This window comes from Streptomyces mutabilis, assembly GCF_014649815.1.
In the GTDB taxonomy this organism is placed as follows: Bacteria; Actinomycetota; Actinomycetes; order Streptomycetales; family Streptomycetaceae; genus Streptomyces; species Streptomyces mutabilis.
This window is the reverse complement of the sequence record NZ_BMTT01000005.1, coordinates 225,187-340,529: the sequence shown is the minus strand read 5'-3', so window position 1 is coordinate 340,529 and position 115,343 is coordinate 225,187. Positions and strand designations below refer to the sequence as shown.

General features: G+C 70.9%; 90 protein-coding genes and 9 pseudogenes (2 of these 99 only partly in view). 42 read left to right on the top strand and 57 right to left on the bottom strand.

From position 1 onward, the window contains the following. Positions 1–1,157 carry the 3' portion of an MFS transporter gene (locus IE142_RS14450; protein ID WP_191886125.1) on the top strand. It extends 238 nt beyond the left edge of the window, so the window shows 1,157 of its 1,395 coding nt (coding positions 239–1,395); the start codon falls outside the window, past its left edge; its stop codon occupies positions 1,155–1,157. A gap of 47 nt (positions 1,158–1,204) precedes the next feature. After that, the gene (locus IE142_RS14445) at positions 1,205–2,239 is read left to right on the top strand and encodes an L-idonate 5-dehydrogenase (RefSeq protein WP_191886124.1); all 1,035 of its coding nucleotides are present in this window, start codon (positions 1,205–1,207) and stop codon (positions 2,237–2,239) included. Between the two features lie 329 nt (positions 2,240–2,568). On the opposite strand, the gene IE142_RS14440 is transcribed toward IE142_RS14445, so the two are convergent. From IE142_RS14440 to IE142_RS14425, 3 genes and pseudogenes are all read right to left on the bottom strand, one after another. Continuing rightward, positions 2,569–2,853: a hypothetical protein gene (locus tag IE142_RS14440; protein WP_191886123.1), complete on the bottom strand. Its 285-nt coding sequence runs from the start codon at positions 2,851–2,853 to the stop codon at positions 2,569–2,571. 311 nt (positions 2,854–3,164) lie between these two features. After that, positions 3,165–3,386, bottom strand: a pseudogene (locus IE142_RS14430) (glycosyl transferase); the annotation flags it as partial. Between the two features lie 56 nt (positions 3,387–3,442). Beyond that, positions 3,443–4,096, bottom strand: coding sequence for a CatB-related O-acetyltransferase (locus IE142_RS14425; RefSeq protein ID WP_191886122.1), 654 nt, complete (start codon positions 4,094–4,096; stop codon positions 3,443–3,445). Between the two features lie 101 nt (positions 4,097–4,197). Here IE142_RS14425 and IE142_RS14420 point away from each other — a divergent pair, with 101 nt between their 5' ends. Next, the gene (locus tag IE142_RS14420; RefSeq protein ID WP_191886121.1) at positions 4,198–4,824 is read left to right on the top strand and encodes a TetR/AcrR family transcriptional regulator; all 627 of its coding nucleotides are present in this window, start codon (positions 4,198–4,200) and stop codon (positions 4,822–4,824) included. A 72-nt stretch (positions 4,825–4,896) separates the two neighbouring features. Here the strand turns inward: IE142_RS14420 and IE142_RS14415 are convergent, their stop codons facing one another. Further along, positions 4,897–5,229 (bottom strand): hypothetical protein, encoded by a 333-nt coding sequence (locus IE142_RS14415; protein WP_191886120.1) that lies wholly within the window; start codon positions 5,227–5,229, stop codon positions 4,897–4,899. Positions 5,230–5,318: 89 nt separating this feature from the next. Then, a complete protein-coding gene (locus IE142_RS14410; RefSeq protein ID WP_229830469.1) occupies positions 5,319–5,666 on the bottom strand; it encodes a TetR/AcrR family transcriptional regulator in 348 nt (115 codons plus the stop codon). 749 nt (positions 5,667–6,415) lie between these two features. On the opposite strand from IE142_RS14410, the gene IE142_RS37650 reads away from it, so the two are divergent. After that, entirely contained in the window at positions 6,416–6,883 is a 468-nt protein-coding gene (locus IE142_RS37650; protein WP_368857228.1) for a terpene synthase family protein, read from the top strand. Positions 6,884–6,891: 8 nt separating this feature from the next. Then, entirely contained in the window at positions 6,892–7,914 is a 1,023-nt protein-coding gene (locus IE142_RS14405; protein WP_191886119.1) for a polyprenyl synthetase family protein, read from the top strand. Between the two features lie 796 nt (positions 7,915–8,710). Here the strand turns inward: IE142_RS14405 and IE142_RS14400 are convergent. The 4 genes and pseudogenes from IE142_RS14400 to IE142_RS37645 form a co-directional block, all read right to left on the bottom strand. Beyond that, positions 8,711–9,487 (bottom strand): triose-phosphate isomerase, encoded by a 777-nt coding sequence (locus IE142_RS14400; RefSeq protein ID WP_191886118.1) that lies wholly within the window; start codon positions 9,485–9,487, stop codon positions 8,711–8,713. Between the two features lie 63 nt (positions 9,488–9,550). Further along, positions 9,551–10,066: pseudogene (gene hxlB, locus IE142_RS36610) on the bottom strand (6-phospho-3-hexuloisomerase); the annotation flags it as partial. Positions 10,067–10,227: 161 nt separating this feature from the next. Next, positions 10,228–10,617 carry a hypothetical protein gene (locus IE142_RS36605; protein ID WP_229830466.1) on the bottom strand — a complete coding sequence of 130 codons (390 nt, stop codon included), beginning with the start codon at positions 10,615–10,617 and terminating at the stop codon, positions 10,228–10,230. 70 nt (positions 10,618–10,687) lie between these two features. Beyond that, positions 10,688–10,996, bottom strand: a pseudogene (locus IE142_RS37645) (nitroreductase family protein); the annotation flags it as partial. A 405-nt stretch (positions 10,997–11,401) separates the two neighbouring features. On the opposite strand from IE142_RS37645, the pseudogene IE142_RS14390 reads away from it, so the two are divergent. Then, positions 11,402–11,653 (top strand): annotated as a pseudogene (locus IE142_RS14390) (IS5/IS1182 family transposase); the annotation flags it as partial. Between the two features lie 45 nt (positions 11,654–11,698). Here IE142_RS14390 and IE142_RS14385 read toward each other — a convergent pair. From IE142_RS14385 to IE142_RS14360, 6 genes are all read right to left on the bottom strand, one after another. Then, entirely contained in the window at positions 11,699–11,905 is a 207-nt protein-coding gene (locus IE142_RS14385; protein WP_191886115.1) for a hypothetical protein, read from the bottom strand. Continuing rightward, complete coding sequence (locus tag IE142_RS14380) at positions 11,902–12,069, bottom strand: AarF/UbiB family protein (RefSeq protein WP_191886114.1); 168 nt, start codon at positions 12,067–12,069, stop codon at positions 11,902–11,904. The genes IE142_RS14385 and IE142_RS14380 overlap by 4 nt, the downstream gene beginning before the upstream one ends. A gap of 317 nt (positions 12,070–12,386) precedes the next feature. Further along, positions 12,387–13,826 (bottom strand): cytochrome P450, encoded by a 1,440-nt coding sequence (locus tag IE142_RS14375; RefSeq protein WP_191886113.1) that lies wholly within the window; start codon positions 13,824–13,826, stop codon positions 12,387–12,389. 496 nt (positions 13,827–14,322) lie between these two features. Next, the gene (locus IE142_RS14370) at positions 14,323–14,712 is read right to left on the bottom strand and encodes a hypothetical protein (RefSeq protein WP_191886112.1); all 390 of its coding nucleotides are present in this window, start codon (positions 14,710–14,712) and stop codon (positions 14,323–14,325) included. A gap of 781 nt (positions 14,713–15,493) precedes the next feature. Beyond that, positions 15,494–16,615 carry a hypothetical protein gene (locus tag IE142_RS14365; protein ID WP_306432552.1) on the bottom strand — a complete coding sequence of 374 codons (1,122 nt, stop codon included), beginning with the start codon at positions 16,613–16,615 and terminating at the stop codon, positions 15,494–15,496. A 402-nt stretch (positions 16,616–17,017) separates the two neighbouring features. Next, positions 17,018–17,563 (bottom strand): CGNR zinc finger domain-containing protein, encoded by a 546-nt coding sequence (locus IE142_RS14360; RefSeq protein ID WP_191886111.1) that lies wholly within the window; start codon positions 17,561–17,563, stop codon positions 17,018–17,020. Positions 17,564–17,699: 136 nt separating this feature from the next. Here IE142_RS14360 and IE142_RS14355 point away from each other — a divergent pair, with 136 nt between their 5' ends. The 4 genes from IE142_RS14355 (at position 17,700) to IE142_RS14340 (ending at position 21,730) form a co-directional block, all read left to right on the top strand. After that, on the top strand, positions 17,700–18,155 hold the full coding sequence (locus IE142_RS14355; protein WP_191886110.1) for a VOC family protein: 456 nt from the start codon (positions 17,700–17,702) through the stop codon (positions 18,153–18,155). A gap of 99 nt (positions 18,156–18,254) precedes the next feature. Beyond that, complete coding sequence (locus IE142_RS14350; protein WP_191886109.1) at positions 18,255–19,145, top strand: pyridoxamine 5'-phosphate oxidase family protein; 891 nt, start codon at positions 18,255–18,257, stop codon at positions 19,143–19,145. A gap of 426 nt (positions 19,146–19,571) precedes the next feature. Then, the gene (locus IE142_RS14345; RefSeq protein ID WP_191886108.1) at positions 19,572–21,131 is read left to right on the top strand and encodes an SDR family oxidoreductase; all 1,560 of its coding nucleotides are present in this window, start codon (positions 19,572–19,574) and stop codon (positions 21,129–21,131) included. Positions 21,132–21,301: 170 nt separating this feature from the next. Then, on the top strand, positions 21,302–21,730 hold the full coding sequence (locus IE142_RS14340) for a YunG family protein (RefSeq protein WP_191886107.1): 429 nt from the start codon (positions 21,302–21,304) through the stop codon (positions 21,728–21,730). Here IE142_RS14340 and istB read toward each other — a convergent pair. Both istB and istA read right to left on the bottom strand, forming a co-directional pair. Beyond that, the gene (istB, locus tag IE142_RS14335) at positions 21,718–22,512 is read right to left on the bottom strand and encodes an IS21-like element helper ATPase IstB (RefSeq protein ID WP_191886106.1); all 795 of its coding nucleotides are present in this window, start codon (positions 22,510–22,512) and stop codon (positions 21,718–21,720) included. The genes IE142_RS14340 and istB overlap by 13 nt on opposite strands. Beyond that, the gene (gene istA, locus IE142_RS14330; protein ID WP_191886193.1) at positions 22,509–24,146 is read right to left on the bottom strand and encodes an IS21 family transposase; all 1,638 of its coding nucleotides are present in this window, start codon (positions 24,144–24,146) and stop codon (positions 22,509–22,511) included. Before istA ends, istB begins: the two co-directional genes overlap by 4 nt. Positions 24,147–25,030: 884 nt before the next feature. On the opposite strand from istA, the gene uppS reads away from it, so the two are divergent. The 3 genes from uppS (at position 25,031) to IE142_RS14315 (ending at position 29,793) form a co-directional block, all read left to right on the top strand. Further along, positions 25,031–25,741 carry a polyprenyl diphosphate synthase gene (gene uppS, locus IE142_RS14325; protein ID WP_191886192.1) on the top strand — a complete coding sequence of 237 codons (711 nt, stop codon included), beginning with the start codon at positions 25,031–25,033 and terminating at the stop codon, positions 25,739–25,741. Continuing rightward, positions 25,738–27,213: an oxygenase MpaB family protein gene (locus IE142_RS14320; protein ID WP_191886105.1), complete on the top strand. Its 1,476-nt coding sequence runs from the start codon at positions 25,738–25,740 to the stop codon at positions 27,211–27,213. The genes uppS and IE142_RS14320 overlap by 4 nt, the downstream gene beginning before the upstream one ends. 99 nt (positions 27,214–27,312) lie before the next feature. Continuing rightward, complete coding sequence (locus IE142_RS14315; RefSeq protein ID WP_191886104.1) at positions 27,313–29,793, top strand: SCO7613 C-terminal domain-containing membrane protein; 2,481 nt, start codon at positions 27,313–27,315, stop codon at positions 29,791–29,793. A 114-nt stretch (positions 29,794–29,907) separates the two neighbouring features. On the opposite strand, the pseudogene IE142_RS14310 reads toward IE142_RS14315, so the two are convergent. From IE142_RS14310 to IE142_RS14290, 5 genes and pseudogenes are all read right to left on the bottom strand, one after another. Beyond that, positions 29,908–30,808, bottom strand: a pseudogene (locus IE142_RS14310) (GDP-mannose 4,6-dehydratase); the annotation flags it as partial. A gap of 232 nt (positions 30,809–31,040) precedes the next feature. Beyond that, positions 31,041–37,604: a type I polyketide synthase gene (locus IE142_RS14305; protein ID WP_191886103.1), complete on the bottom strand. Its 6,564-nt coding sequence runs from the start codon at positions 37,602–37,604 to the stop codon at positions 31,041–31,043. A 59-nt stretch (positions 37,605–37,663) separates the two neighbouring features. After that, positions 37,664–43,615, bottom strand: a complete 5,952-nt coding sequence (locus IE142_RS14300; protein ID WP_191886102.1) for a type I polyketide synthase — start codon at positions 43,613–43,615, stop codon at positions 37,664–37,666. A 45-nt stretch (positions 43,616–43,660) separates the two neighbouring features. After that, entirely contained in the window at positions 43,661–45,244 is a 1,584-nt protein-coding gene (locus tag IE142_RS14295) for a PfaD family polyunsaturated fatty acid/polyketide biosynthesis protein (RefSeq protein WP_191886101.1), read from the bottom strand. Positions 45,245–45,306: 62 nt separating this feature from the next. Continuing rightward, positions 45,307–46,440, bottom strand: coding sequence for an SDR family oxidoreductase (locus tag IE142_RS14290; RefSeq protein ID WP_191886100.1), 1,134 nt, complete (start codon positions 46,438–46,440; stop codon positions 45,307–45,309). Positions 46,441–46,868: 428 nt separating this feature from the next. Here IE142_RS14290 and IE142_RS14285 point away from each other — a divergent pair, with 428 nt between their 5' ends. Both IE142_RS14285 and IE142_RS39345 read left to right on the top strand, forming a co-directional pair. Continuing rightward, the gene (locus tag IE142_RS14285; RefSeq protein ID WP_229830464.1) at positions 46,869–48,110 is read left to right on the top strand and encodes a wax ester/triacylglycerol synthase domain-containing protein; all 1,242 of its coding nucleotides are present in this window, start codon (positions 46,869–46,871) and stop codon (positions 48,108–48,110) included. A gap of 245 nt (positions 48,111–48,355) precedes the next feature. Further along, on the top strand, positions 48,356–48,466 hold the full coding sequence (locus tag IE142_RS39345) for a DUF1737 domain-containing protein (protein WP_229830463.1): 111 nt from the start codon (positions 48,356–48,358) through the stop codon (positions 48,464–48,466). Here the strand turns inward: IE142_RS39345 and IE142_RS14275 are convergent. Beyond that, positions 48,429–49,379, bottom strand: a complete 951-nt coding sequence (locus IE142_RS14275; protein ID WP_229830462.1) for a LysR family transcriptional regulator — start codon at positions 49,377–49,379, stop codon at positions 48,429–48,431. The genes IE142_RS39345 and IE142_RS14275 overlap by 38 nt on opposite strands. 133 nt (positions 49,380–49,512) lie before the next feature. Between IE142_RS14275 and IE142_RS14270 the strand changes: the two genes are divergently transcribed. Continuing rightward, a complete protein-coding gene (locus IE142_RS14270) occupies positions 49,513–49,902 on the top strand; it encodes a VOC family protein (RefSeq protein ID WP_191886191.1) in 390 nt (129 codons plus the stop codon). Between the two features lie 342 nt (positions 49,903–50,244). Here IE142_RS14270 and IE142_RS14265 read toward each other — a convergent pair whose 3' ends face one another. The 3 genes from IE142_RS14265 to IE142_RS14255 all read right to left on the bottom strand — a co-directional run bounded on the left by IE142_RS14265 (position 50,245) and on the right by IE142_RS14255 (position 53,340). Beyond that, positions 50,245–50,595 (bottom strand): DUF1990 domain-containing protein, encoded by a 351-nt coding sequence (locus IE142_RS14265; protein WP_191886097.1) that lies wholly within the window; start codon positions 50,593–50,595, stop codon positions 50,245–50,247. A 453-nt stretch (positions 50,596–51,048) separates the two neighbouring features. Further along, positions 51,049–51,699 (bottom strand): NAD(P)-dependent oxidoreductase, encoded by a 651-nt coding sequence (locus IE142_RS14260; RefSeq protein WP_191886096.1) that lies wholly within the window; start codon positions 51,697–51,699, stop codon positions 51,049–51,051. A gap of 993 nt (positions 51,700–52,692) precedes the next feature. Continuing rightward, positions 52,693–53,340 carry a DsbA family protein gene (locus IE142_RS14255; protein ID WP_191886095.1) on the bottom strand — a complete coding sequence of 216 codons (648 nt, stop codon included), beginning with the start codon at positions 53,338–53,340 and terminating at the stop codon, positions 52,693–52,695. Positions 53,341–53,476: 136 nt separating this feature from the next. Between IE142_RS14255 and IE142_RS14250 the strand changes: the two genes are divergently transcribed. Then, positions 53,477–54,397: a helix-turn-helix domain-containing protein gene (locus tag IE142_RS14250; protein ID WP_191886094.1), complete on the top strand. Its 921-nt coding sequence runs from the start codon at positions 53,477–53,479 to the stop codon at positions 54,395–54,397. Positions 54,398–55,213: 816 nt separating this feature from the next. On the opposite strand, the gene IE142_RS14245 is transcribed toward IE142_RS14250, so the two are convergent. The 4 genes and pseudogenes from IE142_RS14245 to IE142_RS36595 form a co-directional block, all read right to left on the bottom strand. After that, positions 55,214–56,614, bottom strand: a complete 1,401-nt coding sequence (locus IE142_RS14245) for a lanthionine synthetase C family protein (protein WP_191886093.1) — start codon at positions 56,612–56,614, stop codon at positions 55,214–55,216. After that, positions 56,611–59,739 (bottom strand): lantibiotic dehydratase, encoded by a 3,129-nt coding sequence (locus tag IE142_RS14240; protein WP_191886092.1) that lies wholly within the window; start codon positions 59,737–59,739, stop codon positions 56,611–56,613. The genes IE142_RS14245 and IE142_RS14240 overlap by 4 nt, the downstream gene beginning before the upstream one ends. Positions 59,740–59,824: 85 nt before the next feature. After that, on the bottom strand, positions 59,825–59,986 hold the full coding sequence (gene lanA, locus IE142_RS14235; RefSeq protein WP_063484126.1) for an SCO0268 family class II lanthipeptide: 162 nt from the start codon (positions 59,984–59,986) through the stop codon (positions 59,825–59,827). A 365-nt stretch (positions 59,987–60,351) separates the two neighbouring features. Further along, a pseudogene (locus IE142_RS36595) lies at positions 60,352–60,664 on the bottom strand (ADP-ribosylglycohydrolase family protein); the annotation flags it as partial. Between the two features lie 158 nt (positions 60,665–60,822). Between IE142_RS36595 and IE142_RS14225 the strand changes: the two are divergent. Continuing rightward, positions 60,823–61,221, top strand: coding sequence for a hypothetical protein (locus IE142_RS14225; protein WP_191886091.1), 399 nt, complete (start codon positions 60,823–60,825; stop codon positions 61,219–61,221). Between the two features lie 155 nt (positions 61,222–61,376). On the opposite strand, the gene IE142_RS14220 is transcribed toward IE142_RS14225, so the two are convergent. After that, the gene (locus IE142_RS14220; protein ID WP_191886090.1) at positions 61,377–61,973 is read right to left on the bottom strand and encodes a dihydrofolate reductase family protein; all 597 of its coding nucleotides are present in this window, start codon (positions 61,971–61,973) and stop codon (positions 61,377–61,379) included. 735 nt (positions 61,974–62,708) lie between these two features. On the opposite strand from IE142_RS14220, the gene IE142_RS14215 reads away from it, so the two are divergent. The 4 genes from IE142_RS14215 to IE142_RS14200 all read left to right on the top strand — a co-directional run bounded on the left by IE142_RS14215 (position 62,709) and on the right by IE142_RS14200 (position 65,728). Beyond that, positions 62,709–63,215: a DUF2617 family protein gene (locus tag IE142_RS14215; RefSeq protein WP_191886089.1), complete on the top strand. Its 507-nt coding sequence runs from the start codon at positions 62,709–62,711 to the stop codon at positions 63,213–63,215. Continuing rightward, a complete protein-coding gene (locus IE142_RS14210) occupies positions 63,212–63,616 on the top strand; it encodes a DUF4247 domain-containing protein (protein WP_191886088.1) in 405 nt (134 codons plus the stop codon). The genes IE142_RS14215 and IE142_RS14210 overlap by 4 nt, the downstream gene beginning before the upstream one ends. A 65-nt stretch (positions 63,617–63,681) precedes the next feature. Beyond that, on the top strand, positions 63,682–64,119 hold the full coding sequence (locus IE142_RS14205; protein WP_043376645.1) for a DUF350 domain-containing protein: 438 nt from the start codon (positions 63,682–63,684) through the stop codon (positions 64,117–64,119). A gap of 10 nt (positions 64,120–64,129) precedes the next feature. Further along, positions 64,130–65,728 (top strand): polyamine aminopropyltransferase, encoded by a 1,599-nt coding sequence (locus IE142_RS14200; protein ID WP_191886087.1) that lies wholly within the window; start codon positions 64,130–64,132, stop codon positions 65,726–65,728. A gap of 147 nt (positions 65,729–65,875) precedes the next feature. On the opposite strand, the gene IE142_RS14195 is transcribed toward IE142_RS14200, so the two are convergent. The 3 genes from IE142_RS14195 to IE142_RS14185 form a co-directional block, all read right to left on the bottom strand. Then, the gene (locus IE142_RS14195) at positions 65,876–66,652 is read right to left on the bottom strand and encodes a helix-turn-helix transcriptional regulator (protein ID WP_229830460.1); all 777 of its coding nucleotides are present in this window, start codon (positions 66,650–66,652) and stop codon (positions 65,876–65,878) included. 28 nt (positions 66,653–66,680) lie between these two features. Then, positions 66,681–68,384, bottom strand: a complete 1,704-nt coding sequence (locus IE142_RS14190) for an amidohydrolase (protein WP_191886086.1) — start codon at positions 68,382–68,384, stop codon at positions 66,681–66,683. A 205-nt stretch (positions 68,385–68,589) separates the two neighbouring features. After that, positions 68,590–69,933 carry a PP2C family protein-serine/threonine phosphatase gene (locus tag IE142_RS14185; RefSeq protein ID WP_191886085.1) on the bottom strand — a complete coding sequence of 448 codons (1,344 nt, stop codon included), beginning with the start codon at positions 69,931–69,933 and terminating at the stop codon, positions 68,590–68,592. A 505-nt stretch (positions 69,934–70,438) separates the two neighbouring features. Between IE142_RS14185 and IE142_RS14180 the strand changes: the two are divergent. Beyond that, positions 70,439–70,636 (top strand): annotated as a pseudogene (locus tag IE142_RS14180) (IS110 family transposase); the annotation flags it as partial. A gap of 646 nt (positions 70,637–71,282) precedes the next feature. On the opposite strand, the gene IE142_RS14175 reads toward IE142_RS14180, so the two are convergent. Further along, positions 71,283–74,057 (bottom strand): ATP-binding protein, encoded by a 2,775-nt coding sequence (locus IE142_RS14175; RefSeq protein ID WP_229830459.1) that lies wholly within the window; start codon positions 74,055–74,057, stop codon positions 71,283–71,285. Between the two features lie 272 nt (positions 74,058–74,329). Between IE142_RS14175 and IE142_RS14170 the strand changes: the two genes are divergently transcribed. Continuing rightward, positions 74,330–75,277, top strand: a complete 948-nt coding sequence (locus IE142_RS14170) for an MBL fold metallo-hydrolase (RefSeq protein ID WP_191886083.1) — start codon at positions 74,330–74,332, stop codon at positions 75,275–75,277. Between the two features lie 64 nt (positions 75,278–75,341). Next, complete coding sequence (locus tag IE142_RS14165; RefSeq protein ID WP_191886082.1) at positions 75,342–75,803, top strand: carboxylesterase/lipase family protein; 462 nt, start codon at positions 75,342–75,344, stop codon at positions 75,801–75,803. 876 nt (positions 75,804–76,679) lie between these two features. Here IE142_RS14165 and IE142_RS14160 read toward each other — a convergent pair. Both IE142_RS14160 and IE142_RS14155 read right to left on the bottom strand, forming a co-directional pair. Further along, positions 76,680–76,943, bottom strand: a complete 264-nt coding sequence (locus IE142_RS14160; protein ID WP_191886081.1) for an amidohydrolase family protein — start codon at positions 76,941–76,943, stop codon at positions 76,680–76,682. A gap of 149 nt (positions 76,944–77,092) precedes the next feature. Continuing rightward, positions 77,093–77,653, bottom strand: a complete 561-nt coding sequence (locus tag IE142_RS14155) for a quercetin 2,3-dioxygenase (protein WP_191886080.1) — start codon at positions 77,651–77,653, stop codon at positions 77,093–77,095. 171 nt (positions 77,654–77,824) lie between these two features. On the opposite strand from IE142_RS14155, the gene IE142_RS14150 reads away from it, so the two are divergent. Further along, positions 77,825–78,706, top strand: coding sequence for a helix-turn-helix transcriptional regulator (locus IE142_RS14150; protein ID WP_191886079.1), 882 nt, complete (start codon positions 77,825–77,827; stop codon positions 78,704–78,706). Here the strand turns inward: IE142_RS14150 and IE142_RS14145 are convergent. The 3 genes from IE142_RS14145 to IE142_RS14135 all read right to left on the bottom strand — a co-directional run bounded on the left by IE142_RS14145 (position 78,691) and on the right by IE142_RS14135 (position 80,071). After that, the gene (locus IE142_RS14145) at positions 78,691–78,933 is read right to left on the bottom strand and encodes a hypothetical protein (RefSeq protein ID WP_191886078.1); all 243 of its coding nucleotides are present in this window, start codon (positions 78,931–78,933) and stop codon (positions 78,691–78,693) included. The two genes, IE142_RS14150 and IE142_RS14145, sit on opposite strands and share 16 nt — an antisense overlap. A gap of 108 nt (positions 78,934–79,041) precedes the next feature. Beyond that, positions 79,042–79,572 carry an SRPBCC family protein gene (locus IE142_RS14140; RefSeq protein ID WP_191886077.1) on the bottom strand — a complete coding sequence of 177 codons (531 nt, stop codon included), beginning with the start codon at positions 79,570–79,572 and terminating at the stop codon, positions 79,042–79,044. A gap of 124 nt (positions 79,573–79,696) precedes the next feature. Next, a complete protein-coding gene (locus IE142_RS14135; RefSeq protein WP_191886076.1) occupies positions 79,697–80,071 on the bottom strand; it encodes a winged helix-turn-helix transcriptional regulator in 375 nt (124 codons plus the stop codon). A gap of 97 nt (positions 80,072–80,168) precedes the next feature. Between IE142_RS14135 and IE142_RS14130 the strand changes: the two genes are divergently transcribed. The 6 genes from IE142_RS14130 to IE142_RS14105 all read left to right on the top strand — a co-directional run bounded on the left by IE142_RS14130 (position 80,169) and on the right by IE142_RS14105 (position 85,876). Then, positions 80,169–81,050 (top strand): NAD(P)-dependent oxidoreductase, encoded by an 882-nt coding sequence (locus IE142_RS14130; RefSeq protein WP_191886075.1) that lies wholly within the window; start codon positions 80,169–80,171, stop codon positions 81,048–81,050. Between the two features lie 226 nt (positions 81,051–81,276). After that, positions 81,277–82,011 carry a D-Ala-D-Ala carboxypeptidase family metallohydrolase gene (locus IE142_RS14125; RefSeq protein WP_191886074.1) on the top strand — a complete coding sequence of 245 codons (735 nt, stop codon included), beginning with the start codon at positions 81,277–81,279 and terminating at the stop codon, positions 82,009–82,011. Positions 82,012–82,372: 361 nt separating this feature from the next. Continuing rightward, positions 82,373–83,566 carry an NAD(P)/FAD-dependent oxidoreductase gene (locus tag IE142_RS14120; protein WP_191886073.1) on the top strand — a complete coding sequence of 398 codons (1,194 nt, stop codon included), beginning with the start codon at positions 82,373–82,375 and terminating at the stop codon, positions 83,564–83,566. 10 nt (positions 83,567–83,576) lie between these two features. Then, on the top strand, positions 83,577–84,515 hold the full coding sequence (locus IE142_RS14115) for a sigma-70 family RNA polymerase sigma factor (protein WP_191886072.1): 939 nt from the start codon (positions 83,577–83,579) through the stop codon (positions 84,513–84,515). 132 nt (positions 84,516–84,647) lie between these two features. Next, positions 84,648–85,388: a class I SAM-dependent DNA methyltransferase gene (locus tag IE142_RS14110; RefSeq protein ID WP_191886071.1), complete on the top strand. Its 741-nt coding sequence runs from the start codon at positions 84,648–84,650 to the stop codon at positions 85,386–85,388. A 53-nt stretch (positions 85,389–85,441) separates the two neighbouring features. Further along, positions 85,442–85,876 carry a VOC family protein gene (locus tag IE142_RS14105; protein WP_191886070.1) on the top strand — a complete coding sequence of 145 codons (435 nt, stop codon included), beginning with the start codon at positions 85,442–85,444 and terminating at the stop codon, positions 85,874–85,876. Between the two features lie 190 nt (positions 85,877–86,066). On the opposite strand, the gene IE142_RS14100 is transcribed toward IE142_RS14105, so the two are convergent. From IE142_RS14100 to IE142_RS14070, 7 genes are all read right to left on the bottom strand, one after another. Then, a complete protein-coding gene (locus IE142_RS14100; RefSeq protein ID WP_191886069.1) occupies positions 86,067–86,528 on the bottom strand; it encodes an SRPBCC family protein in 462 nt (153 codons plus the stop codon). A gap of 416 nt (positions 86,529–86,944) precedes the next feature. Further along, positions 86,945–87,550 carry a class I SAM-dependent methyltransferase gene (locus tag IE142_RS14095; protein ID WP_191886068.1) on the bottom strand — a complete coding sequence of 202 codons (606 nt, stop codon included), beginning with the start codon at positions 87,548–87,550 and terminating at the stop codon, positions 86,945–86,947. Between the two features lie 31 nt (positions 87,551–87,581). After that, positions 87,582–88,109, bottom strand: a complete 528-nt coding sequence (locus tag IE142_RS14090) for a hypothetical protein (protein ID WP_191886067.1) — start codon at positions 88,107–88,109, stop codon at positions 87,582–87,584. A gap of 94 nt (positions 88,110–88,203) precedes the next feature. Next, positions 88,204–89,217 (bottom strand): pyridoxal-phosphate dependent enzyme, encoded by a 1,014-nt coding sequence (locus IE142_RS14085; protein ID WP_191886066.1) that lies wholly within the window; start codon positions 89,215–89,217, stop codon positions 88,204–88,206. After that, entirely contained in the window at positions 89,138–90,190 is a 1,053-nt protein-coding gene (locus tag IE142_RS14080) for a GHMP family kinase ATP-binding protein (RefSeq protein WP_191886065.1), read from the bottom strand. Before IE142_RS14080 ends, IE142_RS14085 begins: the two co-directional genes overlap by 80 nt. After that, the gene (locus IE142_RS14075; protein WP_191886064.1) at positions 90,187–90,996 is read right to left on the bottom strand and encodes a Rossmann-like domain-containing protein; all 810 of its coding nucleotides are present in this window, start codon (positions 90,994–90,996) and stop codon (positions 90,187–90,189) included. The genes IE142_RS14080 and IE142_RS14075 overlap by 4 nt, the downstream gene beginning before the upstream one ends. Next, positions 90,993–91,745, bottom strand: a complete 753-nt coding sequence (locus IE142_RS14070) for a class I SAM-dependent methyltransferase (RefSeq protein WP_191886063.1) — start codon at positions 91,743–91,745, stop codon at positions 90,993–90,995. The genes IE142_RS14075 and IE142_RS14070 overlap by 4 nt, the downstream gene beginning before the upstream one ends. Positions 91,746–92,224: 479 nt before the next feature. On the opposite strand from IE142_RS14070, the gene IE142_RS14065 reads away from it, so the two are divergent. Together IE142_RS14065 and IE142_RS14060 are read left to right on the top strand one after the other, a co-directional pair. Next, positions 92,225–93,532: an MFS transporter gene (locus IE142_RS14065; protein ID WP_191886062.1), complete on the top strand. Its 1,308-nt coding sequence runs from the start codon at positions 92,225–92,227 to the stop codon at positions 93,530–93,532. Positions 93,533–93,552: 20 nt separating this feature from the next. Next, complete coding sequence (locus tag IE142_RS14060) at positions 93,553–94,344, top strand: TauD/TfdA family dioxygenase (protein ID WP_191886061.1); 792 nt, start codon at positions 93,553–93,555, stop codon at positions 94,342–94,344. 222 nt (positions 94,345–94,566) lie between these two features. Here the strand turns inward: IE142_RS14060 and IE142_RS14055 are convergent, their stop codons facing one another. Genes IE142_RS14055 through IE142_RS14045 form a run of 3 tightly spaced genes read right to left on the bottom strand, consistent with a single transcriptional unit; the run spans position 94,567 to position 97,387 of the window. Further along, positions 94,567–95,577, bottom strand: coding sequence for an ABC transporter substrate-binding protein (locus IE142_RS14055; RefSeq protein ID WP_191886060.1), 1,011 nt, complete (start codon positions 95,575–95,577; stop codon positions 94,567–94,569). A 15-nt stretch (positions 95,578–95,592) separates the two neighbouring features. Continuing rightward, complete coding sequence (locus tag IE142_RS14050) at positions 95,593–96,366, bottom strand: ABC transporter ATP-binding protein (RefSeq protein WP_043376613.1); 774 nt, start codon at positions 96,364–96,366, stop codon at positions 95,593–95,595. Position 96,367: 1 nt separating this feature from the next. Then, on the bottom strand, positions 96,368–97,387 hold the full coding sequence (locus IE142_RS14045) for a FecCD family ABC transporter permease (RefSeq protein WP_043377384.1): 1,020 nt from the start codon (positions 97,385–97,387) through the stop codon (positions 96,368–96,370). A gap of 312 nt (positions 97,388–97,699) precedes the next feature. Here IE142_RS14045 and IE142_RS14040 point away from each other — a divergent pair. The 4 genes and pseudogenes from IE142_RS14040 to betT form a co-directional block, all read left to right on the top strand. Beyond that, positions 97,700–97,987: pseudogene (locus IE142_RS14040) on the top strand (DUF2201 family putative metallopeptidase); the annotation flags it as partial. Positions 97,988–98,181: 194 nt separating this feature from the next. Continuing rightward, positions 98,182–99,648 (top strand): aldehyde dehydrogenase family protein, encoded by a 1,467-nt coding sequence (locus IE142_RS14035; RefSeq protein WP_191886059.1) that lies wholly within the window; start codon positions 98,182–98,184, stop codon positions 99,646–99,648. 78 nt (positions 99,649–99,726) lie between these two features. Continuing rightward, positions 99,727–101,292: a GMC family oxidoreductase gene (locus IE142_RS14030; RefSeq protein ID WP_191886058.1), complete on the top strand. Its 1,566-nt coding sequence runs from the start codon at positions 99,727–99,729 to the stop codon at positions 101,290–101,292. Further along, positions 101,289–103,406 carry a choline BCCT transporter BetT gene (gene betT / locus IE142_RS14025; RefSeq protein WP_191886057.1) on the top strand — a complete coding sequence of 706 codons (2,118 nt, stop codon included), beginning with the start codon at positions 101,289–101,291 and terminating at the stop codon, positions 103,404–103,406. The genes IE142_RS14030 and betT overlap by 4 nt, the downstream gene beginning before the upstream one ends. A 65-nt stretch (positions 103,407–103,471) precedes the next feature. Here the strand turns inward: betT and IE142_RS36580 are convergent, their stop codons facing one another. Next, positions 103,472–103,714, bottom strand: a complete 243-nt coding sequence (locus IE142_RS36580) for a hypothetical protein (protein WP_229830510.1) — start codon at positions 103,712–103,714, stop codon at positions 103,472–103,474. 221 nt (positions 103,715–103,935) lie between these two features. On the opposite strand from IE142_RS36580, the gene IE142_RS14015 reads away from it, so the two are divergent. Beyond that, positions 103,936–105,114 carry a serine hydrolase domain-containing protein gene (locus IE142_RS14015; RefSeq protein ID WP_229830454.1) on the top strand — a complete coding sequence of 393 codons (1,179 nt, stop codon included), beginning with the start codon at positions 103,936–103,938 and terminating at the stop codon, positions 105,112–105,114. 66 nt (positions 105,115–105,180) lie between these two features. Here IE142_RS14015 and IE142_RS14010 read toward each other — a convergent pair whose 3' ends face one another. Beyond that, on the bottom strand, positions 105,181–105,978 hold the full coding sequence (locus IE142_RS14010) for a VOC family protein (RefSeq protein WP_191886056.1): 798 nt from the start codon (positions 105,976–105,978) through the stop codon (positions 105,181–105,183). A gap of 356 nt (positions 105,979–106,334) precedes the next feature. Here IE142_RS14010 and IE142_RS14005 point away from each other — a divergent pair, with 356 nt between their 5' ends. Then, positions 106,335–107,840, top strand: coding sequence for a peptide MFS transporter (locus tag IE142_RS14005; protein ID WP_191886055.1), 1,506 nt, complete (start codon positions 106,335–106,337; stop codon positions 107,838–107,840). Between the two features lie 84 nt (positions 107,841–107,924). After that, positions 107,925–109,931: a CocE/NonD family hydrolase gene (locus tag IE142_RS14000; RefSeq protein ID WP_191886054.1), complete on the top strand. Its 2,007-nt coding sequence runs from the start codon at positions 107,925–107,927 to the stop codon at positions 109,929–109,931. Positions 109,932–110,019: 88 nt separating this feature from the next. On the opposite strand, the pseudogene IE142_RS13995 reads toward IE142_RS14000, so the two are convergent. Continuing rightward, a pseudogene (locus IE142_RS13995) lies at positions 110,020–110,559 on the bottom strand (iron chelate uptake ABC transporter family permease subunit); the annotation flags it as partial. Positions 110,560–110,695: 136 nt separating this feature from the next. After that, positions 110,696–111,241, bottom strand: coding sequence for a pyridoxamine 5'-phosphate oxidase family protein (locus IE142_RS13990; protein ID WP_191886053.1), 546 nt, complete (start codon positions 111,239–111,241; stop codon positions 110,696–110,698). A 235-nt stretch (positions 111,242–111,476) separates the two neighbouring features. Here IE142_RS13990 and IE142_RS13985 point away from each other — a divergent pair, with 235 nt between their 5' ends. Then, positions 111,477–113,219 carry an RICIN domain-containing protein gene (locus IE142_RS13985; protein ID WP_191886188.1) on the top strand — a complete coding sequence of 581 codons (1,743 nt, stop codon included), beginning with the start codon at positions 111,477–111,479 and terminating at the stop codon, positions 113,217–113,219. 283 nt (positions 113,220–113,502) lie between these two features. Here IE142_RS13985 and IE142_RS13980 read toward each other — a convergent pair whose 3' ends face one another. The 3 genes from IE142_RS13980 to IE142_RS13970 form a co-directional block, all read right to left on the bottom strand. Continuing rightward, positions 113,503–114,648, bottom strand: a complete 1,146-nt coding sequence (locus tag IE142_RS13980; RefSeq protein WP_191886187.1) for an RNA polymerase sigma factor — start codon at positions 114,646–114,648, stop codon at positions 113,503–113,505. Between the two features lie 8 nt (positions 114,649–114,656). Continuing rightward, positions 114,657–115,064, bottom strand: coding sequence for a YciI family protein (locus tag IE142_RS13975; RefSeq protein ID WP_043376585.1), 408 nt, complete (start codon positions 115,062–115,064; stop codon positions 114,657–114,659). Between the two features lie 135 nt (positions 115,065–115,199). Then, positions 115,200–115,343, bottom strand: partial view of a dienelactone hydrolase family protein gene (locus IE142_RS13970; RefSeq protein ID WP_191886052.1) — the 3' portion only. 603 nt of this gene lie beyond the right edge of the window; the window shows 144 of its 747 coding nt (coding positions 604–747); its start codon lies off the right edge, out of view; the stop codon is at positions 115,200–115,202.

Sequence of the window (115,343 nt, the reverse complement as noted above, 5' to 3'; positions counted from 1 at the left end):
CCGGTGCCGTCTACTTCGGGCGGATGGGCGACCGGATCGGCCGCAAGAAGGTCCTGTACCTCACGATCCTGCTGATGGGAGCCTCCACCACCCTCATCGGGACCCTTCCCACCTACGCCACCATCGGCATCCTCGCACCAGTGCTTCTCGTCGTACTGCGCCTCGTGCAGGGCTTCGGCGCAGGGGCCGAGATCGCCGGGGCCACCGTGATGCTCACCGAGTACGCGCCCGTGCACAAGCGCGGCCTCATCTCCTCACTCGTATCGCTCGGCACGAACTCCGGGACACTCGCCGCCTCCGGCCTGTGGGCCGTTCTGCTCGCCGTGCTCAGCGAGGACCAGTTGCTCTCCTGGGGCTGGCGACTGCCCTTCCTGCTCAGCTTCGCGTTGATGATCTTCGCGGTTTGGCTGCGCCGCAGTCTCAAGGAAAGCCCGGTCTTCGAGCAGCGCCCCGATGTCGTAGACGGCGTGGCACTTGCCCGCGACGAGGTCGAGTCCGCGATCGCCACGGCGGACAGCCACGAGGGCGGCGTCCTGGCAGCCGGCATCCGCCAGCGCAAGGGCAAGGCGTTCTTCCTCGCACTGGGGCTGCGCTTCGGCCAGGCGGGCAACTCCGGTCTGATCCAGACGTTCCTGGTCGGCTACATCGCCACCAACCTGGCGGTCGGCCGGTCCGTCCCGACGGACGCGATCGTGTACGGCTCGCTGGCAGGATTCGCCACCGTGCCGGTGATCGGCCTGCTCGGCGACCGCTTCGGACGCCGAGCCGTCTACCTCACACTCTCGTTCCTGACCACCGTCCTCGCCTTTCCGGTGATGCTCCTCATCACCTCCGGCTCGACCCCGGGCGTGATGATCGGTATGGCCCTCGGGCTCAACATCGGCGTCCTCGGCCTGTTCTCACTCGAAAGCGTCACGATGGCCGAACTCTTCGGCTCCCGCACCCGCTTCACCCAGCTCGCGCTCGCCAAGGAACTCGGCGGCATCCTCGCCACCGCGATCGGCCCGGTCCTCGCGGCCACCCTTACGGCTGTCACCGGCAGTTGGTGGCCCATCGCGGCAATGCTGATCGTCTACTCGCTCATCACCCTCGTCAGCGCGTACCTCGCACCCGAGACTCGCGGACGCGACCTGGTCCGGCTGGAGGACGCCGTATGAGGACGACCACCGAAAACCCATTGCCTGCGATCCCCGGAGAGAACCAGATGAGGGCAGTCGTGGTACACGGCCCCGGCGACGTACGCATCGAGGAACGTGCCCGGCCGGTGCCGGAGGCGGGCGAGGTACTGCTGGCCCTGGAATGGGGCGGCATCTGCGGCTCCGACATCTCCTACTGGAAGAAGGGCGCGTCCGGCACGGCTTCACTCACACACCCTCTCGTGCTCGGCCACGAATTCGCGGGCCGGGTCGCTGCGCTCGGCAGCGATGTCACCGGCCTCCGCGAAGGTCAACCGGTCACCGTGCACCCGGCCCGACTGGTCGGCGACGGTGTCCTTCCCGAACGGATCGCCGGACGCACCAACCTCTACCCGCACGTCCGCTACTTCGGCTCGGCGGCCTTCGTCCCGCACACCGACGGCGGGTTCAGCGAGTACCGGGCGGTCCCCGCGGCCCAGATCCGTCCGCTGCCGGACGGCGTCAGCACCGAACAGGGTGCTCTGGCCGAGCCGTTGGCCGTCGCGCTGCACGCCGTCGGCCGAGTAACCGACCTGCGCGGCCGTACAGTCCTGGTCAACGGCTGCGGCCCGATCGGCTCCCTGGTGGTCGCCGCCGCACGGTACCGCGGGGCAGGCCGGGTCGTCGCCGCCGATCTGGCCTCGTCCTCCCTCGCCGTCGCCCGCGCCATGGGCGCCGACGAAACATGCGACATCTCCGTCGGTGACGGATTGCCCGAAGACGTGGACATCGTCTTCGAGGCGTCCGGTGCCCCGGCCGCGCTCGGACCGGTCCTGCGCGCCACCGCCCGAGGAGGCACGCTCGTCCAGGTGGGCAACCTGCCCGGCACCGCCGCAGCTGCCACGCTCGGCGACCTGGTTACCCGGGAGATCACCTGGATCGGCTCCTACCGTTTCGTCGAGGAGATCGACGACGCGCTGCGCGCACTGGGGGACGGTCTGGACGTGTCCCCTCTGATCACCCATCGCTTTCCGCTGAACCGAGCAGAGGAGGCACTCGCCGTCGCCGCGGACCCGGAAAGCGGGAGCAGCAAGGTCATGCTGCGTCTCACCACCGCTTCGTGACACGGATCGACCGCGGCCACCGGGGCTCCCCCGACCTCTGGATCATGTAGTCCTGCACGGCCGGGGTGATGCTGCAGTCCTCGGACAGCCGGATACAGGTGTGCGGAACGCCAACCCAATCCACTGGCCTGGGCCAGGGCCCCTGGCTCCGGCACCGACCCCTTTCCAGCCTCGGAGCTGAGCCTGCGCGGTGCAGCGCCTGGACGAAACTCCCTTGCGCTCAGGGTCAGTGGCCGCCCTACGGTTGCTTACTGTGACCATCGAGATGCCCTACCAGCCACTTCCGATCGACCAGTCGGACGTGCGTTCCTCGTGGCCGGGAGGAACAGTCAGGTGGATGGCCGGCCGGTGATGGCCGGCAGTGTCGTGGTCCTGATCCGACGGTAGGTCACGAAACCGTTCACTGTCACCCCCGCCCAGATGGCGGTACTGAGCAGAGGCCACCACAGTTCCAGTACCTGCGCGCCCTCGACCAGCCTGACGACCGAGTTCAGCGCCCAGCCGACAGCGAGGAAGAGCGCCGCCCACCTGGCCCACCGCCAGATCGCCATGGTTCCCCGGGCTCGGGTCTCCTGTTTGTCACGTCCGTCGTACTTCAGCTGTGTGTCCCTCATGACTCTTCGACTGCCCGTTCCCCGGCGCCGTCTCCTCGCCTCCTCGACGAAGGCCGGAAATCGCGGGTATGCCACAGCGCGAACAAGGACCTCTTCTACGGTAAGGACGGCGACCTCGCCGGGCGGGACACGGAGTTTCGGGAGGTGCCCATGCTCGCCCTCCGCCTGCTCCAGTCCGCCCTGGTCCACGTCAACACGCCGCTGACGCAGCGGGTCCTCGCCGACCGAAGTGGGTCGACACGCTCACCGATGCGGACCGGCGGGCGCTGTCGCCGCTGTTCTGGACGCAGGTGAACCCGCACGGCAGGTTCGAGCTGATCGGCAGGCCAGCCGCTGTCCTCGACGGGCAACGTGGAGGTGCACGGCACCAGCTCCGCGCCGGCGGATTCGATCCGGTCGGCCACGAACGGGGCGTTGGCGTAGGTGACCCGGTGCCCGCGGTCCACCAGCTCACGGATGAGCGCGAGGCTGGGCAGGACATGGCTGACGATGGGGACGCCGACCATCGCGATATGGGCGCGGGGACGGAACATGGGCGATCACTCGTTTCTTGCGCGGGACGGGAGCGGCGGTGTGGCGAGGACGCGAGTCAGGGCTGGTCGATCTGCGCGGCGGCCTCCTCCAGATCGGCGACGGTCCCCGACATGATCGTCCGTACATGCCTGGTGATGTGCTGCATGGGCCAGTCCCACCACGCCACGGCGAGGAGCCGGGCGATGTCCGCAGCGTCGTAGCGGGTGCGGATGAGCCGGGCGGGGTTGCCGCCGACGATGCCGTAGTCGGGGACGTCGCCGATGACCACGGCGCCGGCGGCGATGATCGCGCCGTGGCCGATGCGTGCACCGGGCATGACGGTGGCGCCGTGGCCGAACCACACGTCGTTGCCGACAACTGTGTCGCCCCGGCCGGGCAGGTCGGTGATCAGGTCGAAGTGCTCCGCCCAGGAGCCCCCCATCGTGGGGAACGGGAAGGTGGAAGGACCGTCCATGCGGTGGTTGGCGCCGTTCATGATGAACCGGGTGCCCGTCCCCAGCGCGCAGTACTTGCCGATGACAAGCCGCTCGGGACCGTAGTGGTACAGGACGTTGCGCGCCTCGAACGCGGTCGGGTCGTCCGGATCGTCGTAGTAGGTGAAGTCACCGACCTTGATCAGCGGCGACTTCACCAGCGGCTTGAGCAGAACCACGCGCGGGTGGTCGGGCATCGGGTGGAGCACGGTGGGGTCAACGGGAACAGGCGGCATCGCGGAGGCGGTTCCTCTCTAGTGATGAACCTAGGGCGACAACCGTCGCGTTAAGATGCTGGCACAGCCCTCCGCCTTGATCAACCGGATACTGATTGCCGATGACAGACCCACTGGACACGACGTCGGACCGCCGTCCGGGCGGTCGCACCGCCCGCATCCGCGCCCAGGTTCTCGATGCGGTGCGCGCCGAACTCGCTGAAGGCGGTCACGAAGGACTCACGATGGAGGGTGTCGCGAAGCGGGCCGGAGTGCACCGCGCCACGGTCTACCGGCGTTGGCGCGATGTCGGCGGCCTGCTCGTCGACGTCATCGATGCCGCCGGCGAGATCGACTGGCAGCCGCCGGACACCGGCTCGCTGCGCGGCGATCTGACGGCCCTCAACCAGGAGATCCAGGAATCCCTGGTCGTACAGCCGTCGTTCGCCGTCGCTCTGATGGCCGCCTCGTTCCACTCCGAACAAGCCGCGCGGACCCAGACACAGTTGTGGACGGACCGGTACGCCCAGTGCGAGATCCTCGCCGAGCGCGCCATCGAGCGCGGTGAACTCCCTGCACAGCACACGGACGCGCGGAGCCTGCTGATCGCCGCCACGGCGCCGCTCTACCACCAGCTAGTGCTCCTGCGTGCCGATCCGGACCCGCAGCTCCCGAAACGGGCCGCGGAAGCGGCAGTCCTGGCGGCTGCCGCGGGTGCCTTCTCCGTCCGTCGGGAAGAGAGCGTGTGATCGAGGAGACAGGGAGCGAACGCAAACGTCGAAAGCGCGACAGGCGAGGGGGTTGGCCAGCAGCCGGGTCTTCTAGATCTCCTCAGTCCGAGGGGGGGAGGGCCGGGCCCGGCCGGTGAGGAACAGCGGGCCGTGGCCACGGCCGGCGATCAGCCGGGGCAGCGGTTGGGCGGCTACGGACTGCCAGTGGATCCACTCGGTCACCCCGCCCCTGGCCAGGGTCCGGCCGCGCTTGTCGCCCGGGTGCAGGTCTTCGACGTTCAGGCACAGGATCTCCTCCGCCCGGACCGCCGATCCGTGGAGCGTCGTCCAGAGCGTATTCTCCCGCAGCGCGACGTCCAGGCGTCCAAGGAGCGGCGATCTCCCCGGCTGCTGGCTCCCGTCGTGGCCGCCACGATGCGGCATGCCAACTGCACGGCGGTGCGCCGCCTGGACGCCGAACAGACCCGGCACGTGTCCGCCGCCGGCACCTGCCAGCGCCCGGTCGATCCTGTTCAGTGGTGCCTGTCGACGACGGCACGGACGACGGCGGCGACCTCCTCGCGCTCGGTGGGCCGCAGGTCGAAGGAGTTGTGGATGGAGAAACCCTCGACCAGCGCGTCCAGCGCCCGTGCGGTGAGCGAATCGAAGTGCCTGGCCAGGGAGTCCCGGCTGGCCTGCATCCCAGAGCGCATGACTGCGCGCACCTCGGGGTTGCGGGTGGCGAAGGCGTGAAGCTCGTAGCTGAGCAGGAGGTTGCGGTCGGTCCCCCGGACCTTGCCGCAGATGATCTCGATAACCGGTGGGTTCTCCTGGAGATCACGGTACCCGGAGCTGTCGACCGCGGAGAAGTGCACGACCACGTCGAGCCCTGCGTCGTCCTGCGCGCGGGCCGACGGAGGCTCCTCATGTTGTACGTGTATTGCGCCAGGTGACTGTTCATGTTGCGTCGTTCGAGGGATCGGGTGCCGGCGGACGTCTAAGCGCACAGCGTTCGTGATCCTCTTGTGGCGGTTCGACAAGTTTCCGCCTGCCTTGTTCCTGGAAGGCTTTGCATGATGCGTAACGCTGGTTCGCAGCTCGTCGTCGGCGCCTCCGACGCGCTGGTGACCGCGCTCCAAGGTGCTGCCCGGCTGCCGGTGCCCGGTGCCTGAACCTGGGCCGGCGGGTTCCGAGGACTCCGTCGCGGACGAGTACGGGCAACGGCCTTTTCTGAGCACCGTGGCAACCGACTGCACCCGATGGCTGGAGGCTCACCTGCTGGCGGACTCCCGTGCCTGCGGGGCGGTCGGCAGGCTGTCTGCCTCCTACGCGTACCGCTGCTGGACAGCCGCCGGGACCGACGAACTGCTCGTCCTGGCCGAGTGGCGTTCCCTGTCACTACTCGTCGACGACGCCCTGGACAGTCCCAGTGGGCAGACGGATCAGCATCTCGCGGCGTACGCGGATCATCTCGTTTCGCTCGTCCCGTCGGCCTGCCCGGCCCAGGCGGCACGACAAGCGTGCGGGCCGCCAGGGTTCGTCGCTGCGTTCGACGATCCGCTGGCACGGCTCGGCCGACGGATGGGGCCGGACTGGGACCGGCGATTTCTACGGCACTGCCTGCTGAGTCTTGGGACGTTCGACCGGGAGGCAGGCAACCGAGGCGTGCCGGCCCTCGCTCGCCTCCTGTCTGGCGAATCGGCCGCACAGCAGCGCAAGCCTGGTCAACCTCGAACTGGTGGAGTACGCCGCGCGCACACCACTGACACCGGATCAGGTGTCGCACGAGGATGTGGGGGCGCTGCGGCGCCTGGCCGCCGACTGCACCGCCCGGCACAACGATGTCGTTCCCTGGCGCGAAAGAGCGTGCCCAGGACGACCCCCACAACCTCGTGCTGCTGGCCCACCCCGAGCTCGTGCCGCCGCCCCGGGCCGAAGGGGAGGTGCGTCTGCGCATCTCCGCCCACCTGGCGGGACTCCACTGCGCAGCCGATCGCCTGGCCCGGTCCGTGCCCAGTGCCGAGGCCTACGGCGAGGCTGTGCGTGCCTGGTCACACGGCCCGATGACGTGGCACAACGTCGCGACGAATCGTTTTGAGAGTTCCCATGCCCCTGCCTGACCTCGCCACCGCCCCGTACCCGTCCGCAGTCGGCTCGCACAGCGACCTGGCCGCGGTCGACGCCGCGATTCTGGATGCAGTCGACCAGCTCCCGCCCCGTATCCGCACGGTGGCCAAATATCATCTGGGCTTCAGCTCGGGCCCCCGGCCCGCCGAGCACCGCGGCAAAGCACTACGGCCTCGCCTGGCTCTGGCTGCCGCGCGGTGCGGGCCCACGCCGGAGCGGGCGGTCGCAGCGGCCGTGTCCGTCGAACTGCTGCACGGGTTCTCCCTACTGCACGACGACATCATGGACGGCGACCGCACCCGGCGCGGCCGTGCGGCGGCCTGGGTCGTCCACGGCGTTCCGGCGGCGTTGTTGACCGGTGACGCGCTGTTGACGCTTGCGCTCGGTGTGCTGGCCGACAGCGGCAGCGCGGAGTGCATGAGGGTGTGCGTGCGGATGATGAGCGCGCTCGTCCGCGGCCAGGGCAACGACCTCGCCTTCGAAGAAGATCAGCAGGTCACGGTGGACGCGTACCTGGAGATGGCAGAAGGTAAGACCGGAGCCCTGACCGGCGCTGCCTGTGAGCTGGCAGCCACCCTCGCTGGTGCTCCGCCCGTCGTGGTCGAGGCACTGGAGCGGTTCGGCCGCCACGCGGGAACGGCCTTTCAGATCGCCGACGACATCCTCGGCATCTGGGGAGACAGCCGCCGCACGGGCAAGCCCGTCGGCAGTGACCTCGCCGCCAGGAAGAAGACTCTTCCGGTCGTGGCGGCGCTCCACGCCGCCGATCCCGAAGCCGGACAGCTGCGTGCGCTCCTCGACACCGGCGTCCCGCTGACCGAGGCGCAGACACAGCAGGCGACCGTGCTCGTCGGGCAGCTCGGAGGGCGCACCACCGCCGAGGCCATCGCACAACAGCATCTCGACCTCGCACTCGAAGCGCTGCAGTGCTGCGATCTTCCTGCGGGAGCGCGGGGGGAACTCCGTACCCTCGCACACCACATGGCCGCCCGGTCCCGGTAGCCGGGAGACCGGCTCCGGCGGGATGCACTGTGCCTCCGCCCGCCCCGCCGGGGGTCCGGCCCCCGCTCCCGCCTTGCGTGCCGGTGAAGACGCCCGCAATGCCCATCCACCGCATGGCAAAGGCTGGTTGCCTCACTGACCGGCTGCGTTCCCTCGCCGCCTTTGCGGTCTTCTGCTGCCACGCAGGACTCATGTGGCAGCGGCAGTTCTGGCGCCGCCGCACCGCCAAGATCCTGCCCGGCCCCACGATCGCGTGTTTCGTTGCCATGTCCGTCGTCTGGCTTGGAGTGGCCCGCCCGCTGGAGGACTGCGACAGGTCAACCGAAGTCGGACCGGCATCGGCGGCGAGCCGCACCGCGTACACCGATCGGTCGCCGGGGACGGGGCCGAGGTGTCCTGCCCGGTCATGCAGCACCAGGCCGACAGGCAAGGGGCGCGGCCGGGCCGGTGGCGACGACGTGGATCGCCGTCCCGGGCCCGGCGGTGGCGATGCGGGCGCGCGCAGACGGAGCAGGAGGGTCACGCAGGGCAGGCCAGTGCCGTCGACGGGTGATGTCCGGTGGACAGCGCCATGCACAGCAGCATGTGCGTGAACACGGCGTCCACGGACTCGTCCGGCAGTGGCAGCGCCTCACGGATGTCGTGGACGGCGGTGGTGACCCGCCCACGGCGTCCTGGGCACGGGCGGCTGGGGCTCGCCGGCGCCGACCACTGCCCGGGCGGCTTCGCGCAGCTCGGCCTCCCGGGCGACGGCGGCGGCGGCCGCGGTGAACCAGCCTCGGTCGAGTCGGTGGGGTCAGTGGTTGCGGTACTGGGCTCGGGTTTCGGCGTCATCGAGCAGTTCGGCGATTGTCTCCGCGAGGACGCCGGGGTCCTGTGCGACGCGGCCCAGGGCGACGCCGTCCCAGTCGGCGGCCTGGCGCAGCCGGGTGTAAGTGCCGGGGGTGACCGCGCCGCCGTAGAGGAAGCGCGTGTTGCGGCCGACGGTGGCGGCACGCAGGGCGCGCAGTACGTGGCCGGCATGGTCGGGGTCGGCCGCCTCGTCACCGCCGATGGCCCAGACCGGTTCGTACAGCACGATCGCGGACTGGTCCGCCCGGACACCCTCCAGGGCGGTATCGGCCTGTGCCACAACGTACTCGGCGGCGGTGATCGGACTCTGCGGATGCGTCTCGCCGACGCAGACCAGCGGTGTCAAGCCGGCCTGGGCGGTGGCGCCCGCCTTCCGCGCGACGAGGTCGTCGTCCTCCTGGAACACGCGGCGGCGTTCGGCGTGGCCGACCATCACGTGGGTGCAACCGATTTCGGCCAGCAGGGCGGGGCTGACGGCCCCCGTCACGGCGCCGCCCCGGGGCCAGACGTCCTGTGCCCCCACGGTCACGCCGCTTCCGTCCATCAGGTCGCGGGCCGGGATCAGCAGGGGGTGGGGCAGGCAGGCGAAGAAGGACAGGGCGGAGAGCTTGTCGGCGAGCGGAAGGATCACGGTGTCCAGCCAGCGGAGCGTGTCTGCCAGGCCGAGGTTCATTTTGGTGCTGGTGCAGCTGATGACGGTCGAGGTCGTGGTCTCCGGCACGTGCGGTCTCCTCCGGGCGGGCTGAGCAGGGGGCGGCATGAGCACCGAGGCGGACGGCAGGGGTCATTCCAGGTTGTTGTGGCGTCCGAACATCGCGTCCGGAGCGACGTCGCGGGTGCGCTGGATGGCCAGGACGAGGCAGTCGAAGAAGACCAGTGCGCCTTGCTCGAACAGGGTTCCGACGAACTGCGTCGAGGCGTCCTGTTCGTGGTCCTGGCTGTACTCGGCGAGATGGACGACCAGGTCCGCGAGGTCAGCCAGCGGTGAGTCGGCGGCGGCGACGACGGCTGCCACCCGCGCCCCCGCCTCCTTCGCGGCCGTGGACCGCTGGACGACGGTCGGTGTGCGTCCGGAGCCGCTGCACGCGACGACCAGGTCACCCGAGCCCACGGCGGGGCACGTGACGTCGGTGGCCACGTGGACGGGCAGTCCCAGGTGCATCAGGCGCATGGCGAACGCGTCCACCGCGAGTTTGGAGCGGCCCATCCCGAGCACGACGACGCGCCGGGCGTCGAACAGGGCGTGGACGAGGGCTTGGGCCTGGTCCTCGGCGACCCGCGTCAGCAGAGCGTCTATCTCGCGCACGACGGTGCGCCGGGCGGCGGCGAGGGGGCCGTCGACGCCCACGGCCAGAGGAGCCGGCGCGGCGGGAGGGTTGTTCGGATCCACCATGATCAGTCGTTGGCCTTTCTGCAAAGCGGCAGGAGACGGGCCGGGCGCTTGGTGATCGGGGCGTCCAGCTACCAGGTGTCGAGGGGGAGCACCTCGTCGAGCGGGTGCCGAGATGCCGGCCGGAACGTTTCTCCGGTGGGACGTGCGACCGCCAGCAGCGCGGCCTGAGTGTCCTCTTCGGGCAACCGCAGGATGCGGGCGGCCTCCTCGGCGTGTGTGAGGTGCAGAGCGGTGACGGTGCCCGCCGGTCCCTGTGCACGCAGTGCGAGAAGGGTGCTCCGGATCGCCCGCCAGATGGAGCCGTAGTACACCGAGTGAGCCGGGTGATCGACCGGCTGGGGACAGCCCAGCCGGTCGAACACGGCACGACGGGCTTCCGGCCCGGCGGCCGTGCACGGCACGACGAGGACCGGGACATCCGGCGAGATCGTCGCCAGGTGAGCGGAGGCCCAGTACACGCCGACCAGTACATCCCCCGCGCTCCACGCGCCGGCGCATCGATGCCAAGTACGGCTGTGAGGACGCCCGGTACACGTCGGCAAGGCTGCGCCGGGTGTCCGGGTCGGTGATGACGATCCAGTGCCACGGCTGGTCGTTCGAACCGTTGGGCGCCTGCAGCGCCGCCACCAGCGCGGTACGCACGGCGGCGAGGTCGACGGCCCGGGTGGTGTCCAGCCGGTGCCGTACCGACCGGTCGTGCTGAGCAACCGCAGACCCACGGCACAGTCGTGGGCCGACGGCACGCACGGCATGGTCTCCTCGGGCCGTCCCGAGTCCGGTGACGTGCGAAGGCCCATGAGGACGGACTCCATCCAATGATCGGTATTCGAGTGACATGAGAGGCCACGAGGTGAAGATCCCCCACACACCGGCGAATTGGTTCACCCGGTGGTCAAGTCGTTCCTGGCGACACGGAAAAGGGGAGGGATCAACACGAGAAATGTCTGATCACTTCGCCCATCGCGCAAACTTCCCTCGGCCCGTTTCGGACATGACTAGTGCGTACTCAACTTCTTTCACATGCTCCACAGGGCGTGGTGTGTGAGTGAACCGGTGACAATGTGACACCAACCGCCGACGCCTCATTGCCACACCCGAAAGCGTCCGTCCATAGTCACTCCGGGGGGCGCACACCCAGCCTGTCCACGCACGCCCCGAGTGGACAACCGACACCGCGAGTAGAAGAGGGCGGAAAGCACGGGCGGCGAGCGACCGAACTGCGTCCCGTGCGATCCGGACAGTCTGCGGCGGCGCGGAATCCAGGCGGTGATCCCACAGCCGGCCGACCAGGCCGTGAACCGCAAGCGGCTCGGCCAGCTCGGCGGCCGTCCGCCGGCCTTCGACCGCGACGCCCACAGACAGCGCAGCACCGTCGACCGCCGCTTCAACAAGCCCAAGCAGTGGCGTGGCCTGGCCACCCGCTACGACAAGGCCGCCAGCATCTACCCCGCCGGACTCCACCTCGCCCCCATATTCATCCGGTCAGCGAGATGATCCGGAAGGGGCGCCCAGCGGCGACGCGCGGTGGCAGTGGCCTGTTCAGTCATCGAACCACACGACGAGGCGCACGTTGCCCGTTGTAGCGGGCGTCGTCGAAGGCGAAACCCAGGAGACCCACAACGCGGCGAGCCACAGCCGGTCCGGGTCGGCGTTCGGCGCGAAGCGGGCGTGGAAGTCGGCGCTGCGGCTGCCGGCGTACCGGGCGAGGCCCGTATCGCCGCGGCACAGGCCGCTTCCGTCGTTCATCGCCAGGTGGAGGAGATCAGCAAGCTGCTGGTGCTCGTGGGTCGGTCGATGCGCCCGACCATGCTCCAGTCGATCATGGTGGCCGGGTGGCCGGGTGCCACGAAGATGTTCCCCGGGTGTGGGTCCGCGTGGAAGACGCGGTCGACGAAGTGGCCCCAATACATGAAGGCGAGCAGGTCCTGCCCGATCGCCTTGCGCTCCTCGGCGCCGAACCGGTCCTAGTCGTTCGTCGTTGTCGACCGCACCACCATGAGAAGGCCTCGCTGCGAAACTGATCGACTACGCACGCCTGCGGTCCTACGAACCGCAGCCCGCGTGGATCAGCGACCTGCAGGCGATGGTGGCCCAGCACCCACTCGTCGCTACGAGGCCAGAACTGTGCGGCTGGGGCGCCGCGGTCCTCGCGGAGCCAGTGTGCCCCTCCGGGCGCTCTGCTTCTGCGCGCCGGAGGGTACGGCCCATCCGTTTCACGGTTGGTGGATCACCGGGTGCTCGGTTGGGCGGGCGGGCGGTGGGCCTGGTCTTCGTCGTCTTCGTGCCCGGACGTGGTGGGGCGGCTGAAGGACATGGTGAGACGGTCGGGCTTGACGGTGACGAAAGCTTGCGGCCGCGGCGGTCGCGTCGTCAGCTGAATGCGCGAGCAGTTCTGGAGGATGGTGGCCAGGATGATCTGCAGCTCGGCCCAGGCGAAGTTCTCACCGATGCATTTGCGTCGTCCGTCGCCGAAGGCGAGAAAGGATCCACGGGTGGCCGTGGCATCTGCGTGCGACCAGCGGTCCGGGTCGAAGCGATCGGGGTGCGGAAAGACCTCAGGGTCGTGCTGGTGAAGGTACGGGCTCCAAACGACGTCTGCTCCTGCCGGAATGGAGTGTCCGCCCAGCTTGGTGTCCTGGGTCGCGGTTCGCGTCACCATCCAGGCCGGCCCGTACTTGCGCACGGCTTCCTGCAGCACTCTGCGGGCGTAGTGGAGCTGGTCGACGTCGGTGTAGCGGAGCGGCCGGTCCTGGCAGACAGAAGCGAGTTCGGCGCGCAGGCGTCGTTCTACATTCGGGTGCTGGCTGATCTCGTACAGGGACCAGGCGAGGGTGGTACCGGTGGTCTCGATGGCTCCGGTGAGCAGGGTGATGGCTTCGTCCTGCAGCTGCTGACGGCTCAGGGGATCCGGTGCGGTGAGGAGAGTCTCGAAGAGCCCAGTGGGGCGGTCGGAGTGGGGGCATCCGGTCTGCGTCGTCGTTGCCGTTGTGGTGGCCAGTTGGCTGGTGTGGTGGTCGATGGCCTGGTCAATGAGGGTGCGTAGGCGGGCGACCCGGGCAGCGTGGGCGCGGTTCGCCGGCAGCGGCAGCCGGTTGACCCAGGGCGGCAGGATGGTCTGGCGGATGGTTCCTTTCATGATGGCCGGCATGAGGGCGGTGAATTCTTCTTGCAGATGGGGCGGCAGGTCTGTGCCGAACAGCGCGACGAGGAAGGCTGCCAGTGTCAGGTTGTTCATGTCGGCGAAGACGTCGCGGTGTTCGCCGTCTTCCCACGCGGCGACCATGGACTGAACCTGGTCGATCATGGCGTCGCCGCGGGTGGCGATGTGCGCTTTGTTGAACATCGGCTGCATCAGGCGCCGGTTGCGCAGGTGGACGTCTCCGTCAGCCACGGTGGCGAGCCCGTCGCCGAAGAACACGCGGAGCGCGTCGATGATCTTGCCGCCCTTGGTGAAGTCTGCGGCGTCGGTGACCAGGACCTTGCGCGTGAGGGCAGGGTCGGTGACCACATAGGCGGGCGCGGTGCCGATACGTATGCGGACGACGCTGCCGTGCTCTCGCAGGGAGGCCATGAAGGGCAAGGGGGTGCGAGCGAGGCGGTGGGCGTGTCCGATCAGGGGAAGACTGCCCGGCGCCGTCGGTGTGGGTGTGACGAGTGGGGTGTTCACTGCTCGGCTCTCCTCATGGTGGGGCACTGAGGTGCGGCCGATGCATGCCCAAGATCAATCCCGTGGATGCTGCCTGCACGTGATCTTCACATGCCTGAGGCGGCCGTCGGCTGCCTGCGTCCCGGGCAGCCTGGCGTACGGCCCTGTACGCCAGGCTCTGGCAGGTCGGGAGTCCGGGTGGCGGTGTGTCTGGCCGGGAGGGCTGGTCGGCCAGCTGGTATCGCCCGGGTCAGTGTGGAGGACGCGGGAGCGGATCCTACGGACGCGCGTGACGTGCTGGCTGCCACGATCAAGCGACTCCAGCAGTTCCAGGCGGGCCGGCGGGCCGACGGGCCACGGCTACGGCGACCGAGATCGCCGAAGGCGAGCAGGCCCAGCACTGGATGACCGAATCCAAGGGATGCCTGCAGGAGGTGGGGTGGGCGGCGGCCGAAGTCACCGGGAGACGGTCAGGCGGCGGGTTGCCGGCCCTGGTTGTCGAAGTGGCAGCGGGCGGTCATGCGTCAGGGGCGACTTCGGGGTGCGTGAACCGCACGGGCTTGCCCAGCGACCGGGCGTAGGCGATCTCGGCTCGGGTGCTGTCTCCGACGTAGTCGCCGACTACGAGCACCTCGTCAGCGAGCCGGACCTTCGCCCGGTGCAGATCGTCGAGTCGGACCTTCAGCGCCTCGGCCTCGACAGGGTCGGACCGAAGTGCGTGCGGCGACTTCATGTCACAGCCCGGTTTGACGACGATCCTCCCGGCCTTGGTCTCACGCAGATCGGCCTCGCTCATCTCAGTCATGAAGCGGGTGGAGCCGCAGATCACGACGATACGAGGGAGGCTCAACTGCTTCTTCGCGTCGCGGAGTTTCTCCTCGGGGGTGAGCAGTTGCGGATATGACACTGGTTCCTCCTGGTGGTGTGGTCCGAGGGGTGGCTGTGGAGACGATAACGAGGGTGTCCAAGATCGTGGTCTGACGACGACGTGGACACCCTCGTGGCAGTCTCTGTGCGACGATCGGCGATATCCCAAGAACTCTTGACACGATCTTGTTCGCGCGGCGGTCCGGACGCCGCTCCATCCGTTGGTGGGGACTCAATGTGAAGGGCTCGGATGTCGTGCGCAGTAGGGCCTCGCGGTGCCGGCAAGCTTGCGTTGGATGGACCGTAGCGTCGTGATCGTGGCCTCGTCGGTGAACCTCGTGATCGTTGACCATTCGACGCCCGAGCCAGCAAGATCGCTTGTGGCTGCTGGGCGGTGCCGTCCGGTTCGTGCCAGGCATCCCGAGGCCGGAGGGGCGGCGGCGTTCGTCCGCAGAGCCTTCGGGCCGCGTCTGACCGCGCCGGTGGGGCTGGTGGGCTGGTCGTTCGACTGGGCCGTCCCCGCGGCGGGTACCTGCTGCGGTGCACATCGGTGGGAAGTGCACGGCCGCCGCCGCGGGGTGGGGGTATTCCACTGCGCCTGGGGGCGCCCTGCTGGTCCTGGCCACGACCTACGCCGGCAACCTCGTCGGCCTGCGTCTGTCGGGTCGCGTGCAAGGGCATCGCCGCGTGACCACCGCCTCGCCCTGTGGGCCTCGCTGCGTGCCCTGCACCTGCCTCCCCGCGGCACCGGCGAGAGGGAACCGGCAACCGGCACGGAGGGCGCGCCACGACCTCTGTACCCCCAGGGCCCCTGCGTGCGCCTACACGGCGTCCACCGGGAAGCCCTCTTCCGGGAGGCCGACCTCCTCTCCGGAGTCCTCCGTTCCCATCATCGCGGCGCCGAACCCGCCCAGCATCTCCTCGATGTCCAGCTCGGTGGCGCCGGCCGGGGCTCTGAGCGTCTGGCCCTCAGTCATCCGCACCACCAAGCCCAGCTTCTTCACCTTGACGTTCTCGGCAAGCTCGGCGAGGTCGACGTACACCTCGCTCAACTCACCGTTCTTCAGTGTGAAGTCGGCCGTGACCTCGGCATCGGGGACCTCCTTGAGGTCCCCGTCCGTGGGCAGTTCCATGCCCGGCGGCAGCTTCTTCGCGAGTGGACGGATCTCGCCGAGGAGCTCCCCGACCAATGTACGGAACGGGGCCGTCGCAGTGATGCGCTCGGCACCGTCCTCACCGTCGGCGGTCTCGAAGTCGACCTCGCGGGCGACGGTCTTACGGAGCGCGTCCAGCAGTTGCTTCTGTGTCCTGGCGTCGAGGGTGGGCTCCGGCACGGGCTCCGTCCCCGGCTCGGCGGCGGTCTCCGCCATCTCCTTGGTGTTGATCTTCACCCATTCGCCGTCGAGCGCCTTCTTGAGTCCGCCCGCCTCCGGGGGCAAGTCCTCCGCCGACGGCACGGGGGTGCCCATGGCCTTGCCGAGCAGCTTCGCGTCGGAACGGATGTACGTGTAGTCACCGACGACCCGGTACTCGACGATGTCGCCCCCATGGGCACGGACCTTCATGGCCATTCCGACGAAGTCCTTCTCACCGGACTCGTCGATCGGCTTCTTCGACTGCGCCGTCACACTGATCGTCGCGTCACTGAGCAGGTCGGCGACCTCGTGGGGAATCTCCTCGCCGGGCTCCGGGTTCGAAGAGGCGTCCAGTGCCTTCAGGCTCCGGGCATCGGTGTCGAGGTCGAGTTCGAAGGAGATCGTCTTCTCCTTGCCGAGCTTGCCGAACGCCTGGTCGAGCTTCTGCCCCGCGGAGATCTGCTCCACGGTGCCGCAGGCGGCCGAACCCGCGAGGACGGCGCCGACGACTGCGGTGGCGGTCAGGGTCTTGCGTATGGCGGTGATGATGCTCTCCTCGTCAGTACGATCATGTGCGATCGTCGGCAAGACTCCTGACGGCACCCGATGGTTGCCCCGTGTTCGCCCTGTCCGCGCCCCAGGCGGCGGTCGGCTATGACGGGGCTCCGCGCCGGGCGGCGCCAGGAGCGGAACGTCCGGCGGTAGGTGTCCGGTGCGACGCCTACGCTTGCGGGCGAAGCGGCGGCAGGGGGATAGCGGTGCCCTGCCCGTGGCCGTGTCGACGGTGTTCCTCGGTGGTGGCAAGCAATTCTCGGGCTGGCCGACGCGTTGAGTGCGGGGCCAATGCAGCCGGGCTGTAGGGCGTACCGGTCACCTGCTTGTAGTGGCGACCCAGGTGGCGCGAGCTCATCCGTGCCCGGCGGGCCGGGCCTTCGACGGTATGGCGGCGGAGATGAGCACACCTCCGTTGTCGACGTAGAGGACGGAGGCTCAGCCCTCCTTCGCCCGCGCGTAGTGGCGGGACGCCTTGGCCCGGTTGCCACACAGCGCCATGGAACACCAGCGCCGGGTCCCGTTGCGTGACGTGTCGAAGAAGTGCAGCACGCAGGCCTCGTGCGCGCAGGCCCGGATCCGGTCCGGCGCCCGGCGGAGCAGCCCGAGGTAGTCCCGTGCGGCCGTCCACGCCGGGCCCCAGGCCGGGTCGGTGAACTCGGACCGCTCCCCCGGTCCGTCCGGCCCGAGCGTGGCGCGAATGCGACCGTGGTCGAGGACGCGGTCGAGTGCTCGGACGCCTTCAGGGTCGGCCGGGCTGTCGACGACGACGGCGAGGGCGTCCCGGGCGGTGAGCACATGGGCGAGCGTCGCCTCGTCGGCACGGAAGTCGTGACCGTCGAGGCCCGTGCTCGTCAGCCAGGCCGCGAGCCCACGGGTATCTCCGAGCAGGTCCCGGCGGGCTCCGTCCTGGACCCAGCGCGTGTTCAGCAGGTCCAGCGAAACGGGTTCACCCACGAGCGGACGCGGATCAGATGTCGGCATGGCTCTGTCACTTCCCTTCGGGCCCCACCCCCCTCGGCTCTAACCCCTCAATTTTACGTGAGTAGTTGCCCTCCACGTTTCTAACCTCTAAGATTGCTGTCAACGGTTAGAGAAAGCCGACGAAAAGAGGAACGCCATGACGGCGACCAGCACGCTGCGCACCGGCCACATCGGCCTCAACGTCACGGACATCGAACGGTCCCTGACCTTCTACGAACAACTCCTCGGCTTCGACGTCCTCGGCGAGCGCAAGGATGAGGATCGCCGCTTCGCGTTCCTCGGCCGGAACGGCGAGCTCACCCTGACGTTGTGGCAGCAGGCCGATGACGCCTACGCACCGGCGCGCGCCGGCCTGCACCACCTGGCCTTCCAGGTCGAGACCATGGAACAGGTCCGCGCCGCCGAGGCGGCGTTGACCGCACACGGTGTCGATTTCGCGTACGAGGGGGTCGTGGCCCACGAGGAGGGCGCGGCATCCGGCGGAATCTTCTTCCGCGACCCCGACGGCACCCGTCTGGAGATCTACGCCGCGGACGGCGCCGAAGGGGCTCAGGCGGCCACCGTCGAGGGCCCCGCCTGCGGCTTCTTCTGATCAGGGTTCGGCCGGGCGCAGGGCCGGCCGAACCCGGCAGCCTTCGCGGCACGTTCCGCACGACCACGGAGTACCGACCACGGAAGGACCGGTCCGATCATGAAGCCCAGTCGCCGCACCTACCACGAGGGTTCCGTCGCGGTGCAGATCCGCGTCGGGGTGCGCGAGGCCGCCGAGCACGTCGGGCGTTCCGTCGGACCGGACATCCGCCCGGTCGCCGCCGCGTTCCTCGCACTCCAGCCCATGCTGGTGATCGGCGCGGCGGACAAGGCGGGCCGGGTGTGGAGCTCCCTGCTCACCGGTGCGCCCGGTTTCGCCCGGGCCACCGGCGCCACCACGGTCCTGGTCGTGGGCGGCGTCCCCGCCCACGACCCACTCGGCACGGCGTTCGCCGAGGGGGACCGCGCCCCCGTCGGCACCATCGCTCTTGACCCACGGACGCGTCGGCGCATGCGTCTCAACGGCACGGCCACCCTGGGGCCGCGAGGCCTGTCCATCGATGCCGACGAGGTCTTCTCCAACTGCCCCAAGTACCTGCAGAAACGGGAGCTGCGCGGTCGGGACGACACGGCACACAGCGGCACACCGCACCACGGCGACCGCCTCACCCCGGCACAGCGGTCCCGCGTGCGCGAGGCCGACACGTTCTTCCTCGCCACGCTCGGCCCGGACGGCACCGCCGACGCCAGCCACCGCGGCGGCAACCCCGGCTTCGTCCAGGTGGTCTCCCCGACGGAACTGGCCTGGCCCGACTACCGCGGCAACGCCATGTTCCTCACCCTCGGCAACCTCGAGTCGGACGCCCGGGCCGGATTGCTCTTCATCGATTGGGACACCGGCACCACCCTGCAACTCTCCGGCACCGCCCGCACCCACTACGGCGACGAGGCCCGCACCGTCCGCTTCTCCATCGAGCACGTCGTGGAGACCGAGGGGGCCAGCCCACTGCGCTGGTCGCCCCCGGAGTTCTCACCGGCCAACCCAGGGTGACCGCCGACGTGACCGAGATCGGCGCGTGGCCGCCCGGGCGGATACCGGAGTCGGAGCTGTGCGGCGCAGGAGCACGGTGCGCCGTACCGGCGTCGACGGCAAGGGGTCTCCGGCCATGTACCCGGGGACACACCCGTTCCTCCGGCCGGGTTCCGGGCACCGGCTGCCGTTCTTGCATCCACCGGTGCGTCTGATTAGGTGGCGGTCGTGTGGACGGCCGGTCCGTCCCGACCGGCGTCCTCGGCAGAGGACGACCGGTCCCGTCAGGTGGGGCCCGGCTCGCCGTGGCAGCGAAGCCCGGTGGTCGCCGCTTCCACGTCGAGGCCACCGGAAGCGTCGCCGCGACGGGCGCAGTGATGCTCCTGCGGCCATGATCGGACGTGAGACGCGGTCACACCGTCGCGTCGGCGAATCGGAAGGAGCATCGTGAGCGGCGACGGACTCCCGAAGGCCGAGCAACTGCACTGTCTCGTCACCGGAGCGTCCGGCTACATCGGCGGGCGCCTGGTGCCGGAACTGCTCCAGGCCGGCCACCGTGTGCGCTGCCTGGCCCGCTCCCCGGAAAAACTGCGCGATCACCCCTGGTCGGGGGATGTCGAGACGGTACGCGGAGACGTCACGGACGCCGAGTCGGCCGCCGCCGCCCTGCGCGGCATCGACGTGGCGTACTACCTGGTGCATGCGCTCGCCTCCGGTGCGGACTTCGAGGACACAGATCGCCGCTCGGCCCGCATCTTCGCCGCACAGGCGCACGCTGCCGGGGTACGGCGCATCGTCTACCTCGGCGGGCTCACTCCTCACGGAGTACCGGAGCAGTCGCTTTCACCGCATCTGCGTTCCCGGGCCGAGGTGGGACGGATCTTCCTCGAGGGCCCCGTGCCCGCCACCGTGCTACGGGCGTCGGTGGTCATCGGATCGGGGTCCGCGTCGTTCGAGATGCTGCGCTACCTGACGGAGCGGCTGCCGGTCATGGTCACCCCCAGTTGGGTGCACACCCGCACGCAGCCCATCGCGGTGCGTGACGTGCTGCGCTACCTGGTGGGCTCGGCGACCATGCCGGACGGCGTCGACCGAGCCTTCGACATCGGCGGACCGGACGTCCTGACGTACCTCGACATGATGCGCCGTTACGCCGTCGTGGCCGGGCTGCGGCACCGGCTCATCGTGCCCGTGCCGGTGCTGCCCACGCGGCTGTCCAGCTACTGGGTCGGCCTGGTAACCCCTGTTCCCGCCTCCCTCGCCCGGCCGCTGACCGAGTCGCTGCGTCACGAGGTCGTCTGCGGCGAGCACGACATCGCCCGGTACGTGCCTGATCCTCCCGGCCTGCCCCTACCTTTCGACGAAGCCCTGGAACTGGCCCTGCGCAGGGTACGGGAGGCGCAGGTCGCCACGCGCTGGTCGTCCGCGGCCGTCCCGGGAGCCCCCAGCGATCCCCTGCCCACCGACCCCGACTGGGCCGGCGGCAGTCTCTACCAGGACGAACGGCAGCTGCCGGTCAGCGCCTCGCCTCAGGCGCTGTGGAAGGTCATCGAGGGCATCGGCGGCGACAACGGCTGGTACTCCTTCCCGCTGGCCTGGGCGGTGCGCGGCTGGCTGGACCGGTTCGTCGGCGGGGTCGGCCTGCGCCGCGGACGACGCGACGCCGAAAGCCTGCGGGTCGGTGACTCGCTGGACTTCTGGCGGGTCGAGGAGATCGAGCAGGGCCGTCTGCTGCGCCTGCGGGCGGAGATGCGACTGCCGGGCCTGGCCTGGCTGGACATGTACGTCGAAACGGACGCCGAGGGCCACACCCTTTACCGGCAGCGCGCCCTGTTCCATCCTCGCGGGCTGCTGGGACACGCCTACTGGTGGTCCGTGTCGCCGTTCCACGCCGTCGTCTTCGGCGGCATGGCCCGCAACATCACCCAGGCAGCGGCCAAAGGCATGAGCGCACGCAAGAACACCCCCCACGCCGCACGCTCGCGACGCCCACGCGGTCGGTCATGAGATCCACCGACTGGCTTTGTGCATGTTCACCGACAGCGTTTGTCGATGAGTTGCGGAGGCAGTCGGGGACCGCGGAGCGAGGAGATGTTCGTCAGTTTTGAAGGCAGCAGCCGGTTGCCGTGTCTGCCAGCGTCCGGCCGTTGTCAGTGTCTGCTGGCAGGATCGCCGGCATGACACCGTTGCTTCTCACCGACATCGAACGAGCCGTTCGCAGCAGTTGGAGTGCCGAGACGTGCACGCCTGAGTTCCGATCGCGCTGGACCGAGGACAACCCGGCCCGGGACCAATGCGGAGTGACCGCCATGGTGCTCAATGACCTGATGGGAGGCGAGTTGATCCGAGGGGAGGTCCATGTCAACGGAGAGCGTGTGGACTACCACTGGTGGAACCGCCTGGGCATGGGCATGGAGATCGACCTCACTCGCGAGCAGTTCGGGCCAGAGGAGATCGTCACCGGAGGCATTGTGATTCCTCGCCCTCCCGTGACTGAATGGCGCAGGCTCCGTGAGGAGTACGAGCTTCTCCGCGACCGGGTCTTGGAGAAGCTCAATCGGCAGCAGGGAACGGCCTCCGCGGCCGTGTCTCGTCAGCTGGCTTGAACCTGTTCGGCTCGTGCACGAGTCGTGGCCAGGCGGTAGGAGTCGGTGCCGGTCTCGATGATCGTGCCGTTGAAGGTCAGGCGGTCGACGATGGCCGCGCAGAGCCGCGGGTCGGTGAACGTCTTCGTCCAGCCGCCGAAGGACTCGTTGGAGGCGATGGCGACGCTGTTCTTCTCCTCGCGTTCGGTCAGGACCTGGAAGAGGAGTTCGGCCCCGTGGCGGTCGAGTTCCATATGACCGAGTTCGTCGATGCAGAGCAGGTCGACGCGGCCGTAGCGGGCGATGGTCTTGTTCAGCTGCTTCTCGTCGGCGGCCTCGACCAGCTCGTTGACCAGCTTCGTGGCGAGCGTGTAGCGGACGCGGTATCCCCTCATGGCTGCCTCGGTGCCCAGGGCGATGAGCATGTGGGACTTGCCGGTGCCGGAGTCGCCAATCAAACAGAGCGGCTGCCCCTTCTTGATCCACTCGCAGGAGGCGAGGGTGTGGATAGTGGCCGGGTCGATGTTCGGGTTGGCATCGAAGTCGAAGGTCCGCAGGGACTTCTCCCTTGGGAATCCGGCTGCCTTGATCCGCCGTTCCGAGCGGCGGCGGGCCCGGTCGTCGCACTCGGCCATCAGCAGCTCGGCGAGGAAGCCGCGGTAGGTCATCTGGTCCTTCACCGCCCGGTCGGCGATGTCGGAGAACTCGTTGCGGATCGACGGCAGCCGCAGCATGCGACAGGCCGTGTCGATGGCGGCGTCGGCGGCCTGCTCGGTCAAGCCACGCTGGCGGGGCAGGGTCACTGGGCTTCTTCCTCTCGGTGGGCGCCGCCGCTGGCGCGACGGCGTCGGAGCAACTGGTCATAGGGGGTCACCGAGGGCAGCGGCCTGGTGTCCGGCGGAAGGTGGGCCAGCTTCCACTCGTGCAGGAACGTCACGGTCCCCGACGTCCCGGAGCCACTGCCTGCGGGTCGGCCGGGGGCGGACGGCACATCGTCGGCCTGGGCGGCCTTGCGGGCCTCAAGCGCGACCGCGTCCGCGGTCAGGGCCCCGGCCCGCAGGGCGGTGGCCAGCCCGGCGACCAGGTGCTCGTGTGGAATGTGCCGGCCCAGTAGCAGCACCTCGATCAGTGCTCGGGTGCCGTCCCGCTCGCCGTGCACCTTGCGCGCCTGAGCCCACCAGGCGTCATGCACGGGGGTGAACTTGCCCGCCGAGCGGGCCTGTTCCAGAGCGGTGGCGCCGGGGAAGGCGCCCGGCTTGCGGATCAGGGCTTCCAGGTAGTGGTCCAGCTCCAGGCGGCAGCTGGCCTTGGCGATCAGCCGCTCGTGCCGGGCGACTTCCACGTTCTGGTCGTAAACCACCAGGTGAGAGGCGTGCAGCACGACGCGGACCCGCTTGCCGATCAGACGGACGGGCACCGAGTAGCGGTTGGTGCGAACCGTGATCTGGCTGTAGCGGTCGACCCTGGGAGTGAACACCCGCCCCGTCTCGAACGGTTCGGTCGGCAGCGGCAGCAGCAGCGGCTGCTCGACGGCGAAGTACTCGTCGATGGTCCGCGGCCGCGAGCCGATCCGGCGCCGGCCGTCGTGCAGGTCCCACTGCTCGACCATCTCGTTCAGCTCAGCCAGCGAGGAAACGTCCGGCACCGGGGTGAAGTGGTTGCGGCGGAAGTAGCCGATCTGCCCCTCGACCCCGCCCTTCTCGTGGGCGCCGTCGATGCCGGGGCGGCAGTAGAAGCTCTCGATGCCGAAGTGCGACCGGAACGCGATCCACCGGTCGGTCTCCACCCTCGCCCGGCTCAGCCCCAGCACCTGGGCGACGGCGGCCTTGAGGTTGTCGTAACGGACCCGGCCCCGCGGGACACCGCCCAGCACCCGCAGTGCATGCACGTGCCCCTCGAAGAAGGCTTCCTGCCCTGCCGAGGCGAAGACCCGGTGGACGGCCTTGCCCGAATACGACAGGCGGAAGGAGAACAAGTAGCAGGTCACCAGCTGGCCGGCGAGTCGCACGGCCACGTCGCCGAAGTCGACCTCCGCCTCCATGCCCGGCGGGTGGGTCTGCGGAACGAACGCCTCAATGGGCGCCTTGCCCGCCTCCACCGCGATCTGCGGCTTCCGGTCGACGACATAGCGCCTGACCATCGGATACGACACCTCGGCGGCGTGTTCCTCCACCAGCCGGTGGAAGATCCGGGTGACCGTGTGCCGCTGCTTGCGCGGCGCATCCAGGTCCGCCCGCAAGATTTCGTCGATCACCGACTTGTACGGATCGAGTGCCGACGGCCGCGGCGGCAGCGGCTTACGCGGCTCCGGCCAGGCGGAGTCCAGGGCCTTGCGCACCGTCCGCCAGGAGACGTTGTACTTGCGCTCCAACTCCCGCATCGTCACGCCGGCCCGGTGGTCCCGCCGGATCGCCGCGTACAGCTCGACCTTCGACATCTGCGGCATGACCAGGACCTTTCACCGGCAACACCCCGATGCTGTCCTGGCAAGCACCCCGCTGCCTTCAAAACTCGTGAACATCACCCGACCGTGGAAACGGGCGCCTCCCAAACCCGTGTACAACCGCCGTCACGACTCGTGCACAAAGCCAACCGACGGGGCGCCACGCGCCCAGCAGGTCCGCGGCCGCGACTGAGGCGAGGTCGTGTGCTGCCCCCAGTCCGCGGCCCGGTTCCCCCGTGTCCATGACGACGCAGCGGCAGGCTCTCGGCCACCGGCTGAAGCGGGCGACCATGTGTGACGTCGGCAGCGGGCCGCGGCGCACCGCGGGGTCCTGGGGCTTGCATGAGTGCAGGCGGCGGGTGCTCCTCCTCCCGTACCGCTCAATGCGGCGAGCACGGTGAGGGCCAGGTCGTCGTCGGGCATTCACGCCCGTCCCGGTCGATCCGCAGCGCTGCCCCTGCGTGGCGTGGGCAGCGCTCGCGTCCGCCGATCCGTCGACGCGGTCCGGTGCCCATGCGTCCGTCGGCGGGTGGTGGCGGCTCGGCGGTGCGGATGCCTCGGCGGTCGCCGTCACCGGAGGACTCGAACGGAAGGGATCGAACATACGCGCCAAGGGTGATGAACAGTCCGTGCGGGCCTGTCGGCGTCTTTGCCGCTGCCAGACTTCCAGCAGGGGACATGCCGGTCGGGGGCGTGGGCGAGGCGGGGTGAGTGTGAACGAGCACAGCGCGGCCGGAAATGCCGCTCCAGGTGTGGCGGCGGCGTCGGGCGCGGTGGCCCGCAGCGGCCTGTCCGGCGGACGCCGCGCGCCGGGGAACCGCGCAGGGCAGGGGGACGGGCCGACCGAGCGAGAACGCGGCGACGACCCCGCGCGCACGGTGCCCCGGCACGTGGCATGCGTGATGGACGGGAACGGTCGGTGGGCCCAGCGGCGTGCACTGCCGCGGTCGGCCGGCCACCGGGCCGCCGAAGCCACCGTAATCGAGGTCATCGAGGCGGCCAGGTCCGCGGGCGTCGAATGGCTCACCCTGTACGCCTTCTCCACCGAGAACTGGAACCGGCCCGGAGCGGAGGTCGACTACCTGATGGGCCTGGTCCGTCGGGTAGTGCGCAAGCACGCGCCCTTCCTGCTCGCCCGCGGTGTCCGCTGCCGATTCCTGGGGGTCACCGACCCGCGCATCCCCCGCGAACTGGCGCAGGACTTCGAGGACCTGACGACATTGACCGACGGCAACCGAGGCATGACGCTGACCGTGGCCTTCGACCACGGCGGTCGCCGGGACATCGTCGAGGCCGCCCGATCGCTCATCCGGAACGGGACGCCCGCTGACGAGGTGACCGAAAGCCTCTTCGCCCAGCATCTGCCGTTCCCGGACACCCCGGACGTGGACCTGGTCATCCGTACGTCCGGCGAGCAGCGCATCTCCAACTTCATGCTCTGGAAGGTCGCCTACGCCGAGTGGACCTTCCCCGAGGTGCTCTGGCCGGACTTCCGGGCCCCCGACTTCCTGCACTGCCTGCACACCTACCGGCGCCGCGACCGCCGTTTCGGCAGTCTGCCTCCCCAGACGAACGGAGACCCACGATGACCTCGGACACGATCCGCGCCGACACTCCGCACACCGACGAGGAACCGCCCTTGTTCGGCCCCGGTACGCAGTTCCAAACCTTCTTCGACGACCCGCGCTGGGCACTCGCCATGATCCGCGCGACGGTGTTGGAGGCGGCCCACCCGCAGATCGGCGCGGCCCTCCTCGACAACTCCACCTTCGTGGCCCATCCTTGGCGCCGGCTCCGCAACACCTTCCTCAGCATGCGGCGCATGTACAGCGGCGACCCCGTGGTACGCGAGCGGGAGGCCGCCCGGCTCAACCGGCTGCACGCGCGCATGAGCGGCACGGACCCCCGCGGCCGGGCCTACGACGCGATGGACCGCGCCACTCGCGCCTGGGTGATCGCCACCCTGTTCGAGAGCGCCGTGACGATGTGCCGGCTGAGCGGCCAGCCCCTGGAGCAGCGCACGATGGAACGGATGTACGCCGAGTACCGCGCGTTCCTCGCCGCGCTCGACGGTGACGCCACGGAACTCCCCGAGGAACTCCACGACTTCTGGGCCTACTTCGACCGCGTCGTGGAGAACGAGCTGGAGAACACCGAGGCGGCCCGCATCATCCTGTACCGGCTCTTCGACCATCTGCCCGCCCCGGCACTGCTCGACGGAGCGCCGACCGTGTGGGCGGCGGGCCGGGCCGTCGCCGGGCCGCTCTTCGGCGCGATCACCGTGGCCTCGCTCCCCGAGGCGTACCGACGCCGGGCCGGGCTACCGGAGATGCCCGGCGCCGACACCCTCATGCGGGGTGCCTACCTCGCCGCCGGACTGGCCCGCTTCCTGCCCGAGGGCTGGCTCAACGCGGAGAACATCATCGACTTGCTGACGCTCTCGACCGGTAGCGACGACCCTCGCGCCCGGACCGTCGCCGCCCTGCGCAGCCGCATGAAACGCGCGTCGGCCCTGCTCCGCCTGATCACCCCGCTGGGCGGTGTGCCCGATCCGGTCCCGGCGTCCGCGCACACGGGCGAGGGCCGACGCTCGGCGGAGGAGTTCTTCCGTCAGGTGCTGGACCAGACCGGCGACGGCCACCTCGACTGGCCGGACCTCGCGGCGATGGCCCGGGAACTGTCCACGCGCCTGGACCTGGACGAACCGGAGGAGACGCGACTCTACGACGCCTTCGCCGCCTGGTGGCACGAACTGCAGACAGCCCTCGACACGGACGGTGACGGCCGGGTCAGCGCCGCAGAGTACGCCGCCGCCGTCCCCTCCCTCGCCGGGCCTGCGCTGATCCGCGTCGCCGAGGTGCTTTTCGACGCGGCCGACGGGGACGGCAACGACATCATCGACGCGGACGAGTACCGGGCGCTTTTCCGTACCGCCTTTCACCGCGACCTCGCCACCGGCGACGGGACCTACGGCCGGAGCGCCTTCGTGGGCGATTTCGTCTCCTTCATGTCGGCGCGCCGCACGAGCACTCCTTATGATCCCCTCTTCACGGACGCCTAGGGTGTGCCCGCGAAGGCCGGGGCCGCACGACCTCGCCTGAGTAGGAACTGAGTACGTGCGCTCATGTCCGGCGGGGTGAGGGGGACGACACTCCGTGGCATGACGAACCCGCTGCCCCCGGCCGAGGAGTTGCGGCTCCTCGACGCCGAGTTGTGGCAACTCGACGCCCGTCGGGCCGTATTGCTGCAACGCCGTGCCTGGCTGATCCACACGTTGCGTGCGGCCACCGGCCCGCACGGCGGCCGGGGGCACGGGTCCGTGCCGCCGTTGTGGCCGAGCCGCGGCGTTGTTGCCGGCACTCCCCCGCCGGACGCCACCGCACCCGGGGTGCAGAACGTACTGCTGGTCCTCGGCGGAATCCTGCTGACGGTCGCCGCGATGGCGTTCACCCTGGTCAGTTGGGGGCACCTGGGGATCGGCGGACGGTCGCTGGTGCTCGGCGCGGTGACCGTGGGGGCACTGACCACGCCGGTGGCGCTGCTGCGCCGCGGGCTGGCCTCGACGGCCGAGGCGGTTGCCGCTCTCGGGGTCGCGCTGACCCTCCTCGACGCCTACGCGCTGCACGAAGTGGTGTTCACCGGCACGGGTGCTCTCACCTACACGGCCGCCGCGTCGGCCGTCCTGGCCGGCGGGTGGGCCGCGTACGGCGCGGGCGTGGGCGCGACGGTGCCGGCGGAAGCTCCGGTGACCGAGGGATCGGGCCGCAGGGGCACGCGGCTCGCGCTCCGCCTCCCTCTCCCGCTGGCCGTGGCGACCGCCCATCTTCCCCTGCCCCTGTGGGCGCTCTCCGTCGGCGCGGGTCCACACACCCTCACGGCCGTACTCCTGGTGACCGCGGCGGCGGGGGCCGCCGTCGCCCTGCGGACGACACACACGCCCGTACGGATCGTCGCGGTCGTCGGCTCGCTCGGCACGGGCGCGGTCGGAGTCCTGTCGGCCGGCTGGCTCTGCTGGACTGCGTCCGGCCCGGGAGCCTCCGCACGCGCGGCGGCGCTCCTGGTCCTCGCGGCCGCGATCGCCATGGCCGCCTCCCGGACCGTTCCGAAGCCGGAGGTCGCCGTGGGCGCGGCGCTGGCGGCGGGTCTGTGCCTGGTCGCCGGAGCGGGCGGGGTACTGCGGGCCTCGCTGCCCGGCGAGTGGACGGCCCCCGGGTGCCTGGCCTGCGGGGTCGCCCTGCTGGCGGTCGTCCGGACGCCGCTCGGGGAAACGTCGCGCCGGGGTCTGATCGGGGCCTCGTTCGCGGTCCAGGGACTCGTGGTGCTGTCGGTGGTCCCACTGGTCGCCGGTACGCTCCTCGGTCCGGTGTTCCAGGTGGAGCGACCCTGGTCCGGCGCCCCCCGGGGCTTCAGAGCCGCGGTGTTCACGGACGTGCCGTGGCCCGCGCACGCCGGCACCGTGCCGCTCGTGCTGGCCGTCGTCGCGGGCGTGCTGGCGGTGGCTTCCGGCCGCGGCGAGCAGTGGCGGCCTCAGTGCGCGGTGGGGGCGCTCGTCCTGGGCTGGGCCGCACTGCTCGTACTGCCTCCCGCGCTCGGGCTGCCCTACACCGCCGGCCTGGTGGCGCAGGGCGGCGTGGTCGTGGCCGCGCTGGGCTGTGCGGAGTGGGTCCGCCGCGCCGCGGCCGGGACGTCGCACGTGGCCGTCGGGGCCGTTGTCCTCGCCCTCGTCACCTCCGTCGATCTCGCTCTGGTCTCGCTGGCGTCCGAGTCGGCGACGATCGGTGTGCTCGTGCCTCTGACGCTCCTGTTCGCCGCCGCGGGCACGCGTCCGGACACCGGCCCGTTCGCGGCACCCGCCTCCCTCGTACACGCCGCCGCTCTCGCCTGCGCGATCGGCGCGTCCGCGGACCGGCCGCCGCACCACACCGCGCTGCTGGTCGTCGTCGTGCCCGCGGTCGCGGCCCTGCTGGCGGCACGCACCGCGGGCTCGCCCGTGACCGTGCCCGTAGAGGGAGCGGGCGCGGCGGCGGGACTGCTCGCGCTCGCGCTCGCCGCGACCGATCTGCCGATGTTCGCCCTGGTGCTCTCGGTAGGCGGGGTGGTCATGGCCGGGACCGCGATACGACCGGACCGACGGGCAGCCGGTCATGTGGCCGTCGTGCTCTTCGTGCTCGCCGCATGGGTGCGACTGGCTGTGTGGGACGTCACCACGCCGGAGGCCTACGCCCTGCCGGTGACCGTGCCCGCGCTGGTCGTCGGCCACCTGAGTCGCCGTCGCGACCCCGCGCTGTCCTCGTGGACGGCGTACGGCGCCGGCCTGGCCCTCACGCTGGTTCCGAGCCTGCTCGCGGCATGGGGGGACCCGCACCGGTTCCGGCCGCTGCTGCTCGGTACGGCCGCGCTGGCCGTCACCCTGGTCGGCGCCCGGAGCCGGCTCCAGGCGCCGCTGGTCCTCGGTGGGGCCGTGCTCGCCCTGGTCGCACTGCACGAACTCGCTCCGTACGTCGCCCAGGTCGTCGGCGTGCTGCCCCGGTGGGCGCCTCCCGCACTGGCCGGTGCGGTGCTGCTGGCCATGGGAGCCACCTACGAGCAGCGCCTGCGCGACGCGCGGCGCGTGCGGGAGGTGTTCGCACGGTTCCACTAGGTGTTGCGGGGAGAAGGTGGCTGACGCGTCCGCGCCGTTCGATCAGAGCTTCTGAGCGGGCAGCGCCCGGTAGGTGTCCGCGAGCCGGGCCATCGCGGGGTGCAAAGCGGGGTGATTCCTGTGATCGATCCGGGTCAGGGGCACCTCGGCGGGGCGGACGAGTCCGGGGTCGACGACCACGTGGTCCCGCCAGTCGAGGCCGACGTGCCCGAAGGCGATGCGTGCCGCGTCGCTGACCTTGTGCATGGTGCCGGTGCCCACCACGTAGTTCTCGGGCGGCTCCTGCTGGAGCATCAGGTGCATGGCGCGGACGTAGTCGCCGGCGAAGCCCCAGTCGCGCTCGGCGTCGAGGTTGCCGAGGCTGACCTTGTCCAGCAGTCCCAGCTTGATCCGCGCGACCGCCAGGGAGATCTTGCGGGTCACGAACTCGGCCCCGCGTCGCGGCGACTCGTGGTTGAACAGGATGCCCGAGACGCCGTACATCCCGTACGACTCCCGGTAGTTGCGCGTGATGTAGTGGCCGAACGTCTTGGCGACACCGTACGGGCTGCGCGGGTGCAGGAAGGTGGTCTCCCGCTGCGGGCTCTCGCCACCTTGCCGAACATCTCGGAGGACGACGCCTGGTAGAAGCGGATCTGGCCGCGACTCGTGCCCCCGGAGGACTTGCTCAGGCCCCACACCATCCGCACGGCCTCCAGCATCCGCAGCACACCGAGGCCGTTCACCTCGGTGACCAGCTCGGGCTGCTGCCAGGACATGGGGACGAACGAGATCGCCCCAGGTTGTAGACCTCGTCGGGCTGGACCAGGTCCACGGCCGACACCAGGCTGCCCTGGTCCATGAGGTCGCCGTCCACGAAGGACGGCTCGGGGATCAGCTTGGCGATCCGGTCCTTGCGTGGGTTGGCCCGCCCCCGGCAGAGCCCCCACACCTGGTAGCCCAGGCCGAGGAGGTGCTCCGCCAGGTACGACCCGTCCTGTCCGGTGATTCCGGTGATGAGTGCGCGCTTGGTCATGTTCCCTCTTTCCACCGCCACGGTGAGGACGCGGTCGGGCGGAGATCCGCGCCCGTGGGGCGGACCGGTCGACACCCCGTGCACGAGCCGTCCTCGTCGCAGCCATGCAAGCACGGGCGAGGCTAAGTCATTTTCGAGTCTTCCCGCCCCTCCCATGCGGACCAAACGGGTCGCAACACCGAGGCAACCGGCATATCTCCCAGGGGCTCGGGGCCCATCCCGCACAGCTCGTTCAAAGGGCGCGCATCCCGATCCCGTGAGCGCGGTACACGCAGGTGTCGTCGCCCCACAGCGTCGCCTCGGCGACGGCCCAGCGGCCCGCGGCGTCCTCACCGACTTCCAGGATCTCCATCAGCACTGTGACCGACCGGGTTTCCGGGGTGATCTGCCCCCGGTACTTCCAGGTCACTTCCCGGCCGAGCATCACCGGCTCGAACCGGGGAGACGGGAGGCCGTCGGTGAGCCCGCGTTCGATCATGTAGTACCGCAGGAGTTGGCACATCGCCTCGATGCCCAGGGACCCCGGCTGCACCGGGTCCTGGAAGAAGTGCGCCTTGAAGAACCACTCCCCGGCGTCCACGTCCTTCTCCGACCGCAGCCGGCCGAGACCGGCGCGGCCCGCGTCCGGCCAGTAGCCGGTGACCCTGTCGAGCATCAGCAGCATCGGGCCCGGCAGACGCGCCGGGCCGTCGAAGAGGGCTTCCGGACGCGTCGAGAGATCGACCGTGTGGTCGCACGGAGCGGTGAGCGCGGCGCGGTCGGAGGCGGAGACCGGAATTCCCGCCTGCTGCTCGAAGGCCGAGCGCGGGAAGAACCCGAACACCGTCGACAGCTCGAAGACCAGCCGGGAGTCGGCGAAGCACCGGACCGTGAACGACTCGATGATCATGTCGCCGCCGCGGGAGACACGGGTCAGCTCGGCATGCGTACGCACGGTCGAGGTCGCGTCGGTGACCACGGCGGTGACGGTGCCGGAGCCGTCGAGGTTACGGAACAGCAAATCGACGTCGCTGGTCAGGGCGCTGCCCACATAGGTGGCGAGCCAACCGCACGGCTGGAGGGCGATTTCCATGAGGACGGCGAACGGCATCGTCCCGCCGTCGTTCTGCTCGAAGTACCAGGCGCGGTCGGGGACGTCGTACTCGGCGACGACGCGGCTGCCCTCCGCCATCCCGTTCGGCGGCCCGTCCACCTCGACGACCCTGCTCATGAAGTGGTAGGGAGGGCCCGGCAGACGCGCGCCCCTGCGCGTCCCGTCGAAACGCGCGTAGGCCGGGCCGAACGCCTCACTGGGCCTGCCCCACGCGCAGGCGAGCAGCGAGGCGTAGTCGAAGGCGAAACCGTCCACCACCGCGACCGTCGAGGGCTCCCGGTGTCCCACCAGGCCACCGAGCGAGGCGACGGGAACCGGGGCACCGCTAATCTGCTGGGCCGCCGGGCCGAGTCGGCGCCAGTGCGTCAGCGGCCAGTCCGGCACCAACCGGAGTCCGACCTGCCGGCCGTGGAACGCCCTGCACCCGTCGACGGTGCCCAGCACGTCGGCGTACAGGGTCGGCACGGGTCCGGCCGACACTCCGCGCACGAACACCTCGTACACGATCCGTCGGCTGTCCGGAGTGGCCTGGCCCCGGCACTCGGCCGTGCTGGGGGCGCCGTCGACCGGCTCGAAGCGCCAGCCGTCCCTGTCGACGGTGAAGCCCATGGCCGCCAGGTAGAAGGCCATCGCCTGCATCCCGCCCTGGAGCATCAGGGTCCCCGGCATACAGGGGTCGTTCTTGAAGTGTCCGTCGAAGAACCAGTCGTCGGGCGCGACGGGCGTCTCGGCGCGGAGGTAGCCGCGGTCCCAGGGCCCGCCCGTCGGGTCGAACGCGGTGACCTCGTGCAGCAGCCGCAGCCGGCCGCGGTCGATGCGCGGTGACCGTACGTGGGCCGCGGCCCGCTCCCAGCCGGGTCCGAAGCAGTCCGCGGGACGCCCCTCGGAGAAGGCCAGCACCTGGTCCGCGCCGAAGGAGCCGTACGTGCACCGGAGGGCGGGAGGGTCGGTGGGGAGGTCGGGGCGGGGCGGGTCGGCGTCGGGGTCGCCTTGCACTCCGGCGCTCCGGGCGAGTTCGTCCCGGGTGAAGAACCCGGCCTGGGCCTTGCGGACGCTGAGGCGGAGCTCTCCGTCGACGTGGCAGTCGTAGTGGAAGAAGAAGAGCCGGACACCGTCGTGCTCGGCGTGTCCGTCGATGTGGATCTCGTAGCGCAGTGTCTCTCCCGCGCGGGGAGGGCTTCCGTGGTAGGTCAGTTCGCAGCCGAGCAGCCGGTAGGCCCGCTCGCCCCGGTTCAGCAGGTCGACGCCGAGCCAGCTGATGAGCAGGAGGTCTGCCTGGCCGGCCTCCACCATCAGGCCGCAGGGCATCCGCCCGGTGGCGTCGAGGTACCAGCTGTCGAGGGCGACGTCGGTCTCCGTCCAGATCGTGCCCCGGTGGTTCTCCGGCCCGGGTGTGAGGAGTGCCGCCGGTTCGGCGTCGATACCGGTGACGCGGTCGGCGAGCAGGATCGGCGGTTCCGGCATCCGGGTCTGCACAGCGTAGGCGTCCTGCGGGGTGAATCGCGGTCCGAAGAGGTCGGAGATGCGCCCGGACGCGAGGTGTTCCAACTGGGCCCTGTCGAACTTGGGTCCGGGCCGGGGAACGGGCAGTGACCGGCTCGGTTCGGCGGCGGGGGGAGCGGCCGGCGGCGTCACGGGCGGGGTACGCGGTACGCCCGTCCGCGGCCGAGGGTCCGCGGCCGGAAGCGGTGCGGCACGTCCCAGAGCGGCGACGGCCTGCTCGGTGAGGCGCAGGAACCGTTCGTGCAGCTGCGTCTGTCCGGCCATCACGTCCTGGTGGAGCGCCGTGACCCGCAGTGCGTGCCGGGCGGCGACGGCCCGCCGGTCCGAGGGAGCCGGGGTCTGCCCGCCGCTCGTACGGGGTACAACGACGGTCGGCGTGTCAGACGGCGGGGCGGGCCGCTCGGGGTCAGTGAGGGGCACGGGGACAGGCGCAGGCACGGGCACGGGCACGGGCACGGGAGCCAACCGGGGGGCTTCGGGCAGGGTCACCGCGGAGCGGCCGAGCGGCGACGGCAGCCGGGGTTCCGGCAGGACCGGTACCTCAAGCACGGGACCGGTTCGCGCGGTCCCGGCCTCCGGGGCCCTCCGCAGTTCGGCGAACAGCGCGTCGGCCCGCACCGGCACGCCGGCGACCACGAGCTCGGCCACGGCCAGGTACAACTGCCGCAGGCCTCTGCCGTCCGGCGCGTCCAGGGCCACGGCCACGTGCTCCCGGTCCCCGAGCACCCGCTTGATCCACCCGGTGCACAGTCCGCGCGGCCCTTGTTCCACGAAGATCCGGACCCCGTCGGCCCAGGCCCTCTCCACCGTGCCGGCGAAGTCGATCGTGCCGAGGCCCTGGGCGGTGATCGCCTCGGCGGCCCGCTCGGCCGTCGGGAGGTACGCCCGCCGGTCGGCCTCGCTGTAGAACCGCACCCCCGGCACCTCGGTGGTGGGCCGCAGGTGAAGGCGGCGCCACTCGTCGCGGACCTCTGCCAACTCCGGTGCATGGGCCGCGAGATCGTAGTCGATCGCGATGGCGTTGCCGGTCCCGAGCCGGTCCACGGCCGCCGCGCACGCCCGTGCCTCTCCCCCGACGACGCATACCCCGGGCGCGTTGACCGCCATCAGGTGAACGGCAGGCTCCTTCGCGATCTCCTCGGCCACCCGTTCGAGGGGCGCGGTCACCAGGTAGCTGGACCACCGGGTCCCGGTCACACCGGCGCGTTCCCATGCCCGCCGCACCGCACGGAGTTCTCCGGTCAGTTCCCGGGTGAACAGACCGCTCTCGCGGGCGGACGCGTACAGGCCCTCGGCGTCCGGCCAGGCTCCCAGGGCCACCAGGGCGGCGGTCTCGCCGGAGGAGTATCCGATGGCGGCGTCAGGTCGCAGGCCGAGCAGCCCCCGGCACAGTTCGGTGTGGACCGTGGCGAGCCGGGCGGCGCTCCGGATCTGTTCGAGCGTCGTCGGCTCGGGGCCCGGATCCACGGGTCCGGCGGCGGTACCGTGCCTGGCCCCGACGGTCTCGCCGAGTGACGGCAGGGCGAGCATCAGCTCGCGCCCCATGCCCGGGTACGCGGCCGAGCCGTTGGTGTACACGAATCCGGTCTCCCCGACGACCGGTGCGTCCCGGTAGAGCACACCACCGGGCTTGATCCCGCCGCCGACGAGCCAGCGGCGCGCGCTCTCCACGGCCGCTCGGAGACCGGCATCGTCGTCCACGACGAGGGCCAGGCGGGCGGGACCGTCCGAGGACTCCGCTCCCGCCTCCAGCGCGGCCAGCACCTCCTGCCGGTCGCCACCGGAGAAGACGTACAGTCGCGGCACGGCTCCCCCGACCCGGGGCAGTACGTCGCCCGCGCGCAGCCGGACGCGGACGGGGGGTGCCTCCAGCGGAGCGACGACCGCCTCGGCGGTACGCAGGCCGGGTTGCGGCTGGGCGGGCTCTCCCGGGCGGGGCACCGCACGGTGCGGGAGTGCGGTCGCCGCGACGGCGACGGACAGCAGTCCCTGGGCGGCGTGGACCCGGCCGAAGACCGAGGCCGGGTCGATCGTGGCCGCCTCGTCGTCCCCGACCAGCAGGTCGGCCTCGCCCTCGCTCTCCTCGTCGAGGAGGGCGAGCACCGTGTCGCCGTCCCGGCGGGCGGCGCTGAGGGGTTTCAGCACCAGGACGACGGCCGCGTCCCCGGTTCCGGTCTCACGGCCGAGTTCGTCCAGGGCGGCTCGGTGTACCGCTCCGCTGGACACGTCGGTGGCTCCGACCAGCGCGGCGTCGGCTTCGCCCGCCCTGATGGCCCGGGCGGCGAGCTCGAGTGCCACCAGGCCGGACGCCTCCTCCGCCGACACGGCGAGACCGGGGCCCGCCAGGTCGAGTTGGGTGTTGATCCGGTTGGCCACGAGGTTGGGGAGGGTGCCGACCACCCGCTCGGCCCCCATGGAGGAGACGAAGGCGTCCTGGGCACGCCGGAGGAGACCGGGGTCGGTGTCGCACCCGGCCTGCTCCGCCCAGTGCGGCAATCTCCAGCGTGCGCCACCGCGCGCCACCTCGGCGTCCACTCCCGCCCCGATGAGCACCAGGGTCCGCTCGCGGGGCAGGGAGACCCCTCGCACTGCCTCACGGGCGGCTTCCAGCATCAGGAGTTGCTGGGGCGAGGTGTTCCGCAGGGCCGACGGAGGAAAGCACAGGTCCGGAAGTGACACGTCGATCCTCGTGGTGGGACCGCACCGCTCGCCGTCGAGGACCACGCGACGGAAGTCCTCGCTCCCGGCCCCGCCGCCGGCCCGCGCGCCGACGGCCACGATCGCGATCGCGGATTGCGCCGTCGGGGCGTCGGGTTCCCCGGGGGCATCCCGAACCGGACGGAACGGGCCGGGTGTCCCGCCCTTGTGCGCTCCCGAGCCGCCGTCCCAGGCATCGACGATCAGATGGGCGTTGGTGCCGCCGAAACCGAAGGCGCTGACGGCGGCCCTGCGCAAGCCCTGCCACGGCTCGGGCTCGCTCAACACACGCAGCGGTGTGCCCTCGAGGTGGGTGAGGGGCCGGTCGGCCCCGAGTGTCGCCGGACGGATCCCCGCACGCATCGCCCCCAGCACCTTGAGCAGGCCGCTCACCCCCGCCGAGGCCAGCAGGTGACCGACGTTGGACTTGACGGAGCCGATGGGAACGTCGCGGGCCGCCGCGAAGGTCCGTGCCATGCTACGGGCCTCCACGGCGTCCCCGACCGGGGTACCCGTGGCGTGGCACTCCACGAGCGAGACCGTCTCCGGTGCGACGCCCGCCGCGGAGTACGCCAGCCCCATGGCCCGCTCCTGCCCCTCCTGGGCCGGGCTGAGCAGGCCGCTGCCGCGTCCGTCGTTGGACAGCCCGATGCCCCGGATCACCCCGAGGACCGGTGCCCCGCCCGCCAGTGCGTCCGCCAGTCGCACCAGGGCCACGAACCCGGCACCCTCGCCGTGCAGCAGACCGTCCGCGTCCCGGTGCAGGGGGCGGCTGCGACCGGTCCTGCTCACGGCCGACAGGCCGCAGAACCCGACGTGCAGAAACAGGTTGTCGACGCGGTTCACCGCGCCGGCGAGCATCAGGTCGGCCGTGCCGTCGTGCAGGCGGTCGCACGCGAGCTTGATCGCGTACAGCGAGGAGGCGCAGGCGGCGTCGAGCGCGAAGGCGCCCGCTCCCAGTCCGAGGGCTCTGGCCGCGAAGTGGGCCGGCAGCCCGGAGGAGAAGCGGTTGCGTGCGTCGGGGCGCGCGCGGCGCGCGCCGGTCAGCAGGGCGTTTCGGACGTGCGGCTCCTGGGCGGACAGCCAGACGTGCTCGGCGTAGGCCGACCCGGTGCTCGTGGGGTAGCAGAGGTTGCCCAGTACGAGGCCGGCGCGCTCGCCGGGTCCCTCGTAGCCGGACTCCCCCAGTGCCTGCCGGGCGCCGTACAGCACCCAGTGGAAGAGCGGGTCGAGGGTCAGGATCCGTTCCGGATCGATGCGGAATCCGCTCGGGTCGAAGACCTCTTCGAACCCCCGGACGTAGCCCCCGATGTCGGTCCAGGTGCGGTCGCGGTGGTCGTCGGCCGTGCCCATGGCCCAGCGGTGGGGCAGCCGCCACCGATCCTCCGGGACCGCCGACAGACTGCAGCGGCGTGCCGCGACGTTGTCCCAGAAGGTGTCCGGGTCCAGCGCGTCGGGCAGCACACAGCCGCGTCCGACGACGGCGATCGGTTCGAAACCCATACTGCTCCACTTCACGGGACACACGCATACAGAGGAACGGGGGCGCGATGCGCGGTCGTTCAGTCGGGACGGCGTACGAGCTCCACCCCGAGCAGTTCCACGCGAGGGACGCCGTCCGGGTCGAGGAGGGCCACGTCGCACCGTGCCCCGGTGTCGTGCGTCTTCCGGGCGCGCACCACGCACCTGAGGCTGTTCGCGGCGGGGCCGCGCCGGTGGATGCGGCACTCGGCGACGGCCATCGGCAGACACGCGCTCCCCAGGGCGTGGTCCGCCCACACCAGGGCCAGTTGCAGCGCGCCGTCCACGGCGGCCGGATCGGTCTGCCAGTGGGCGCCGCCCCAGCCCAGGCCGGCGACACCCGCGACCGTCGCTTCCGCCCCGTTGGAGCCGACACCCCGCAGGGTGCTCAGTGCCTGGAACCGCGGTCCGTGGAACAGGGCCCGTCCGTCGTAGGGGACGGGGCGCTCCGTGCTGTCCCCTTCCCCGGGGCCGGCCCACGGCTGCTGTTCCGAGGGTGCCTCGAAGTCCAGTACGGCGCGGAAGTGCGGCGCCCCGTCCACGTCCCGCAGTTCCGCCTGCAGACCCGTCGGGGGGCCGATGAGGCGGCGGTGTCCGTGCACGGTGAACCGGTGCCCCTCGTGCGCCAGCCTCGGCAGGGTGACCTTGTCGAGCACCCGCACGTCGCGCAGCACCGGCCCTCCGGACGTAGGGCGCCATGCTCGGGCGGCGCCCGTGAACCAGTCGAGGACCATGGCCAGGGGCAGCACCGGGTCCTCGGTAATGCGGTGGTCGGCCAGGTAGGGGTGCGTGACGGACGTGACGCGGATGTGAGCCGTGGGCGGGTCGCCGGCACCGTCCGACGGCGCGTCCTCGTCACCGGCTACCAGGATGATCCGGCCGTCAGGGGCCGGAGCGCCGAGTTCGGCGGTGAAGGCGGCGGCACCCCGCTCCAGGGGGATCAGCTCGACGCCCGACCGGCCGAAGCGCTCGGCCAGTGCCGGGGTCACCATCCCGCCGCGCCAGGGCCCCCAGGCGATCGAGCGCACCCGGCAGTCCGGCCGGCGGGCCCGCTCGGCCGACGCCACGTGGTCGAGCACGGCGTTGGCCATGGCGTAGTCGCACTGTCCCGCGTTGCCGTAGACCCCGGCCACCGAGGAGAACAGGCAGATCGTCTCGACCGGGTCGTCGGCTGTCGCCGCGAGGAGTGCCCGCAGGCCGTCGGTCTTGGTGGACATCACCCGGTCGAACTGCCCGTCCGTCTTGTCGGGAATCCGCTTGTCGGCCAGTACTCCGGCGCCGTGCACGATCCCGGTGACAGGACCCCACGTCTCGCGCACCTCGCGCAGCGCGGCCGCGAGGGCCTCACCGTCCCTGACGTCCACCGGCAGGTACCGGACCGGGGAGCCGGCCTTCTCCAGTTCGGTGAGTGTCGCCCGTACCTCGCGCGCGGCCAGGATCTCCTTCGCCCGCGCGCTGATCTCGGCGGGGCCGGTGCCTTCGGCTCGCTGCTCGCCGAGCAGCCGCACGAGTGCGGCTTCGTCGGTGGCCGCGGACGCCCCTGCGGGCTCCGCCACCAGTTCCGTGCGGCCCAGCAGAGCGATGCGCGGCCGGTGGGTCCGGGCCAGGTCGGTCAGGGCTGCCGCGGTGACCCCGCGCGCTCCCCCGGTGGCCACGATCACCGACTTCGGGCCGATCTCCGTCGGGGCCGGGCACGGTTCCGACGGTGCCTCGACGGCGCACGGTACGAGCCGGGTTCCGTCCGCGCGCAGGCCGGCCTCCGGTGCCGGTCCGCCCACGAGCAGTTCCGCCACGATCGCCTCGGCGACGGCCTCGGCGTCCCGGCCGCCGCGCTCGCAGTCGATCGCCTTGACGGAGGCGTCCGGCCACTCCTGTGCCGCGGTCCTGGTCAGGGCGGCGAGGCCGCCGAGCCACGCGCGGTCGGGTTCCCTGCCGTCCAGCCCGAAGTCGCCCCCCGTGTCCTGGACGGTGACGAACGCCCCACCGGCGGTCTCCATGCGCGGCGCGACCGTGCGTGCCGTGCGGAATGCCTCGCGCAGGATCTCTCCGGCCTCCTCCGGCGATCCGATGTCGGCCAGCCCGCCGAGGTACACGACGGCGCCCGCTCCGTCGGGCACACGTGTCGCGGCCTCGGCCCGTACTCCGCGGTCGGTGAGTTTCCCGGCCACCAGGGCGGCGGTCTCGGAAGGACCGCCGACCACGGACACCGGGCCGTCACCGAGGCCGGCCATCGCCAGTCCCGGCGCGGGCGCGTTCACCGTTCGCAGGGCCAGGCGCCTCAGTTCCACCGGTTCCGGTTGTCGGCTCGCGACGGCGGTTTCGGGCTGGTCGGCGGATGGTGCGGTGGTGGGAGCGGCCGCCTCCGACAGGGCGTCCACGATCTCGCGCAGGGTGCTGAGTCTGCCGAGCGCGGCGGCATCCCCGGTCGGCAGGTCACCCACCCGTTGCCGGACGACGGAGAGGATCTCCACACGCTTGATGGAGTCGACGCCGAGGTCCGCGTCGAGCGCCATGTCCGCGTTGAGCATGGACACCGGGTATCCGGTGCGCTCGGCCACCACCGAGAGCAGCAGTTCCTCGAACCGGGCCGGGTCCGCGGCCGACGGCGCGTCGGCGTGGAGCGGGGCCGGTGAGGGCTCGGGTGTGCGGGCGGGTGGTACGACGGAGGCCCCGGCAGGGGCGAGGAGTTGCGGCAACGGGTCGGGAGTCCGCGGCGTCGCGCCGGGGGCCGCGTCGGGCGCCCGGCCGACGGGAGCGGAGGTCGGGACCACGGTGTGCGGCACCGCCGCGAGATCGGTGGACACGGGGGCAGTGGGCAGGGCGGGCACGTCCTCCCGCGGGGGCGCGCCCAGCAGGGTGGCCAGGGTCGTCTCGGTCATCCGCAGGAACGCCATGTGGCTGTCGGCCAGCATGCGGTGGCAGGCCGCGTGGGCCTCCGCCGCGTTCCTCTGCACGCTCTCGACCATGGCCAGCCAGTGCGGGTCTGCCGGAAGAGCGGGGTCGAACGGCTCGGGCGGGGACGGTGCGGCCGGTACGGGTTCCGCGCCGGGTACGGGTTCGCGGGCCGGAGCGGATTCGCCGGTCGGCTCCAGCGGCGGGGCAGGCGCGAGCGTCGCGGCCGGGGCGGGCGACGGTGGGGTCCGAGGCGGATTCGGTGGGGGCAGTTCGGTCGCCCCGCCCTCCGGGGGATACGGCTGACCGTAGTTGGTACCGTTGATCTGCACGGTCATGCGCGGTTCGCGCTCCTTCACTGCTGTTTCTGACGGTCCGTACGGCGTCCAGAGGAAGCCGTAGTCCAACTGCGCACCGTGCGCCGCGAGTCTGCCGAGCGCGCCGTGCAGGGTGGTGACCGCGTCCTGTCCCCGGCGGTCCAGGGCGACTGCGGCGTACTCGCGGTCACCGAGGACTCGTCCGACCAGGCCGGTCAGCGCGGCCCCGGCGCCGACCTCGACGAACGTCCGCACACCCGCGGCGTACATCGCCTCGATCTGCTCGGCGAACAGCACGGGCGAGACCAGGTGTGCGGCGACCCTGCGGCGTACGTCGTCGGGGTCCCCCGGGTACGGTGCCGCGTCCGCGTTGCCGTACACGTCGACCACGGGTGCCGTGAGTGTCATGTCGCGCAGGAACGCGGACAGTGGCTCGGCCGCCGAGGCGACCAGCGGGGTGTGGAAGGCGTGTGAGGTCTCCAGCCGGCTTGCGGTGATACCCCTCGCGAGGAACTCCCGCTCGGCTGTCTCGATCGCCCCGCTCTCGCCGGACACCACGACCTGGTCCGGCGCGTTGTGGTTCGCCGGCCACACGTTGTTCACTCCGGCTTCGGCGAGGACGGCCGTCACCCGCTCGCGGCTCGCGGCCACGGCCAGCATCGCCCCCGCGCCGTCGGCCGCGGCGCGCATCAGCTCGCCCCGTCTGCGCGCGAGCGCGACCAGGGAATCGGCGTCCAGTGCTCCCGCGGCGTGCAGGGCCACCAGTTCGCCGAAGCTGTGGCCGCCCACGCAGTCGGGCCGCAGCCCGAGGCCGCGCACCACCTCCAGGAGGGCCAGGCTGTGCACGGCGAGCGCCGGCTGGGCCCACTCGGTGGCGTTCAGCAGCGCGGCCTGCGCCTCCCGCTCCGCGTCGCCGAAGCCTGGAGGCGGGAACACCACCGCGTGCAGGGCGCGGTCCTCGAACCGGCGGTCCGCCAGGCGGTCCCAGACGGCCTGGGCGGCGGGGGCGAACATGGCGAGGCCCGCGCCCATGCCGACGTACTGGGCCCCCTGCCCCGGGAAGAGGAACGCCACCTTCCCGACGGCGGGCGCTCCGACGCCGTAGTGCACCCCGCCGGGAAGGGAGAACGCGTCGTGCGGGCGCTGCCGAATCGCTGCTGCGGCCTGCGAGAACCTGTCGTGCAGGTCGTCGGTGTCGGTCGCCAGGACGGCCAGGCGCACCTCGTCGGCGGGCCGGAACCCGGCCTGGCTCTCCCGCGCGATCTCGGCGAGGGGGCGGTCCCGGTCGACGGTCCGCTCCAGCAGGGCGGCCGGCGAGGAGGCACTGAACAGCACCAGTTCCGTGGGCGCGCACCGGCTGCGCCACGCCCGACGGCCGGGCCCTGCCGACGGCACGTACTCCTCCAGGGTGACGTGGAAGTTGCTGCCTCCGAAGCCGAAGCTCGACACAGAGGCCCGGCGCGGATGACCGGGCGGCCGTACCCACGGGCGTGCCTCGGTGTTGACGTAGAACGGGCTGTCCCTCTTCCGCAGCACGGAGGCGGGCCGCTCGACCTTGATGGTCGGCGGCAGGACTTGGTGGTGCAGGGCCATGACCGTCTTGAGCAGCCCGGCTGCGCCCGCGGCGCACTTGGTGTGACCGATCTGGGACTTCAACGAGCCGATCGCGCACCACTGCCGGTCCCCACGCCCGCTCTCCTCGAACACCGTCCGCAGCGCGACGAGTTCGGCGGCGTCCCCGGCCTTGGTGCCGGTGCCGTGTGCCTCGACGAGTTCCACGGTGCCCGGGTCGTAGCCCGCCTGCTCGTACGCGCGTCGCAGCGCCCGTGCCTGCCCCTCGGGCAGGGGTGCGTAGATCGCCGTTCCCTTGCCGTCGGAGGAGCTGCCGATCCCCCGGATCACGGCGTGGATCCGGTCGCCGTCCCGTTCGGCGTCGGACAGCCGCTTGAGGGCGTACATCACGACGGCCTCACCGAGCATCGTGCCGTCGGCCTCGTCGGAGAAGGGCCGGCAGTCCCCGGTGGGTGACAGCGCGGGTGTCTTCGAGAAGCACATGAACATGCCGATGTCGTTCAGGGTGTCGACACCACCGCTGATGACCAGGTCGGCACGGCCCAGGGAGAGTTCCGCGACCGCCGTCGACAGGGCGGCGAACGAACTTGCGCACGCGGCGTCGGTGGTGTGGTTGGTGCCGTGCAGGTCGAACCTGTTGGCGATGCGTCCCGCGACGACGTTGCCGAGGAGCCCGGGAAACGTCGACTCCTGCCAGGGCGTGTAGTGCTCCTGGATGGCATCGCACACGGACTGGGCCTCGGCCTCGGGGACCCCTTGCTCCCGCAGGGCCTTCAGCCACACGGGGCGTTGGGTCCGCCCCTGCATGTGGCTCAGCAGCTCCAGCGAAGCCGCGCCGAGGATGACACCGACCCGGTCGCGGTCCACACCCGACAGCCCGCCGGCGTCGGCGAGGACCTGGTCGGCCACCATGAGGGCGAGCAGCTGGCTGGTGTCGGTGGCGGGAAGCGTGGCGGGTGGGATGCCGTAGGCCAGTGGGTCGAAGCCGACCTCGGGCAGGAACGCCCCCCGGCGCGCGTAGGTCTTGTCCGGCACGGTGGGGTCGGGATCGTAGTGGTCCTCGACGAGCCAGCGCGACGGCGGCACGCCGGTGATCAGGTCCCGGCCCGAGAACACCGTCCGCCAGAACTCCGTGGGGTCGGTCGAGCCCGGGGCCAGGGCCCCGATGCCCACCACGGCGACGGGAACCTGTGGAGGGTGAGTTTCGGACACGGGCTCCCTTTCGTCGGGGGGTCGTCTTCCGGGTGGGGAGCGCGGTCACGCGAGCCTGCGCGGCGTGTACGCGAAGGCAGAGGCCGGGACCGGGACGCCGTAGGTGCGCAGTTGGTGGGCCCGAGTGAGAACGGCGGCGCCTTCGAGGAGGTTGAGCGCGATCTGTACCACGGTGCGGTTCTGCCGCTCGGCGAGGAAGCCTCCGGCGGTCCACCGGTTGAACGCTCCCATCGCCGGGCCGCACCAGATCTGGTAGTCGGTGCGTCGGCCGGCGTCCCCGTCGATGGCCCACCGGCTGGAGTTGCCCAGGTACCAGCGGAAGACCAGTGCCATCCGGTGCTTGGGATCGCTCTGCGCCCGAGTGATCTGCGCGGGGTCGCGTGCCGCCCAGAACCGTTCGGCCCGTTCCCACACCTCGTCGACGGAGGCCCCCAGGACGTCCCGCTCCAGTTTCGCCCGCAGTGGGGCGGGGATGTCCTCCAAGGACGAGTGCGCCCGGTAGGCGGCGTAGAGCTGGGAGGCTTTGGGGGCGAACATGGTGCCCCGGCGCAGCACCTGGAGCGTGACACCCGTCTCGAACATGTCCGCCGCCGGCGCCATGGCCACGTCGGCGACGTCCGCCTGGGCGAGCAGGGCCTTGGCGTCGTCCGAGATGCCCGCCTCCGTGGCCGTCTGGTTCACCGACCCCGTCACCACGTAGGCCGCCCCGAGCGCGAACGCCGCCGCCACCGCGGCGGGCGTCCCGAGCCCTCCCGCGGCCCCGACGCCGACCTGGCGCCGGTAACCGAAACGGCGGGTGATGTCGTCGCGCAGCATCAGCACGCGGGGCAGCAGGGAGCCCAGCGGCCGGCCGTCGGTGTGGCCACCGCTGTCGGCCTCCACCGTGATGTCCTCGGCCACCGGTACCTGCCGGGCCAGTTCGGCCTCCTCGGCACTCAGCTCGCCGCCCTCCACGAGTCGGCGCAGGAGGTCGGGCGGCGCGGGTGACAGGAACTTCTCGGCCACCTCGGGCCGGGACACCTTGGCGAGGACCCGCGTGGGACGCACGATCCCCCCGTCGCCGTCCCGGCGCAGTCCGCGGACCGCGCACAGTACCGCGGCCGGCGTGAGGTCCAGGTAGGCCGAGAGCGACACACACGGCACCCCGTGGTGGAGCAGCAGCTTCGCGGCCCGGTGTTCGAGTTCCGGTTCGGCCGGCGAGTGGATGAGGTTGACGCCCCAGTTGGTCCTGCCCCGGAGCCGGTCGGCCAGTTCGCGCACGGCCCGTTCGACCTCCGGCAGCCCGAGGCCCGCCGCTCCGAAGAAGCCGAGCATGTCGGCCCGGGCCATCGCGGTGACCATGCGCGTCGTCGCGATGCCGTTCGCCATCTCACCCGCCACGTAGGGGAAGCGGACGCCGTGGGCCTCGCAGAAGGTGCGCCCGCCGAGCCACTCCGGATACAGCGGCGGCAGCGTGCCGACGACGTCGCCGGCCGTCCTCGGTCCGAAAGCCAGGCCGAGGTTCCGGCGGGTGCTGTCGGTGACGATGTGCACCTGCTCCCGGATCCGCCGGGTACCGGCGGTGATCGCTTCGGGTGAGAAGATCGGCGGATGCGCGTCGGTGCGGCCGGACAGGGCGGGAGCGGACAAGGGCGGGCTCCAATGGGAGGCGTGCGTACGGAGGGACGGTCGAGGGAGAGGCCCGGTCGGCCTCAGTGCCGCGCCCGTCCCGGCGCCACCGCTGGATGTGCCGGGCGCGTCGGGCGGAGACCGGACAACAGGTAGTCGGCGTCCACCCGGGTGACGGACCGGGGAGCTCCGAGGGCGGTGCGTACCCGGGTGTCGTCGTAACGGCGGAGGTGGCTCAGGTAGGGCGTGATGCCCGGGTAGAAGTCCATGGAGGCCTCGAGGGCGGACACGTCGTCGGGTCGCCTCTCGACCAGTCGGGTCCGCAACGGCGCGAGCCGCTCCATGAGTTCGGTGACCGCGGCCACCGGAACATCGTGTTCGTGGACGACGTGGTAGGTGTCGACCCGGCCGGACGGTTCCCGGTCCGCCAGGCGCACCATCACCCTCGCCGCGTCCTCGACGGGCATCATGTTGAGGTGGCCGTAGCGTCGGCCGACCAGCCGGACGACGGGCAGGTCGGGCCGCGCGCGGCGTGTGTCGGCGAGACCGGTGGCGCGCAGCGCGTCCCACACCAACTGGTCCATGACCTGCATCGGGTGTCGGGGCAGTTCGGGGTGCGGTGGCACGTCCGTGACCAGGATGCTCGGCCGCAGGACGACGGCGGACCTGCGGTGTGTCCGCGACCATGCGTGCACCAGGCTCTCGGCCTCGTACTTGGACCGCTCGTAGGCGTTCTCGAAGCCGTGGGTGTCGTCGAGTTCGTCCTCGTAGACGACTCCCTCACGTCGCGCTCCGGCCACGAAGGCGGTGCTGACGTGGTAGATCACCGGTCGGCGGCGTCCGGCGGCGGCCAACTCCAGAACGGCCCTGGTGCCTTCGACGTTCACGCGGCGCAGCGAGGCGAGGTCACCCTCCAGGTTGATGGAGCCGGCACTGTGCCAGATCGCGTCGAAGGCGTCGGCCAGTTCCCCGTACCGCGCCGGGGGCAGTCCCATGCGCGGTCGGCTCAGGTCAGTGGGTACTACCCGTACCCGGGTGGGAAGTTCCGGGAGCAGCCGTTCGGGCGCTCCGGTCACCTCGAAGAACCGCCTGATGCGACCGAGGGCGTCTCCCGAGGCCCCATGGGTGAGCAGGGTCAGCGATCCGTGCCGTTCCAGAAGGCACCGCAGCAGACGGAGTCCGAGGAATCCGGTGGCCCCGGTGAGGGCGATGTTCACGACGATGGCTCCCCGGGGCCGCACCACGGGAAGGCAGGCGGAAGCAGTCGCTGCCGCGCCACCGACTCACCCATCCCCATCCCCGGCCTCCCTCTCGGATACTCCGACACACATCGAGGACAGTGCCAGCCGGTGGGTGCCTCAGGGGTCCTTTCCGCTCGCGCTCATCCTCGAAGGCATCGCGCCGACACGAAGGTTGACGAACGGGCGCGCGAATGCCTAGTCCGGCCGCGTGAAGGGTCTCCGGAGTCCGCGACCGCAAAGGGAGGGCCGCTTACCTTGTGCTTCCGACCCGAATGTCGGCCGTTCGAGCGATCCCCCGCTTCGGCCCGCTCCGTCCGTCGCTCAGCTCTGGCCCTCCTCGATGCCGACCGCTTCGCGGCCCACTGGACCGCCCCGACCCGAAGACGGTGACCATGTCCGCCCACGTGCGTACTCACCCGATCGACCGCGCGTACCTCAGACTGGAGGAGGCCCATCCCGGTGCCCGCTGGGACACCGGGGGTATCGCGTATCTCAGTGGCCGGCCGCCGAGTCTGAAGGATTTCCGCGCCTACGTCGGCATGCACCTGCCGAGACTGCCCATGCTCACGCACCGGTTGGAACGGACCGCACGACCTCCCGTGTGGCGCCCGGACGAGACCTTCACTCTTGAGCGCCATGTCCATGAAGTAGTGGCGGCCGGACCCGACGCACCGCCGTCCCCCCTGGAGACGGCTCTCAGCGCCCCACTGCCCCGCGACGCGCCCTGGGGACTGTGGCTGGTGCACGGCGAGGCGCCCGACGAGTACGCCGTGTGTTACCGGTTCGAGCACGTGTGCCAGGACGGGATCGCTGCCGCCCTCGCCTTCCGTACCCTGCTCGGTACCGGTGAGTCCGCCGTCCGGCCGCTGCCCGGCCCGCGTGGTCACGGGGAGAACTTGCGCAGGACGGTCAGGGCGCTGGGATTCGCGGCCAAGTTCGCCTTCGACGTCTGTCCCCGTCCGGGCCGGCGGCCCTCGGCGGCCTTCGTTCCCAGTGGAGAGCGGAGACTGCTGCGGGCCCGGGTGCCCGTCGAGATGCTGCGGAGGATCGGTACGGCACGTGGGGTGTCGGCGAACGACGTTCATCTCACGGCACTGGCGGGAGCCATGGGCAGGTGGTCGGCAGACGCCGGCATCCCTCTGCCTCGTGTGTCGGCGCTGCTTCCCGTGGACGCACGTCGGCACGACGAGGAGCAGACGTGGGGGAACCGCACCTTCGCCGTCCCGGTGCGGCTCCCCCTGACCGAGACCTCGCCGTCGCGACGGCTCGAACTCGTCGCGGAGGCGACTCCCGCGGTGAAGCGGAGGCCGCGACGGCAGGCCATCCACGACCTGGTCCGATACATGCCCGCCCGCCCCACGGCCTGGTACATGCGGCAGATCACCTCACCGAGCGTCACCGCGATGATGACCACCTCCGTGCCGCTCGCCGAGGGCGGGGCGCTGGGCGCCACCAACGTCACGGGCGCCGCCCTGCTCCCGTTGCTCCTGCCGGGCCACCTCTGCGGCGTGGGACTGGCCTTCTTCGGAAACTGGGCCGAGGTCTCCTTCACGGTCGACCACGCGCTGCCTCACGGCGAGAGGTTGCCCGGCCTGTGGACGGACGCTGTGGAGGAACTCGAGCAGGGCCTCACATCGACGGCATGATGCCCTACGCGGGGAGGGCAACGGCAGCTCGAGTGGGTGGTGCGACGGACCAGCTTGCCTCCTGGCCGAGGGAGCCACCACCACCGTCGCGATCACCGGCACGCCCGTACCGGCCGTCCACGCGCTGGGGGTACTCATGGGGACCCGGGGCCCGAATGCGATCCTTCACCCATGAGCACACCGCCTGATGGGTTGCCCGTCTACCGAGTCTTGACCAGCCGGACGACGCCGCGTTCTGCCACCGGGTGAGCGAGGCGTTGGGCCTTGGCTACCAGCTGCGTGAAGGCCCCGCCGTCACCTTCAACGGGGAGAACGTCATCATCGCCCAGGCGCTGGTCTGGCCGGCGCGGTCGTAGCGGACGTCGCTCCAAGCTCGTCAGGGGCGCCGTGGGCTGTTGTCCGCGCCGGAACGTCCAGCAGCGCGAGGAACGCCGCGGCCGCGGGGGACGGGGTGAACCGGCTCCAGACGAGGCGCTCGACCCGTACCGGACCGTCGCGGACCGGAACGCACCGCAGGCCGTGCAGTCCGGCAGCGAACACCGCGGGCAGCAGCGCGACGCCGAGGCCCAGGCGGATCAGCCGGGCCATGAGGTCGACGCCGGCCTCGAAGGCGACCTCGCGCCGCAGTCCGGCCGCGGCGAACGCGTCGTCGGACTGGGCGCGGGCGGCACTGCCGGCCGCGAAGTCCACGAACACCTCCTCGGCCAGGCGGGGCAGGCCCACCTCCCGCTCCCCGGCCAGGGGGTGGTCCGGCGCGACCACGGCGACGTGCTCGCCGTACGCGAGCTGCCGGTCGTTGACGCCCTGCGGCCGGAATCCGGGCTGCACCCCGAGGAACGCGGCGTCCAGCGCGCCGTCGCGCACCTGCTCGATGAGGCGTTCGCTGGCGGCGGTCCGCAGGCTGATCCGCACCTGCGGATAGCGCCGACGGTAGTCCCGCAGCACCGTCGGAAGGTCGACGGCCGCCACCGTGGGGATCGTCCCGACGGTCAGCCGGCCCTGGATCTCGCCCGTGGCGGCCGCCACCTCCGCCCGCGCCCGCTCGGCCGCCTCCAGGGCCTGGCGGGCGGCGGGCAGGAACGCCTCCCCGGCGACGGTCAGCCGCACCCGGCGGCTGGTGCGCTCGAAGAGCCTCGCGCCCAGGTCCTTCTCCAGCCGGGCCACCTGGTGGCTGAGCGCGGACTGGACGACGTGGCACCGCTCCGCGGCGCGGGTGAAGCTCGCGGTTTCCGCCACCGCGACGACGTACCGCATCTGCTGAAGATCCACCGATCCATCGTGGAACACGATGGATCGCATGACAAGCATGTGTTGGACCGATCGATGGTGGCTCGGCGATGCTGAACTCACCGACGAGAAGCCACCCCGGCGCCGCAGGCGCCCCGTACCCACGGAGTCCCACATGCGCGTGACCGCCTTCGACCACCTGGTCCTGAACGTCGCCGACATCGAGCGCTCGCTCGCCTTCTACACCGGCCCGTTGGGCCTCGAGCCCGTGCGGGTGGAGGAGTGGCGGGCCGGGAAGGCCCCCTTCCCGTCGGTGCGGGTCAGCCCCACCACGATCATCGACCTCATCACGGGCACCGACGACCGGCCGGCGGGCACCAACGTCGACCACATCTGCCTGGTGGTCGAGCCGCTCGACTGGCAGGAGGTCGTCGACTCCGGCGTCTTCACAGTGGTGGACGGCCCGGGCAAGCGCTTCGGCGCGCGGGGCACCGCGCTCTCCCTCTACGTGCGGGACCCGGACGGCAACACGATCGAGCTGCGCTGGTACCCGCAGGACGCGTAGCCAGTGGTGCTTCGTCAGGCGGCTCTTCCGATGTCCGGGGAGAAAACGTCCGCAGGTGGGTGCACGCGCCGGTCCGGCACCTCAGCAGGACTGAAGAGTGAAGAGCCACCTGGGGCGCAGGCGACTGCTGGGCTCTCCTCAAGCGGACGGTGAAGTCGTCCCACCTTGAGGCCGGTTTCGCCGACCACAGGGGTCGACCATGCCGTCCGCGCCCCGCACGGGGGCTGGGACCTGGCTGTCGCCGTCGCCCTCAGCGACGAACCGGCGAGCGGGCCGGTGAAGGCCACCGAACGCGGCATTTCCGGCCTGCGCACCGACCGGCTGAGTCCCCTGGGCACTTGTTCAGTCGAGGGGCCCTGCCAGAGCCTTCAGATAGGACTCGCGGAATCTTCCTCTCAGCAGGAGAACGATTGGGTAGGCAAGACGCCACAAGCCCTTTCCGGGACCGCTGAGCGAACGCAAGATGAACCACACAGAGTCGTCCGCCGAGCGTTCGACGATGAATGCCGCCTCCCCGCCCACGGGATGGCCGGCCAGCGTACCGAAGGCGAAACCCTTGCGGTTCGGTTCATCGAGGACGTAGACGACGCGGATGGGCATCTTCATCAGCAGTGGGCCCACTTGACGGCGCAGCTGCACCGTCAGGCCTGGTAGCACGCGTGGACACGCTGCGTCGAGAATCTTCTGGTGCACGGGTTCCTCCGTGGCGCTCTGTGGCTGGTCGAGCGGGAGGATCGAGTAGCCTGCCCGGCGCTGGATGCCCCAGGAGAGTTTCCTTCCATGCGTACTCCCAGCGGACCTGGCCGCTTCCGATTGGTGCGCGGTCCTCGCTGATCGGATGTCGGCGTGGCCGGGCACCCGTGTGGTCTTCGGGTCCGGTGGCGCCCACCGGCGTGTAGTTGAACGGCGATGCTTGGAAGGGCTTGTGCCGCATTGTCTCACTTTCCGGCGGAGTGATCATTTGCGCCCAGTCGATCCGAGGGCGTTCAGCAGGCCCGCAGAGCAGGTCGCGAGGTCGTCCCGATGGCGGTGTGGGCTCCGTGCGGGCTCATGGGTCGTCGGCTTCTTCTTGTGCCGTGACTTTCCGGTGATCGCCGGGGCGGAGCAGGGGGTGTCACCTGCTCCGCCCCGGCGGAGCGCGAAGGTTCAGTAGGCTACGGCGAACCGCTGCTGCTGATGCTGCGGGTGCTCGATCTCATCGAGCATCGCCACGGCGTAGTCCTCCACCGAGATGGTGCTGTTCCCGGCCTCGTCGGTGAGGAGTTCCTCCGCGGCGGTGCGGTAGGTACCGGTGCGCTCACCCGGCTCGATCTGAGCGGCGGGGCTGACGTTGGTCCAGCCCAGGTCCGTGACGGTGCGGTAGTAGTCCAGTGCGTCACCGTGGGCGCGCATGATCTGCAGCAGGCCCTCGGGCAGGCCCGGGGTGTCCCACACCTGCTGACCGTCCGGCGTGCGCAGCGAGCCAGCGCCGCCGACCGTGACCAGCCGCGGAGCGCGCTCCCCGAGGGCACGCAGGCCTTCGACGAGAGCACGGGCCGCCGGTTCGATCGTGGCCAGGTGGCCTGGCCCGTCCCCGCCGCCGACCGCACTGACCACCACGTCCTGCCCTTCGGCGGCGGCGGTGACCGAAGCCGAGTCCAGGACGTCTCCGGTGATGACATTCAGGCGGGGATCGGAGTGGGTGAGCTTGGCCGGGTCCCGGACCACGGCGGTGACCGTGTGGCCGCGCTCCAGGGCCTCTTCAACGATGCGGGAGCCGATGGTGCCGGTGGCTCCGAAAACCGCGATGTTGACCATGGTTATGTCCTTTCGGAATGACTGTCGATGTGATTGCTGAGGGATTTCAGGTGGTGGCGGCTGCCAGCTAAGCGTCGAGGGTTGCGGTGAGGGCCTCGGCACTGCAAAGAGGTCCACCCAGACGACGGACGCCCGCTTGGCCGTGCGGCAGCACGGTCGGGTATCGACTGACTCCCAGGCGCCGCAGAGCGCGGAGGTCCTCCGCCTCCGTCCGGTCACAGAACGGAGGTCACGCCAGTGACGGACCGTTTCTGTGATCGCCCTTCCAAGGTATGTGCGGGCTGGTTCCTGCTCAAGGTACGGGGGTGACTCGCCATGGTGAAAAAAGGACACGCTGATGTCTTGGAGGGTCAGCGCCTCGCCGAGGCCGGAGAGGTCGTCGCCCATCTGTGGGTTGTACTGGGCGTAGCGGCCGTTGTCGAAGTAGTCGGTCGGCTCGCTGACGTCGCCCTCGACGAGCACCTGCCGAACAAATCGCTGGACCAGTGCGTCACTGGCTGCGCCCTTTCCGAGCCGGGCGACCTCGGTCGGGCCCATCGGTCGTGGTGCGCCCCGAGACGGTGGTGGTCGGTAGGGCTGCAGTGCGTCCCAGCGCTCGACGATCTTGCCGTCCGTGAGGCGCCAGAGCTTGAACGCCACCAGGTCGGGTGCAGCCTGGCTGCGGTACACGCCGTGGGGTGGCAACCAGGTCGCCCTGGGGGGGGTGCGGGCCGGCTCATGAAGGACGCCGTCGGGCTGGGTCCCGACGGAGCCCCGCAGGCCTTCTGTGCCGGCTGCGATGCGGGTGTTGTGTTGGGTCAGGCCGGAGGCTAAGTAAGTGGGGATCGCCTCGAGGCGCGGCCGGTGAGGGCTGCGTCGACGACGGTCTTGTTCGCAGTGGTAGTGCTCATGGCCGTTCTCTTCTCCCGAGGAAGCGGATCCCGCTCCGCCTCGGTGTGACCGGATGTGGCCGGGTGGTGGATGGCAGTGGGGGTCGGCAGCCGCGGCGCGGGCTCACTCGGAGCGCGAGAGGTGCTGGTCGAGTGCGGCAGTGAGTGCGGCAGCGCTGGAAACAGGTCCGCCGAGCTGTTGGAGGCCGGCGGAGGTGCGGAGCAGCAGGGTCGGGTAGTGGTCCACGTCGAGCTGGCGGAGCTCACGCATGTCTCGTTCGGCCTCCACACGGACCGCCGGGTCGGTGAGTGCGTCATTGACAGCGCCGGGGTCGATGGCGTGGGCCTCGGCGATGTCGCGGTAGACCTCGGGGTCGGAGAGGCTCCGGCCGTCGATGTACCAGGCGCGTTGCATCGCTCCAGCGAGTTCCAGGGCCGCTGCGGGCCGCTGCCGGCGAAGGGCGACCAGGCCGGTGGCGGCGTCGGTGGAATCCATCACCAGCGTGCCCTCGGCCAGGACCCGTTCGTAGGCGGCTCCGAACTCGACACCGGTGAGCTCGCTGATCCGCTTGTTGGCCCCCGGAATGTGCGGGAAGGCACCGATCGGCTGTGCGCGGTTGCCCGAGAAGAGCCCGCCGGACAGCACCTGGAGGGTCACCCGGTCTGCGTTGTCGGTTGCGAACGCCCGAACGGCCGGCCCGAAGCCGTAGCACCAGCCACAGTAGGCGTCGAAGGCGTAGGTGAGCTGTAGGCGGTTGATAACGGTCTCCATGCAGGTCGCGTCGGACTGGTGGGAAGTTGCCGGGTCACAGGGGTCGGCCCCCGGGACATCGGCAGTACGGCTGTTCCGGACACTCACTACGGTAGGAAGCGGCAGCGGCCGTCACGAGGTTGCGAAGGGACTACAGATGGTGGAAAAGGGACGTAGTGAGGTACTGAGGGTGCCCTACGTCCCCGCAGTGGGTGGCGAGCTCCTGGAAGTGGTCACCTTCGGGGACCTGAGGCGACGCATGGCAAGGCTAGGCGTCGGCCGGCGCACCGAACGCCCCGAGTTTCACTTGCTGCTGCACGTGAGCAGCGGGGGCATGCTGCATACCGTCGACTTCCGCGAGTACGCGGTGAGCGCGGGGTCGTGGTTGTGGGTGCGCCCCGGGCAGGTGCAACGCTTCGGCGACCTCAGTGGCGTCGACGGAAGCCTGGTCCTCTTTCGCGACGAGGCCCTCGACCGCTCCTCGGTTTCCGTGACCGGTATGGGCGACCCCTTCGGTCGCACGCTGTGGACGCCCGACACTGACAGTTCGACGGCAGCCGCGCGGGCGCTCGACCACCTGTATGCCGAGTTCGAGTCGCTGCCCCGGGACAGCGCCGTGCGTCGTCCCGTGCTGCAGCACCTCTTGGCGGCGCTCCTGCTTCGACTCACCGACCCCGGCGGACAGGTCGGTACCGCGGCGACCTCGGAGCACTCGGAGCCGTTCCTGGCCTTTCGCAGGCGGGTCGAGGCGAGCTTCGCCCACCACCGCGACGTCGGCTACTACGCCCGGGAGCTCGGATACTCGCCGCGGACTCTGCGCAGGGCGACGATCGCCGCCGCCGGCATGGGCGCGAAGGAGTTCATCGACCGACGAGTGGTGCTCGAGGCCAAGCGGCTGCTCACCCACGAGGACCAGCCGGTGGAGCAGATCGCCTCACGTCTCGGCTTTCCGGACACGAGCAACTTCGTGAAGTACTTCGCCCACCGGACCAGCACCACGCCGGCCGCCTTCCGCGCCCGGTCCCGAGGACGGGATTCCGCGCCAGGTGCACAAGGGCGGGACGATGGCACGCCTTGACGCAGCGGTCCCGCCCACGCACGTGCCTGGGCGGGACCGGTAGCTGTCGGCGACCACCGACCGCATGGTCAGGAGTCGGCGGTCTGCGGGTTGTGAACGGGCAGCTCGGGCTTGTCCCACCACTCGAGGTGGGAGCCGTCGTAGTTCTTCGCGCTGGTGTAACCCAGCAGCTCGCGCAGGACGAACCAGCTGTGGCTGCTGCGCTCGCCGATGCGGCAGTAGGCAATGCGGGCTGGGACAGGGCTGGTACGCCAGGCAAGACGGTACTTCAGCGTGTTGTCCCGATGCCCTGCCGCCTCGTCTGCCGGGACTTCGGCGACCGCGGGCTGTCAGTGAGTTTCGTGAGAGGCGCAGTGCTTCCGTCCGGCCCGCCCGGTGGCCCGTGTGATCGCTTCATGGCGCATGTCTTGGAAGGCACTGGTACCCAGAGTCGTACCTCAAGGCCCATCGAGCCGACCGCTGACGAACGGGCTACGCCGCAGAACCACGCACTTGCACCTCGAACGGCCAGCGCTACCAGGAACGCGAGACCATGTTGTAGGCCGCGACGGTTGCGACCGCTTCGACTGTCTTGGCTTCACCGAACAGGCGCTTCAGGTCTTCCACGACATCGGCATCGACAGCCGGCCGCCGGAGAGCGGGCAGCACACGTCTTGACAGGTCTTGTCGCGCTTACCGGCTCCAGCAAAACCGGTCCAACTATGTGGCTGTTACCAAGTTCGCGCTTGGCAATCGGAGGTTGACGCGAGTCTCCTTCGCGATCACCGTGGTCTTCTCACTCAGACCCGACAACCGAACGGAAAGTCGGTCGGTCCCTCAAGCCAGCAACAGCGGCATGTCCCAGTCGGCCGGTGTGCCGTCCATCGCGTACGAGTCCAGGGCGAGGGCGACGCCGGCGGCACCGTCGAGGTAGCCGGAGACATCGGAGCCGAACGGCACCTTCGTCATCGTGAACCGCAGTCCGAAAGGCAGTGCCGGGTCGAAGGCGGAGACGAGTTCCGCGGCGATGGCGTCCTGCAGTTCGGCCAGCCGAGGATCCTGCCACAGTTGGTCGAGTCGGCCGAGCTGGTGCAGGGCGCCGGCCCAACCATGGCACAGCGCGTGGTCGTCGATGCCCCAGGCCGACCGGGGAAGGACCAGCAGCCGGTCCACCGAGGCTCGGGCCAGGTCCGAGAAGTCCGTCCGATCGAGCGCCCGTCCGGCCAGCTGCAGGGCGCGGGAGACTCCGGGAGCCCCGTAGCACCAGGCCGGCCACTTCGCGTCTCCGTCGTAGGCGGCAGGACCCCGTTGCCACTGGGCGAAGGAAAGGTAGCCGGGCCAGAACAGGCCGTACCGGTCCTCCACCGCCCAGGTCCGCAGAAGTTCGGCCGTCGCCTCCATGGCCTCCTGCTGCCCCGGCACCCGCACGCCTTGTTCCCAGGCCAGGGCCAGCAGGGCGAGCGGCCCGGCGACACCGTGCGAGAGGCCCAGGTTGAGGTGGCCGCCGGGAAACGCCGCCTCGGAGCCGATCCGGGGCGCGTCCAGGGCCCACCAGCGCGGCACGTCTGCGCCTCGGTGCTCCACGGTGCCCAGCGACAGGCGTACGAGGTAGTCGAGCACCGCCGTCAGCGGTTCTTCACAGCTCTCCGCCCGGGCCAGTAGATAGCGACCGACACCGGTCAGCCCACGGACCACCTCGTAGCGCCCGATGGTGGGCAGTGGCCGGTCCTCGACGGGCGGCAGGACGGTCCGTACGAGATCGCGCTGGTAGGCATCGAAGCGATGGAGCGCGGAGACGTAGCCTCCGGTGGTGCGGTGAGCGAGCAGTACGGCGAACGCCAGGGCCCCGGGCCCCTTGAAGATTCCGCCCGCGGTGCCGGCCCGGCCCGAGACGGCGCGGGTTCCCGCGGTGAGCCACGCATGGGCGCGCGGCACCTGTCGCGCCGCGTCCCGGGCGGCTCCCGTGAACGCGAGCGCGAGCCCAGGGCTGCCGCTGCCGAGGGTGAGCTCGGCCCAGATCGGCTCGGCGACCCCGTCGTCCGCGGCCTGGGCCGGGATCCGCGTGGCCGCCATCGTGGCGGCGGGGTCGGCTAGCCGGTCCAGGATCTCGGCGGAGACGGCGGAGGCACGCTCCCGCAGGTCCTGGGCGGACCAGCCGGCGAGGCGCTCGCGCGTCCCGCCCTCGGTGGCCTCGCTCATCGTGTGCTCCCGTGTTCCGCCCTCGGTGGCCCCGCTCATCGTCCGCTCCTGCTCCCGTGCCGCCGTCGGCCGACGTGAGTCCGCACCGCGCCCCGCAGGACCGCGTACCCGCGGGCCTCGGCGGCCCGGTCGATGCCGAACAGACGGTTGTGCCGCATGTGCAGCAGTGACAGCAGGGCCTCGTCTCGGTCGGCCTCCGGAGCGGACAGGATCAGCCGCCCGTACGCGCGCGGCTCGGGCGACTCGGACCACAGCGTGCCGAGGGACGGTGCCCCGAGTGCCGCCGCAGCCGATGACACCGCGTTCCCCGGCCTGATCAGTCGGTCGGCGAGGCCGCGGTGCCGCTGGTATTCATCGTGCTCGGCGGTCTTCGTGAACATCCGGTCGACCCAGCCGCACCAGTCCCAGTCGCCGAGGGACTCCAGGAGTACCGCGTGCCCGAGGCCGGCGAGCACGGCGACGGGGAGTGCCCGCGCGACGCCCCGCAGAGCGCGCACCTGGACGAGCGCCGACAGACTGTCCGTGCGGAAGAAGCGCTCGGCCGCTTCCTGCAGCGCCTCGCCTCCGTACCGGTCGCTCTCGGGCCGGTACACGTCGAGGGTCATCGTGCGCAGGGCCCCGCTCTCGACGAGGGTCCTGGACACACGGCTGATCGCGGGCAGGACCCGGCCGTTCAGCGCCCCGGGATCGCCGTGGAAACGCAGCCGCAGATGCGGCTCGGGGTCCTGGTAGCGCAGGAAGAACCAGCGGTCGACCTCGTCCTCGACCTCGGCGACAAGGGCCGGAAGGTGTTCGGCGAGCAGGGCTTCGTGAGCCGACGGTTCCGCGTACCACTTGGCGAACAGCCAGTCCTCGCCCGGCAGGTGGAACCGGGCGGGGACAGGCCGGACCGGTGGCGCGGTCCGCGCCGGCTCGGCGCCCTCCGGTGCCGTACGCCCGGCGGGCCGCCGCGACCCCGCGAGGGGCACCACGATCTCCGTGCTGTGCCCGCCGTTCCAGCCGAGCCCCGTACCGTCGGCCGTCACGTCCTCGTAGAGGACGAACTGAGGACGGGCGGCGGTCAGTTCGGCGCGCAGCAGGTCCCTGTCCCAGCGGTCGCGCAGGTCGACGGGGTACATCTGGTCGTTGCGCGCGATCTGCAGCCGGTCCGGTACGGCAAGGCGCCGGCGCCAGGCGTCGAGGCCCTGCTCCCACGCCTCGGCGCCCCGCGCCCGGGCCGCGTCGCGCAGCCGACGGCCCGGCAGCCAGCGCTTGGGCATCGCCACCACTCGCCCGAACCGGACGCGCGGCAGATACGGCAGGGCGTCGTGCCCGGCCCAGTCCCAGCCCGACCACACGCGGGGACGCGCCGTCGCGAAATCCATGAGGAACCGGGCCACCGGCGGCGCCTGTGTGTCCAGGGTCAGCATGTGCGGCAGCACCGGGCGGACCGGACGGCCGTTCTCCGGGTGCAGCAGCCGCAGCCCGTCGGATCCGGTGGCGACGAGCAGCGAGCGCCAGTCCAGGCAGCGGGGGTCGTCCCGGTCGTCGGGCACGCCGACGGGAATGCGGTACGGCAGCAGCCGGGGCACCTGGACGATGTTGAGGCCGCGCGGCTCGTGGGGCATCAATTCGAGCTGGGCCGCGATCACCGCGTCGCCGGGGGTGTCGGCGGCCAGCCGGGCGAGTTCACCGGTGAGGCCGACCGTCGCCGCGAACCGGCCCGCGGTGGCGCCCGCCGTCCAGGCTCCGATGTGCGGGCTGCCGAGCAGCCGGAAGTCGCCGCGGTCCAGTGCGGCGGTGCTCTCGGAAAGCACCTGGAAGCAGAGTTCGAGACTGTGGGGCGGCGCGGCGGCGGGATCGTGCCCGGCGACTTCGGCGAGACGCCGTACGACGTCGTCGGTCAGCACCAGGTCACCGCCGGACAAAACGGCCTCCTGGAGCAGTTCGCCGATCATCGCGCGCCTGGAACCGTCCGCCTCGTCGCCGGGGCCGCTGCGTGCGTACGCGGGCTCCGCGCGGTACTCGGGGGGCAGGCCGAGTCCGCGGTGCGGGTCGACCAGTTCGCCCAACGGCACGGCGCAGGCGGTGCCGTAGCGCTCGATGAAGCGCTCGCGGTAGTCCCGCATGTAGGCCAGCGTCGTCCACTCCGGTGTGATCGCCCAGATCGCGGCCGCGTACCGGCACACCTCCTGGCCGACCGCCTCAGGCACAACGAACTCGCCGGGTATGTGCAGGTCCACGTGCAAAGGTGGCCGGGCGTGCGTGTCGCTGTCGGTGCCGGGAACGTCCAGCCGTCGGACTGCCTCCAGGAGCTGCTGCCAGGAGTCGCGGCCCTGCCCCGGGAGGTCCGCCTGATGCCGTGCACAGGCCGCCCGGATTTCCCGCAGCGCCTGCGCGTCGTCGGGAAGTGCCGCGTCCAGGACCGCCTCGACGCCGTCGAGCAGCGCGGCGTCGATGCGGTGCGGGGTGACCGAGGTGAGCAGGAAGCCGTGCTGCAGGAGTCCGGCGAGCTGACGGTCGAGCCGTTCGGTGTCCAGCGCCGGGAAGCGCTCCGTCAGCCAGACGAGCAGATCGGCATACGGCACGAGGGTCCGCGCCCGCTCGCGCACGGCGCTGACCAGTGCGTTGTCACGCACCGACTGTTCCTGACCGCCGGTGCGCAGGTACAGCCGACCGTCCCGCAGGAAGCACAGGTCATTGAGTACGACGTCCACGCGCCGGCGGACGGAGGGTTCGGCTAGCCAGGCCAGTACCCGGCGGCGCAGCCACGCCCCGTCGAGCCGGACCGCGACCTCACCGGTGCCTGGCTCCGCCTTGGCCGCGGAACCGAACCGGGCGGTAGCGACACCCGCGAACAGGCCGAACGGCGTCGGGCGTGCCCCGGCGCGGCGGGCGTACCGCGTCAGGGTTCGCGCGGCGCTCAAGGTCCGCTTGCGGCCGAGCGCGGTCGCGCCTTCGTCGCTGGTCAGGCCGGCCAGGCTGTGGGCCAGTGAGCCGCTGGCCACCCGGACCGCCTGGCCCAGCAGAGGATCGGATGCGAGCTCCCGCGCCCCGGAAACCGGCTCGGCGGCGTCGACCGTGGCCAGAGCGGTGCCGCGCGGCCGGCTCGCCATACGAACGAGTACCGGCTCCCGTACCTCGAAGGCTGCGGATGCTCGGTGGGGTTCGGGCTCCGGCGCCACGTATGTCCTCCTCGCCGTCGTACGGAAGAGCGGGACGGACCCGGGCCCGCCCCGCTCGGAAGAGCCCCGAGGGGGTCTCAGTCCGTCAGCAACAGATGGGGCAGCGCGTGCCGATCGCATAGCTGCTCGGCGAGGTGAAGGTGCCCTGGCCGAACGACTCGGCCTGCTCCGGGAGGTCGGAGACGCGCAGATCCAGGTCGAGGTCGAGCTCGGGGGCTTCGTGGGACAGAACGATCTCGGTACGCATGCTTCTCCCTTGGGTGATGGGGTGCACGGACGCGATTTCAGGGCCCCGGTTGAGGCCCGGACATGCGCTACCTTTGCTCACGCCACTGACGGTCGGTAGACGAATTCGAGCCATTGATCAAGGGGGCGGCCGCTGCCGGGTTCGGGGTGCGGGAGACGGCTCCCTCACATGATGTAGGAGGCAGCACCGCCCTGAACCGCCCGGGCGCCGCGCACACCTGCCCAGGTCGGGGGTGTGAGTCAGCCAGTCGTTGATCTTTGCGATCAGTGCTTCCGCTACGTGACTTCTTGGACGCGCGCACAGAAGTCGGTCGGTCACGGCCGACGCGGTCGGTCACGGCCGACGCGAAGGTCGAAGCGATGGAGGGTCAGGACGTCCTCGGTCTGCAGGCCGATGTCCTTCGGTTCTGATGCTGTCCACCGCTGGAAGCGGGCGAAGATGTCCACCAGAACCAGTCAGCCCCGCTCCAGCAGCGACTCCGCGACCAGGATGGCCATCTGCGAGTCGTCGGTCGCCTCGCCGGGGTCCCAGCCACCGCCTCCGCACATCTCGCCACCGGCACCAGACGCGGAAAGCCGGGCGGATAATGCCACCTGGGGCCCGCTCGAAGGGGCCACCCAGCGCGTCACCCTCCGCTGAGCCGACGACCGCACCGGCGGCCCGCTGAATTCGCTTCACCGGCGTAGGTTGTCCGCACCGCGCAGACGGTCACGGCCTTTTGCCCTGTCGGTTCCTGAGCCGCCGCTGCCCACGCCGGTTTGCGAGGCCGCTCGGTACAACCATCCCTCCCCCGACCGTGTCTCACGACCGACACCCGTATCCGTGGGGAGACCACCGTGAAGCGCACCACCACCGCCGCCGTCCTCGTCGCCGCCCTCGCCGCCCTATCGGCGTGCAGCAGCGACGACAGCACCGACGCCGCCCCGGCCGCCGAGGCCGCGAGCCCCAGCATCGACCACTCCGCCGTTGGGGAGAAGGCCGGTATCCCCCCGGCGCCGACCGGCGCGGCCCGTGACAACGTCCTCGCAGTCCTGTTCGACGTCAACCCGGCACTGGTCGCCGACGAGGAAGACGCCATCGACAACGCCCGCAACCAGTGCGCCGCGATCAACGGCGAAGCCGAGCGGCTGGAGTGGAGCGCGCAGCAGCGGTTCAGCAGCGACGCGCACCAGGTGACCGCGGACGAGGCGAAGCACATCAACATCGGACTGGCCGAGTTCTGCAAGACCGCGTAGCCACCGCACCGGACCGATGCCAGTTGGCGGTGGAGCCTGTGGGCATCGGTCCCGACAGTTCCTTCCTTCACCTCGGTGGCGCGTCACCGTATCGACGTGTGCGTGGCCCTCTGAGTGCGCCCGGCCCCTCTCACGAGCGCCGCCCTTGCGAGTGTTCAGCTGCCGACGCGCGTGTAGGTGAGGAACACCGCGCCGCTCTGGAGGACGGTGTGGTCTGCGAGTGTCCAGGTGCACGGGTCGAAGGCGGCCTTGCGGGAGAACAGCGGGATCCCGTCGCCGATGGTCAGCGGGCCGACTTTGAGGATGAGCGTGTCGATCTCGGAGTACAGGGAGCCCGCGAGCTCGGCGCCGCCCAGCAGCCAGATGTCCTTGCCGTCCTGTTGCTTGAGTTCACGCACGGTCGCCACCGGGTCGCCGGCCACCAATTTCACGGCCGGGTCCGGGCTCTCGGTCAGGGTCCGGGAGAACACCAGGTGACGCAGGTGCGGATAGGCGTCGGTGATGCCGGCCGCGAGACCGATCTCGTAGCTGCGCCGCCCCTCCAGCACGGTGTCGAAGTGCGTGCCCTTCGCCGTGACGGACAGGGCCTGCCGGGCCTGGACGGGCAGCGTCTCCGGGTACTCGGCCACGAGGTGCTGAATGTAGTCCTCCGGTATGGGCCAGAAACCGTTGGGACCGGTGGGGTCCGCGCCGTCCGGGCCCGCGATGAAGCCATCGAGAGTGGTGGCGATGTAGTGGACGAGTCTGCGCATGCCGGGTCCTTTCCGTTGACCACGCTGTTCGCGGGGTGGCCCGGGCCGCCGGGGCGTGCCGAGGCGCGATGCCGCTGAGTGATCATGGCACCCGTCCGGCCGACGCGTGCACCTACCGCCGAATCCCGTGGACATTCGTCCCGGGTGCGTGCGGCTGGTGCTCCTCGACTTGACTGCAACAGATGCGGCCGGTCCCACGCGGCGGCCGCGTCGGTCACGTGCTGCTAAACGGCTGTGCTATGGAAGACGAGTTCTGCCGCCTGATGGCCCGGCCTACGCTCGCGTGGTCAACGACCCGCGTATCCAGATGCCCGACACAAGGAGGTCTTGGCGTGGGTATGAACCGCGGGAGCGGACCCGCATCGTCGGAACGGTCGCCTGACTGCGTCTCAACGGGATACCGGCGGGTCTTCAGCCTGACAGAGCTGGAGCCGGCCGATCTCCGGCAGTTTCCCGACAGCAAGCCTCTGCCTGCCGATGTCCGAGTCGGTGCCGTCGATCCGAACACCTACCGCAAGGCTTGGTTGGAAGACGGTCGTCGATCCGTATGCGGATGCCGCCTCCACAGAAAGGTGGACGTTCGAGCCAGGGCGCGAAGTCGGCCCTCAGTCGGTGCTTCCGTACCCCAGGGAGGACGTCGGGCCATCCGACGACGAGAGTTCCCGCCGTTCGGGCACCGCGGGTTGCATGTGCCATACTCGGCGCCGCTCATAGCAATATCGGACCGGGGGCCGCGTGCGCGCTCTATCTCTGCCAGCTCCCTACCTGGACACGGCCGCGGACCAGCTCTGCTTCTCACTCGACCTGACCGAACGGCCGTCGCTCGCCGAACGAGAGGTGCTAGTAGGCGGAATGAGCGTACGCATGAGGCTCCTCGGCGCCTCCCACCAGGTCTTCGTCGGGCCCGTGAGGGAGACGGTGGCATGCCTGCCGGGCGCCGACCGGGGCCTGCCGGCCAGGCTTACACGGCAACAGGCCGACTGGACCTACGGCTTCAGTGCCACCACGGCGCGCCTGGACCCCCTCGAGTTCAGCTCACAGGTGGCGGGCATCCTCGGCCGGGCGGCCGAGGCGGAGCACAGTCTGTGCGGAGTCTTTCCCGGTTCGCCGGAGGCCGTGACGGCAGTGGTCGTCGAGGCGTCCGAAGAAGCGTGTCGCACCCGACTGTCCTGGCGCACCTGGCACACCTACCCGCAGGACGGGCAGATCGTATCGACGCACACCACGCTGGAGGCCCGATGATCCGTGTTCGATTTGTCCGCAGTGTGGTGGCGGCCGTGCTGGTCACGCTCCTGCTCTCGTCCTGCTCGAGCGACGGGGACGACGGCGTCCCGCGCTCCTGGATCCGCGACACGTACACCGCTTCCAGCGGGTCCCGGTGGCTCGACAAGGACAGTTCCCCGGACCGGGTCGCCGACGCCATTCACGACCACCGCAAGTCCCTCGACCGGTCCGCCGGCGGCGGCATGCGCTTCCTGCGCTACGGCGACGACATGGTGACCGTCTCGCCGCACAAGGGCGGCAGCCTGATCGAGATCGAGGACTACCGCAACGGATACCGGCGGCACAAGCAGCACCTCGTGAACTGGCCCAACCCGAACAGCCAGAGCTATCGCGGTGGCGGTCCCGGCGAAGGCAAGTGACAGCGGCGCGTGAAGCCAGGCACCACCTCCCCACCCTGACGACGCTCTCCAGAAAAGGCACCCCAGTGACCGAGATCTTCGAGTCGACCGGCCAGGCACTGCTCTACGGAGTCGTGGGCCTCGCCGTCATGGCCGTCGGCTTCCTCGCCCTCGACCTCGTCACACCCGGCAAGCTCTTCCACGTGGTCTGGCGGGATCGCAACCGCGGGGCGGCCGTGCTGCTGGGCAGCCAGTCCGTAGCGGTGGGCCTGGTCATCATGGAGGCCATCCGGGCGAGCGAGTCCGAACAGGGGCTGGGTCAGGGCCTGCTGAGCACGCTCCTCTACGGCCTGGCCGGCGTGCTGGTGATGACGCTGGTCGGCATCGTGATCGGCGTGCTGACACCGGGTCAGATGGGTGCGGTCGCCCTGGAGGACGAAGGCGGCCGACCGCACCCCGCCGCGTGGGTCCAGGCCGGCATGTACCTCGGCACCGCCTTCATGGTCGGCGCGGCCCTTTCCTAGGACACCACCCATGAGTACCACCACCCAGGACGACCGCGACACCGCGGCTGCGTCCCGCCCCCCGGACGCCCAACCCCCCCGGGGGGCGCGGTTCCTTCTGCTGCTCGCAGTCTTCCTCTGTGCCGCCTGCGGCCTCGTCTACGAGTTGGCGCTGACCGCGCTGGGCAGCTACCTCATCGGCAACTCGGTGCTGCAGACCTCCGTCGTCATCTCCGTGATGGTCTTCGCCATGGGCGTGGGTTCACTGGCCGCCAAGCCGTTGCGCCACCGCGCGGTCGTCGCGTTCGCGGTGCTGGAAGGGGTCCTGGCACTGATCGGCGGCCTGTCCGTCCTGGTGCTGTACGCCGCCTTCGCCTGGCTGCAGCTCTACATGCCCGCGATGATCGTGGTGTCATTGGTGGTCGGCCTGCTGATCGGCGCCGAGATCCCGCTGCTGATGACACTCCTGCAACGGATCCGCCGGCAGGAGGCGAGCAGTGCCGTCGCCGACATGTTCGCCGTCGACTACATCGGCGCCCTCGTCGGCGGCCTGTGCTTTCCGCTGCTCCTGCTGCCGACTTTCGGCCAGTTGAAGGGCGCGCTGGTGGTCGGCGTGGTCAACGCGATCGCCGGCGTCATCGTCGTGGTGTTCATCTTCCGCCGCGAGATCCGCCGCACGGTACGGGCCGGCCTGTTGACCGGGGTCGTCGCCGTGCTCGCCGTGCTCGGCGCTACGTACGTGTTCGCCGACGACCTGGAGGTCACGGCGCGTCAGCACATGTACGGGGACCCTATTGTGCACGCCGAGATCACCCCGTACCAGGACATCGTGATCACCCGGTCAACCGCCTTCACCGGGAGCCCCGACATTCGGCTGTTCCTCAACGGCGATCTCCAGTTCAGCTCCGTCGACGAGTACCGCTACCACGAGTCGCTCGTCCACCCAGCGCTGTCGGGCCGTCGCTCCAACGTGCTGATCATGGGGGGCGGCGACGGGCTCGCGCTGCGCGAGGTTCTCCGGTACGAGGACGTCCGGCACGTCACTCTGGTCGAATTGGACCCGGCCATGACCCGCTTGGCACGGAACTACGCACCGCTGCGTACTCTCAACCGGGGCGCCCTGGACGACCCCCGGGTCGAGGTGGTGAACGCCGACGCCTTCAGCTGGCTGCGCGGTGCCCGACAGCAGTACGACGTCGTGATCATCGACTTCCCCGATCCGGACTCGGCGTCGTTGGCCAAGCTGTACTCGGTGGAGTTCTACCATTTGCTCGGCCGGGTCCTGGGGCCACAGGGCAAGGTGATGGTGCAGAGTGGATCGCCGTTCTTCGCCCCGAAGACGTACTGGTCGATCGCGAAGACGATCGAGACGGCGGGATACGCGACGACGGAATTCCAGGTCGACGTGCCGAGCTTCGGCAACTGGGGATTCGTCCTCGCCGGCCGCGGCACCGAACCCCCGCCACTGCGACTCGCCTCGGAGGTCCCCGACCTGCGGTACCTGGACGACGCGGTTCTCAGGGCGGCGACCGTGTTCCCGGTCGACCGCCGCCGCACCGACGTACGGGCCAGCACACTGATGGATCCCGCCGTGCTCGACTACGTGCTCGACGAGTGGCGCAACTACTGAGTCCGGTGCACCCGCGAGCGGCACCCGGCGCTTCGGGGCCGCCCGCTGACGGGACGTTTCAGCGCACGACCAAAGGGACAGAACTCAGGCGCCGCCGGTAGTTGCAGTGCATGGCAGGGAGCGCACCCGCGGTCCGAGCGTTCTGCGTCAGCGGGACGGTTCGATTCCCCAGGTGGCAGCCAAGGCGGCGGCGGCCGCACGGTTGGGTAGGTCGAGCTTGGCGAGGATGTGCTCGATGTGGGTTCCTACGGTGCGCGGCGTGATGTACAGCCGCCCGGCGATCTCCCGGTTGGTGCGGCCGGCGGTCAGTTCGGCCAGCACCTGGAGCTCCCGCGGCGAGAGTCCGCCGGGTCGCCGCCCGTCCGCGGCTCGGCCGGCCGCGGCGCGGGCCTCGGGCGGGGGGCCCGCGTGGGAATCGACGGCCGCGGCGAGGGCCTCGGTGAGCAGGATGACCACTGCGCGCGCAGGATCGGGCGCGCGCCGCGGCCGACGGGTGCTGACGTTCAGCATGCCGACGTACCTGCCGTCAGCGGCGAACAGGCACTGGGCCACGCCGTCCTCGATGCCGAGGGGACGCAACACCTGCTGGAAACCAGGGGACGCCGCCAGGAGCTGCCGGGGAACGTCCATGAGCCAGAGACCGCCTCGGGCCGGGCTGCGGAGCAGGGGGAAGACCGGGTCGTGGTGAAGGCGGGTTTCGATGTACGCCGTGGCGTCGTCCGGGTAGTTCCCGGCCAGGGTGGTGTGTCGCCGACGCAGCGGGTCCCAGCGGGCCAGGGAGGCGTGGTCGTACTCCATCACCTCCGACAGCGCCGTCAGGACCCCGTCGACGCCGGTCGCGCCGGTGGTGGCGCTCCTGGCAGCCTCACGGACGTGGACGGCCGCGTCCAGGATGTCCGCCGTGCTCCGCTCCGCCGCCATCATCCAAGGATGATCATGTGCCGGGCGTACGTCAATCGCGCAGGGTGTCGTGGACGACCTGTCCGTCCACGACGGTGAGGACGACGGGCATCTCCGGGATGTCGTGGGGGTCGGCGGTGAGCAGGTTCCCGTCGAGCACGCAGAGGTCGGCGACCTTGCCCGGTTCCAGGGAGCCCTTCCAGTCGTCGGCGAAGTCCTGCCAGGCCGCGTCGATCGTGTACGTACGGAGCGCCTCGGCCAGGCCGATGCGCTGCTCGGGGCCGCTGACCCGGCCGGCGGCCTTCGACTCGCGCAGCACCATCGTGGCGACGCCCTGACGCCAGTCGGGGTACGTCACGGGGGCGTCGGACCCGCTCGCGACCCGCACCCCGGCGTCTATGGCATCGCGGTAGGGCCATGCGTACGCAGCCCGCCCGGCTCCGACGAACGCCTCCTCCATGTCGGCCACGGTCCACTTGATGGTGGGGTTCATGTTGACGCCGAAGCCGTGCGCGGCCAGTACCTTCATGCTGTGCGCGGTGAGGAAGTCGCCGTGGATGACGTAGTGGCGGGCATCGGGGCGCGGGTGCTCAGTCATGGCCGCGGCGAAGGCGTCCGCGACGGTGTCGATACCCCGGTCACCAGTGACGTGTACGCCCAGCTGGTACCCGGCGGCGTGGGCATGCCGGATCATGGCTTCGATCTCGGCGACCCGCTGGGCGTCGGTCTCGCCGCCGACGCACAGGGATCCGCAGCCGCCGCCGACATACGGCTCGTGCATCCACGCGGTCCTGTTGGGGACGACGCCGTCGGCGAAGATCTTGACCCCGTGGATCGCGAGTCGGCGCGGATCGGCGTCGCCGGAGTCGGTGAGGGCGGTGAGGCCGCGGGCGAACTCATCGGCGGTGCTCGCCATTCCGCCGGGCAGCAGCAGAACGCCGAGGCGAGCGGTCAGTTCGCCGTCGGCCAGCAGCCGGCGGTACACGTCCAGGGTCTCCGTGCCGAGCGCGCCCCGCATGATGCCGTCACCGCCGGGGCCGAGCCCTGGCTCGGTGTAGCTGGTCACGCCGAGTCGGGCGAGCTTGGCGAGGGCCGACCTGATCGCGTCGGTCCGCTCCTGCCTGCTGAGCGGTGGCAGCGCGTTCTGGACGAGTGCCTGGGCCCCCTCGTGGAGGAGCCCGGTCGGCTCCCCCGTTTCGTCCACGACGATGGCACCGCCGGGCGGCGCGACGGTGTGACGGTCGATCCCGATGAGCTCGAGCGCCTTGGAGTTGACCCAGGTGGCGTGCCCGGAGAAGGAGTACAGGACGACGGGGCGGTCCGGGCTCGCGGCGTCGAGGTCACTCCGCGAGGGCAGCTTCGACGCGTCACCGAGGCATTCGTCGAGGTAACCGGTGTCCCAGCCGTGCCCTGTGATCCACTGCCCGTCCGGAACCCGCCCGGCGGCCTCCCGTACCGCCTCGGCCACGTCCGCGAGGGAGGACACGGCGGGATGGCCGAGGTCGAGGGAGAGCGGCGGCGTCGCCATGCCGAAGGCGCATCCGTGCAGGTGGGAATCGTTGATGCCGGGCAGCAGCGTCGCCCCGCGCAGGTCGATCACACGGGAGCCGGGTCCGACGAGCGGCGCGACGTCGTCCCTCTCCCCGACGGCGCTGATGATCCCTCCGGTCACCGCCAGGGCCGAGGCGACGGAGAACTCCGCATCGACCGTGACCACCCGTCCACCGAGAAACACCAGATCCGCGTACGCGTCCACAGAAGGTCCTTTCCACGACCGGGGGGCAACACGGCCACCCGCTGACAGTCCTCTGAGGACTATGGCCAGGACCCGACCCCCGGCACATCGGTCATTCCACCGATACGCGCTCGGCGTCGGTGCGCGGTGACGGAGAGATCCCCCGGTGGCCTCGGCGGCCGGCGGTTGACAGGTCTCGTCGCCCATGGAGGGGGGACCGTGTGGCTCAGTCCTCCTGCTCGTCGGCCGCGACGGGGATGCGTATGGCGAGCAGGGCGACGTCGTCGTCGTTGTCGGCGGGGCGGGCTCGCTGCAGCAACTGATCCGTGAAGTTCTCCAGAGGGCGGTGGGCCAGAGCCGCCGCGTGCCGTCGCAGTACCTCCATCCCCGTGTCCAAGGGGCGCCTGCGACCTTCGATGAGGCCGTCGGTGTAGAAGACGAGCGTGGCACCGGGAGGCAGCGTGACGGTGGCGTCGGGCCGGGGCCGACGCGTCCCGGTGCCGAGGAGCAGGCCGTTCGCCCCGTCCAGGTAGCTCGTCAGGCCGTTGTGGTGGACGAGGAGCGGGGGCGGGTGGCCGGCGCTCGTCCACCGCAGGCGCCAGGTACCGGCGGGGCCCGAGCTGAGCCGGGCGAGGATCATGGTGGCCATGCGGACGTCGGTGATGTGCCGCATGGCCTGATCCAGTTCCTCGACGATGCGGTGCGGCGGCTGGTTCCGGGACCAGGTGTAGGCACGCAGCATGTTCCGTAGCTGGGCCATCCCGGCCGCCGCTTCGAGGTCGTGCCCGACGACGTCGCCGATGACCAGCGCGGTGCCGTCGTACGGCAACGGGAACGCGTCGTACCAGTCCCCTCCGACGTGCGAGGCGTCCGGCGCGGACAGGTAGCGGGCGGTCATGGCGAGGCCGGGCAGGCTCGGGAGCTGGGGCAGCAGGTAGCGCTGCATGGTCTCGGCGACCTGGGCCTGCCGTTTGTAGTGGCGCGCGTTCTCCAGGGCCAGGCCGATGCGCCGGACGATGTCCTCCAGCAGTCCGAGATCGTCCGGGGTGAAGGCCCGGGCGTCCTCTCCGGAGCGCCCCAGCGTCACGGCTCCCAGGACTTCGCGTGGCCCGCGAATCGGCGCGATGGCGGCGGTCTTCATTCCCGTCGCCTCGAAGAGCCTGCGCTGCTCCACGGCGATTCCCGTGTCGGGCGGTCCCTGGTAGGTCTCCGGACCGGCCAGGTAGGAGGCGATGCCGCGCAGGGCTCGGGACAGGGGCATGGGTGAGGCGGCGGAGACCCGCGGCATCGGGCCCTGCAGATCCTCGCGCCGGATCAGCGTTCCGCCCTCGGCATGTACCACCAGGTGCCGTGACACCTCGTCGTCCTCGGTGACCAGGTCGACCACTGCCCAGTCCGCCAGCCGCGGAACCATGAGTGCCACTACCCGCCGCAGGGCCTCGTCCACATCGTTGTTGGAGATCAACTGGGCCGTGGTCTCGGCGAGCAGGGCGAGCCGCTCGAGTTCCGACAAGACCGTGCTCGAACGCGGCTCGGCGTCTGCGCAGACCCGACTGGTGTTGTCCAGCATGACCGCTCCCCTGTCCTACCCGTGTGCTCAGCGCAGGACTTCCGGCCGACGTCAGAGCAAGTTGTCCCCACTCACTGCAGTCATTGTCGCGATACTGAGCCACAGGTGCCAGGGGCGAAGGAGAGCACGGTGGGCGAAGGGGTCCCCGGACCGGCTTCGGCAGGCTCTGCCACGCCGTCCTCGCCGCTGCGAGTGACGCGCCATGCGGCGGCGAACGAGTCCGACGGCTGCCGCGCTCCAGCCCCCGTTATCTTCTTCGCGGTCCTGCAAGAGGGCCGCTGGCCTCCGGGCCCGGCATGACTGTTGCCCCCTGTCGAACGGATGACCTGGGGGATGGTGTCACCGGGCCCGAGGGGTGCCGTCAGAGACGCTGATCAGAGGTCTGACCACCGCCTGGCCGGGCGCAATGCCCGGCTGCTCGCGGGCGGCAGGTCTGCATGACGTGGCTGCGCGAGAACGGCTCCCGACCTCGGGGCCGGCACACGTCGACACATGTGGGGGCACGGTGATCAGCATCGACGGGGTGGGCGTCTTCCTGGGTCTGGACGTCGGCAAGCAGACCCATCACGGACACGGACTGCCTCCGGGCGGGAAGACGGTCTTCGACAAGCCGCTGCCGAACAGCGAACCGAAGCTGCGGGCGGTCTTCGACAAGCTGAAGGCCAAGTTCGGTACCGTCCTGGTGGTCGTGACCCAGCCCGCCTTCGCGATGCTCCGCGACGGAACCTTCTACGAACCAAGAACCCCACGCCCCGCTTGACGAACGACATAGAGGCACCCCCCGCGCCATCGGCGCAGGCCCCCTGCGACCGGGCAGACTGGCCATCCTCACCGGCGTCTTCAACCTGCTGTGGGCCACCGTCACCGTACTGATGATCATCCGCCCCGGCTCCACCACGGGAGTGTGACTATGCACCACCGAGGGTGACGTATCCCGAGGGCATCCTTGCGGTTTCGGAGACCATGCGCGCTCACATCACAGTCACTCGCTCAGTGAACAGTTCGGCCGCACCCCGTCCGCCGGCCGGGTCGCCGGTCGCGCGGCCACCGACGAGGACACGGCCGTACGCCAAGCCGCGGCCGACCTGGAGGTGCTCGCCGCCCATCGTCGCAGACCGAGATGCTCGTTGAGCTCACCCGCGCGCACCCGTCAACCACCAGCTTCACAAGGTGCGATGCAAAGAAGAACGCAGGTCCAGCCATCCTCGACCCTCACTTCCCGTGATTCGAGGCTCGGGCGCGTAAGACAAGCGTCATACCCACCACACCTTGGTCTCCTCCGCTCGCGGCGTGGAACCGGCAGGACGGTCCCGAGATCCCTGCCGGACGCCGGCCACGGTGCGCGGCCTTCATGCCCCGCCCCCCGCGTCGGTGTCTCGACCCACGTCTTCGTCATCGGTCATGGCGTCGACCACATGCCTCAATTGGGAACGCACCGTGATGCCCAGTTTGGGAAACGCCCGGTAGAGGTGCGAGCTGACGGTACGTGGGGACAGATACAGCTTCTCGGCCACCTCACGGTTGGTCAGTCCGAGCGCCGCCAGCCGTACGATCTGCTGCTGCTGCGGAGTGAGGCCGGCGAAGGCGTCCGGTTTCGTGGTGCCGATCCGGGCACCGGAGGCCCTGAGTTCGGACTGGGCTCGCGCCACCCATGGCTGCGCGGCCAGCCGCCGGAAGACGGTCTCGGCGTCGGCCAGTGGCGCACGGGCATCGGAGATACGGCGGCGGCGGCGCAGCCACTCCCCGTACGCGAGCAGCGCCTGGGCACGCTCGAAAGGCCGGCGGGCGAGCGCCGGATTCTCCAGAGCAGCCGTGAAGTGGTGCTCGGCCTCCTCGGCGGGGGCGAGCGCCGCCCGGCTCAGACGGACCAGCGCGGCCCTGCGTGGCGCCGGCGCGCCCGCGTCCGCCAGGGACCGTTCGACTCCGTCCACGATCCGGGTGGCCTCCTCGCGTCGGCCGACCCGGGCCGCAGCGGCCGCCAGTTCGGGCAGCGCCGGGTAGGATAGGTGGTAGTGCGTGGGGTTGCCCCGGTCGTCGAAGAGCACACGGTAGTGCTGCTGGGCGGCCTCGTGGTCGCCTTCCACGGTGGCGGCGGTGCCGAGCGCGCGGTGGGCGAGGACGAGGACGGAACGGCTCTCCCGCGGGTCGACGAGCGAGAGGGCGTACCGCGCCCGGGTGCGGGCCCCGGCCATGTCACCGCGCAGCGCGCACAGCAGCGCTTCCGTCGCGGCGGCACAGGCCGAGGCGTGATCGAGGCCGGCCGACGACGCGACGGCCGCGAGCTCGGCGCAGGCCGTCTGGGCACGGGCCCACCGGCCCTGATCCAGATAGGTGAGGGCGGCTACCCCGCCGAGGCCGTCCGGCAACGGCCCCTGCGAGGTCCACGAGACGAAGGCCGCGTCGTACGTACTCGCGGCCAGTTCCGTCTCGTCCAGCAGCCAGGCAGCGGTGGCGAGCAGGATCAGCGTCCGCGGTTCCTCTCGCGCGTCCGCGGCCAGGGCGGGCAGCCGCAGGGCGAAGCGCGCGTCGGCGGCGTCCGGACGCGCGACGACCCCGGCCCAGTCCGCCAGTAGTGTCTCCCGCTCTCCGAGGCGGTGGCCGTCGGGCGCCGAGGCCAGGGGCAGCAGGCGTTCGATCTCGTGCGACTGGGCCGCGTCACCGGAGTAGAAGCGCACCACGGCGGCGGCGGCCAGGGCCTCCAACGCCGCCGCTGGTTCGGTGTCGGTCAGGACGGCGGCGGTGCGCGTCAGTAGTCCGAAGGCGGCGCTGTGTGAGCTGGTCAGCGTCATGAGCCGGCCGACCTGGAGGGCGGCGAGGGCCGCGGCCGTCGGGTCGTCGGTGCCGGCGCGGGTGCGGGCGGCCAGCCGTTCGACGGAGTCGAGCCGGCCGGTCAGGACCGCCGCACTGGTCGCCGCGGCCAGCAGTCGGGTGCTCTCGCCCCGGTCGGGGTGCAGGTCCGCGGCCCGTTCCAGCATGTGGGCGGCAGCCGCGTAGCCGCTGCGGTGACGTGCCCGGTCCGCGCTGCCTTCGAGTTGGGCCGAGACCGCCGCGCTCAGCCCGGAGACAGCGGCGGCGAGGTGCCAGGCGCGCCGGTCGGGATCCTGGTCGCCGAACAGTTCGGCCAGCTCCAGGTGCGCCGCGCGCCGCTCCTCGGCGGGGGCCGTGTGGTAGATCGCGAGGCGGCAGAGCGGGTGGTCGCAGCGCAGTCGTCCCCCGCTTCGCCGGACGAGTCCGGCCTCTTCGGCCGGCGCCCACACCGGATCACCGGTGTCGGGAAGCCAGGACAGCACGGTGCGCGGCGGGTCCTCGTTGTCGACGGTGGCCAGACGCACCACCGCACGGCGCGTCTCGGCGGGCAGTGCGGCCAGGCGGTCGGCGTAGACCCGCCCCAGCCGTTCGGTGACCGGAAGCGGGCCGTAGACCGTGCCGGACGGGCTGTCGTGGTCGCCGGCGGCCCGGGCCAGTTCGACCAGGGCGAGGGGGTTGCCCTCGGCCTGATCGAGGATGGAGGCCCGGGTGAGTCCGGCGGGCACTCGTGGTTGGAGGTCCAGCAGCCGCTCCGCCGCGCCGCGGCCGAGGGGCTCCAGGGTGAGGGTCGGTTCCCGGGCGGCAAGCGCGCGCAACGTGGGGTCCCCGGTGGCAATCAGCAGCGTCACCGGTTCGTCGGCCAGACGTCGGGCGGCGAAGGAGAGAGCGTCCAGTGAGGCGTGGTCGGCCCACTGGGCGTCGTCCACGACCACCAGCAGCGGGCGCTCGGCGGCGAGGTCCGACAGCATGGTGAGGACCGCTGTCCCGATGAGCATCGGGTCCGGCTCCTCGCTTCGCTCCGCCGCTCCGAAAGCGACGTGCAACGCCTCGCGCTGCCTGGAGGGCAGGGCGTCGATCCGCCCGCGGACCGGACGTAGCAGCTGGTGCAGCCCCGAGAACGCCAGGTGGGTCTCGGACTGGCTGCCGGCCGCCCTGAGTACCCGGCCGCCGTCCGCGACGAAACGCGCCACGACCGCGTCCACCAGGGTGGTCTTGCCCGTTCCGGACCCTCCCACCACGGTCAGCAGAGCGTCCACCCGCCCCGTCACGGCCTCCGCCTCACGCGGCGCGCTCACCGCTGCGACCAGCCTGTCCAACTCGGCTCTCCTGACCGAGTCGGTGCCGCTGCGGCCTCGGGCGGTTGTCGCCGTGCAGTCGTCCACCGGTTCTCCAGACCTGCCGGGATCCTCCAGGCCTCAACGCCTCCGATCACCACATCCCGCGCATCGACGCTACCAGGGTGTCCTCGGTACATCCCGGGTGCGGTCACATGACCGACCGCACCCGGAAAGTGCAGTCATGTGTCCGATACCCCCGAGGCACCGCGTGCTCGCAGGCTGGACGACGTCCGAACCTTCGAAGGAGAACGATGTCCCCCCTTGCCACCCCGACCTCCGAGACCGAGACGCCGTCCGTGTCCACCATCGAGCTCGGTGATGTGCGGATCCACCGAGTCATGGAGTACTCCGACACCACTCCGATGACGACGGATGTCTTCTTCCCCGGCAGCAAGCCCGAGGAGTGGCAACGACACACCGAACTGCTGGCGCCCCACCACTGGGAGCCGGACACCGGTCTCACCCGTGCCGCCACCCAGACCTGGGTACTGCGCAGCGAGGGCAGGATCATCCTGATCGACACCGGCGCGGGTAACGGCAAATACCGCCCGCTGCAGCCGATCTGGTCCTATCTGAACACCGACTACCTGGCGAATCTCGGCGCTGTCGGCGTGCGGCCCGAAGACGTCGACATCGTCGCCAACACCCACCTCCACGACGACCACGTCGGCTGGAACACCCGGCTCGAAGGCCGCGACTGGGTCCCCACGTTCCCGAACGCGACCTATCTCATGCCGCGGCGTGACTTCGAGTACTGGAGGCCCGAGAACCTCCACAACACGGTGTTCGGGCGCGGCAACCAGAACGTCTACGAGGACAGTATCGACCCGGTCGTCGAAGCCGGTCTGGTGCAGACCTGGGACGAGTCGTACCGCATCGACTCCCACCTCCGCCTCGAACTGGCACCCGGCCACACCCCCGGCGCCTCGATCATCCATCTGGATTCCGGGGGCGACCGCGCGATCTTCGCCGGCGACCTCCTGCACGGCGCGATCCAGGTGCACGAGCCGCACATCAACAGCTGCTTCGAGGAGGACGAGGAGGGTGCTCGTGCCAGCCGTGCGCGCATGTTCGCGCACGCCGCGGACAACAACGCCCTCGTGCTCCCGGCGCACCTGCCCGGGCACGGTGCCTTCGAAATGCGCCGCCGGGGTTCCGGCTTCGAGTTGACCAACTGGGCGCCATTCTCCATTACTTGACCCGACCGCCAGTACCCCGTCCTCGGCCCCGTTCGGCACGCTCTCCACGTCGACGACGGCCGACGTGGAGGCCACCGCCGCCCTGTTCCGCCCCGTCCCCGCGCGGTATGTCGCATCCTTGCGCCGCAGCCGTCCGGGAGCCACGGCCGGTGAACTGTGCTCCGCCCTCCTCGCCGAGGCTCTGTTCGTCGCCGGCAGCCGCGACCTCGCCGACGCTCATGCCGCACACCCGGGCTCCCGCACCTTCCGCCACGAGTTCGCCTGGCGTTCTCCCGCTCTGGGCGGTGAACTGGGTGCGGCGCACACCGTCGAGCTGCCCTTCGTCTTCTATGTGACCGACCAGCCCGGTCTGCTCGGCGCCGATGCCCTGCTCGGTACCGGGACACCGCCGGCCGAACTCGCCGCCCGTACACACGCGGCATGGATCGCCTTCGCCAGGACCGGGGAACCGGGCTGGGCCGGGTACGAGCGCGGGAACGGGCCGCTCATGCGCATCGCAGAGGAGTGGGAGACCGTCCCGGGGTAGCGACCTGAACCAGGCCCTCGGCACGCGCACCGTGAAACGGATGGGACACCTGCTGGACGGTGCCGGGCGACGCACAGGCATCCGGCCGATCCGGCGTTGGTGACACGGGCGTGCCGGCGATCCGCAGGTCAGCCGGCCTTCGCTGGTTCGTCGAGCGTCCGGGACGCGCGGCACAAGATGGGCCCGACGGTCTACGTCGGAACCGACCAGGTCTTCCGAGTCAACCGGATCCGCGTCGAGGCGTTCTCAGGGGACAGCCGAGGAACTGTACGACCTGTTGGTCAGAGAACGGGCGGAGGCATACCGGAACCGGGCCCGGTCAGACGTGCTGCACGAGGACAGGCACCATCGCGACGAGACTCACCTGCAGCTCGACGGATACTCCAGTGACTCCTACGGCGAGGACGACCCCATCACCGCGTCCGCCGCCATGGCGGCGTAGAGGGCAGGGAAGCCGGAGGGCAGGCGGGCCAGCCCATGGGTACGGCCTCGTCCCGACGACTGGGCACTGCTTGCTCATTGGTATGGCGGCGTCTTGGACCTCGGTAGGCTCCGTGTCGGCGGTGACGTCTTCTGGACGATCGCGAGGAAGGACGTGCAGGCGCGATGCTTCGACCAAGTGACCGTCCTTGGGTACTTCGCAGGCCCGTGAGTTGATGTCCGATTCTGGCTGATGCCTGCTTTTCGGGACGTCTTCGCCGCCCGTGCGCGATCCGTACGATCCTTGATGGTGCGGGGAGCGCGGGGCGCGCCTACGGCAGCGGGGTTTGCACGTGCCGTAGCGGCATGTGGTCCAGTAGGCGACGAGCACGACGTTGAGAGGTTCCCACGCATGCCCCTTCCTGCGATTCCCCGCCGGGTCGACGCCGTCGGCGTTCAGGGTGTGGTAGGCGTACGTGATCTCCGCAGCGCGCCGTCGACGTCCGGGAGGGGCAGCGAGGCGAACAGGCCGAAGCGGCAGGGATGCTCGCGGCCGGTGTAGGCGCCGGCCTCGTTGACCTCACGGGCCAGCCGGCGGGCTGCGTCGTCGCCGAAGTGGATGCCCGGGGAGGAGATCGAGAGTATAGAGGTCTCCACGCCGCAGCGGTCCATCCGTTCCAGGTGCGCGGCGGCGGACCAGGTGGGCCAGGGCGGGGACACCGTCGGGCAGTTCGTGACCTGCGGCCCGTGCCCGGCGTACGTAGGAGTCGGTGACGAAGTGGGCGTGCACGTCGAGGTAGCCGGGGGCGGCGGTGGTCACGCGGCTTTCCCTTTCTGCGGCGGACGGACGGGCGTCGGGGTGACGGTGGTCAGTTGCCGGTGCGCCACTTGTGGTCGGGCAGGAAGTTCACGTCGTACTGCTGCGGCACGGTTGCGAACTTGTGCGGCTCGGGCACGTACGGCCGCTGGGGCGCGGTGAGTTCGTCCGTGGGCGTGCCGAGGTTCTCGAAGAACCGCTCGAAGGTGCCGCCCGGGCCGGCGGCGACGCCGACGATCCGGCTGTGGTGGCGCTCGATGCGGTAGGCGTGCGGGCAGTTCTTCGGTACGAAGCCGAAGTCGCCCGCCGTGAGCAGCTTCTCGTACTGCTCGCCCCCCAGATCTTCGACGAACAGGCGCACCGCACCGTCCGTGACGTAGAAGACCTCGTAGGTGTCCGGGTGGGAATGGGCCGGGATGACGTCTCCCCTGGGCCCCTCGCAGGTGAAGAAGTTGAAGGTGTTCTCGGTCTGCTCGCCGCCGGCGTAGATGGTGAACATGTCCGTGAAGAGGTGGGCGCGGTCGCCCATGCCCTTCTCGATGAAGTAGGGCTTGCCCGGCTCGGTGGGGATGTGGGAGCGCTCGCGGTAGCGGGTGGCGAACTCGATGGTCATGGTGGTCCTTCCTTATAGCCGCGGGACCGGGACCTCTACGGCTCGTCCCGGTCGCGCTTCCTGCCGCCCAACCTAGGACCGCCACGACAGACTCATCGGCATACACTCGGGCACGCGATGAAGGAAAACGGACAGTTCGCGGCCGACCGTCGGCCGAGCGGAATCCCGAGAATGCCGTACCGCCCGGCGCCGGGCAGACCTCCGGGCCTGGACGTCCTCGACCTGCCCGGGCTCGCCGCCCGTGCCGCCGAGCGGAAGCTGCCCCTGACCCTGCCCGCACGGCTCGCCTTCCATCTGATCGTCGCGGTGCGCGGAGGGCGGCTGGCGTGCTCGGTGGACTTCACCTCCTGCACCGCGGGGGCCGGCGACTGGCTGTGGGTGTGGCCCGGGCAGGTCCTCCAGTTCCCGGACGGGCCCGGGGACTGCGACGCCACCGTGCTGGTCTTCCCGACCGGCTTCCCCAACGCCGCGACCGACGCCCTGATCCGGGACGGCGAGCACGCCCCGTACCGCCTCGTCTCGCCGGGCGCGGCGCGTCAGGCGGCCCTGCTCCGCTACCTCGACGCACTCGTCGACGAGCACAAGGAGCTGCCCGGTCTGACGCTGGAGGCGTACGTCGAGACGTTGCGCGACCTGCTCTCGGTGATCCTCATCCGGCTCGCCCACCTCGCCGACCCGCGGAAGCAGACGCGCTCCGCCGGCAGCGAGCCGTTCCACCTGTTCCGCCGGGCTGTCGAAGAGGGCTTCGGACGGACCCACCGGGTCGAGGACTACGCCGAACAGCTCGGTTACAGCGCCCGCACGCTCACCCGGGCGACCCGGGCGGCCCTCGGGTGCGGCGCCAAGCGCTACATCGACGACCGGGTGCTCCTGGAGGCGAAACGCCTGCTCATCCACACGTCCCTGCCGCCCGCCGCGATCAGCCAACGCACCGGCTTCGCCTACCCGACGGTGTTCAGTGCCTTCTTCCGCCAGCACACCGGGATGACGCCGACCGAGTTCCGGTCGCTGACGAAGCCCTGTGAACCGGCGACGGATCACGCCGCGCTGTGACCGGCCGTCCTGGCGATCCACTCGATGAAGTCGCCGGCGTCCTCGTCGGTGCCGTGGCCCGCGTCCCAGCAGTAGAGGTGGCTGACCTCGTCACCCAGACCGTGGGCGGCGGCGAGGTCGGCGGAGACGGTGAGCGAGGTGTCGGAGCCGGAGCTGCCGAGCCGGATCCACCAGTGCTTGGTCCTGGCGGGGTTCGGCTTGTCGACCAGGTGGTACATCGGGTTCATCAGTCCGGCTTCTCCGGGACGTCAGCTCCTTGATTCTTGGCGAATACACAGATTCCGCCGGGGCGCTCACGGCAGAACACAGCTCGGGCTCCCGGGCGGGTAGTGGTCTCAGGCGCCTACTTCGGCCAGCGCCTTGATGCCACGAAGGGTGGTCCCCATCCCCGCGCGCAGCTCGTTCATGCGGAAGGCGATGACCTCCTCCTCCCGGTCCGGCCAGCGCTCGAGGGCCATCGTGACTCCGCTGCGGCCAGGCCCTACGAGGACCGACTGCCGCAGCCTGGTGCCCCTGCCCTCGGACTCGAGTTCGTAGCGCCAGGACGCCATGGGTCCGGCCGGGTCCAGCGTCGGTTCTCCATATCGGCCGTCCGCATCCATGACGGCCCAGGCGAACACCCGCCGCTCGTCCAGCTCGACCACCTGAGAGACGGTCCGCCACTCACCGAGCTGCTGGTGATGGTTGTAGCCCGCGAAGCGGGCACCCACCGAGGGCCGCTCCGCGCCACCGAGCCATTCGACACGCCGCAGCTCCGGGCTGAGCCGGGCGGGCAGACGTATGTCCGTCACCAGTTCCCAGACCCGCGGCACGGCCATCTCGACATAGACTTCACAATGTACGGTCGGACCGTCGGAGAATCGCACGCCGCCCCTCGACGCCAGGTCGCCTGATCGTTCACGATTTGCTTCCACGTACGCCTGCGCGGGTCCGACCGTCACGCGCGCGTTGCGGCTCGGACGATCGCCGTCGGGGCGGCCGGCCGTCCGCTCACCCCGCCACCGATGACGGGCTGTGCTGCGCTGATCGGGCGGTGAGCCGCTCGCGTCCCCAGACGGCCAGCGGCTCGAGTGCGTCGTTGAGGCGCGTGCCGTCCTCCGTCAGCGAGTACTCGACGCGCGGCGGCACCTCGTCGTAGGAGACACGGCGCACGATCCCGTCCGCCTCCATCTCACGCAGGTGGGAGGCGAGCACCTTCTCGGTGATGCCCGGAATCAGTCGGCGCACCTCGCCGAAGCGGCGGTAGGGATGCTCGTGCAGTGCCCAGAGGATCAGCACCTTCCACTTGCCGCCGATCACCTCCATCGCGGTGTCGATACCGCAGACGTGCCCGTCTGGTGCACCCGGCCGGTTCAGCGTCGTCATGTCCCACCCCTCGTGCCGTGCTCACTCACCCCAGGGTAACCACCCACTCGAAAGTACGTACTTGATCGACTTCGCGTCTCGGACCAGCCTGATCCGCATGACAAAGCACACCGTTGAGAAGACCTCCCTCACGCTGCTGGGCCTCGGCGCGATGGGAACCGCTCTGGCCCGTACCTGGCTCGCCGCCGGTCACCGGCTCACGGTCTGGAACCGCAACCCGGCCCGCGCCGCGGCGCTCGCCGCCGAGGGGGTGCGGGTCTCGGACAGCGCCGCCGAGGCGGTCGCGGCCAACACCCTCGTCGTCGTCTGCCTGCTCGACGACGCGTCAGTCGGCGAGGCCCTGGCCGACAGCGACCTGACCGGCAAGGACCTGGTCAACCTGACCACCAGCACCCCCGCCCAAGCCCGCGCCCGTGACGAGTGGGCCCGCGAACGCGGCGCCCGCTACCTGGACGGCGGAATCATGGCTGTCCCTCCGATGATCGGTGTCCCGGAGGCCGGCGGCTACGTCTTCTACAGCGGCTCACCGGAGCTGTTCGAGCGGCACCGGGAGACGCTGGGGGTCCCGGTCGGCACCACCTACGTCGGAGAGGACGCGGGCTTCGCGGCTCTCCACGATGTGGCGCTGCTCAGTGCCATGTACGGGATGTTCGCCGGGGCCGCGCACGCCTTTGCGCTGATCCGCAAGGAGGACATCGACCCCGTCTCGTTCGCGCCGCTGCTGGCCGACTGGCTGGTCGCGATGGCCCCGGGGGTTCACCAGACCGCCGACCAACTGCGGAGCGGTGACTACACCAAGGGTGTCGTGTCCAATCTCGCCATGCAGGTGGCCGGCACACCGACCTTCCTGAACACCGCCGAACAGCAGGGCGTCAGCTCGGAACTGCTCGATCCCTACTTCGAGTTGATGCGCCGACGCCTGTCGGAGGGCAGCGGCGAGGAGGACCTGACGGGTGTGGTCGACCTGCTGGTGCGCTGACTGGGTGGCACGTCGACCTGACGCGACCTGTGCCTGAGCGCGTCGGCCCCCAGGACCTTCGACAGCGGCCAGTTCCCGCGCGGCCTGCGCAGCCTTCGGTCGCGCAGGCCGACCCCACAGGGCCCCCGAACGTCGACTCGACTTCACCGAAGCGCCATTGACGCGCGTAGCTCGTTGCCGCACGCTGGACTCCGGTTGTTGTCGACTCAACGGTCGGGAGGCCGGGATGTTCAGACGCGCGTCACGTCTGCTCCTCTCTTTTGTCATGCTCATGGCTGGTGCGGCGGTCGGGGTCGGCTCCACCGCCGGCACAGCGCACGCCGACTCCTGCTACACCTGGAACCGCACCCTCTCCCAAGGAGCTTCCGGCAGCGACGTCACCCAGCTCCAGATCCGGGTCGCCGGCTGGGTGACCTCCGGCGAACGGCTCTCCTACGACGGCCAGTACGGCGCGCGGACCGCCGCAGCCGTCAAGAAGTTCCAGGCCGCGTACGGACTGAGCGCGGACGGCGTCGCCGGCCCCGCGACCTTCAGCAAGATCTACGCACTCCAGGACGCGGACTGCACGCCCGTCCACTTCAGCTACGCCGAACTCAACAAGTGCAACTCGGACTGGTCCGGCGGCGCGGTCTCCGCGGCCACCGCCAAGGCGAACGCCCTCAAGACCATGTGGAAGCTGGAGGCGATGCGCCACGCCCTCGGCGACGTCCCGATCACCATCTCCAGCGGCTTCCGCTCCCGCGCCTGCAACAACGCGGTCGGCGGCTCCGCCACCAGTCGGCACCTCTACGGCGACGCGGCGGACCTCGTCGGCTCACCGTCCCTGTGCCGGCTCGCCCAGCAGTCCAGGACGCACGGCTTCTCGGAGATCCTCGGCCCGGGCTACCCCGGCCACAACGACCACACGCACGTCGCCTTCGACCCGTCACCGTACTGGTCGGCTCCCACCTGCGGCATCTGACGGCACCCACGGTGAAGGCCCGCGTGACCGGTGGAGGTGTCCAGCCTTCACCGGGCACGCGGGCTTTCGCGTCCCACCGCAGGGTCGCACCGGAGTCGCGGACGGCGGACGGCGGACAAGTGGATACGCCTCTGCCGCGCGAGGCCAAGGCCCCGCTCCGGCCGCGCACCCGGAACCCGTGCGCTCACGACCGCAAGCCCACTCGACAGCACCGCCCGCGCATTGAACGTTTCAACTATCGATCTCCACTTCAGGGAGAGACTGACACTGGAAAACAGTGACCCACGTCATACTGGACTCCTGTCAGCAATCGGGGCGCCGTCTCGTTCAGGGGGCACGCGAATGAGACAGGAGCGCTGTCATGAAGCACCGCATAGTCGTCCTCGGCGCCGGATACGCCGGAGCCTTCGCCGCCGGCAACCTGGCCCGCAGGCTCTCCCCCGCCGACACCGAGATCACCGTCGTCAACGCCGTGCCCGACTTCGTCGAGCGGATGCGCCTCCACCAGCTCGCCGTCGGCCAGGACATCGCGTTCCCCGAGCTCACCGAGGTGTTCGCGGGCACCGGGGTACACCTGCGCCTCGCCCGCGTCACCGGCATCGACCCCGGGCGTCGTTCCGTCGCCGTGACCGGCGAGGAGGGTGACGGCGAGCTCGGGTACGACACGCTGCTCTACGCACTGGGCAGCTCCGTGGCCCACCACGACGTCCCCGGCGTGGCCGAGTACGCCTACGACGTGGCCGGCCGGCCCTCGGCGTTGCGGCTGCGCGAGCGCCTGGTCGGCCTGGGCGGGGGCGGCACCGTGCTGGTCGTCGGCGAGGGACTGACCGGTATCGAGACCGCCACCGAGTTCGCCGAGTCCCGGCCCGACCTCTCGGTCGCGCTCGCCGCCCGCGGCGAGCTGGGCGCCTGGCTCTCCCCGAAGGCCCGCCGCCACCTGCGCCAGGCCTTCGACCGGCTCGGCGTCACCGTCCACGAACACACCTGCGTCACCGCCGTGGAGCCGACGCGCGTGCTCACCGCCGCCGGGACGACCGTCCCGGCCGACGTCACCGTGTGGTCGGCCGGGTTCGCCGTGCATCCGCTCGCCGCCGCCGGCGGCCTGGAGGTCGCCGAGACCGGCCAGATCGTCGTCGACCGCACCATGCGCTCGGTCTCCCACCCGGACGTCTACGCCGCCGGTGACTGCGCCTACGCGATCGGCGACAACGGACGGCCACTGCCGATGTCCTGCGCCTCGGCCGGCTTCACCAACATGCAGGCGACCGCCGCGATCATCACCCGCCTGACGGGCGGCGGCATTCCGACCACCGGGCTCAAGTACTACGGCAACCACATCAGCCTCGGGCGGCGGGACGCGATCTTCCAGATGGTGGACGGGGACGTCCGGTCGAAGTCCTGGTACCTGGGCGGCCGGACCGCCGCGCGGCTCAAGGCGGGCGTGCTCAAGGGGGCCGCGTTGGGCATCGCCCACCCCACTTTCGGCATGCCGAAGCGCCGGCGCCGCCTGGCCGCCACGGACGACCGGTCCGGTACGAGGGTCGCCGCCGCCTAGGCTGCCCCACGTGGACAGCGCAGCCATCGATCGGTTCGAGGCCAGCCGGGGCAGGCTGGCCTCGCTCGCGTACCGTCTGCTCGGCTCGGCCGCCGACGCCGAGGACACCGTGCAGGACACGTTCCTGCGCTGGCAGGCCGCGGACCGCGAACGGGTGGAGGTTCCGGAAGCATGGCTGACCAAGGTCCTCACCAACCTGTGCCTCGACCGGCTCCGCTCGGCCCAGGCGCGGCACGAGCGAGCCGCCGGCGCCTGGTTGCCCGAGCCGCTCCTCGAGGGCGACCCGATGCTCGACCCCGCCGACACCTTCGAGCAGCGCGAATCGGTGTCCTTGGCCGTGCTGACCTTGATGGAGCGGCTCTCGCCGGTCGAGCGGGCCGTGTACGTCCTGCGTGAGGCGTTCTCCTACAGCCACGCCGAGATCGCCGGGATCCTCGACATCACCGAGTCCGCGAGCCAGCAGCATGTCCACCGGGCTCGGGTCCGGGTCACCGCCGAGCGCCGCCGCGGCGGCGAGACCGACCCCGCGGCCGCGCGCCGCGTGGTGGAGGAGTTCCTGGCTGCCGCCGCGTCGGGGCGCACCGAGCGGCTGGTGGCACTGCTCACCGACGACGTGACGGCGGTCTCGGACGGCGCCGGACTGGCCAGGCGGCTGCTGCGGTACACGACGCGCGAGCGCGTCGCCTCCTTCGTCCGGGCCGGTTTCAAGCCCACGGCGGCGAAGCGTCGGCTGGCCGGCGGCTCACCCGCGTTCCACATCGCGCTGGTCAACGGTTCCCCGGCCGTCCTCGCCGTGGTCGAGGACCGGGTCGTGGGCGCCGTGGCGTTCGAGGTCAGCGACGGCAGGGTTACATCGCTGCACGGAATCGCCGCCGTGGACCGGCTGGCGCGTCTCGGCGAGGCCTGGCGGCGGCACGAACCCGACGCGCCGGTCATCGACGCGTGGTGAATCGGAGCCGCCCAAGTGCGGTGAACCGACGGCTGTGTCCCGCAGTAGCGGACGCAGACGCTCCGCCGGCGCCCGGCGGGAGGAAAAAATGGCGTCGACAACGCCCCGCCGTACCCGGCAGAGTGGCCGCCCGTGACGAGCAGCGAACTGTGGACCCGTGAGACCGCCGACCGCTACGACACCGAGGAGACCGAGATGTCCTCGGCCGCCGCCCTCGGGCCGACTCTCGACTTCCTCGCCGAACTCGCCGGAGACGGCCGGGCCTTGGAGTTCGCGATCGGGACGGGACGAGTGGGCGTTCCGCTCCGGGAGCGCGGCGTCCCGGTCGTGGGCATCGAACTGTCCGAGCACATGGCCGCCGTCCTGCGGCGCAAGGTCGACGAGGACACACTTCCGGTGGCGATGGGAGACATGGCCACCACGACCGTCACCGGTGACTTCACCCTGGTCTATCTCGTCTACAACACCATCACCAACCTGCTCACGCAGGACGAACAGGTCGAGTGCTTCCGCAACGCCGCGCGCCATCTGCGGCCCGGCGGCCGCTTCGTCATCGAACTGGGCGTGCCGCCACTGCGGTTCCTGCCTCCCGGGCAGGTCGCGGTGCCGTTCGACGTCTCCGAGCGCCACCTCGGCTTCGACACCTTCGACCTCGTCGAACAGATCCTCGTCTCACACCACTTCACCCGCGACGGCGACGACGGCCGCTATCGCCGTGGCAACTCGCGGCACCGGTACGCCTGGCCGGCGGAGCTCGACCTGATGGCTCGCATCGCCGGGCTCGAACTGGAACGTCGGGTCGCGGACTGGGACGGGGCACCGTTCGAGCAGGAGTCCGCGAAGCACATCTCGGTGTGGCGCAAGCCGGTCTGAGGTCGCCATCGGGCAGTGCGCCCACCTCGGAATTCCGTTGCTATGGTGGCCCGATGTCATCGGTCAAGCAGGTCCAAGTCACCTTCGACTGCGCGTCACCCGAGCGGGTCGGTCGCTTCTGGTGCGAGGTACTGGGGTACGTCGCGCCGCCGCCCCCGGAGGGGTTCGCCACGTGGGACGATTTCAATCGCACGCTGCCGCCGGAGAAGCGGGATACGTGGTTCGTGGCCAGTGACCCCTCGGGGGCGGGCCCGCGACTGTACTTCCAGCGCGTCCCCGAGGGGAAGGTCGTCAAGAACCGGTTGCATCTCGATGTGCGGGCCGGTACCGGACTCGTGGGTGAGGAGCGCGTGGCCGCACTCGAGGCCGAATGCGCGCGACTGGTCGCGCTCGGCGGGGTGCGCGTGCGGCTGCTGACCGCCGACGAGGAGAACGAGTCGTGCCTGGTGATGCAGGATGTCGAGGGCAACGAGTTCTGCCTCGACTGATCTTCCTCCCGGTTCGAGACGACCGGGTCGGCCGGGCTTCCCCCCGAGGGAAGCCGGCCCTTGCTTCCCTCCAACTCGCTTGCTGGTCAGGCGTTTTCGAGCGCCTTCCGCACGTGGCAGACGGCGCCGATGCCGGTGAGTTAGGAGAGAGCCGCGACGTCGACGGCGATCAGTACTCGGCCGACGGGGATCAGTCACCCGGCCTGATGTGCCCTCGCCAGGCTCCGGTCTCGCCGTCACGAGCCTCGATGTACTCCTTGAAGCGCTGCATGTCGCCCTTCACCCGCCGGTCGATCACTCCCAGCATGTCACCGGTCTTCTCCGCGATGCCCGTGGGCTCGACGTCCATGACGAGCTCGACTCGAGTGTGCGTGTCGTCCAGCCGCTGGAAGTGGACCGTGCCCTTCTGCCTGCTGTCACCCGTGGTGGTGCGCCACGTGATCCGCTCGTCGGGGAGCTGGTCGACGATCTCGGTCTCGAACTCGCGCTTCACCCCGCTGACCGTGGTGGTCCAGTGGTTGCGGCGCTCATCGAGCTGCCTGACTTCCTCCACCCCCTCCATGAAGTGCGGGAACTCCTCGAACTGGGTCCACTGGTTGTAGGCGGTGTGCACAGGAACGCCGACTTCCACCGCTTCCTTGACCGTGCTCATCCGACAGGCTTCCTCTCTGCTGGGTTCGTCGCAGCCGTCGCCGAGACCAGGTCGCGGCCTCGGCATGCCAAGGCGAGTACCCGAGGATCACTCGGATAACGTCCGATCAGCGACGTTCATTGCGCGCCCCGGCCGGGACCGATCCGACAACCCCTACGTCGACGGTTCCGCACGGCGCGCGGAGCTTCAACCCAGTAGAACGCGCCTTGCCCGGCTCCCACCCGGCATCGTCGCGCAGTTCGAGAAGTCGAAGGTGTCCGCCCGGTCGCGCCATGCCCCTCGAGGGACTCCACGGCGACATGGGCGCCCGCGCCGGTGGGCTCGTCGAAACGCCGAGGTGAACAGCGTGGGCCGAGCGCGCGCCCTGGTGGTGCTTCGTGCGGCAGCCCGGGGCCTCCTGGCGCCCCCTCCCGGCGTCAGCGCTGATGGACGCTGACCGCGTAACCGCCGCCGTCGTAGGGGTCGGCGTCCCAGGTGGCGAAGCGGTCGGTGAGAGTGAGGCCGGCAGCGGTGCAGTGGGCGTCGTAATCCGCCAGCGTGAGGCTCGGAGGCACGGGGAGATGCTCGCGGTCCAGGCCGAAGCCGGCGACGAGCAGGCCGCCTGGGCGCAGTGCCTGGGCCAGCCCGGCAGCGACGGCAGCCTCCGTGCCCGGCGCGAGGAGCGGGAAGACGTTGCCTGCCGCGACGACGAGGTCGAAGCCGGAGCCGACGCCCGCGGCGGCTGGGTCGAAGTCGGCGAGGTCGGCCTGCAGCCAGGTCAGCCGTGGCGCGTCGCGACGTGCCACGGCCAGCATGGAAGCGTCCTGGTCCACGCCCACCCCGTCGTAACCGATCTGGGCGAGTTGGATCAGGACCCGCCCGGTGCCGCAGCCGGCGTCCAGCACCCGTGCCCCGGGAGGCACCAGCGTGGCGCACAATCGTGCCTCGCCGTGGACGTCCTGTCCGCGCTCGGCGAGCTCGGCGAACCGGGCGGCGTACTCCTCACCCGACCTGCCACCGGTCAGCTGCTCCCATCGGTTCATGATGGCAACCCTAACGGGGTGACGGCCTGCCCTACGGCGCGGGCGGCCCCGCCTCCGGTTCGCCCGCTGGTACCGGCTCAGGCCGGTGCTCGCTCGGTCGCGGCAGGCGCGGCCTCTGAGCCGGTTCAGGCGCGGCGGGCGGCCCAGACGGTGCGCTCGGTACGTACGGCGACCCAGGCCGCGGCGCAGCGGCGAAGAGGTCCGCGCTGCTCTCCGCGTTCCTCCGCAGGGCCGCGAAGTCGCCCTCGTAGACGGCCGACGTGGCACGGGTGCTGAGGGCTGCGGCCTCGCCCCGGCCGTCGCCTGCGGCCCGGAACTCGGCCGGCAACGCATCGAGTACACGGGCGGGCGGGGCGGAGAAGCCGCAGCGGGCGAGCACCAGGAGCCACCTGCCCCGCACGTCGGCACTCTCGAAGGTGTCGTCGAGGTGTGTGTCGTCCCCGGTGGGCAGGGCGAACGCGGCCCGCCTGACGCGGGCGCCGGTGCGGGCCGCGCCCCGGTTGTCGACGGCGGATGTGCCATGGGACGGGCTCCGCCGCGGCGACGACTCCCGGGGCACGCCGCCCGTTCCGCCGTCGTGGGCGTACTCCGTCCACAGATGCCCGGTCTCCTCCAGCGCGCGTCCGCGGCGCGGCGCCGCCTTCCGTGACCGGCTACCGGAGGACCGCTGCCCCGGGAGCGGGCGAGCCGTTCCAGTTCAGGCGCGACCACGGCAGAGCGAGTGCGTCCGTGCCGGACACCTGACGGGGTGCCAGGTCCTCCACCCGCGCCGCCTCCGCGTGCCGGACGAAGACGGTGTCGACGTAGCGGTGGCCGGTGTCGGCGGCGATGAACAGCGCCGTCCGCTCGGGCTCCTCATCGCGTTCCCAGCGGGCGGCGAGGTAGGCGGCGCCGCTGGACAAGCCGGCGAAGACGGCGTGCCGGCGCAGCAGGTCGACGCTCCCGGCGAGGGCGGCGTCGAAGGCGATCCAGTGGACGGTGTCGTAGAGGTCGTGGCGCACGTTACCGAATGGGATGGAACTGCCGATGCCGGCGATGATGATCTCCGGGTCGGCGACGTGGTCGCTGCCGAAGGTGACGCTGCCGAACGGCTGGACGCCGACGAGTCGCACATCGACGGAACGTTTGCGCAGGTAGTGGGCGAGGGCGCCGGTGGAGGCGCCTGATCCCACTCCGCCGACGAGGGTCAGGGACCCGGCGCCGGTCTCCTCCTGGATCCGTTCGGCCACGGCCTCGTAGCCGAGGTAGTGGACGTCGTCGTGGTACTGGCGCATCCAGTGGTAGTCGGGGTGTTCGCGCAGGATCTCCCTGACGCGGGCGACACGGCGGCTCTGGTCCAGCTTGAGGTCCGTGCTGGGCTGCATCTGCTCCAGGTGCGCGCCGAGGACGTCGAGTTGGGTGCGCAGGGTGTGGTCGACTGTGGTGGAGCCGACGATGTGGCAGTGCATGCCGTAGCGGTGGCAGGCCAGGGCGAGGGCGTAGGCGTAGATGCCGCTGGAGCTGTCGATGAGGGTGTCGCCGCGCCGGACGGTTCCGGTGTCGAGCAGGTGGCGTACGGCGGCCAGGGCGGAGACGACCTTCATCGTCTCAAACCGCAGGCAGGCGAGTGAGCCGTCGAGGCATATCAGGTCCGGACGGCCGATTGCTTCCGAGATGTGTTCGTCCACGGGGGAGCTCCTCGCTGGTGGGGGTCGCGAACGTGGTGAAGGTCCGGGTCGACGCGATGCCTTCGCGCTCCAAGGCGCGGGCGCAACGGCGCAGCCGGCGCCTCAGGCCGGGAACGCGGGGGTCGAAGAGGATGCCGGCGACGTTGCCGCTGTGGGCGATCTGCACCCCGACGGCGCCCACGCTGTCGGCAATGCCGGTGAGTGCCGGGAACTCCTGGTGCCGCAGGACGCGTTGACGCAGGCGGGCGCTGGCCGTGCTCACCCTGCCCAGCAGGGCCGTGTCGGCATCGGTCACCGCCCGGCGCAGCATCCGGCGCAGGTGCTCGTACGCGGTGAGGTCGCCGTCCTGGACGAGGACCGGCAGGGCGAGGGTGTCGACCGGTTCGCTTCCGCCGAGCGCACATCCGACCACCACCGCGGGCGGCAGTGCGGAGCCCAGGGTTTCGAGGACGCGGCCCTCCCGTTGTGCGAAGAGCAGCGGACGGGAGCCGTGCATCAGCGGGTCGCTGGCGCCCTCGGCGCGCACCGCGAGCCGGGCGATGGTCTCCGGTGGCAGGAGCAGACCCCGCGAGTCGGCGACCGCGCGCACCGTCGCGATGACGTCGCTGGTGGAGGAGCCCATACCGAGTCCGACGGGGAGGTCACCGGTGAGCGTCAGCTCCCCGCCGCACGGTTCCTCACCGAGGCGCGCCGAGCACTCCCGCATCGCGAGGACGGCTGCCGTCCGGGCCTTCGACCGGCCGTCGGGCGTCACCGTCACCTCGTCGGCTGGACTGCCGGGCCGGTGCGTGAAGCCGGCCGTGCTGCCCCGGCCGGTCATCGGCAGGGTGACCAGACCGTGGCAGGGGCGGCGCCGTTCGTCGAGGAAGACGCCTTGGAGGATCTCGCCGTGATGGCAGGCGGCGTGTCCGGTGCCCGCCGTCCCACGGGCCGCGGCGGCCGGCGGCATCGGTCGGCGGGTGGCTGACGTCATGCGCCGGCCGCCGCACGGTAGCGGTACAGGGTCGTGGGTTCGGCGCTGAACTGGGAGAAGGGGAAGGGTTCCGCGGACAGGGCCGTCACGCCCGCCCCGAGGAACGCGCGTGCCACGGCGCTGCCCGTCTGGGCGTAGACCACCAGGGGCACGCCGCGCTCGCGGCAACGGGCCAGGACGGTGTCGAAGCTGCCGTTGCCTAGGGTCATGCCGGTGGCGACCACGGCGTCGGCGGTGTCGAGGAGTTGGTGCATGTCGTCGGTGACCGGGTCGCCCCACTGGGTGGTGCGGAGGTTGAAGTCGCAGAGCAGGGGCGCACCGCCGCGCTCGCGGATGGCCGCGACGAGCGGGTTCACCACGCCGATCAGACCGACCCGCGCACCGGCCTCGATGTCCAGGAGCCCGGCGATGGCCGCGTCCCGGGCTTGCGCACGGGTCTCGGGTGCCCCCGCGGGCAGGGTGACCGGTTCCGCCTCGTCCGCCTCCCGGTGCGGTCGGACCGCGCTCAGGTAGGCGTCCAGTGCGGCGGTCCGCAGCGGGCGGGGCGCGTCGCGCAGCAGGGTGTCGAGGGGGGCGCCGGAGGCGTCGCGGCACAGGGACGGGTCGACCTCGCCCGCCTCGAAGGCGCAGCCGCCGAACGAGCCGCCCAGGCGGACGAGGACGTACTGGTTGAGGTAGGTGGTGTTGCCACCGGCCAGTCGGGTTCCGTGGTGCACCCAGAAGACGCTGGTGGCCACGAGTTCGGAGGGAAGGGGCCCGTGTTCGCCGTTCAGTACGCCGGCGAGGAGTTCGTCGGTGTTCTTCATCGTCGTCCTCCGGAACGGGGCGCGTCATGGGTGATGCGGAACAGGAAGGTCAGCACGCCGTCCCGCCAGTCGTGGAGGTGGTCGATCCGGGGACGGAACCCGTGGTCCACGGCGTGTTGCACGAGGGCGCGCAGGTCTGCGGTGTTGGAGGCGATGAGGTGGATCTCGCCGCCGGGTGCGAGAAGGTCCTTCTCCGCGATCTGGGCGAAGAACGTCGCGATCAGCGGTGCGCCCACGCAGACGTTGCGTACGACGTCGGGGTCGTCGCTGACGGTCTGGCTGACGGCGGGCGGGTTGAAGGTGATGACGTCCAGCCGGACTTCGTCCGGGAGGGCCTCGAAGACATCGCTCACGACGGGGAGGAACGCGGTGTCCGGGCGCTCGCCGACGAGGCACCGGTAGTGGCGGGTGGTCGCGGCCACGCTCTCCGGGTGGACGTCGATCGCGTGGATCTCCCGGGCACCCCGGGTGCCCGCTGTCACGGCCTCGACGCCGAGGCCGACGCCCATGGCGGCGTAACGGCGGCCGCGGGTCTCGATGCGGCCGTCGAGCAGCCGTTCGTGGATCAGGCGGCTGGTCCAGCCGGGTATGAAGACGCCTGGCGGAACGTCGAAGGTCCATCCGTTCCATTCGTAGGAGCGGGTGGTGTGCAGGTCGCCCTTCGGCTGGTTCAGGGCGATGATCCGGTCCGCGGGCAGCGGTGGGGGCAACTGCTCGAGAAGAGCGGGGCCGGTCGTGTTCCGGTCCATTCGTGGGTCCTTCCTGGTCGATGACGAGTCGTCGGGTGTGCTAGGTGGCCAGGTCCGGCCGGGCCGATGACGGGTGGCCGTCCGCCTGCCGCCCGCCCGGACGAGTCGGCGGCGGCCCGTCACGGTCGTCGCACGTCCGGCCGTCGCCCGGCGGGAGTCGTCGGCGGGCTCCACGGCCGACGAGGAGCGAGCGGGCGTCAGCGCGAGGACCGGTGGACATGCTCCCGGGACGTGCGGGGCAGCGCATGGACCCTCCGGTGGACAGCACAGGGACGGCTCACGCCGAGGAACCGGCGGGCCGACAGCACACTAATGGAAATGATTGTCATTGCGGTAGTCTGTTGCCGACACACCGCCACCCCGCTCGCCCGCCCCGTGCCGACGGTCGGCGGCATAACCCATCCCCCGAACTGGTCAGGGCCGTTGTGGCCGCATCGCGTCCGGCCCGCCGACCCCGCACACGACAGGAGCGCACCATCGTGCCCACCCCATCCGCCCTTCCCGACGCCGTGGAGGCCCGACCCGGGCGGCGGCGCACCGTCCTGCTCGACCTCGCCTTCCTCCGCCTCTGGACGGGCGCCACGGCGTCGGGCCTGGCCACCTGGGCCCTGCCGTTCGTGCTCGGTCTCGCGGTCCTCGACCGGACACTCACCGCCACCGACCTCGGACTGCTGCTCGCCGCCCGAACCGCGGGATTCCTCGCCGCGGTTCCCTTGGCCGGGGTGCTGGCCGACCGGCACTCCCGCCGGGGCGTCGTCCTGTGGGCGGGGCTCGCCGCCGGTGCCGCGTCCCCCGTGCTCGCCGCCGGACTGGACCGCTCGGTGCTGCTGATGGCCACGGCCGCCGCGGTGGCCGGCGCCGGACAGGGTGCCTGCCGTCCCGCCTACCAGGCTCTGACCGCCGAGGTGGTGGAAGCCGACCGCAGGCAGCAGGCCAACGCCGCCATGACCTTGGCCGTGCGGGCCACCACGCTCGTGGGACCCTCGTTGGCCGCGCTGCTCGCCGTGTTCCTGGACACCGGGGCGCTGCTGGTGGGCGTCGGGCTGCTCTGGCTCGTCGCCGCGTGCGTCCCCGGACGCGGCGCGCGGCCCGGCACCGCCGACGCCGCGTCCGAGCCCTCGGCCGGTACGGGCAGGGCCTCGTTCCTCACCGAGTTCGCCGAGGGCATCCGCGAGGCCCGAAGGCACCCGTGGTTCCTCGCCGGCCTGGGCGCGCTGACCGCCGTCATAGCCACCGGCTACTCCGCGACCGGCGTCGCTCTCCCCCTGGTCAGCAGGGACGAGTACGGCACCGAGGTCGTCCTCGCGGGCGCGATGACCGCCTACACCGCCGGAGCGCTGGCCGGTGCTGTGCTCATCGCCCGCTGGCGCCCCCGCTCCCCGGGCCGGGCCGCCCTGGCCGGCCTCGCCGCATACGGATTCGCGCCGCTCAGCCTCGTGTTCCCCGTGCACCCTGTCGTCGTGATGGCCGCCTACGCCGTCGCGGGCATCGGTATCGAGCTGTTCAACGTGCCGTGGTTCACCGCCGCCCAGCGCGAGGTGGCCCCGGACAAGCTGGCCCGGGTCTCCTCCCTGGACTTCCTGCTCTCCTACGGCCTCGCCCCGGTCGGACTCGCCGTCATCGCCCCCGCCATCGACGTCTTCGGTGCCACGGCGGTCCTCGCGGGCTGCGCGGTCGTCTGTTTCGCGGCACCGGCCGCCGCGGCCCTCGTTCCCAGCACCCGCGCCTTCTCCCACACGCCCGCGACGACGACCACCGACCGGCGTGGGAAGGACCCTTCCCACTGATCGAGGAGCAGCCTGGAGCCATGCACGCACCCGTTCACTCCCAGGGTCCGCACGAGCGTCCCGCCGACGCGGGCATCACGCCGCAGCGTGTCCCGCTCGACAGGGTCGATGAGGCACGCGCATCACTGTCCCGCGACGGGGCGGTGATCCTCACCGGCCACGAGAACACGTCCGACGCCCTTGTGGTCGCCGCGGCCCAGGTCATCGGCGACCGCCTCCGCGAGCTGTACCCGCACCGGGAGCGCACCTCGCGCGACGGCGGTCCCGTCCACCTGCACGCCGACGGCTTCGACCTCGTCGTCGACATCAAAGGAGTCCCCCGTCGTCGGCGTCACCCCGACGAGGACCACGTCCTCGTCCAGTGCGTCCGCCCGGCTCCCCACGCCGGCGACTCCTTCGCACTGGACGCCTACGCCTTCGTGGACGACCTCGCCTCCGGCGACCCCGAACTGAGCGCCTTCCTCACCGGCTCCGACGTCGACCTGTACGGCGCCTGGGTGGGCCTGCGAGGGCTCCCGGCCACTCCCCGGGTCGGGCGGCACGTGGAGTTCACTCGCGCCGGACGGCGCATCGTCCGTCGCACGGACGGGGCCGTACCGATGTACCGCGACCCGGACACGGAACGGGTCCGCGCCCACCTCGCCCGCTTCGGCGACGCCGTGCACGCTGCCGAGGCATCACTCCCCCGCTTCCGGCTCGGCGCGGGTGACATCCTGGTTCTCGACAACTACCGCTGCTGGCACGGGCGGGACGGGCACACCGGGTCACGCACCGTCCGCATCCTCACGGCACGCAGCTCGGACGCGGACTGAGACGCGTCCGGGGCCGGAGGTCACCGTGCCCGCGGCGCGGCAACAGGCCACGTCCGGCCCGTCAGACGTGACCGGTGCCGCCTCTCCCGACATAAGGCCGCCCCCAGGACGGACCGGCCGGCACCGACGACGAGAGCACGGCCGGCGGACGTACCTCGGTGTCCGAGGGGCGGCGGGCCGGCGCCACGCTGGTGTCCTGTCGTCGGCGGGTGCGCGGGCGGCTCAGCCCCGGAGTTCGCGCACGTACGCGGCGAACTTCTCCAGGCCGTCGATGTTACGGGGGCCGCTGATGCCCTCGTTGTAGTCGAGTACGAAGAAGTTGTTTTTCTTCACGGCGGGAAGTGCCCTGGTGTGGGGGGACTTCTTCAAGAAGTCGATCTTCTTTTCGGCCGGCAGGTCGCCGTAGTCGAGGATGACGACGACCTCGGGCTCGGCCTCGGCGACGGATTCCCAGCTGACCTGGGTCCAGCGCTCGTCGAGGCCGTCGAAGACGTTCCTGCCGCCCGCCTTCTCGATGATGTCGTTGGGCGGCACCTGGTTGCCCGCGGTGAACGGCTGGTCGGTGCCGGAGTCGTAGAGGAACACCGGCACCGGCTCACCCGCCGGGGCCTGGGCCTCCACCTCCTTCACTCGCTTCCGCAACGCGTCGACCACCTCCGTGGCCTTCTTCTCGACCCGGAAGATCTTGCCGAGTCGTTCGAGGTCGGTGTAGAGAGCCTCGAAGGGGGCCACCTTCTCGGGGTACTCGGGGTAGTTGAAGCAGCTCTCGGTGTGCATGAAGCTCTGGATGCCGAGCTTGTCCAGAATCTCGGGTGTGATACCCCGCTCGTCCTTGAAGCCGGAGTTCCATCCGGCCACCACGAAGTCGGACTCGGCCTCGACCACGACCTCCTTGTTGAGGAGGTCGTCACTGAGCTTCTTCACCTTCGCGTATTCGGACGCCCAGGGGGACTCGCTCACCGGCGGATTGGCTGGAGGCATCACATAGCCGTGCACATGCTCGGTCAGGCCGAGGGCGAACAGCTTGTCCGCGCTGCCGCCCTCATAGGCGACAGCACGCTCGGGAACCGTGTACCGCACCGGCTCCCCGCAGCGCTTGACGGTGACCTCGCCGGACGCCTTGGCGTCCGGCTCGATCTCGGCACCGCAACCGCCGAGCACCAGCGCAGCCGCCAGGGCGGATCCTACGGCGGCACGCTGCCGGACGGCAGCACGGGATCTGTTCGTGCGCATTCGGGGCACAGCCTTTCAGCAGGTCGAGTTGAGCGAATACAGCAGTTGGGGGTCGCCGGTCAGTGGGTGCGGAACGACGCTGGCCCGCACCCCGAAGACGTCACCGACCAGCTGTGTCGTGAGCACCTCCGCGGGCGCGCCGGAAGCTACCAGGCGGCCCTGGGAGAGCACGCCGAGCCGGTCACAGGCCGCCGCGGCGAGATTGAGGTCGTGCAGGACGACGAGGACGGTGAGCCCCGACCCGCGCAGGAGCGAGAGCAGGTCGACCTGGTGGCGGACGTCGAGGTGATTGGTCGGCTCGTCGAGGACGAGGATCTTCGGTTCCTGCACGAGTGCGCGTGCCAGCAGCACGCGCTGACGCTCGCCGCCCGACAGCGTCAGAACCCCCCGCTGCGCGAGGTGCCCGATGTCGAGCTGGTCCATCGCTCGCTCGCACAGCTCGCGCTCGCGGCCACTGAGCGCCTGGTTCCCGCGCAGATGCGGCGCGCGTCCCAGGGCGACGACCTCCTCGACCGTGAAGTCGAAGTCGACGCCGCCGTCCTGTGTCATCGCCGCGACGGTCCGGGCGCTGTGGCGCAGCGGAAGCCGGGTCAGGTCCTGCTCGCCCAGCCAGACGGTTCCGGAGCTGGGGCGCAGCGCCCGGTACACGCATCGCAGTGCGGTGGACTTGCCGCTTCCGTTGGGGCCGACCAGCCCCACGACCTGTCCCTCCGCGACTTCCAGGGACAACGCACGCACGAGGGTTCTGCCGTCGGTCACAACGGAGAGTTCGTCGAGTCTCAGGTCCATGTCAGCGTCCCCCGAACGTGTAGCCCTTGCGACGCATCAGGGCGATGAAGACGGGCACCCCGACGAGCGCGGTGACGACCCCGAGCGGCAGTTCGCGCGGGGCGACCACGGTTCGTGCCGCCAGATCGACCCACACCATGAAGATCGCTCCTACCAGTGGGGCCACGGCGAGCACGCGCGCGTGAGTGGCGCCGACGAGCATCCGCACCACATGCGGCATGACGAGCCCGACGAACGCGATGGCGCCGCTGACGGCGACCATGACGCCCGTGACGAGCGAGACGAGAAGCAACAGTCCCTTCCGGTACCGGTCGGGACCGACTCCCAGGCTCGCGGCGGTCTCGTCGCCGAGGGCCAGCACGTCCATGACCCGCCCGTACCGGTGAAGGACCGCGATTCCGGCCAGCACCACCACGGACACGACCGGCAGCGCGCCCCAGGTCGCGGCGCCGAAGCTGCCCATCGTCCAGTACAGGACCATGCTCGTCGCCTCGCTGTCCGGCGCGAAGTAGACGATCAGGCTCATCACGGCCTGGAAGCCGAGCGACATGGCCACACCCGTGAGAACGAGGCGCAGTGGCGAGAGCGTGCCCCGGCTGACGGAGGCGGCGTACACCAGGAGCGAGGCGACGAGCGCGCCGATGAAGGCGCCGACGGAGACCGCGTAGATGCCGAGTGCGGCCAGCCCTCCGGTGACCGTGACGCCGACGGCACCCACGGAGGCGCCCGAGGAGACACCGAGGACGAAGGGGTCGGCCAGCGCGTTGCGCACCAGCGCCTGGACCGCCACGCCGATCGCGCTGAGCCCCGCCCCCACCAGTGCCGCCAGCAGAACTCGGGGCGTGCGGATCTGCCAGACGATCTGATACGTCGTCACCTCGTCCGGGCCGATGTGCCCGCCGCTGAGAGCCGCCCACAGATGGCGGGCGGTCTCGCCCGGAGTGATGACCGCGGGCCCCAACCCGATGGCGACGACGACGGAACCGAACAGGACCGCGGTCAACGCCGCGCAGCCGAGCAGCAGGGCCTTGCGGGAGGCGAGCCGGCCCTTCACGGCCGCCGCGGGTACGGCCGCCGGCACCTCGGCCGGGCCGGCCGTGTCCGCACTTGCCGACGGTATGGAGGTCGAAGGCGGAGGCACGTGGCCTACCTACACTTTCTGTCGATAATGGAAACCATATTCAGGATCGAGAATGTAGCATGCCTCGCTCCCCTCGGGTGCGGACCCCATCCCGTGCGGACGCATCGGCGGCATCGGGTAACGGCGGCCGGCGCCCCGGACGTTGATGCCGACGTCACCCAGCAGGCACGGCAGCGTGGGGTCACGGCGAGCGCCGCGGGCTTCGAGATCAACGACGACGACAACTACGGTGACGACTTGGCCCCTGCCCCACGGCGCGGTGCTGCCGGCACTGCTGCGACTGCCCTCGGGACTGCTGATGGAGGAGTACCTGCGGACCGCGTCGATGTCCGGACGATGCCTTCCACCCACCGCAGCCGTGGCGGGAGTCGCTGAGGCGGCGTGCCGGGACCGGGCGACAGCCACAGCTACCGGCGCCCGCCCCGCCGCTCGGCGAGCGTGCCCGGCGTCGCCGGAGCGGCGCCGCGAAATGATCATCCAGACCGCGATCCCGCTGATCGCCGAGTGCGGCGCCGCGGTGCCTACGGAGTGAGCACTCACTCCGCGCACCCCCGTACGCGACCGTCACCACGAACAGGGTCCGCCTACAGGCGCCGATATCCACACCTCGAGCGACAACAGGCGGTAATGTCCCGGTTTGCCCGGGACCGACCCGTCGCAGAGGAGGTACCACGGTGAGCGATCTGTACATCGACGGCGCATGGACTCAAGGGGCGGCCGGCGGCCGGCGGGAAGTACTCAACCCGTACGACGCCTCCGTCGTCGCCACCGTCGACGAGGCGGACGCCACCGACACGGACCGCGCGGTACGTGCCGCTCGCCGCGCCTTCGACGAGGAGGAGTGGGCCGACGCTCCCACCCGCCGACGGGCCGACCTCCTGCTGCGCGTCCACTCCCTGCTGCTGCGCGACAAGGAGGAGATCGCCCGTTCCGAGACGCTGGACACCGGCAAGACGCTGACCGAGGCGCGTCTCGACGTGGAGGACGTGGCGAACGCCTTCCGCTACTACGGCGAACTGGCCGACAAGGACGGTGGCCGCGTCGTGGACGTCGGCCCGGACGTCCTCAGCCGCGTCGTCCACCAGCCGGTCGGGGTGTGCGCGCTCATCGCCCCCTGGAACTACCCTCTGCTCCAGGCGTCGTGGAAAGTGGCGCCCGCGCTTGCCGCCGGGAACACCATCGTCCTCAAGCCGAGCGAGGTCACCCCGCTCACCACGATCGCCATGATCCGGCTCATCGAGGAGGCCGGGGCGCCACGCGGTGTCGTCAACTTGGTCCTCGGAGCCGGCGCGACCGTCGGCGCCGCCCTCACCAGCCACCCCGAGGTCGACCTGGTGTCGTTCACCGGTGGTCTCGCCACCGGACGCGCCATCATGGCCGCCGCTGCCGAGGGGCCGAAGAAGGTGGCCCTGGAACTGGGCGGCAAGAACCCCAACGTCGTCTTCGAGGACGCGGACTTCGCCGCCGCCGTGGACTACGCGCTCGACGCGGCCTTCCTGCACGCCGGCCAGGTATGTTCGGCCGGTTCCCGGCTGCTGGTGCAGAACGCCCTGCACGACCGGTTCGTCGAGGCCCTTGCCCGCCGGGCCCGGGCGATCCGGCTCGGCAACGGCATGGAGGAGGGCACGGAGAGCGGTCCGCTCAGCTCCGCCGAGCACCGTGCCAAGGTCGAGCGGCACATCGCCACCGCCCTGGAGGAGGGCGCCCGGCTCGTCACCGGGGGCACCCGTCCGGACGATCCCGCGCTGAGCCGCGGCTTCTTCCTGCTGCCGACCGTGTTCGCCGACTGCGACAGGTCCATGCGCATCGTCCAGGAAGAGGTGTTCGGCCCGGTCGTCACCGTCGAACGCTTCCACACCGAGGACGAGGCGGTGGAACTGGCCAACGACACCCGCTACGGACTGGCCGGCGGTGTGTGGACCTCCGACGCCGGCCGCGCCCAGCGGGTCGCCCAGCGGCTGCGGCACGGCACCGTGTGGATCAACGACTTCCACCCCTATGTGCCGCAGGCGGAGTGGGGCGGTTTCGGTCACTCGGGTGTGGGGCGCGAACTCGGACCCTCGGGGTTGAGGGAGTACCAGGAGGCGAAGCACATCTACCAGAACCTCTCCCCCGCCCCCTCCGGCTGGTTCAAGGGCTGAACCGGGCACCTCCGCTCCCTCCTCACGCCCCCAGCGGTACGGACGCGCCGTAGCACGAGCTTGGACGAAAGGCATCCGATGGCCTCCCCCACCACCCCGCACGGTCCGGAGACCGCCTACGACTACGTCATCGTCGGCGGCGGTACCGCCGGATGCGTACTCGCCGCACGCCTGAGCGAGGATCCGGACTGCCGGGTCTGCGTCGTCGAGGGCGGCCCCAGCGACGTCGGTGACGACCGGATCCTGCGTCTGCGCAACTGGATCAACCTGCTCGGCTCGGAGTTCGACTACGGCTACACGACCGTCGAGCAGCCCCGCGGCAACTCCCACATCCTGCACTCGCGTGCCCGCGTGCTCGGCGGCTGCTCCTCCCACAACACGCTGATCAGCTTCATGCCTCTCCCCCAGGACCTCGACGACTGGGTGGCCCGGGGCTGCGCCGGCTGGGATCCGCGGACCGTCCTCCCCTACCGCGACCGGCTGCGCACCAACATCGTGCCGGTGGCCGAAGCGGACCGTAACCCGATCGCGAAGGATTTCGTCACCGCCGCCGCGCGCGCCCTCGGCGTCCCGGTGGTCGACGACTTCAACGCCGAACCCTTCGCCGACGGAGTCGGCTTCTTCTCGCTGGCCTACGAGCCGGAAGGCAATCTGCGCTCCTCCGCCTCCGTCGCCTACCTGCATCCGGTCCTGGACCGTCCCAACCTCACACTCCGTCTGGAGACATGGGCCCACCGGCTGCTCACCGACGCGTCGGGGAGGCTGACCCGTGTCGCCGTCCGCGGCCCCGACGGCCTGCCCGCCACCGTGCGCGCGGAACGCGAACTGCTCCTGTGCGCGGGCGCCATCGACACTCCGCGGCTGCTGATGCTCTCCGGCATCGGCCCCGCCGACCAGTTGCGCGGCCTGGGCATCGACGTACGGACCGACCTGCCCGGGGTTGGCGAGAACCTGCTGGACCATCCCGAATCAGTGATCGTCTGGGAGACGGCCGGCCCGTTGCCACCGAACTCCGCGATGGACTCCGACGCCGGCCTGTTCCTACGACGCGAGGCGGGCCGGCCGCGACCCGACCTGATGTTCCACTTCTACCAGGTGCCGTTCACCGTGAACACCGAACGCCTCGGCCATCCCGTTCCGGAACACGGAGTGTGCATGACGCCGAACGTCCCGCGTGCCCGGTCCGTGGGACGCATGTGGCTGCGCAGCAGCAACCCCGCCGAGCACCCCGCGCTCGACTTCCAGTACTTCACCGACCCGGAAGGGCACGACGAACGCACCATCGTCGACGGCCTGCGGATCGCCCGTGAGGTCGCCGCCACCGACCCCTTGCGAGGCTGGCTCCTACGGGAGGTGGCACCCGGTCCGGAAGTGACCTCCGACGCCGACCTCTCCGAGTACGGGCGCCGTGCCGCGCACACCGTCTACCACCCGGCGGGCACCTGCCGGATGGGGGCGGCGGACGACCCGACGGCCGTCTGTGACCCGCAGCTGAGACTGCGCGGCGTGGACGGCGTGCGCATCGTGGACGCGTCGGTGTTCCCGTCCATGCCCACCATCAACCCCATGGTGACCGTACTGCTCGTCGCCGAACGCGCCGCCGACCTGCTCACCGGCCGCGCCGCGCCCCGGACGCAGTCGTGACCGGAGTCGACAAGGGCACCGCAGGGGCACCGGAGGAAGCGACCGAGGAAGCCCGTCCGGCGGGCGCGGGCACGCTCAAGCGCGTCGTCTTCTTCGGTTCGGCCGCGTTGATCCTCGCCATCTCGACATGGGCGATCGTCACACCGTCCGGGGCGGAGACGGCCATCGGCGTGGCCGTCGACAAGATCTCGTCCTGGTTCGGGTGGTACTACTTCCTCGCCGCGACGCTGTACCTGGTGTTCGTCGTCTTCATCGGCGTGTCCAAGTACGGCACGATCAAGCTGGGCCCGAAGCACTACAAGCCGGACTACGGTCTCTTCGCGTGGGCGGCGATGCTGTTCGCCGCGGGCATCGGCATCGACCTGATGTTCTTCTCCGTCGCCGGGCCGGTCAGCCACTACCTCGCGCCGCCGCAGGGCTCCCCGGAGACCATCGAGGCGGCGCGTCAGGCGGTGGTGTGGACACTGTTCCACTACGGCATCACCGGCTGGGCGATGTACGCCCTGATGGGCATGGTGCTCGGCTACTTCGCCTTCCGGTACCGGCTGCCCCTCGCGATCCGCTCCGCGCTCTACCCGGTCATCGGCCGCCGCATCCACGGGAGGATCGGCGACGCCGTGGATCTGGCGGCCATCATCGGCACCGTGTTCGGCATCTCCGTGTCGCTCGGCATCGGCGTGGTGCAGCTGAACTACGGCTTGAAGGTCCTGTTCGACGTACCCGAGGGGTTGCCCGCGCAGATCGGCCTGATCGTGGTGGCGGTGGTGATGGCAACGGTGTCCGCCGTGGCGGGCGTCGACAAGGGCATCCGACGGATGTCCCAGCTCAACGTCCTCCTCGCCGTCCTGCTCATGCTCTACATCCTGATCGTGGGCGAACCCTTCAGGCTGCTGAACGCGCTGGTGCAGAACGTCGGGGACTACGTCAGCGGCTTCCCCGCGATGACCCTGAACACGTTCGCCTACGACCAGCCCACCGAGTGGCTGAACGCGTGGACGCTCTTCTTCTGGGCCTGGTGGATCGCCTGGGCCCCGTTCGTGGGTCTCTTCCTGGCACGGATCTCCCGTGGCCGCACTCTGCGTCAGTTCGTGGCCGCGACGCTGATCATTCCGTTCCTGTTCACCGGTCTCTTCCTGGCGGTCTTCGGCAACAGCGCGCTGTTCGTCGTGCGGGACGGGAACACCGATTTCGGCCGAACCGCGATGGCCCTGCCCGAGCAGGGCTTCTACGGGCTGCTGGAGCAGTACCCGGGTGCGTTGTTCAGCGCGGGCCTCGCGACGTTCGTCGGGCTGCTGCTGTACGTCACCTCCGCGGACTCCGGCGCACTCGTCATGGGAAATCTCAGCTCCGACCTGCCGACCCCGGTGACGGACGCGGCACCCTGGCTGCGCATCTTCTGGGCCCTGACGACAGGCCTGCTCACCCTCGCTATGCTCCTGGTGGGCGGGGTGCAGGCACTGACCGACGCCACCATCATCATGGGCCTGCCGTTCTCCGTCGTCATGTTCCTGATCATGATCGGGCTCTACCTGGCCCTGCGTACCGAACGTATGCGGGAGGAGGCACTGACCACCTCGCTCCCGGCGTCCCTGTCCGGGCGCACCGATCAGCCCCCACCGGGAACACGGAACTGGCGACGACGGCTGGCGCGGGCCATGACGTTCCCCGGCAGGCGGGCGGCCGTCCGCTTCGTCGACGACGTGTGCCGTCCCGCCTTCCGGGACGTCACCGCGGAGCTGCGGGAGCAGGGCGCGGAGGCGGCGCTGCTGGAAGGAGTGAGCGAGGAGAACGGCCTGTCGCACGTCGGACTGCAGGTGCCGATCGGGCCGAGCGACGTCTTCGTCTACCAGGTCTGGCCCGTCGAGACGCCGACCCCCGGGTTCGCGACCCGTTCGGTCAGCACCCACGACACCTATGTGCGTTTCGAGGTCCGGCTGTCCGAGGGCAACCAGGGCTACGACGTGATGGGCTACACCAGGGAGCAGCTCATCGCGGACGTCCTCGACCAGTACGAGCGCCATCTGGAGTTCCTGCGGCTGCACCACGAGGCGTCCGCCCGTTCGGCCCTGCCCGACCACCGCCCCGACGACCCCGAGGCGCACCTCCCGGAGTAGTCGAACCCTAGTCCGACGTCGCCCTGGACCTGGTCGAGAGCCGCACGTTCGACGGCCGGCTCCAATTACTCGAGTACGTTCCCACCGTCCTCGACGGGCCGCCCGGCACCGGGGGTGCCGTCGCTCGCGGAGTCCTCGTCGAGCCAGGCGAGGTACTCGGGTACCTCCATGCCCCAGAGGCGCGGCCAGCCGTCGGCGGACGCGTAGCCGTCGAGCGAGACGAGTCCACCATGAGGTCTGACATCGACCCGTCCTTCCTGCAGTACGTGCGGGTACCGGTCATGACCGGCGCGGGGGCGGAAAATCATGGTCCCGGGCTGGACTGACCCGTCCCGTCTTGCGGACAGCCTCCGGCGCCCGTACCACCGCGGGCCTCGTAGGTCTCCCGGGCCGATGCGACACGGAGGCGTGACACCGCCCGAAACCGCCGTGTCCGGACTCGGGCACCGAGCACACTGGCCGGAACCGGGAGCCGCCCGATCGTCGGCACCCGGCACCGCCGTGCATCGCTCATGAATCGAGGAATGACGTGCCGTCATCACCGCGTCGCCGCCTGGTCGTGGGCGCCGCCCTGATCGCCGCCCTCGCCGGAGGCGTGGCCTCCTCTCCCGTCGCGTACGGTGCCCCCGCCTCCCCCGCCTCGACGCGTGCCGCCGCTGCGGCCCCCGACATGGCGGGGGTGGCCGCTGCGCTGCGCGCCGCCGTGGCCGAGGGGGCGCCGGGTGCGATGGCCCGGTTCACCGGCCCGCACGGGGTCCGGGCCCGGACGACCGGGGTCCGCGACCGCGCCTCGGGCGCGGCCATGGACACCCGGGCGCGCTTCCGCGTCGGCAGTGTCAGCAAGACCTTCACCGCCGTGGTCGTGCTGCAGCTCGTGGACGAGGGCAGGCTCGTGCTCGACGCACCGGTCAACCGCTACCTGCCAGGGCTCCTGCCCGACGACCGGATCACGGTGCGTCATCTGCTGACCCACCGCAGCGGGCTGGCCGACTACACGGACGAGATGTTCCACGCGACCGTGCCCGGCTTCGAAGCCGTCCGCAACCGGGTCTTCGGCCACCGGGAACTCGTGGACCTCTCGCTCAGCGAGCCGCGCACCACCGAACCGGGCGCGGCGTACAAGTACTCGAACACCAATTTCGTGGTGGCCGGGATGCTCGTCGAGCGGGCCACCGGCAATCCGGTCGGCCGCGAGTACCAGCGCCGGATCGTCGGACCCCTGCGGCTGCGCAGCACTTCGTACGTGCACCCCGACACCCGGATCGAGGGGCTGCACGCGCGCGGGTACCTGCACCCCGACGAGGCGGGCGCGCTGGTGGACTCCACGGAGCAGACGGCGTCCTGGGCGCAGTCGGCCGGGGCGGTCATCTCCGACCCGGCCGACCTCAACACCTTCATGACCGCGCTGATGCGCGGCAGGCTGCTGTCGCCCCGCGTGCTGGACGCCATGACCACCGTCCTCCCCACGGACACCACGAAGACCCGGCACTACGGGCTCGGCCTGCGACGCTACGACCTGACCTGCGGCGCCCAGGTGTACGGTCACACCGGCACCGTCCAGGGCTACTACACCTACGCGTTCGCCACACGGGACGGCAGCCGCAGCCTCGCAGCGATGGCGAACACGTCGAATCGGGGCGACGCGAACACGGCGCTCGGCGGCACGTTGGAGGCGGCGTTCTGCGGACCGAAACCCTCGGCGTCGTGAGGACTCGGCACCTCGGCGGGGGCGGCCACCGCGTTCGGGCGGCGGCGACCTTCGGTAGTGGTCCGTTCAGCTCTCGCTCGGCTGGAGCACCACGAAGTCCGCGTTCGCCGGATCGAGGCAGACGGCCAGCCGGCCGACGCCCTCCGCGTCCTCCGGGCCCATCTGCACACTGCCGCCGCTTTTGGTGACCGCCGCTACCGCGGCGTCGCAGTCGGTGACGGCGAAGACCGGGTGCCAGTACGGCCGGCCGCCCGCCAGGGCGAGGTCCTGCTCCCTGAGCTGCATGACGCCGCCGTGCATGCGCTCCTCGGGGAGACCGGCGGGGGTGATGAGCGAGTACGTGCCCCCGCCGCCCGGCATCTCCATGTCACCGAACTGCCAGCCGAACACACCGCCGTAGAACTCCTTGGCCGCCGCGGCGTCGCTCGTGTACAGCTCGGTCCAGCACAGCGAACCCGACTGGTCCACCAGCTCGACACCCTTGATCTCTCCCGGCTGCCAGACGGCGAACTGGCCGCCCAGCGGGTCGCTGAACTGTGCCATCCGGCCCCAGTCGTCGAGGTCCATCGGCGCCACTCGCACCGTGCCGCCGGCGCGCTCCACGGCCTGGGTCGTGGCATCGGCGTCGGCCACGGAGTGGTAGATCATCCAGGCCGGGCGAGCGCCCTCCTCGGTGAGCGTGCCGAGGCCGGCGACGATCCTGCCGTCCTTGCGGAACATCCCGCCTTCCGGCCCCTCTCCCGCGCCCATGGGCTCGTACTCCCAGCCCAGCACCGAGCGGTAGAAGGCCGCGGCGGCCGGGACGTCGGGGACCCCGAGGTCCAGCCAACAGGGCGAGCCGGAGGCGAAATCAGTGGTGATCACGGCGATTCCCTTCGCAGAACCTGTGTGTTCTCAGCCTGACACCCGCCACTGACACTCGCCCGCCGGCCCGCTCGCCCGGGTGGCCGCCGCGATCCCGGCGCCACACGCCGCGCCGAGCGCTCTGCCGACCGGGTGCCGCGCGTGCGGCGACTGTGAGGGTCACACCGCCGAATCTCCCATCAGGTCTCGTACGCAGTTGCGAAGCGAGCATGATCCCTGATCTCCTGACCGGCGACCCGGGGTTGCCCGCCACGTCACCGAGAGCGTCCCGGAACGGTGCCGTGTGTTCCGTTCCGCAGGCGAGCCGGCTCCGCCGCACGGCAGTCCAGCCCTCCCATCGAGCGACGACAGGAACCATGACGCAGCGTGCCCACCCCGTGACAGCCGCCGACGAGCAGCCGCCGTCTCAGGACGACCGCGCCTTCTTCGGACAACCCAAGGGCCTGCTCACGCTGTCCGCCCTGGAGGTCTGGGAGCGGTTCTCGTTCCTGGGCATGCAGGCGATCCTGGTCCTGTATTTCGCCGACACGGTGGCCAACGAGGGCCTGGGGATGGACGCCGGCACCGCCGCGTCCGTGTCGGCTGCCTACGGCACCCTCGTCTACCTCGTGTCCGTGGGCGGCGGCTGGCTCGCCGACCGCATCCTCGGCTCCTACCGGGCGGTCCTGTGGGGCGGCGTCCTCATCGCGCTCGGCCACTACTCCATGGCCGTGCCGACCGCCGCCATGACCTGGGTCGGCCTGGGCCTGATCAGCGCCGGCACCGGACTGCTCAAGCCCAACGTGGCCGCCATGGTCGGCAAGCTGTACCGCACCGACGACGACCGCCGTGACGCGGGCTTCGCGCTGTACTACATGGGCATCAACATCGGCGCGTTCGCCGGGCCGCTGATCACCGGATGGCTCGGTGAGCACCAGGGCTGGCACTGGGGCTTCTCGGCGGCCGCGTTCGGCATGACGCTGGGGTTGATCCAGTACATCGCCGGGCGGCGACACCTCGCCGGCCGCAAGCACGCCGCCGAGTTCGCCCTGGCTCCCGCGGCCATGCGGCGTGCCGTGCGGCTGACGGTCGCCGGGGCCGTTGTCTTCGCCGCGCTGTGCGGCACCCTGGCGGGCGTCGGCTGGCTCACCATGGGACGGTTCGTCGACGTCCTCACGCTCGTCTCGGTCCTCGCGCCGGTCGTCTACTTCCGGGTCATGTTCACCAGCCCCCGGGTCACGGCGGAGGAACGCGGGCGGCTGCGTCCCTACATCGTGCTCTTCCTGGCCTCGGTGGTGTTCAACTTCATCCTCTTCCAGGCGTACTCGACGATGATGCTGCTCGCCTCGACGAACGCGGACACCAGCGTCGTCGGGTTCGACTTCCCCTCCAGCTGGTACGCCTCCGCGCTCGGCGCCTTCGAGGTGGCGCTGGCGCCCGTGGTCGCCGCCGTCTGGGTACGGATGGGCCGCCGCCAGCCGCACGCGTCGAACAAGATCGCGCTCGGTGTGATCCTCGGCGGACTGTCGTTCCTGCTCATGGTGGTGCCCACCGTCGGCCACCAGAGCACCGACTACCGGATGGCCGCGTGGTGGATCGTCGGCTCCTACCTGCTGCTCGGCCTCGGTGACGTTCTCCTGGAGACCTCCGGACTCTCGGCCAGCAGCAAGCTCGCGCCGAAATCGTTCGCCAGCCAGACCATGGCCCTGTGGTTCCTCTCCCTGGCCCTCGCCAACGGCATCCAGGCCCAGGTGGTGAAGATCTACGACGACGTGTCCCACCCGGCGTACTTCGGCGTCAACGGTGCGATCGCCGTCGTCCTCGGCCTGGCCGTCGTCGCCCTGGCACCGTGGCTCCGGCGCACGATGCACCCCGTCCACTGACCCCGGACGCCCGCCCCGACCACTGACCACCGCGCCCGTCCCGACCACTGACCACCCGGCTCGCACCGGAAGGTGTACCTCCCCATGCGCATCCGCACCGACTTCCCCTACGAGACGACCCAGTACGACATCCGCATCCCCCTGCCGGACGGCACCCGCCTCTACGCACGCGTCTGGCGGCCGGTCACCGACGAGCCGGTTCCCGCCCTGCTGGAGTACCTGCCGTACCGCCTCAGCGACTGGACCGCGCCCCGGGACAGCCAGCGCCACCCCTGGTACGCGGGCCACGGCTACGCCTCCGTCCGAGTCGACGTGCGCGGGCACGGCAACAGTGAGGGCATGCCCGGCGACGAGTACGACGCCACCGAACTGGCCGACGGCGTCGCGGTCGTCGAGTGGCTGGCCGCGCAGCCGTGGTGCAACGGCAACGTCGGCATGTTCGGCATCTCTTGGGGCGGCTTCAACTCGCTCCAGGTGGCCGCGCTCGCCGCCCAACCGCTGAAGGCCGTCGTCACCGTCTGCTCCGCGGACGACCGGTACGACAACGACGTGCACTACATGGGCGGCTCGGTGCTCGGGGTGGACATGCACGCCTGGGCCGCCACCATGCTCGCCTTCGTCTGCCGTCCGCCGGACCCGGAGCACGCCGGGGACGAGTGGCGGGAGATGTGGCTGCGGCGGCTGGAGACGGTCGCCCCGTTCATCCACACCTGGCTGTCCCACCAGCTCCGCGACGACTACTGGAAGCACGGCAGCGTCTGCGAGGACTACTCCGCGATCGACGCCGCCGTCCTCGCCGTCGGCGGCTGGCACGACCCGTACCGCGACACCGTGCTCCGGCTCGTGGAGCACCTGCCGGACGACCGGGTGCGCGGACTGATCGGGCCCTGGTCGCACCAGTACCCGGACCGCGGGCTGCCGCCGGGCCCGCCCATCGGCTTCCTGCAGGAGACGCTGCGCTGGTGGGACCACCACCTCAAGGGCCGGGACACCGGCGTCATGGAGGAACCCCTGCTCCGCTCCTGGATCAGCGATTCGCACCGCCCGGCCACCGTCTACCCCGAACTGCCGGGCCGCTGGGTCGGCGACCCCGCGTGGCCCTCCCCGTACATCACCCCGACGCCCCACGCCCTCGGCGGTGAACCGGTCGTCGTACGGTCGCCCCAGCACACCGGCGTCGACGCCGGCCGCTTCTTCCCCTTCGGCAACGATGCCGACCTGCCGCCCGACCAGCGGGAGGAGGACGCCCGCTCGGTGTGCTTCGAGTTCCCCGTCGCCGACGGGCCCGTCGAGATCCTGGGCCGCCCCGAGGTGACCCTGCGCCTCCGGATGGACGTGCCGTACGGGCAGGTCGTCGCCCGGCTGTGCGACGTGGCTCCGGACGGCTCGTCGACCCTCGTGACCCGCGGCGCGCTCAACCTCTCGGCCCGTCAGGGCCGGGACCGGAACGTGCCCTGGACTCCCGGGGCCACGGAGACGGTGACCTTCCGACTCAACGGCATCGGGCACACCTTCCCCGCCGGGCACCGCATCCGTCTCGCCGTCTCCTCCGCCTACTGGCCGTGGATCTGGCCGCAGGCGGGCTCCGACGACGGCTTCGTCCTGGAACCGGCCGGCTCCGCGCTCGTGCTGCCGGTGCGCGACGGCGGGGAACACCCCGAGGACGCCGGCATCCGTTTCGAGCCCCCCGAGCAGTCCGAGCCGCTGCGCGTCACCGCACCGCCGAACGCGGGGGAGGAACGCCCGGAGCGGCGGGTGGTGCGCGACGTGGCCAAGGGCGAATGGCGCCTGGAGGTGGATCCGCGCTACGGAGGGACCCGCGTGTACCCGGACGGCCTGGAGTTCACCGAGGACGCCCTGGAGACCTACACGATCAGGGAGGACGACCCCCTGTCGGCACGGGCCAGGTCCGACTGGACCGTGCGACTGCGCCGGCCGGAGCGTGCGTGGGACGTAAGGGTCGAGACCCGGTCGGAGATCACCTGCGACGCCGAGGACTTCGTCGCGTCGAACGAGGTGGTGTGCCACGACGGCGTGGAGGTTGTCTTCCGGCGCACCTGGGAGAGGCGCATCCCCCGCGTCGCACGCTGACCCGGGAACGTCGCTACGCGTCGGCCGGGCCGGAGGAGTCCTCGCCGCCCCGCTGAGGGCAGCCGATGGTCACGGCGCCCCGGAAGCGGCGGGACCGCCGCAGCACCCGGACGAATTACGGGGCGCCGCCCCAGGGCGATGATGAGGCCCGCCGGCACCTGAGCGGGGGCGATGAGCGTGCGGCCGAGGGCGTCCGCCACGCACACCAGCAGCCCGCCCAGCAGCATGCCCACCGGAATGGCGCGACCGTGCCGGGCGCCCACCATTGACCGCCGAGGTGCGGGGCGACGAGACCCACGAAACAGACGACGCCGACGGCGATGACGCTGAGCGCCGCGCGCACGGCGGCGACCGCCGGTGCGGCGAGGCGTGTGCGCTCCACCCCGACGCCGACGATGCGCGGGGTGTCCTCGTCGACGGCGATCAGGTCGAGCCGACCTCGCACGGCGAGCAGCACCGGCAGGGCGGGCGCCACGGCCGCCGCGACCGGTACGACGTCGGAGAACGTGCGGCCGTAGGCGGTGCCGGAGAGCCACGTGAGGATCCGGGGCGTGTGGTACGGGTCGGCGCGCAGCAGGAGGAACGTGGTGACCGAGCTGAGGCCGTAGCCCATGCCGATGCCGATCAGGCGGCCTTTCCGGTGTCCGCGGCGATCAGGTGGTGCATCGCGCCGGCGCCGGGCCGGCCCTGTGGTCCTCGGCGCCCTCACCGACGGCCTCGGCGCCACGGGGGGAACGCTGTCGGCGCCGTACCCGATCGACCCGCTAGAAGGTGTAGCGGGTGTGGCTGAACACCTGTCCGTCGTGCCCGAAGCCGTAGGCCGTGCCCGGTGTCACCGCGAACAGCAGGGCGTTCCCTGTGCGGATGCTGTCGCCGAAGCCGTAGAAGGTTCCTTCCGGCGCGCGGAGGTGATCCCCGTACTGTGCCTCGAACGCGGCGATGACCTCGTCCTGCCGTGCCGGATCCGTCACCCGCTCCGCCGTGCCCTCGACCACGATGTCGACACCTTGGGACAGTGAGTTGCTCCCCGTGGTGAGTGCGCAGTGGCGATCGCCGGCCAGGTTCTTGGCCTTCTGCTCCCCCGGCCCGGTGCTGAAGTGCAGCGCGCCGTCGTGCCAGGCGGCGATCAGCGGCGTGACGTGGAGCCGTCCGTCGGGCCGGACCGTGGTGATCCAGAAGAGCTCGGCGTCCCGCAGTCGGCGCTGGGCCTCGGCCCAGTCGGTGGCGGTGACGGCCTCCGCACCCGGGCGCGGGTTGAGCGCGGAACTGTAGCGGGCGTCGAGCTCGGTCTTGGGGTTCTTGGGTGTCATGCCAGGACTCCTGAGTCTGTGGGAGAAGGCGTCTCCCCGTCCTTCACAAGGTGCAGACGGCCGAAGACACCCGAACTCATCGCGCACGAGCGCGCACTCTTCAGGAAGCCGGCCGCCGCCGTGGTCGAAACCGACGTGGCGTACGCGTCCCGAATGACTCCGCCGACACCGTTTACATCGATGTACAACCGCTCTAGCCTGGCGCGGATTCGTTCCCGCAGAAGGGAAGAGCGTGATGATCCTCCGCCTGGTCCTGTCACACACCCTCCTGAGAGTCCGCGGCGCGTGCGCACGCTTCGCGCTGCTGGCCCTGACCGGTCCGTTGGCCCTGGGACTCACCGTCCCGGCCGCCGCGAGCACTCCGCAGGCACCGGCGCCGTCCCCGGTCACCGCCGACGACGTCGCCACCGCGGCCACGGGCACACCGTTGCGCGAGGGTACGGGGCTGTACCCACGTGCCGTCCGGCTCGCACACAGTGGTGCGGCGAACGGGCGCGTCCTCGCCAGTGTCGTCACCTTCGACGGCGACAACGGCGTCGGCGCCATTCACGAGAGCACCGATTCCGGGGCGACCTTCCGCGAGGTCGGCAGGGTGTCCGATCCCGAGTCCGCCGCAGGTCAGGGCCTGTGCTGCGCTACGTTGTTCGAGCTGCCGCGACAGGTGGGCGCGATGCCGGCCGGCACCCTGCTCTGGGCCTCGTCCGCCGGCCAGGACGAAGCGGACCGGCGGATGGCGCTGCGGGTCTGGCGCAGCAACGACGTCGGACGCACCTGGTTCCACATGTCCTCGTGCGCCGTGGCCAACGGCACGGGCGGCCTGTGGGAACCGGAGTTCTCGGTGGCCGAGGACGGCGCGCTGGTCTGCCACTACGCCGACGAGACGGACCCCGGGCACAGCCAGAAACTCGTCGCGGCCCGCAGCTACGACGGGGTGCACTGGGAGGGGCACCACGACACCGTGGCGAGTGGCTGGGCGGCCGACCGCCCGGGCATGCCGGTGGTGCGGAAGCTGCCGAACGGCACCTACTTCATGAGCTACGAGATCTGCAACCCCGGCGGCCAGTACCAGTGCGTGGTGCACTTGCGAACCTCCGCCGACGGCTGGGACTGGGGGAATACCGCATCGCTCGGCTTCCGCCCGGAGACGGTCGACGGCAAGTACTTCCGCGCCGCGCCGACCATCGCCTGGGCGCCGTCACCGGACGGCGCTCCCGACGGACGGTTGCTGCTGATCGGGCAGCGGCTCCTCAACCGGGACGGCACTCCCGCGGCGGAAAGCGGCCGGACGATCCTCGTCAACACGGAGAACGGCAGCGGTCCGTGGTACGAGATCGAGTCACCGGTGACCGTGCCGAGCCCGGAGGTGAACTACTGCGAGAACTACAGCTCCCCGCTGCTGCCGTCGACCGACGGCCGCCGGGTCCTGCAGATCGCCACCGACTTCGACGGCACGGTGTGCCGGGCCTACTTCGCGACTGGCGGCCTCACCGGCAGCGGCGACGCGGCCGGGATCGTCGACGGCGCGCTCTACCGCCTGGTGAACGCCAACAGCGGGCACTGTCTCGACGTCGCCGGTGACTCCCGGGCGGCCGGCGGCGACGTCCAGCAGTGGAGCTGCAACGGCCTGGGTCCGCAGGACTGGAGACTGCGCGCCCGTGACGCGGGCCACTTCACCCTGACCGGCCGCAACAGCGGCCACTGCCTGGACGTGGAGAACGGCTCGACGGCGCCGGGTACGAACGTCCGGCAGTGGTACTGCAACGGGAGCTCCGCACAGGACTGGAGGCTGGAGAGCGTGGGCCGGGGCTACTACCGGCTGATCGCCCGCGCCGGCGCCCAGTGCCTGGACGTGGCGGAGGGCTCGCGGGAGCCCGGCGCCAACGTGCGGCAGTGGACGTGCAACGGCCTTCAGCCGCAGATCTGGCGACTGCATCGCGGCAGGACTCACGTGTACTCCCCGTCCGAGGTACCGACCTGACCGTACCGTCGGGCGCAAGTGCCGCTCCGCAGTGACACTACCGGCGCGACCGGCCGGGTGCCGCCCGGGAACGGACGCGGCGTCGACCACGGCCGCGGGCGCTCCGCGCCCCTGGGAGGCCCCGCCGCGAGCGAAGCGCTCGCCGCGGCGGAGGCCGGCATCGCGACGGCCGTGATGCATCCGCGTTCCTGGCCCCGCCGCCGCGTCGCACGCCGCCACCGAGCCGACGACGGTTGTGCGTCGGGGAGTCCACCCCGCCGCATCCGCGCGCGGTCCGTCCCGTTCAGCCACGCCCGCGGGCGTTGAGCCGGGCGGCCTGGCGTGTCAGGTGATCGCGCTCGGCGAGGCTGGACGCCTTGCGGGCCGCCTCGGCGTACAACCGTGCCGCCGTCGCCAGGTCGCCGTCGCGCTCGTGGAGGTAGGCCGCCACCGCGGTGTGCCGGGGCAGCGTGCCGTCCAGCTCCGCGAGCGCGGCCAGGCCGGCGCGCGGTCCGTCGGCCTGACCGACGGCCACCGCGCGGTTGAGCCGGACGACCGGGCTGTCGGTGAGGCGCAGCAGTTCGTCGTACCACTCGACGATCTGCACCCAGTCGGTCTCCTCGGCGGTGGGCGCGTCGGCGTGGAGTGCCGCGATGGCGGCCTGGGCCTGGAACTCACCCAGCCGGTCGCGGGCCAGGGCCGCCTGGAGGATCGCGACGCCCTCGGCGATCGACGCGGTGTCCCACCGGCCGCGGTCCTGTTCGGCGAGCGGCACCAGACTGCCGTCGGGCGCGGTCCGGGTGGCGCGCCGTGCGTGGTGGAGCAGCATGAGGGCGAGCAGCCCCGCCACCTCGGGGTGGTCGATCGCCGCCGCGAGCTGCCGGGTGAGCCGGATGGCCTCCGCGGCGAGGTCGATGTCGCCGGAGTAGCCCTCGTTGAAGACGAGATAGAGGACCCGCAGCACGGTGGCGACGTCACCGGGCTGGTCGAACCGTACGCCGGAGACGGTGCGCTTGGCCCGGCTGATGCGCTGGGCCATGGTCGCCTCGGGCACCAGGTAGGCCCGGGCGATCTGCCGGGTGGTCAGGCCGCCGACCGCGCGCAGCGTGAGCGCGACCGCGGACGACGGTGTCAGCGACGGGTGGGCGCACAGGAAGTACAGCTGGAGCGTGTCGTCCCGCGAGGTCGCGGGCCCGGGACCCGGCTCGTGGTCGACGAGGTGTTCTCGCCGGCGGCGGGCCGTGTCGGCCCGGGTCTCGTCGAGAAACTTGCGCCAGGCCACGGTGATCAGCCAGCCCCTGGGATCGCGCGGCGGGGTGATCGGCCAGACGCGGACCGCCTCCACCAGCGCTTCCTGTACCGCGTCCTCGGCCGCCGCGAAGTCGGCTCCGCGGCGGACGAGGACGGCGAGCACGTTCGGCGTGAGGCTCCTGAGCCGGGCCTCGTCCATCACCGAGGTCATTCCGTGACGGTGGGCGACACACCGTAGAACGGGCGCAGCTCGAGCCACTCGTGGATCGGTTTCCCGCCCGCCCCGGGCGCGGCCGACAGTTCCCCGGCCAGCTCGACGGCGCGCTCGTGGCTGTCGACGTCGATCACCATCCAGCCGGCGATGAGGTCCTTGGTCTCGGCGAACGGGCCGTCGGTGACCGGCGGGCGCCCCTCACCGTCGTACCGGACCCACGTCCCCTCCGGGGCGAGCGCCTGACCGTCGACGAACTCGCCGGTCTTCTCGAGCCGGTCCGCGAAGTCCCGCATGTACTGCATGTGGGCCGAGATCTCGTCCGGCGTCCACTGATCCATGGGTACGTCGTTGACCGGAGCCGGGGCGCCTCGGTAGTGCTTGAGAAGCAGGTACTTGGCCATGGTGTGTCTCCTCGGTGCTGGTGCGGCCCATTGTGGTCGCGTTCACTGCGGGGACGGAGCCGGCCACGCGTTCTCGACATCGGGATCCGAACTTTTTCGGGCTTTCGTGATCGGAGCCGCGTCGCCGGCCCGGCTTCAGCCGCGGGTCAGGGTGGCGCCGAGGAGGGTGAGCAAGCGGTCCCAGTGGAGCCGCGACGCGGCGGGGTCGAAGGCGTCCGTGTCGGACATGGTGAACCCGTGGACGGTGCCGGGGTAGATCTCTGAGGTGTGGTCGACCCC

What these genes read in the sequence shown, in the direction of transcription:
- IE142_RS14405 (WP_191886119.1), top strand. Translation starts at nt 6,892, where the DNA reads ATGCCCCTGCCTGACCTCGCCACCGCCCCGTACCCGTCCGCAGTCGGC.
- IE142_RS14270 (WP_191886191.1), top strand. Translation starts at nt 49,513, where the DNA reads ATGCGCGTGACCGCCTTCGACCACCTGGTCCTGAACGTCGCCGACATC.
- IE142_RS13985 (WP_191886188.1), top strand. Translation starts at nt 111,477, where the DNA reads ATGATCCTCCGCCTGGTCCTGTCACACACCCTCCTGAGAGTCCGCGGC.
- IE142_RS14145 (WP_191886078.1), bottom strand. Translation starts at nt 78,933, where the DNA reads ATGAACCCGATGTACCACCTGGTCGACAAGCCGAACCCCGCCAGGACC.
- IE142_RS14415 (WP_191886120.1), bottom strand. Translation starts at nt 5,229, where the DNA reads ATGCCGCATCGTGGCGGCCACGACGGGAGCCAGCAGCCGGGGAGATCG.
- IE142_RS14135 (WP_191886076.1), bottom strand. Translation starts at nt 80,071, where the DNA reads ATGACGACGCTGAACCGGCCGGGTGCACCAGACGGGCACGTCTGCGGT.
- IE142_RS13975 (WP_043376585.1), bottom strand. Translation starts at nt 115,064, where the DNA reads ATGGCCAAGTACCTGCTTCTCAAGCACTACCGAGGCGCCCCGGCTCCG.
- IE142_RS14125 (WP_191886074.1), top strand. Translation starts at nt 81,277, where the DNA reads ATGTTCAGACGCGCGTCACGTCTGCTCCTCTCTTTTGTCATGCTCATG.
- IE142_RS14195 (WP_229830460.1), bottom strand. Translation starts at nt 66,652, where the DNA reads ATGATGGCGGCGGAGCGGAGCACGGCGGACATCCTGGACGCGGCCGTC.
- IE142_RS14080 (WP_191886065.1), bottom strand. Translation starts at nt 90,190, where the DNA reads ATGACGTCAGCCACCCGCCGACCGATGCCGCCGGCCGCCGCGGCCCGT.
- IE142_RS14360 (WP_191886111.1), bottom strand. Translation starts at nt 17,563, where the DNA reads ATGCCGACATCTGATCCGCGTCCGCTCGTGGGTGAACCCGTTTCGCTG.
- istA (WP_191886193.1), bottom strand. Translation starts at nt 24,146, where the DNA reads ATGTCGAAGGTCGAGCTGTACGCGGCGATCCGGCGGGACCACCGGGCC.
- IE142_RS14350 (WP_191886109.1), top strand. Translation starts at nt 18,255, where the DNA reads ATGAAGCCCAGTCGCCGCACCTACCACGAGGGTTCCGTCGCGGTGCAG.
- IE142_RS14170 (WP_191886083.1), top strand. Translation starts at nt 74,330, where the DNA reads ATGTCCCCCCTTGCCACCCCGACCTCCGAGACCGAGACGCCGTCCGTG.
- IE142_RS14155 (WP_191886080.1), bottom strand. Translation starts at nt 77,653, where the DNA reads ATGACCATCGAGTTCGCCACCCGCTACCGCGAGCGCTCCCACATCCCC.
- lanA (WP_063484126.1), bottom strand. Translation starts at nt 59,986, where the DNA reads ATGCGTACCGAGATCGTTCTGTCCCACGAAGCCCCCGAGCTCGACCTC.
- IE142_RS14305 (WP_191886103.1), bottom strand. Translation starts at nt 37,604, where the DNA reads ATGGGTTTCGAACCGATCGCCGTCGTCGGACGCGGCTGTGTGCTGCCC.
- IE142_RS14095 (WP_191886068.1), bottom strand. Translation starts at nt 87,550, where the DNA reads ATGAACCGATGGGAGCAGCTGACCGGTGGCAGGTCGGGTGAGGAGTAC.
- IE142_RS14245 (WP_191886093.1), bottom strand. Translation starts at nt 56,614, where the DNA reads ATGAGCGGGGCCACCGAGGGCGGAACACGGGAGCACACGATGAGCGAG.
- IE142_RS14105 (WP_191886070.1), top strand. Translation starts at nt 85,442, where the DNA reads ATGTCATCGGTCAAGCAGGTCCAAGTCACCTTCGACTGCGCGTCACCC.
- IE142_RS14340 (WP_191886107.1), top strand. Translation starts at nt 21,302, where the DNA reads ATGACACCGTTGCTTCTCACCGACATCGAACGAGCCGTTCGCAGCAGT.
- IE142_RS14005 (WP_191886055.1), top strand. Translation starts at nt 106,335, where the DNA reads ATGACGCAGCGTGCCCACCCCGTGACAGCCGCCGACGAGCAGCCGCCG.
- IE142_RS14250 (WP_191886094.1), top strand. Translation starts at nt 53,477, where the DNA reads ATGGTGGAAAAGGGACGTAGTGAGGTACTGAGGGTGCCCTACGTCCCC.
- IE142_RS14075 (WP_191886064.1), bottom strand. Translation starts at nt 90,996, where the DNA reads ATGAAGAACACCGACGAACTCCTCGCCGGCGTACTGAACGGCGAACAC.
- IE142_RS14000 (WP_191886054.1), top strand. Translation starts at nt 107,925, where the DNA reads ATGCGCATCCGCACCGACTTCCCCTACGAGACGACCCAGTACGACATC.
- IE142_RS14260 (WP_191886096.1), bottom strand. Translation starts at nt 51,699, where the DNA reads ATGGTCAACATCGCGGTTTTCGGAGCCACCGGCACCATCGGCTCCCGC.
- IE142_RS14120 (WP_191886073.1), top strand. Translation starts at nt 82,373, where the DNA reads ATGAAGCACCGCATAGTCGTCCTCGGCGCCGGATACGCCGGAGCCTTC.
- IE142_RS14055 (WP_191886060.1), bottom strand. Translation starts at nt 95,577, where the DNA reads ATGCGCACGAACAGATCCCGTGCTGCCGTCCGGCAGCGTGCCGCCGTA.
- IE142_RS14100 (WP_191886069.1), bottom strand. Translation starts at nt 86,528, where the DNA reads ATGAGCACGGTCAAGGAAGCGGTGGAAGTCGGCGTTCCTGTGCACACC.
- IE142_RS14440 (WP_191886123.1), bottom strand. Translation starts at nt 2,853, where the DNA reads ATGAGGGACACACAGCTGAAGTACGACGGACGTGACAAACAGGAGACC.
- IE142_RS14130 (WP_191886075.1), top strand. Translation starts at nt 80,169, where the DNA reads ATGACAAAGCACACCGTTGAGAAGACCTCCCTCACGCTGCTGGGCCTC.
- IE142_RS14320 (WP_191886105.1), top strand. Translation starts at nt 25,738, where the DNA reads ATGACCTCGGACACGATCCGCGCCGACACTCCGCACACCGACGAGGAA.
- IE142_RS14070 (WP_191886063.1), bottom strand. Translation starts at nt 91,745, where the DNA reads ATGGACCGGAACACGACCGGCCCCGCTCTTCTCGAGCAGTTGCCCCCA.
- IE142_RS14255 (WP_191886095.1), bottom strand. Translation starts at nt 53,340, where the DNA reads ATGGAGACCGTTATCAACCGCCTACAGCTCACCTACGCCTTCGACGCC.
- IE142_RS14030 (WP_191886058.1), top strand. Translation starts at nt 99,727, where the DNA reads ATGGCCTCCCCCACCACCCCGCACGGTCCGGAGACCGCCTACGACTAC.
- IE142_RS14385 (WP_191886115.1), bottom strand. Translation starts at nt 11,905, where the DNA reads ATGAACGACGGAAGCGGCCTGTGCCGCGGCGATACGGGCCTCGCCCGG.
- IE142_RS14445 (WP_191886124.1), top strand. Translation starts at nt 1,205, where the DNA reads ATGAGGGCAGTCGTGGTACACGGCCCCGGCGACGTACGCATCGAGGAA.
- IE142_RS14185 (WP_191886085.1), bottom strand. Translation starts at nt 69,933, where the DNA reads ATGCTGGACAACACCAGTCGGGTCTGCGCAGACGCCGAGCCGCGTTCG.
- IE142_RS14425 (WP_191886122.1), bottom strand. Translation starts at nt 4,096, where the DNA reads ATGCCGCCTGTTCCCGTTGACCCCACCGTGCTCCACCCGATGCCCGAC.
- IE142_RS14150 (WP_191886079.1), top strand. Translation starts at nt 77,825, where the DNA reads ATGCCGTACCGCCCGGCGCCGGGCAGACCTCCGGGCCTGGACGTCCTC.
- IE142_RS13980 (WP_191886187.1), bottom strand. Translation starts at nt 114,648, where the DNA reads ATGGACGAGGCCCGGCTCAGGAGCCTCACGCCGAACGTGCTCGCCGTC.
- IE142_RS14380 (WP_191886114.1), bottom strand. Translation starts at nt 12,069, where the DNA reads ATGTATTGGGGCCACTTCGTCGACCGCGTCTTCCACGCGGACCCACAC.
- IE142_RS14060 (WP_191886061.1), top strand. Translation starts at nt 93,553, where the DNA reads ATGCACGCACCCGTTCACTCCCAGGGTCCGCACGAGCGTCCCGCCGAC.
- IE142_RS14420 (WP_191886121.1), top strand. Translation starts at nt 4,198, where the DNA reads ATGACAGACCCACTGGACACGACGTCGGACCGCCGTCCGGGCGGTCGC.
- IE142_RS14210 (WP_191886088.1), top strand. Translation starts at nt 63,212, where the DNA reads ATGATCCGTGTTCGATTTGTCCGCAGTGTGGTGGCGGCCGTGCTGGTC.
- IE142_RS14200 (WP_191886087.1), top strand. Translation starts at nt 64,130, where the DNA reads ATGAGTACCACCACCCAGGACGACCGCGACACCGCGGCTGCGTCCCGC.
- IE142_RS14220 (WP_191886090.1), bottom strand. Translation starts at nt 61,973, where the DNA reads ATGCGCAGACTCGTCCACTACATCGCCACCACTCTCGATGGCTTCATC.
- IE142_RS14355 (WP_191886110.1), top strand. Translation starts at nt 17,700, where the DNA reads ATGACGGCGACCAGCACGCTGCGCACCGGCCACATCGGCCTCAACGTC.
- IE142_RS14315 (WP_191886104.1), top strand. Translation starts at nt 27,313, where the DNA reads ATGACGAACCCGCTGCCCCCGGCCGAGGAGTTGCGGCTCCTCGACGCC.
- IE142_RS14050 (WP_043376613.1), bottom strand. Translation starts at nt 96,366, where the DNA reads ATGGACCTGAGACTCGACGAACTCTCCGTTGTGACCGACGGCAGAACC.
- IE142_RS13990 (WP_191886053.1), bottom strand. Translation starts at nt 111,241, where the DNA reads ATGACACCCAAGAACCCCAAGACCGAGCTCGACGCCCGCTACAGTTCC.
- IE142_RS36580 (WP_229830510.1), bottom strand. Translation starts at nt 103,714, where the DNA reads ATGATTTTCCGCCCCCGCGCCGGTCATGACCGGTACCCGCACGTACTG.